This is a genomic window from Paraburkholderia sp. GAS42 (assembly GCF_050436565.1).
In the GTDB taxonomy this organism is placed as follows: domain Bacteria; phylum Pseudomonadota; class Gammaproteobacteria; order Burkholderiales; family Burkholderiaceae; genus Paraburkholderia.
The window spans coordinates 1-114,425 of sequence record NZ_JBNDML010000012.1; the positions used below are offsets into that span (position 1 = coordinate 1).

Genomic DNA, 114,425 nt, shown 5'->3' on the forward strand with positions numbered 1-114,425 from the left:
CTGTATAACGGGGAGATCATTGCCTGGCAGAGTTCCATTCGACCAACCTTCGATCTGGTCGGGAACATGCTCAAGAAGGCGTTCACCCGTCTCGGGCGGGGCGAACGCCCCTTGCTGCATTCCGATCAAGGATGGCAGTACCAGATGGCTGCCTGGCGCAGGCTACTGGACCAGCGGGCGATTCGCCAGAGCATGTCGCGCAAGGGGAACTGCCTGGACAATGCGGCGATGGAAAGCTTCTTCGGTACACTCAAGGCAGAGTTCTTCTACCTGAACGAGTTCGACAGCGTAGAACAGCTACAGGTCGGACTTCGGCAGTACATCCATTACTACAACCACGAACGCATACGGCTGAAGTTAAAAGGGCTGAGTCCTGTGCAATACAGAACCCAGCCCTTGGGCATCTAGCCTCTTTGAACCGTCCAACTTCCGGGGTTCAGTTCATGCGACGCCGTTTTTATTCCCGCGGAAGGACCCAACCGGAACGTTACCGCCCGCCCGGCTTGCGCGCGGCGTCAGCCGGCGTTTCCTTGCGCATCATCTTCCACAGTGCGCCCAGCACGACCGGCACGATCGCCGCACCGATCCCGACCAGCACGATCACGTTCAGATACTGGCGAATGAACGGAATGTTGCCGAAGAAGTAGCCGAGCAGCACGAGCAGCAACACCCACAAGAGCGCGCCGGCGAAATTGAAGATCTGGAAGCGCCGCACGCTCATTTCCGATGCGCCTGCAACGAACGGTGCGAATGTCCGCACGACCGGGATGAAACGCGCGAGAACGATGGTTTTGCCGCCGTGCTTCTCGTAGAAGTTATGCGTCTTTTCAAGCGCTGCGCGATCGAGAAAACGGTCGAGACCTCGTATATGCGTATTGAATACCCTGGGCCCGATCGCACGGCCGATCATGTAGTTGACGGTATTGCCCGACACGGCGGCGACGAGCAGCAAACCGATCAGCAACGGCAGACTCATTTCGCCCGTCGCGCAGAACGCGCCGCCGATAAACAGCAGCGAATCGCCCGGCAGAAACGGCAGCACCACGAGCCCGGTCTCGCAGAAAACAATCATGAACAGCACGACATACACCCATGTGCCGTACTGGTGAATGAACTCACCAAGAAACTTGTCGATGTGCAAGACAAGATTGAAGAACTGCAGCAGCGTGTCCAAAAGCGTCCCTTATGATCGGATTGCGAGGCCGGACGGTCCGATGGCCTCGTGCGCCGGGCGGCAAAGATGCGCCCGAAGCGGTGAAATTGACCGCGCCATGATACCGAAAGTGCCCGCCGGGCTAAATTAATTGAGTGCGCGCGACCACACTCGGGCGGTGAAACAGGCGGCCGGCGCCAAGTCGCTATAATTTCGGCATGTCCGAATTCTCCGAGAACCCCGTCGAAGCCGCGGCGCCTGCTGCGGCCTCCACGGCTGCGCCTGCGTCTCCTGACGCCTTCGCCCCGCGCCCGTTGCGCGCGATCCAGCCACTGCCCGACCAGCTGATCAGCCAGATTGCCGCCGGCGAAGTGGTCGAGCGGCCGGCTTCCGTGGTGAAGGAACTGCTGGAGAACGCGCTCGACGCCGGTGCGACAACATTGCGCATCGTGCTCGACGAAGGCGGCGTCAAACGGATTTCGATCACCGACGACGGCTGCGGCATCCCCGAAAACGAACTGCCGCTCGCGCTGCTGCGCCACGCGACGAGCAAGATCCGCTCGCTCGCCGAACTCGAAGCGGTCGCGACGCTCGGGTTTCGCGGCGAAGCGCTGGCGTCGATCGCATCGGTGGCGGAGATGCACATCACGAGCCGCACAGAAAGCGCGCCGCATGCGGTGCGCATCGACGCGCAGACCGGCGCACTGACGCCTGCGGCCGGTACGCGGGGCACGACGATCGAAGTCCGCGAGCTGTATTTCAACACACCCGCGCGACGCAAATTCCTGAAGAGCGAACAGACCGAACTCGGCCACTGCCTGGAGATGATCCGGCGCTCGGCGCTGGCGCGGCCGGACGTCGCGATCTCGGTGCTGCATAACGGCCGCGCCGTCGAGCACTGGAACGCGACCGATCCGGCGACGCGCGTCTCGAAGATCCTCGGCGAAACGTTCGCGACGGCGCATCTGCCGCTGGACGAATCGGCTGGGCCGCTTGCCGTTTATGGCTGCGCTGGTCTGCCGACCGCGAGCCGCGGCCGCGCGGATCAGCAGTATTTTTTCGTCAACGGCCGTTTCGTGCGCGACAAACTGCTGACGCACGCTGTGCGCGCCGCGTATGAAGACGTGCTGCACGGTGACCGTTATCCGTCGTACGTGCTGTTTCTGGATCTGCCGCCCGAAGCCGTCGACGTCAATGTGCATCCGTCGAAGATCGAAGTGCGGTTCCGCGATTCGCGATCGATTCACCAGTTTGTGTTTCACGCCGTGCAGCGTTCGCTGGCGCGACACGCAGGCGCTTCGCCGGAGACGACCGCAGGCGGCCATGCCGCGCACATCGCACCGATGCCGATGCCAACGCCGAATCCGGCTTCGTTCGGCTCGACGCCGCCGGGTGGCGGCTTCTCAGGCGACGCCGGCAACATGTGGCTGCGTCAGGCACAGATGACGCAGGGCACGTTGCCGGTTGCACAACCGCTCGCGCTGTATGACGCGCTCTTCGGACGCAAGGACACAGGCGCCGGCACCGCATCGGGAACGACGGCGCTCGAAGCACGCGACGTCGACGGCAATGGCATGTCAGCCTTCGCGGGAGCGCCTTCCACGTTTCCTTCGGGCTTCGCGCCCACTGGATCACAGGCGTTCGCACCGGCCTTCGACGGCAACGACGAGCAGCCACTCGGCTTCGCTTTAGGCCAGATCCACGGCATCTACGTGCTGGCGCAGAACGCGCACGGCCTTGTGATCGTCGATATGCACGCCGCGCACGAGCGCATCCTGTATGAGCAGTTCAAGAACGCGTTGTCCGACCGGACGATTGCGGTGCAGCCACTGCTCATTCCACTCTCGATGCTGGCCGATCCCGTCGAAATCGGCACGGTCGAGGAAGAGCGCGCGACGCTCGACGCGCTCGGCTTCGATCTCGCTGTGCTGTCGCCGAACACGCTCGCAATCCGCGCCGTGCCCGCGTTGCTGAAAGATGCCGATCTGCAGGCGCTGGCGCGTGCGGTGCTCGCCGATCTGCACGCATTTGGCGGCTCGCGCGTGCTGACCGAGCGTCAGCACGAACTGCTCGGCACGCTAGCGTGCCATCACGCGGTGCGCGCGAACCGGCGTCTCACACTCGATGAAATGAATGCGCTGCTGCGCCAGATGGAAGCAACCGAACGCGCGGATCAGTGCAATCACGGCCGTCCGACGTGGTATCAGCTGACGCTGTCCGACCTCGATCGTCTCTTCATGCGCGGTCAATGAGCGTGCAGTTCCTCACTTGCCTGCCCGCGCAATGCGCACGCTCATGACGTCACAGGAAGCCACGCCGGTCGCCTGCCTGCTCGGCCCGACGGCGTCCGGCAAGACGGCCGCTGCGCTGGCTTTTGCCGCGCGGCACCCGGTCGAGATCATCAGCGTCGACTCGGCGCTCGTCTATCGCGAGATGGATATCGGCACGGCCAAACCCACCGCTGAAGAGCGCGCGCTGGCGCCGCATCATCTGATCGACATCGTCGACCCTGCCGACGCCTATTCGGCCGCGGATTTTCGTGCGGACACGTTGCGGCTCGTCGGCGAAATCGTCGCGCGTGGACGGGTGCCATTGCTGGTCGGCGGCACGATGCTGTACTACAAGGCACTGACGCAAGGCCTGAACGATCTGCCCGCCGCCGATCCAGACGTGCGCGCGACGCTCGACGCCGATGCCGCCCGCGACGGCTGGCCCGCGCTCCACGCGCGGCTCGCGACGGTCGATCCGGTGACAGCGGCGCGGCTCGCACCGAATGACTCGCAGCGCATTCAGCGCGCGCTCGAAGTGTTCCTGCTGTCGGGTCAGCCGATGTCGACGCTGCTGGAAGCGCCAGCGCGCATCGACGAAGCCGCACGGCCATGGCGATTCACACCGATTGCGCTGGAGCCTTCGGATCGAAGCGTGCTACATGCGCGCATCGAGAAGCGCTTCGATGCGATGCTTGCGGCGGGTTTAGTCGATGAAGTGCGGCGTCTGCGTGCCCGTGACGACCTGCATCCGGGATTGCCGTCGATGCGATGCGTCGGCTACCGGCAGGTCTGGGCGTATCTCGATGGCCTGACCGACTACGACACCATGCGCGACAAGGGCGTGTTCGCGACGCGCCAGTTGTGCAAACGCCAGTTGACCTGGTTACGCGCGATGCCAGAGCGAACGGTGATCGACTGCTGCGCACCCGACGCCACCCACCAGGCGCTTCGCGCCATCGAAAGCGTGCTCGTTCATGCGGCCTCGCAATAACGCGCATCGCGCCCAATAAAAAAGCCGCCTGATGCAAATCAGACGGCTTCCTTTACAGCGCGCAAATCAGGATCAGGGCACTCAGACCACGACGGTCTGCGCCTCGCCTTCCTTGCTCTGACGCACGGTGCCGATCTTCCATACCTGCTCACCTGCTGCCGACAACAGGCCGATCGCCTGTTCGGCATCGTCAGCCGAAACGATCACGGCCATCCCGATCCCGCAGTTGAATACGCGATGCATTTCCGCATCGGCCACACCGCCGTGCTTCTGCAGCCAGCCAAACAGCGGCGGCAGCGGCCACGCGCGATGATCCAGCTCGGCCGTGAGGCCTTCGCGCAGCACGCGCGGGATGTTCTCGACCAGCCCACCGCCGGTGATGTGCGCCATGCCCTTAACGGCCATGGTCTGCATCAGCGAGAGCAGCGGCTTTACGTAGATGTGCGTCGGCGCCATCAGCGCGTCGGCGAGCGAACGGCCGTCGAAATCGGCGTTCAGATCCGGGTTCGCGCGCTCGATGATCTTGCGCACCAGCGAGAAGCCGTTCGAATGGATGCCGCTCGATGCCAGACCCAGCACTACGTCGCCCGGGGCGATCGTGCTGCCGTCGATGATCTTGCTCTTTTCGACCGCACCGACCGCGAAACCGGCCAGGTCGTACTCGCCGTCCGGATACATGCCGGGCATTTCCGCCGTTTCACCGCCGATCAAGGCGCAGCCCGCCAGCTCGCAACCCTGGGCAATGCCCTTCACGACCGTCGAAGCGGTACCGACGTCCAGCTTGCCGCACGCGAAGTAATCGAGGAAGAACAGCGGCTCGGCGCCCTGCACCAGGATGTCGTTGACGCTCATCGCGACCAGATCCTGGCCGACGGTGTCATGTTTGTTCAGCTGAAAGGCCAGCTTGAGCTTCGTGCCGACGCCGTCCGTGCCCGAAACGAGCACCGGCTCCTTATACTTTTTCGGCACTTCGAACAGCGCACCGAAACCACCGATGCCGCCCAGCACGCCGTCGCGCAAGGTCTTTTTGGCAAAGGGCTTGATCGCGTCGACAAGGGCGTCGCCCGCGTCGATGTCCACGCCGGCGTCGCGATACGACAGGCCTTGGGCGTCAGGGGCGGATTTCGGTTGATTCATGGGGAAGAGCGAGAAGGTCGGTAAAATGCGATTTTACCCGATGCCGGCCGTCTGGCTGGAATTCATCCGTTCGGACGATCCCTGGAAATCCCACCTTGCAGCAAAATTCACCGATTCTCACGCCGTATCAGCGTCAGGCCTTTATCTGGGTCGCCATTGCGCTCGGACTGGGCATCCTGCTGTGGCTGTTGAGTCCGGTCCTCACGCCGTTCCTCCTCGGCGCGATCCTTGCATACATCCTGCAGCCGGGCGTCGCGTGGCTTGTACGCCGGCGCGTGCCGCGCAGCCTCGCCGCGCTGCTGATGATCCTGATCTTCGTGCTGCTGATGACGGCGCTCGTGCTGCTCGTGCTGATTGTCGTGCAGAAGGAAGGGCCGCAGCTGAAGCAGCAGGTGCCGCGCTTTTTCTCTCACGCGCATGACTGGCTGCAACCGAAAGTCGCGCTCCTCGGCATCACCGATACGCTCGATTTCGCGAGCGTCCGCGACCTGGTGATGGGCCAGCTCGAAGGCAGCGCGCAGACGGTCGCGGTTTACGCCTGGACATCGATCCGCACGAGCAGCAACGTGATGTTCACGGTGATCGGCAACGTCGTGATGGTGCCGCTCGTGCTGTTCTATCTGCTGTACGACTGGAACGCGATGCTCGCGCGCGTGCAGATCGTTATCCCGCGCCGCTGGTACGACAAGACGATGCAGCTCGCCACCGACATGGACCGCATGCTCTCGCAGTACCTGCGCGGCCAGTTGCTCGTGATGGGCGTGCTGGCCGTGTACTATGCGGTCGCACTGTTCATCGCAGGATTCGAGATCGCGCTGCCGGTCGGCATCTTCACCGGTCTCGCGGTATTTATCCCGTATATCGGCTTTGCGACCGGCCTGATTCTCGCGCTCGTCGCCGCTACGCTGCAGTTCGGCGACTGGTACGGCTTCGGCGCGGTGGCCGTCGCGTACGGCTTCGGGCAGATTCTCGAAAGCTTTTTTCTGACGCCGCGGCTCGTCGGCGAGCGCATCGGCATGCACCCGCTCGCAGTGATCTTCGCACTGCTCGCGTTCGGCCAGCTGTTTGGATTTTTCGGCGTGCTGCTTGCACTGCCTGTCAGTGCGATGCTGTCGGTCGCGCTGCGCGAAATGCGCGCCGGCTATCTGGCCAGCGCGCTTTACAAGTAACTGACTCCGGCTTTTATTGTGCTTCGTCAACTGACGCTCGATCTCGGTACCCCACCGCCATCGACATTCGACAATTTCTTCGCCGGCACCAACGCCGAGCTGGTCACGCGTCTGCGTGAGCTTGAGGGCGCGCTCGCCATCGGCCCGGTCGCCGACCGCACGTTCTATATGTGGGGCGAAACCGGCAGCGGGCGTAGCCATCTGCTGAAAGCGCTCGTCGAGAACGCGCAGCCGGGACACGCGCGCTTCGCGAGCCCGCAGAGCGGCCTCGCCGCGTTCGCGTTCGACCCGAAGGTCGCGCTCTACGCAATCGACGACTGCGACGGCCTGTCCGGCGCGCAGCAGATCGCGCTCTTCAATCTCTTCAACGAAGTGCGCGCGCACCCGACGAGCGCGCTGGTCGCGACCGGCAACGCCGCGCCGATGGGCCTCACGGTGCGCGAGGACCTGCGCACGCGGCTCGGCTGGGGGCTGGTATTCCACCTTGCGCCACTGCCCGACGAAGGCAAGGCGGCCGTGCTGAAGCACGCCGCGCGCGAACGCGGCATCGCGCTGGCCGACGACGTCCCCGCCTACCTGCTCACGCACTTTCGTCGCGACATGCCGAGCCTGATGGCGCTGCTCGACGCGCTCGACCGCTTCTCGCTGGAACAGAAACGCGCGGTGACGTTGCCGCTGCTGCGCACGATGCTCGCGTCGCCCGATGGCGGCGCGGACCCTCGAACGGCTACGTCGTCACCCGCTTCAAGTAAAATGGGCCCCCATGACTAACCTCGCACTCTTCGACCTCGATCACACGCTCATTCCCACGGACAGCGACCACGAATGGGGGCGCTTCATGGTGAAGCACGGCATGGTCGATGCCGAAAACTTCGCGCGTGAGAATGACCGCTTTTTTGCCGACTACAAGGCCGGCCGGCTCGACATTCACGCGTATCTGATCGCGATGCTGACGCCGCTGGCAAAGTACTCGCGCGCGCAACTCGCCGAATTCCACCAGAAGTACATGCACGAAGTGATCAAGCCCGCGATCGTGCCGGCCGCGCTCGAACTCGTGCGCGTGCACCGCGACGCCGGCGACCTCTGCTGCATGGTCACCGCGACGAACGAATTCATCACCGGGCCGATCGCCGAAGTGTTCGGCGTCGACAAGCTGATCGCGTGCGAAGCGGAAACCGTCGACGGCCATCCGCATTCGGACTACACCGGACGGCCGACTGGCACGCCGAGCTATAAAGAAGGCAAGATTGTCCGTACCGAAGCGTGGCTCGCTTCGCTCGGCAAGACATGGTCGGATTTTGAGCGCAGCTATTTCTACAGCGATTCGCACAACGATATCCCGCTGCTCGAAAAAGTCACCGACCCGATCGCGACCAATCCCGACGACACCTTGCGCGCCCACGCGCAGGCCAAAGGCTGGCGCATCCTCGAACTCTTTCAACCCACGTGATCAAAAAATTCATTCGCAAGCTGTTCGGACAGAATCCGGCACCCACTGACGATGCTGCCGATGCCGCACCGTCTCCCGCCGCAGACGAAACCACCGGCACACGCGCTGGCCGCGCCGCTGCCTCGGGTTCGCCGGCCAAAACGCGCCGCAGGCCCGCGCGTAGCGCTGCTGTCAAAGGCGTGCCCGACCCGGACGTACCCGTCATCATCTCGTCCGATATCCACGGCATCGATCCGTCGCTGATCTCGAAGAACGCGATTCGTGTCACCGAAGGGTTGCAGCAGGCGGGGCATCGCGCGTTTATCGTCGGCGGCGCCGTGCGCGATCTGCTGCTCGGCATTGCGCCGAAAGACTTCGACGTCGCGACCGATGCCACACCGGATCAGGTGCAAAAGCTGTTCCGCCGCGCGCGCATCATCGGCCGGCGCTTCCAGATCGTGCACGTGCAGTTCGGCCAGGAAATCATCGAAACGTCGACGTTCCGGGCACTGGTCGATCCGCCGGCCGCCGACGCCGCGCCGCCGCGTCGCCTGAAGCGCGACGAACTCGACCGCCGTACGCACGCGGTCGACGCAAGCGGCCGCGTGCTGCGCGACAACGTCTGGGGCGAGCAGCACGAAGACGCCACGCGCCGCGATTTCACGATCAACGCGATGTACTACGACCCGGCTACGCAGACGGTGCTCGACTATCACAACGGTATGGCCGACATGCGCGCACGCCTGTTACGCATGATCGGCGATCCGGCCACGCGCTATCGCGAAGATCCGGTGCGGATGCTGCGCGTCGTGCGCTTCGCGGCGAAGCTCGGCTTCGAGATCGAAGACAGCACGCGTGCGCCAATCGTCGAAATGGCTGACCTGATCAACAACGTGCCGGCAGCCCGTCTCTTCGACGAAATGCTGAAGCTGCTGCTATCGGGTCACGCGCTTGCGTGTCTGACCCGTCTGCGCAAGGAAGGTCTGCATCACGGCCTGTTGCCGCTGCTGGATGTCGTGCTCGAACAGCCGCAGGGCGAAAAATTCATCACGCTCGCGCTCACCAACACGGACGACCGCGTGCGCGCCGGCAAGCCGGTTTCACCGGGCTTCCTGTTCGCAACACTGCTATGGCACGACATGCAGCAGCGCTGGCAGCAATACGAGGCGAACGGTGAGCATCCGGTGCCCGCGCTGCATCGCGCGATGGACGACGTGCTCGACATGCAGACCGAGAAACTAGCGATCCACAAGCGCTTCTCGTCGGACATGCGCGAGATCTGGGGTCTGCAGTTGCGCCTCGAAAAACGCTCGGGTCGAGGCGCGCTGAAGCTGCTGGAACACCAAAGATTTAGAGCAGGGTATGATTTCCTCCTGTTGCGCTGCGAATCGGGCGAACTCGATGAGTCGGTCGGTCAGTGGTGGGCAGAGTTCATCGAAGGAGACATCGCCGCGCGCGAAGCATTGCTCTCGCAAGGCGGGAAGGACCGGACGCCCAGAAAACGACGGCGGCGCAGCAGTGGCGCCAGAAGCCGCAAACCGGGCGAAGGAATGGAGGGCGGCACGACCGCAGGAACGCGCGAAGCCAGCGATGTGAGCCCTAACGGCTCTCACGAAGACTGACCGGTTCCGGCACATGCCGTCGAACGTAAGTCGCAGGAAGTGATGCCATGACGGTTGCCTATCTCGGCCTCGGCGCGAATCTCGGGGACGCGCGCCAGACCCTGAAAGACGCTGTTGTGTGTCTCGCACAACAGCACACCATTGCCGTGCTCGCCAAGTCGAGCATGTATCGCACTGCCCCGATCGACGCGGGCGGCGACGACTATTTCAACTGCGTCGTGAAGATCGACACGACGCTGTCCGTGCGCCATCTGCTCGCGCTGTGCCACACGATCGAGCATCACTTCGGCCGGGAGCGTCCCTTTCGTAACGCACCGCGTACGCTCGATCTCGACATCCTGCTTTTCGGCGACCACTGTATAGAAGAGCCGGACCTGATCGTGCCGCATCCGCGTCTCACTGAGCGCGCATTCGCGCTCGTGCCGCTCGTCGAAATCGACGCGACGCTGGTCATCCCGCAGCACGGCCGTGCCGATGCACTGCTCAGCGCCGTCGCTTCACAGCGCATCGAAAAGATCAAATCGCCGTGTCAGTGTCCGGTACTCGGCGCGCTGACGGGCAAGAAAGCCGAATCGTCCGGAGGCAGCTGTCGATGAATTCAACGCCGCTCACCGTCGTCGCGCCTGACCTGCGAGCGCCCTTCCGCTATCTCGCGATCGAAGGTCCGATTGGCGTCGGCAAGACGTCACTTGTGCAGCGGCTCGCGGAACGCTGGTCGATGCACGCGATCTACGAGCGGCCGCACGAGAATCCGTTTCTCGAACGCTTTTATCGCGACACGTCACGCTTTGCGTTGCAGACACAGCTTCACTTCGCGTTACAACGGGCACAGCAGGTGCGCGACATCGCGGCGACCTGGTCGACGGGCACGCCGCTCGTCGCTGATTTCATGACGCAGAAGAACGACGTGTTCGCGCGCCTCACACTGCCGGACGACGAATGGCAGTTGTATCGTGCGCTGGCTGCACGGGTCGACGTGTCGGGACCAGCGCCGGATTTCGTCGTGTATCTGCAGGCGAGCCCGGAAGTGCTGTTTTCGCGCATCCAGAAACGTGCGCTGCCGATGGAGCTGCAGATTTCCGATGCGTATCTGCGCGCGCTCTGCGACGCATACAACGAGTTTTTCTATCACTACGACGGTGCGCCCGTGCTCACGGTGAACGCCGAACATCTGAATCCGCTTGAATCGGACGCGGACCTTGCACTCCTGATCGAACGCATGGAATCGATGCGTGGTCGCAAGGAATTCTTTGTCAAAGGCACGTCGCTGTAAGCGGCGTCTCTCTTTATCTCCACGGACTGTCATGACCTATTTGCAGGAAACGAGCCGGAACGCCGTTACCGTGCCGAAACTGCAGGCAATGCGCGAAGCGGGCGAAAAAATTGCGATGCTCACCTGTTACGACGCGAGCTTCGCTTCGCTGCTCGATCGCGCGGGTGTCGATGTGCTGCTGATCGGCGATTCTCTGGGCAATGTGCTTCAGGGTCATTCAACGACGCTGCCCGTTTCGCTCGATGACATCGCGTATCACACGGCATGCGTTGCGCGTGCGAAGCCGTCGGCGCTGATCGTCGCGGATCTGCCGTTCGGCACCTACGGCACGCCGGCGGATGCGTTCGAGAGTTCCGTGAAGCTGATGCGCGCCGGCGCGCAGATGGTGAAACTCGAAGGCGGCGAATGGGTGACGGAGACGGTGCGTTTTCTCGTCGAGCGATCGATTCCGGTGTGCGCACATGTTGGACTCACGCCTCAGTCGGTGCATGCGTTCGGCGGCTTCAAGGTGCAAGGCAAGACGGAAGCAGGCGCGAGCCAGTTGCTGCGCGATTCGCGCGCGGTGCAGGACGCAGGTGCGCAACTGATCGTGATCGAAGCGGTGCCGACGCTCCTCGCTTCTGAAGTCACCAAGCAGCTGACGATTCCGACGATCGGCATCGGTGCGGGTCTCGACTGCTCCGGACAGGTGCTGGTGCTGCACGACATGCTCGGCATTTTCCCTGGCAAACGTCCGCGCTTCGTGAAGGATTTCATGCAGGGGCAGACGGGGATTCTTGCTGCGGTGGAAGCGTACGTGCGGGCGGTGAAGGACGGGGCGTTCCCGGGACCTGAGCATACGTTCTGAGTGTGATCAGCGTGACGCCGACGCGGGCCGGGTCGGCGAAATATCCGGTTGGCGGCGGTCGTTACTCCGCGAAAGGTTCGGGCGTTGCAATTCCAGGCCTCCGTCTTCGTCCTGTCGTTAACGCGACATTAAGGCGACGGTGTTGCGTGATGACGGAGACCACCATGAGCCCCTTCTGCCTGATCGACATCGCGGGCATTCGCGATCATTCAACCGTGCCGCATGACGTGCCAGAACCGGCGCGGCATACGCGGTTCACTGCGTGGATATTGAGGCTCTTTCATCACGGGCACGCTTGAGCATTGCGCGCCACGGCTTTAACCTGGTGCCATGCCGGGCTGGGTAGCGCGGCACGGCCGGTTGCCGCGCCGGGTCGAGCCTTGGGCTCCGTGTCGCTCAGCCGGCCAGCCTGGCCGCTACCGCACCGCGCAGCGCATTGCAGAGCATCAGTGCCTCGGCCCCCTCTACTTCTGTACGCAGCAGAACACGCTCGGCCGCCTGCAACTCGGCGTCTTCGAGCAGCACGCTGCGCATCACACCCGGCAACACGCCCGATGACAACGGCGGCGTCCACCACCGCCCATCCAGTTTGACGAAGACAGTCGTCCGGCCGCCCTCCGTCAATTCCCCGCGCTCGTTGAAAAACAGCATGTCGAAAGCGCCCTTCGACTCGGCTTCATGCCACGCCCGATCGTATTGCGCGCGACGCGTGGTTTTATGATGCAGCAGCACATCACCCGCCTCGGTCGGGGCGTAGCCGTAATCCGGCGCAAACAGCACGTCCGCCACGTCACCCTGTAGTGGCGCCAGCGGTGCGGCTGTTAGTTGCGTTGAGCCGCACTTGTCGACCGCAAGACGCATGCGGTGTGGCGTTTCTGCAGTTAGTTGCGTGCACTGCGCTCTGATCTGTTCACGCACTGCTGCTTCATCGAAACCAAACCCGAGGTACGTCGCACTCGCACTGATGCGCGCGATATGCCGACCCAGATGACGCACGCCATTTTCGCGGGTCGCGTACATGGTCTCGAACAGCTGGAAGCCGGGGTCGGCTTCCGTCAGAAAGCGTGCTTTCAACTGACACTCCGCGTATTCGTCGGCAGCGACGCTATCGAGGACGATCCCCGCGCCGATGCCGAGCGTGCCACGCCGCAGACCGGTAGCAACCGGCGCCGGCGCATCGAGCGTCAACGTGCGGATCGCGACCGAGAGACAGAAGTCGCCGCACGCGTCATCTTTCTCGCGCGTTCCATCCATGGTGGGCGGCGCATCGAGCCAGCCGATCGCGCCGGTATAAAGACCGCGCGACGTGCTTTCGAGCGCGTCGATCAGCTGCATCGTGCGATGCTTCGGCGCACCGGTAATCGAGCCGCACGGAAACAGCGCGCGGATGATGTCAGCGAAGGACGTGTGCGCCCGCAGTTGCGCTTCGACCGTCGATGTCATCTGCCACACCGACGCATACGGCTCGACGGAGAAGAGTGCCGGCACCTTCACCGACCCCGTTTCCGCGACCCGCGACAGGTCGTTGCGCAGCAGATCGACGATCATCACGTTTTCGGCACGATTCTTCGGGTCGTTCGCGAGGAATTCGGCGAGACGGCGATCGGCTTCGGCGTCGGCGGAACGCGGCGCCGTGCCTTTCATCGGCCGCGCATGCAGCGTCCGGCCTTCTTTCTCGACAAAGAGCTCCGGCGAACACGACAGCACCCACCGATCGTCGGACAATGCGATCAGCGCACCGTAGCGCACCCGCTGACGCGCCCGTAGCCGCCGATACAGCGCGAGCGGCGCGCCGAACACGTCGAAACCGAGCCGGTAAGTGTAGTTGACCTGATACGAATCCCCGGCACGCAGCGCTTCATGAACGCCGGCGATGGCCTGTTCGAATTCCGCATAGTCGACGCTTTCGTGCACGCCGCCTGTGCCTGCGATCGACGGCTGCGCCGCTCCGCCATCGCGTGCGGCAAGCCATGCATCGACCTCATCGAGCGACAGCTTTTCACATCGTTCGAACAATAAAAAACGCAGCGTGGCATCGCCACGCTGCGTTCGTTCCGACCGGAGCCAATCCGCAAGAACAAGATTCCGGCCGAATTCATAGTTGCCGAGTACAACGGCATGCAAACCATCGCGCATATCAGCCGCGACAGCATCGCACACTGTGTCGAGCGCGGCGGCATCGACGCACACCCGCTCGTGCATAAAACCCGTGTACAGACGGCTCGTCCGATGTCCTGCAATCGAATCGCAGTCGTCGAGTAACGCGAACACGGTGCCGCGTTCGTCAGTCACCATGGGTACCACCAACTTCAGTCTGCCATTAATCGAAGAAGCTCTTCACCCGATCGAACCAGCTCTTGCTTTGCGGACTATGCCGCGCGCCGCCTTCGACAAGCGACTTCTCGAACTGTTGCAGAATCTCGCGCTGCCCTTCGGTGAGCTTGACCGGCGTCTCCACCTGCACGTGCACGTAAAGATCACCCGCAATGCTCGAGCGCAGCCCCTTGATACCCTTGCTACGCAGACGGAATGTCTTGCCCGACTGCGTGCCTTCCGGCACCGTGAAGCTCGCGCGGCCCGCTAGCGTCGGCACTTCGATCTCGCCGCCGAGCGCCGCCGTCGTGAACGGGATCGGCATCTGGCAATGGAGGTCGTCGCCATCGCGCTCGAACACCGTGTGCTGCTTGATGTGGATCTCGACGTACAGATCGCCCGAGGGACCGCCGTTGATGCCCGGCTCGCCGTTGCCAGCCGAACGGATACGCATGCCGTCGTCGATACCGGCCGGAATCTTCACTTCCAGCGTCTTGGTTTCCTTGGTCTTGCCTGCGCCGTGGCAGTGCGTGCAAGGCTCAGGAATGTAGGTCCCGGTGCCATGACACTTCGGGCAGGTCTGCTGGATGCTAAAGAAACCCTGTGACATGCGCACTGCGCCCGAACCGTTACAGGTCGGGCACGTTTCCGGCTTGGTGCCAGGCTTCGCGCCGGAACCATGACAGATCTCGCACGAGACCCAGCTCGGCACACGAATCTGCGTGTCGTAGCCATGCGCGGCCTGCTCAAGCGTGATTTCCATGCTGTAGCGCAGATCGGCGCCACGATACACCTGCGGGCCGGCACGGCCAGCGCCACGTGCCGCACCGCCGGCCGCCTGACCGAAGATGTCGCCGAAGATATCGCCAAAGGCATCGGCAAAACCGCCAAAACCCTGCTGACCTCCGCCCATGTTCGGATCGACGCCTGCGTGACCGTACTGGTCATACGCCGCACGCTTTTGCGAGTCCGAGAGCATTTCATAGGCTTCTTTCACCTCCTTGAAATGCTCTTCCGCATCCTTGTTGCCCGGATTGCGGTCGGGGTGATGCTTCATCGCGAGCTTGCGATAAGCCTTCTTGATTTCGTCGTCGCTCGCGTTCTTTGCGACGCCCAGAACCTCGTAGTAATCCCGTTTCGCCATTTCGGTTCAACGCCAGCCGCGCAATCCGGCGCGGCGGCTCCTTATGAATGCTGGAGTCTTGCGACTCGTCCGGCCGCGATTTTTGCCCGTTGCAACGGACAAACACCGCGCCCTCCATAAAACAAATGTGCCCGGCGAGCCCAAAAGGGCTCGCCAGGCGCGCTCATCGTTCACTCGCGGTCGTGCGCCCAACCAGGCACAGACCGTTCTGCAGCCGGGCTGCGCGCCGTTCCCGATGCGCAGCCTTGCGGTCGAAGTTCAACCCGGCTTAGTTTTTCTTCACTTCCTTGAACTCGGCGTCGACGACGTCGTCTTCCGGCTGGCTCGCCCCGCCTTGCGACTGACCCGCGCCTGCTGCACCGGAGGCGCCTGCCGCACCTTGCTGGGCGGCCTGCATGTCGGCGTACATCTTTTCGCCCAGTTTCTGCGACGACGTTGCCACCGCTTCGATCTTCGCTTCGATCGCTGCCTTGTCGCTCGAACCGCTCTTCAGCGTTTCTTCGAGTTCCTTCAACGCGGTTTCGATCTTTTCCTTCTCGGCGGCTTCAATCTTGTCGCCGTATTCGGTCAGCGCCTTCTTCGTGCTGTGGACCAGTGCGTCGCCCTGATTGCGGGCATCGGCCAGTTCACGCAGCTTGTGATCTTCTTCGGCGTTCGCTTCCGCATCCTTCACCATCTTTTCGATTTCGGCTTCGGACAGACCGGAGTTCGCCTTGATCGTGATGCGGTTTTCCTTGCCGGTCGCCTTGTCTTTCGCGCCGACGTGCAAAATGCCGTTCGCGTCGATGTCGAAGCTCACTTCGATCTGCGGCACGCCGCGCGGTGCCGGCGGAATGCCTTCGAGGTTGAACTCGCCCAGCAGCTTGTTGCCCACTGCCATTTCGCGTTCGCCCTGGAACACCTTGATCGTCACGGCGCCCTGATTGTCGTCAGCCGTCGAGTAGACCTGTGCGTGCTTGGTCGGGATCGTCGTGTTCTTGTTGATCATCTTCGTCATCACGCCGCCGAGCGTTTCGATGCCGAGCGACAGCGGCGTCACGTCGAGCAGCAGCACGTCCGTACGGTCGCCCGACAGCACCTGGCCCTGAATCGCGGCGCCCACGGCGACGGCTTCGTCCGGGTTCACGTCACGGCGCGGATCCTTGCCGAAGAACTCCTTCACCTTTTCCTGCACCTTCGGCATACGCGTCATACCGCCGACGAGAATCACGTCGTCGATTTCGCCGACCTTCACGCCCGCATCCTTGATGGCCGTGCGGCACGGTTCGATCGTGCGTTCGATCAGTTCTTCAACCAGCGCTTCGAGCTTCGCACGCGTAATTTTCAGGTTCAAGTGCTTCGGACCCGACGCGTCGGCCGTGATGTACGGCAGGTTGATTTCAGTCTGAGCGCTCGACGACAGTTCGATCTTCGCCTTTTCAGCCGATTCCTTCAGGCGTTGCAGCGCGAGCACGTCTTTCGACAGGTCGACGCCCTGCTCCTTCTTGAACTCGCCGATGATGTAATCGATGATGCGCTGGTCGAAGTCTTCCCCGCCGAGGAACGTATCGCCGTTCGTCGACAGCACTTCGAACTGCTTTTCGCCGTCCACATCCGCGATTTCGATGATCGACACGTCGAACGTACCGCCGCCGAGGTCATACACGGCGATCTTGCGGTCGCCCTTTTCGTTCTTGTCGAGGCCAAACGCGAGCGCGGCCGCGGTCGGTTCGTTGATGATCCGCTTCACTTCCAGACCGGCGATGCGGCCCGCATCTTTGGTAGCCTGGCGCTGGCTGTCGTTGAAGTACGCGGGAACCGTAATCACAGCTTCGGTGACCGGCTCGCCGAGGTAGTCTTCAGCGGTCTTCTTCATCTTGCGCAGCACTTCCGCCGAGATTTGCGGCGGAGCCAGCTTCTGATCGCGCACTTCGACCCATGCGTCGCCGTTATCGGCCTTCATGATCTTGTACGGCATCAGGCCGATGTCTTTCTGCACTTCCTTTTCTTCGAAGCGGCGGCCGATCAGGCGCTTGACCGCGTACAGCGTGTTCTTCGGGTTCGTGACCGACTGACGCTTGGCCGGCGCGCCGACGAGAATTTCGCCGTCTTCCATGTAAGCGATGATCGACGGCGTGGTGCGCGCGCCTTCCGAGTTTTCGATCACTTTGACCGAATTGCCTTCCATGATCGCCACGCACGAGTTCGTGGTGCCGAGGTCAATACCGATGATTTTGCCCATTTTTCCTGATCTCCTGAACTTTGATCGCTGCGAAAAACGCGCTGTGCCCTCAAGGCTGGCGGCGCATTTCGCCTTCAATTCATACCTGCACTCAAAATAAGTGCATCCGCATCGTTTTCAAGACCCTGAATGCAATGCGGTCATTAATTTTTCTCAATCGCCTGCGCCCGCGGTGCGAATTTCCGACACGCCTGCATCGCTTTCCTTTCCGGCGGCCCGGATTTTCTCACGCGCGCCGCCGCGACGGCCGCCTCGAACTGCCCAAGGGCCATGCCAGCCGGTCGCCCGGCCGGACGCTTGCCACGATGGAAGAAAAACCACGTCGGCACGCCATGCAGCGGCGGCCCGGTTCGCGGTGCGCGTAGACGCTGCTGTGAAACCACTTGAGCCCGAGCGCACGGATGGCGTCCGGTTGCGCCAGCATCGCCTACTTCGCGATTTCGCAGTTAAAGCACCCGAAACCCCAGAAGAAGACGACCGCCAGTTCGTCGCCAGCTGATGCAAGGCCGGCGTCGAACGCGTATCGGCGCCCAGTTCCTGTATGTCGAAGACAGCGAACGCGGTGGCTTCGACGGGGATACCGGCCATGACAGTTACGCTTCGCGCGCGGCCTGACAACGGATCGCGGCCGCTTACTTCGACGCCGCGTCCGGCGCCGCGACGGTCACGAGCGCCGGACGCAGCACGCGGTCGGCGATCACGTAACCCTTTTGCAGCACGGCGACGACGGTGTTCGCTTCCTGATCGGCCGGCACCACCGAAATGGCCTGGTGACGATGCGGATCGAACTTCTCGCCGACCGGATTCAGAGCGACGACGCGACCCTTTTCCAGTGCGCCGGTCAACTGACGCAGCGTGAGCTCGACACCTTCGCGCACCTTCGTGAGATCGGCTGAGTTGTCGGCGAGCGCTGCTTCGAGGCTATCGAGCACCGGCAGCAGATGTTCAGCGAAGCTTTCGATCGCGAACTTGTGCGCCTTGGCAACATCGTCCTGCCCGCGGCGACGCACGTTTTCCGTCTCGGCCTTCGCGCGGAGGAAGCTTTCCTGCAGTTCGACGATCTTTGCCTGCGCTTCGGCCAGTGCGGCATCCGCGGGCGCAGCTTGCGCCGGGCTCTCCTGCTGCTGGGTCGAAGCAGCAGCATCAGCAGCCGTGCGACCCGTTTCGTCAGCAGGCGTGGGATTCTGGCTGATCGGATTCTCTTGCGTGTTTTCCATGTCGCTGAAAGTCGGTTAAAAAATAAATGGCGTCGCGGCGTCTACATTTCATGCTCGCCCAAACAGGCGTTGCATAAACACGACAAGCCGCCGCTTATCGACGGTGCAGATGGGGCCCGAGTTGGCGTTTTCAAGGCCGCGAGGGCCCGAATTCGCACCGGGACCGTGCGGTGAAACTGGCCGTTACAACAATCACGCGGCCGTCATCAGATTGAGATTGAGCCCGATGCGCGACTGTCCTAAACTCCACTTAGACGTTCGAAAAGACACGTTTACCCTAACAGGTGTAAGCTTCGCTGCAACCCATTGCCTTAACTGCTTTACCACCCAGCCAGATCGCCGTTTCAATCCCGCATCCATGAGGGGAGTACCGTGAAACTGACCTTCGCAATCTCGGTGGTCGCTCTGGTACTTATCGCGGGTACCACGACCATCTGTATGTCCGGGGCCGTCAACGAAAGCACGACCGAATACGGTGGTGTGCATCAGACGATGGAAAACCTGTTCAATTCCCACCTGAAAGTTTGTCGATAACGCGCCGGTCACGCTTGGTCGGCCGTCCTTGCATGGCCGCGGCCGGCTCGCGATACGTCTTGCGTCGCTCCTGTTCCAGCAAACGCTTTTCCCTGCCTTCGGATGTTTCTGCGTAGAGCGTCTGCGCGATGGTTGCCGGACCCCGCACGTCGCAGATTCCCAGCACCTCCACCTGCCATAAGACCTGCTCGATCTGGATTTCGACCGGGTCGCCCACGCGCACATCCTTCGACGGTTTCACCGTCGCGCCGCCGATCCGCACGCGCCCTTTCTCGACAGCGTCCGCCGCCAGCGAGCGCGTCTTGAAGAAGCGCGCGGCCCAGAGCCATTTGTCGATGCGCAGACGCGCGCCCGGTTCAGTGTCAATCCTGTAGTTCATTGAAGCTTCCGTCCTGACGGGACGCCCCGCCCTGTGTTAGCCCTTCTCAACCCTTCTCAACCCTTTACGCCTGCGCAACCGCCGTTCCCTGCACAGGCGCCGGCTGGATCACCGGCCAGCCCTGCAGATGCTGCGCGACGATCTCGCCCAGCGCCGCGATCCATGCTGAAGACGCGTTGACGCAAGGGATGCGGTGAAATTCCTTGCCGCCCGCGTGCAGAAACTCGTCACGCACCTCAAGGCCGATTTCCTCGATCGTCTCCAGACAATCGGCGGTGAAACCTGGACAGAACACGTCCGCGCGGCGCACGCCCGCGAGACCGAGCTCTTTCAATGTCGGTGCCGTGTAGGGCTGCAGCCATTCAGCACGCCCGAAACGCGACTGGAACGTAATCCGGCATTCCACCGGCGACAGATGCAACGCGTTCATCAGCAGCGCGCCCGTCTGCTGGCATTGCTCGTGATACGGATCACCCAGATCGAGCGTGCGTTTCGGCACGCCGTGAAAACTGAGTACGAGCTTGTCGCCGTTCGCAAAGTCCGGATGGCCGTGCGTCTGCCAGTAGTGGCGCACCTGCGCGGCCAGCGCAACGATGTACGCAGGATGATCGCAATAGTGACGCACCGTGCGGATTTCCGGCTGGTTGCGCATGCGCCGAAGGGCGACGAAGGCCTCGTCGAATGCGGTGGCTGTCGTGGACGACGAATACTGCGGATACATCGGCACCAGCAGCACGCGCTCCGCGCCCGACAGTTTCAGCTGGTTCAGCATCGCGGGAATGCCCGGCGTGCCATAACGCATCGCATAATCGACGATCACCTGATAGTCGTTCAGATGCAGCAGATGCCGCAGCGCTTCCACCTGCTTTTCCGTATGCACACGCAGTGGCGAGCCTTCCGGCATCCACACGGCTGCGTATTTCCTGGCCGACGCGCGCCCGCGAAACGGCAGGATCAGCAGACGCAGAACCACCTGCCAGACCACAGCCGGAATCTCGACCACGCGGGGATCGGACAGAAACTGCGCGAGATAGCGGCGCACGGCGCGAGGCGTCGGTGCATCCGGTGTGCCGAGATTGATCAGCAACACCGCGACACGATGTGACGTAGCGGACTGCGAAGGCCGCTCGAGATCGAAACGCATAGTCAGTTGGCCTGGTGGCGTGCTGCAGGGAAACGGTTCAGGTGAAGCCCATTATAGCGGCGCGGTTTTCCGCCGATAGCTGGCCATTCGGCCTATTGGCGCAGCGCGCGCCATCGCGCATCATCTGTCTCAAGAGATGCGCGACGAGCGGTGTGAGCCCTGTGCTATTGCTGGCTGAGGCTCATCGAAAGCAGCCGTGCGGTGATGTCGACGATCGGAATCACACGGTTGTAGGCCATGCGCGTCGGCCCGATCACGCCGAGCGTGCCGACGATCTTGCCGTTCACTTCGTACGGCGCTGTCACGACGCTCATTTCTTCGATCGGCACGAGATTCGATTCACCGCCGATGAAAATCTGCACGCCTTGTGCGTGACTCGACACGTCGAGCAACTGAAGGAGGCTGGTCTTCTGGTCAAACACATCGAAAAGCTTGCGCAGCCGCGCCATGTCCGACGAAAGGTCGGCGACCTCGAGCAGATTGCGCTCACCCGAAATCAGCACCGTCTCGCCGGGGTCGGTGTCGTCGGTGCTGGCGGTGACGGCTGCGTGCATCAACGTTGTCATGTCGCCGCGCAGTTCGTCGATTTCGTCGCGCAGGCGGCGACGCACTTCGTCAAACGAAAGGCCCGCGAAATGCGCGTTGATGTAATTGGAGGCTTCCACCAGTTGCGACGGCGAGAAGTCGCGCTGCGTCGCCATCATGCGGTTTTGCACGTCGCCTTCGGGCGTCACGATGATAAGCAGGATGCGCTTGTCGGACAGGCGCATGAATTCGATCTGCTTGAACACGTGGCTGCGCCGCGGCGTAAGCACGACACCCGCGAATTGCGACAGGCTGGACAGTACGCTCGCCGCCGCCGCGACGATCTTTTGCGGCTCGCCGCCCTGAAGCGTGGTTTTGACCGTGCGCATGACGGCTTCCTCGTCGGCGGCGGACTCGACGGTGAGCATCGTGTCGACGAAAAGGCGGTAGCCGCGCGGCGTCGGAATGCGTCCCGCAGAGGTATGCGGGCTGATCACGAGCCCGAGATCCTCGAGGTCCGACATCACGTTGCGGATGGTCGCAGGACTCAGTTCGAGGCCCGAGTAGCGGGAAAGCGTGCGCGAGCCGACCGGCTGACCTTCGGCGATATAGCGCTCGATCAGCGTTTTAAGGAGGGTTTGTGCGCGAGGATCTAGCATGACGGAAAATTTTAGCTCAACGGCGGCACTACAGGGAGCGATTACGGAACGTTTCGCGACATTTACAGGTTCGCGCGGCAACCTGCGCCTCGCGAAGTACGATGTCGCAGCGACACTCCGCCGGTCGGCTTGTCAACACTGGTTCACCATTCTAACGACAAACCCGCGCATACCGCGCGGCGGGTCCCTTCACCGCGCGACGCCCCGGCAGGTGGCGCCTGGAGCGGCACCTCGTGCCGCTCCGCTTCGGCCACAATGGGAAAGGTTCTTTTCGACGCACAGCTATGGTGTAATGCCGGCATGCAAGTAACCAGCCAGTTCAAGACCGTCGCGCTAGTCGGGCGCAGCAACACGCCAGGCATCGGTGAGCCGCTGACGGCGCTCGCCTCGTGCATTGCAAAGCGCGGCTTCGATGTCGTGTTCGAAGCGGAGACGGCCCACGAAATCGGCGTGACCGGCTATCCGGCGTTGCGTCCCGCCGAGATTGGCGCCCGCGCCGACGTCGCGGTGGTGCTGGGCGGCGACGGCACGATGCTCGGCATGGGACGTCAGCTGGCGCCCTATCGCACGCCGCTGATCGGTATCAATCATGGCCGGCTGGGCTTCATCACGGACATCCCGATTTCGGACATGCAGGAAATCGTCCCGCAGATGCTCACTGGCACTTTCGAGCGCGAAGAACGAACGCTGCTCGAGGCCCGCATTATGCGCGACGGCGAGGCGATCTATCACGCGCTGGCATTCAACGACGTGGTGGTCAACCGGAGCGGTTTCTCGGGCATGGCGGAACTGCGCGTCTACGTCGACGGGCGCTTCATGTACAACCAGCGCTCGGACGGGCTGATCGTCGCCACGCCGACTGGCTCGACGGCGTACGCGCTGTCGTCGTCGGGGCCGATCCTGCATCCGGAACTGCAAGGGCTCGTACTCGTGCCGATTGCGCCGCACGCGCTGTCGAACCGCCCGATCGTGATTCCGGACGATTCAGCGGTCAGCATTCAGATCATTTCGGGGCGTGACGTGAACGTGAACTTCGACATGCAGTCGTTCACGGCGCTGGAACTGAACGACACCATCGATGTGCGTCGTTCGCGCCATACCGTGCCGTTCCTGCATCCGGTCGGCTACAGCTATTACGCGACGCTGCGCAAAAAGCTCCACTGGAACGAACACCCGTCGCTCGCCGACGATCCGCAGACCTGAACCGGCCACCGAACGATCGAATGACCAGATGACCGACATGCGCGACCGCGCAGGAACGCAATAGCGCAACAACCAACCGCGCCGCCCGCTTCGAATTCGCCGCTAAAACAGCTAACCAGACCATACTCCATGCTTCGCCATCTCTCGATACGCGACTTCGTGATCGTCGCCGCGCTCGATCTTGAATTCGACAGCGGCTTTACGGTTTTCTCCGGTGAAACAGGTGCAGGCAAGTCGATCCTGATCGATGCGCTCGCACTGGCGCTCGGCGCGCGAGCGGATGCGAGCGTCGTGCGCACAGGCGAGTCACGCGCCGACATCACCGCCGGGTTCGCGACCCACGCGCAGGTCGAACGCTGGCTCGACGAGCAGGCGCTCGGCGCCGACGCAGAAGACGCGCACGGCAGCACGGTCATGCTGCGCCGGGTGGTCGATGCGAACGGCCGCTCGCGTGCATTCATCAACGGCACGGCGGCCACGCTCGCGCAACTGCGCGAAGTCGGCGAAATGCTCGTCGATATTCATGGGCAGCACGCGCACCAGTTACTGATGCGACCGGACGCGCAGCGCGAACTGTTCGACACGCATGCCGGGCTACTCGACACGGCGGCCAAAGTCACGCGCGCCTGGCGCAGCTGGCGCGAAGCAGCGCAAGCGGTGGAAACAGCCCAGACACGCGATCGCGAACTGCAACTCGAACGCGAGCGTCTTGCCTGGCAGCTCGCCGAACTCGACAAGCTCGCGCCGCAATCCGGCGAATGGGAAGAGGTCAACACCGAGCATCGCCGGCTCTCGCACTCGGCGAACCTGATCGAGGGCGTAGAGGCCGCGCTCGGCGCATTGTCCGAATCCGACGAGGCGATGATCACGCATCTCGGCTCGATCATCTCGAAGGTGCGCGATCTTGCCGAAATCGATCCTGCGTTGAACGATGCGCTCGCCGCGCTCGAGCCCGCCGAAATCCAGTTGCAGGAAGCGTCGTACTCGCTCTCGCATTACGCGCAGCGGCTCGAGCTCGATCCCGACCGGCTCGCCCAGGTCGAAAAGCGCCTCGAAGCATTGCATTCGATGGCGCGCAAGTTCCGTCTTCAGCCGGAAACCCTGCCCGAAGAACACGAAACTCGCCGGGCGCAACTCGCCGCACTCGATGCCGCTGCGGATCTCGACAGCCTCCGCGCCGCCGAAGCCAAAGCAAAAGAAGCGTATCTCGCCGAAGCAAAGGTACTGTCGAAGTCGCGCACGAAGGCAGCCAAAGCGCTCGGCTCGGCAGTCACAACCGGCATGCAGGAACTGTCGATGGCCGGCGGCAGCTTCGAAGCGGCGCTTGTGACGCTACCGGAAGGTGGCGCGCATGGCATGGAACAGATCGAGTTTCGCGTCGCGGGCCACGCAGGCGTACCGTTGCGGCCGCTCGCGAAAGTCGCGTCAGGCGGCGAACTGGCCCGGATCAGCCTCGCGCTCGCCGTGATCGCCAGCACGGCCAGTCCCACCCCGACACTGATCTTCGACGAAGTGGATACGGGCATCGGCGGCGGCGTCGCGGAAGTCGTCGGACGATTGCTGCACCAACTCGGACGCGACCGCCAGGTGCTGTGCGTCACGCATTTGCCGCAGGTCGCGGCGCGCGGCGATCATCATTTTCAGGTGGCGAAGGGCGGGAACGGCGAGGGCGGCACGACCAGCAGCGTCACGCCGCTCGACAAGTCGAGCCGCATCGAAGAAGTCGCGCGGATGCTGGGCGGCATCGAGATCACCGCGACCACGCGCAAGCATGCGAAGGAAATGCTGACGGCCTGAGGGCCCACCCCGCCGCCCTCACCCAAACACCCGCCGCCACAACCCGAGCACCGCTTCCCGCTCCGCCTTCACCTGCTCCGGGTCGACCCGCGCCTTTTCCATCCCGTCCAGACGCAGCCGGTGCTGCAGCTTGCGATACGTCCGGTAAGCCGCCCCCACTGTCTCCGCTTCTTCCTCGCTCATCAGACCGAAGCGCGACACCTCGCGCAGCAGCGCAATATTCCCTGTGTTGCGGATCAGCTCCGGATCACGCGCGGCGTGCAGCAGCACCCAGTACTGCACGGTGAACTCGATATCGACCATTCCACCCCGGTCGTGTTTCAGATCGAACAGTTCGGTCCGGTTCGGATGCCCCGCCGCGACGCGCTCACGCATCTCGACAATTTCCTTCGCGAGCAAAGCGGCATCGCGCGGCGTCGTCAGCACCTGGGTGCGGATCGCCTCGAACCGCGCGCCGATCTCCGCGTCGCCCGCACAGTAACGCGCGCGCGACAGCGCCTGGTGTTCCCACACCCACGCGGTGTTGGCCGCGTCGCCTTCGCGCAGCTGATAACGACGGAACGCGTCCAGATCGGTGACGAGCAGCCCCGATTCGCCATTCGGCCGCAAGCGCAGATCGACATCGAAGAGCGTGCCCGCGCCCGTTGCCATCGTGAGCCATGTGATGAGGCGTCGCGTGAAGGTGGCGTAGACGTCGGCGGCTGCATCGTCGGGGTCGTCGTAGAGGAAGATCACGTCGAGGTCCGACGCGTAACCCAGTTCCTTGCCGCCCAGCTTGCCGTACGCGATCACCGCGAAGCGCGGCACCTCGCGATGCCGTTTGGCGACCGTCTTCCAGACGGCTTCGAGCGTCACGTCGAGCACGGCGTCGGCGAGTTCGGAGAGCCTGTCGCTCACATGCTCGACGGTAAGATGCCCAGCCAGATCGATGAGCAGGATCCGGAATACTTCCGCCTGGTGCGCGTGGCGCAGCAGGTCCATCTGCTGCTCCACGCCGTCCGCCGCGGCGATCCGCGCACGCAACGTGCGCTTGAACTCGGGCCAGTCGAACGGGCTCGCGATGGCCTCGTCATCGAGCAGTTCGTCGAGCAGTTGCGGATGCCGGATCAGGTAACCCGCCGCCCAGCGCGAGCCGCCCAGCACCGACAGCACACGATGCAGCGCCACCGGATATTCCGTCAGCAGCGCGAGATACACGCCGCGCCGGCTCACCGTTTCGAGCAGATCGAAGAAGCGCGCGATCGTATCGCCGCGCCGCTCGGCCGGCTCCAGCGTGCGTGCGGCTTCGAGCGCGCGCTGCGCGACGATGTCGAAGCGCTGCCGGCTGCGCTCGGCGAGCCCCGTATAGCGCGACGAACGCCAGACGGCACGCAGCCGGTCGAGCAGCTCCGCCGGTTCCGCGACGCCCAGTTCGACGATGCGCGCGCGCAGCGCTTCGTCGGCGCTTTCGTCATCGAGCGCACTGCTCCAGACCCACACCGCCGCGCCGTCTTCCGGCGCGCCGCAGCCGCGCTGACCGTTCACCTTGTCGGCGAAAATCTGATCGAACTGCAGTTCGACGCGTTCGCGATGTCCGTCGAGCGTCGTCATCAGCGAGGCGTAATCGTCGAAGCCCATTGTCTTCGCGAGCTGCGCGCGTTCTTCGGGCTCGACCGGCATCGCGTGCGTTTGCGCGTCGCTGCGGTATTGCAGCCGGTGTTCCAGGTCGCGCAGGAAGCGATACGCCTGCGAAAGCTCGACGCACACAGAAGGCGCGATCAGCCCGTGCGCCGCGGCGTGCCGCAGCACGCTCAACGTCGGCCGCACGCGGAAACCCGCGTCCTGACCACCGCGAATCAGCTGGAACACCTGCGCGCTGAACTCGATCTCGCGGATGCCGCCGCGTCCAAGCTTGATGTCGTCGGCCTTGTCGGGACGCATCGACGCGCGGCGCTGCGCTTCCTGGCGGATCTGCAGATGCAGCGAGCGAATCGCCGCGATCACGCCAAAATCCAGATAGCGGCGATAGACGAACGGCGTGACGATCGCGTCGAGCTGCTTTGACAGACGTCGCGCCGCCTCGCTCTCGCTTTCCGACACGAGCCGGCCCTTGATCCACGCGTAACGCTCCCACTCGCGGCCCTGTACATAGAAATACTCTTCGAGCATGCCGAGGCTGCACACAAGTGGCCCCGAATCGCCATTTGGACGCAGCCGCATATCGACACGAAACACGTAGCCATCGGCGGTCACTTCGGCGAGCGCGGCGATCAGCCGTTTGCCGAGGCGCGTGAAGAAGTCCTGCGTCGCAATCGGCGAGCGCTGGCCGCCGGCCGTCTCGCCGTCCTCTTCGTAGAGAAAGATCAGATCAATATCCGACGACACATTCAGCTCGCGGCCACCCAGCTTGCCCATGCCGACCACGCCTAGCGTGAGGCGCTCGCCATCCGGGCCGTGCGGCTCGCCATAGAGCGTTTCAAGATCGGCGGACAGGACGGCCAGCGCGCGCTGGATCGTCGCTTCGGCGAGATCGGTCATCGTGCCGGTGACTTCGGCGACATCCGCGCGGCCCGACAGATCGCGCTCCATCACGGCGCAGAAGACCTCGGTGCGTAACTGGCGAAGCGCCTTTTTCAGGGCATCTTCGGTGAGCGGCACATCGGACGAGGCACGAAGCACGCCGGTCAACGCGTCGAGCCGCGCGTCGATCTGTACGCGGGTGACGGGCGCGGCAGCCAGTGCCGCCACGCGTGCCGCGAGTTCGGGTCGGGCCGTCACGGCGCGTGCCGCGTAGTGCGACCAGGCGGAACTCATCAAGGTGGATTCAGTCATCTAAGGTCTGGCTCGCTCGTTGCTACATCAATCGCGACATCGCACAACACGCACACCATGCACATCGCGCGGACAGGTTGAGTCCGGCGCAGCCATCAGCACGGCTTCAAAGGTGAGCTTCGCGCCATGTCATACCCCGTCGCAAGGCTTGCTGGCCGGACGTTTCACCCAACGCCCGTGGCCGCTGGCCCGTGTGTTACATTTCGTCGTCAGACCGCAAAACTACCATACGCCCACCCGTCGCAGCATGTCCGAGCCAAACGAATCCGCCGAGTCGCACGAAGCCGGACGCGCCAGGCCCAACAGCGGGAGCGACCATGCGGTGCTGCGCCATACGCTGCGAGTCGTCCTTGCGCTCGCGCTGGTGCTGTACTTCATCGTGGCGACCCTCGTCCTCGGTTTGCGTTACGCGGTCCTGCCGAACATCGATTCGTTCCGTCCGCGCATCGAAGCGGTCGTGTCCTCGAAGTTGCACGCGCAACTGAACATCGGCCAGCTTGCGCCGCACTGGACAGGCTTCCAGCCCGGCCTCGACATCACCAACGTCACGATCCGCGATAGCGACGGCAACACTGCGCTGACCATTCCGCACGCCACCGCGACCCTGTCGTGGAGGTCGTTCCTGCAATTCGCGCCGGTGCTCTCGACCCTGATCGTCGACAAACCAGACGTGCTGATCGCGCGCGGCACGGACGGCGTGCTGTCCGTCGCCGGCGTGCCGCTTCCCACCCGCCACACCGGTAGCGACACGTTCACCACCTGGCTGCTGCGTCAGCAGGCCATCGTGCTGCGCGGCGGCACGCTGCGCTGGCGGGATGCACGGCACGACGCGCCCGAAATCAAGCTGCACGACATCCGTCTCGCGATTCTCACCGACGGGTCCGATCACCGGCTCGCGTTACAGGCGCCGGCCGAGGGCAACGTGTTGCACGGCCCGCTCGACTTTCGCGCGAACTTCCGTCACGCGCCGCTTTCGGCGGCCGGCAAGCCGATCAACTGGAAAGGTCACGCGTATCTGTCTACCGGTCCGGTCGACCTGCCGACGCTCGCGCGCTATATCGATTTCCCGGTCGAAACTTTCGCGGGCCGCATCGATAACTCGATCTGGATCGACTTCGCTGAGGGCCGCATGACCTCCGCCGGCGGCCATCTGGCCGGCGCCAATGTATCGATGCGCGTGCGTCCGACGCAGCCGAAGCTCGACCTGCCAGTCGCGGATTTCATCTGGAACGTGGACCTGGCCAGCCGCGACTTCAAGTTGCAGTTGAGCGACCTGCATGCCGAACTCGGCCAGCCGCCGCTCGATGACGGCACGCCGGTCACACGCTCGCTCACACTCTCGACGCTGAACGGCCGTTTCCGGATGCCGAGCGTCCAGCACGGCCAGCTGATCAGCATCAATGGCGATCGCGTCGACCTCGGCATCCTCGCGGAATTCAGCCGTGCGCTGCCACTCCCACGCAAACTGTTGAACGAACTCGTGCGCTTCAACCCGCGCGGGATGGTCTCGAACTACGTGATCGAAGTCGAGCGCGACAAGCCCGATTCCGGCGAAGCCGCCGCCGAACATCGTCCGCCCGGCGCTGAACCGATCGTCCGTTACCGCTTCAAGGGCGACCTGCAGGGCATCAGCGTCGCCGCACAGGAACCGCCGCCGGGTCTCACCCTGCGGAACCACCCGCGCGCGGGCATTCCCGGGGTCGAAAATCTGTGGGGCAGCGTCGACGCGGACGAAAACCAAGGCGCCGTCACGATCGACACCGCCAAAGTCGCCGTCACGCTGCCCGGCGTGTTCGACGATCCGCGCCTGCTGTTCGACCGGATGACCGGCCACGGTCACTGGGAAATCAAGCCGGCCGCTCGAGGCGAGCAGCACAAGGCGTTCTCGGTGGTGCTCTCCGATCTCGCGGTTGCGAATGCCGATACCGCCGCCACGGTCACCGCGAATTACACGAACCCTGGCCACGGACGCGGCGCACTCGATCTGAAGGCCGTGTTCGATCGCGCGAAGGTGCCGCAGATTCCGCGCTATCTGCCGACGAGCATCAGCGAAAAGCTGCGTCTCTATCTCGGGCACGGTCTGCAGGGCGGCACCTCGCAAGGCGCGACGATCGAGGTGCACGGCAACCTCGATAAATTCCCCTACTCGCGCGATCCGACCGCGGGCGTGTTTCACATCGTCGCACCGTTTCGTGGCGGACGCTTCGAGCCGTCGCCCTGGCCGCCGCGAACGTTGAAGGACGGCACGCCGAGTGTCTGGCCCGCGTTCGATGGCATCGACGGCAAGTTCGAGCTGAAGGAAAACTTGCTGCGTTTCGACGTCGATCGCGCACACTACAAGCGCGTGGCGCTCGGCAAGGTCACCGGAAAGATCGACGATCTCGGCACGAGGGCGTCGAACCTCGTCATCACCGGCGACGGACGCGGTCCGCTCGCCGACCTGCTCGACTACGTGAATAACAGCGCGCTCGGCGGCATCTCGAAGCACGCCGGCGAGAAGGTCCGCGCCGAAGGACCGGCCACGCTCGCACTCAAGCTCACGGTGCCGCGCACGCCGAAGCCGCACATCGCGGTCGAAGGCACGATCGGCTTCCAGAACAACGCGCTGGTCATGGAGAAAGCGCCGCCGCTCTCGCGGCTCAACGGCAAACTGCGTTTCACGGAGCACACGGCGCAGACCGATCGCCTGTCCGCGCACTTCCTTGGCGGCGACGTGCATGCGAGTGGCGGCTACCGGCAGGACGGCACGTATGCATTCGATATCGCCGGCCGGATCGGTGTCGACGCCGCGCAGGGGCTGAACCTGCGCGGGCCGGCCACGCAGGTGCTCGCGCACATGAGCGGCAGCGCGCCCTATCAGATGAGCATTCAAGGCGCCAGAGGACGCTCGCCCGACGTCACGGCAAGCTCCGATCTGACCGGCCTCGCGCTCAACTTCCCCGCGCCGTTCAACAAGCCGATGGGCGAACCGATGCCGCTGCGCTTCACGTTCCGGCCTCCTTTGACGGGTGCGGCGGGTGGCGCATCCAGGTCGCCGCGGTCTTCCGGTTCCTCCATCTCGCCGGCTGCGTCCGCCTCTTCCGCCAGCCCCGCCGACGCCGGCCTGCAACGCGCCGACCTCACCTTCGGCCCCATCGCCGCCACTTACCTGCTGCGCCACGACCCGAAGCAGCCGCTGACGGTCGTTCGCGGCGCGATCGGCGTCAACAAACCGGCTGATCTGCCGCTGGAGGGCGTCACTGCCACGGCCGACGTCGAGCAGTTAGACGCCGACGCGTGGCGCGCGCTCATCTCGCAGATGCGCAGCGGCAGCAAGGACGCCATGCAGCCCGGCGTGCCGAACACAACGGCACAGCAGTTCCTGCCGACGCGCTTCGCGATCCATATCGGCACACTCAAGCTCCTGAAGCGCCACTGGGACGACCTCGTCGTCGGCGCGTCGCGGGACGCCGGCCGGTGGCAGGCGAACATCGGCTCGAACCAGGTGTCCGGTCACGTCTCATGGCTGCCGGGCGCGACGAAAGATTCGCCGGGTACCTTGCAGGCGCGCTTTGCGAAACTCGTGATTCCGTCGGCGACTGAAAAAGATCTGCTCGGCCGCGCGATGTCGGTGCCCGCGCAGAACATGCCGTCGATCGATCTGATCGTGAACGAGCTGATCGTGCGCGAGCGCAACCTCGGCCGGCTGGAAGTCGATGCGCACAATTTCGACGAAGACGGTGTGCCCGTCTGGCAACTGGACAAACTCGACATCAGCAATCCCGCCGCGACGCTGACCGCGACGGCGAACTGGCGCACCGATCAGACACTGACCAGCAATTCCGAACAAGAAGCGCCGCGTCGCACGGCGCTCGACTTCAAGCTCGACATCAAGGATGCCGGCGCGCTGCTCGAACGCGCCGGCCTCGCGCATACGATCAAGGCAGGCTCCGGCACGCTGTCGGGCAAGCTCGTCTGGCTCGGCGGCCCGACGGTGATCGATTACCCGACGCTCGATGGCACGCTCGCCGTCGATCTGCGTCATGGGCAGATCCTGAAGGTGGATCCGGGAGTGGCGAAACTGCTCGGCGTGATCAGCCTGCAAAGCCTTGCGCACTACGCGACACTCAACTTCCGCGACGTGATCGGCGAAGGCCTGCCGTTCGAAAGCGTGACGGGCACGGCGAAGATCGACAATGGCGTCGGCCGCACGGATAACTTCGAGATGGTCCTCGCGCCTGCGCGCGCCAACATGAAGGGCACCGTCGATCTCGCCCATGAAACCGAGGACCTGCGCGTGCACGTCACGCCGACGGTCAGCGCGGGCGCGGGCGTCGTGGTCGCCGCGGTCATTAACCCGCTGTTCGGTCTCGGTGCGCTGCTCGCGGACTTCGCGCTGTCGCAGTCGATCGAACACGCCTTCGCGATGGACTACGCGATCACCGGCCCGTGGGCGAAACCGCACATCGAGCGGGTCCGTGTCGATCGCGGTAAGATGAACACGCCGGTTCCGGCTGCCGTTGAGTAAGTGCTGATCGGACCCTGTCGCGGGCAGTTGCCGTGGCAGGCAGTTTGCGACGGTATTGCCATGATTTGTCCCCGGCGCGTTGTCAGGTACGCGGGGTCCGCGAAACCTGCGGAATACGCGCCGCCCAGCCGGGAGTCTTTCGAAACGCTCATGAGCGATCAACACGCCGAATCTCCGTCCTCCCTCGCGTCGTTCCGGGTTGCCGCGCTGCAGATGGTGAGCACGCCCGAGCGCGCCCGCAATCTCGCCGAAGCCGACCGTCTCATCGCCGAAGCGGCCGCCGATGGCGCACAGCTCGTGCTGCTGCCGGAATACTTCTGCTTCATGGGCTTCAAGGACACCGACAAGCTCACCGTCCGCGAAGCATATGGCGACGGCCCGATCCAGCGCTTTCTCGCCGACGCGGCGCGCCGCCACAAGGTCTGGATCATCGGCGGTACGCTGCCGCTGACCGCGCCCGAAGTGACCCGCGTGCTGAATACGACGCTCGTCTTCGACCCGCAGGGCCGTGAAGCCGCCCGCTACGACAAGATCCACCTCTTCAGCTTCGAAAAAGGCGAGGAATCGTTCGACGAAGCGCGCACGATCCGCCCCGGCGACGAAGTCCGCACGTTCGACGCGCCGTTCGGACGGGTCGGTCTGTCCGTCTGCTACGATCTTCGCTTTCCGGAGCTGTATCGCCGGATGGGCGATTGCGCGATGATCGTCGTACCGTCCGCGTTCACTTACACGACGGGCCGCGCGCATTGGGAAATGCTGCTGCGCGCCCGCGCCGTCGAGAACCAGTGTTACGTGCTGGCCGCCGCGCAGGGTGGCAAACACGAAAACGGCCGCCGGACCTGGGGCCACAGCATGCTGATCGACCCGTGGGGCGAGATTGTTGCAGTGCGTGACGAAGGCGCGGGCGTCGTAGCCGGTAATATCGAGCGCGCACGCATCGATGAAGTCCGCCAGAGCCTGCCTGCATGGCGACATCGCGTCCTGACGTTCACATCACCTGATCCAGACTGACCTTGAAAGCGCCGCGCCGACGATCCATCTAATGAACCTGACATCGACGCCCGTTCCGATCGAATCCTTTGCATTGAAAAGACCAGACCTCGCATGAATATCATCGAACCCGGCATCCGTAACCTCGCGACCGCCAAGGACGTGCTCCTCACGCCCTATGGCCTCGACGAAGGCGTTCTCACCCGCACGCTCGCGGAAATTTTCACGCATCGCATCGACTACGCCGACCTGTATTTCCAGGCGACGCGCAGCGAAGCGTGGAGTCTGGAAGAAGGCATCGTGAAATCGGGCAGCTTCAGCATCGATCAGGGCGTCGGCGTGCGCGCCGTGTCGGGTGACCGCACGGCGTTCGCATATTCGGACGACCTGTCGCCCGAAGCGATCCGCCAGGCGGCGCTTGCCACCCGGTCGATTGCGAAGGCGGGCGGCGGCAAGCAGAAGATCAAGGTGGCCTCGTCGCTGACCGGCATTGCGGGCCGCGACCTGTATCTGCCGTCCGATCCGCTGCATTCGCTCGACGCGACCGCCAAGGTCAAGCTGCTCGAACGCATCGAACAGATGGCGCGCGGCCGCGATCCGCGCATCAAGCAGGTGATGGCGGGCCTCGCCGGCGAATACGACGTCGTGCTCGTCGCGCGCAGCGACGGCGCGCTGGCCGCGGACATCCGTCCGCTGGTGCGCGTGTCGGTCACGGTGATCGCCGAGCAGAACGGCCGCCGCGAAATCGGCAGCGGTGGCGGCGGTGGACGCTTCGACTACGGCTATTTCACCGATCAAATCCTGTCGAAGTACGTCGACGACGCCGTCCATGCAGCGCTCGTGAACCTCGACGCACGCCCGGCGCCTGCCGGCGCGATGACCGTCGTGCTCGGACCGGGCTGGCCTGGCGTGCTGCTGCACGAAGCGATCGGCCACGGTCTTGAGGGCGACTTCAACCGCAAGGGTTCATCGGCGTTCGCTGGACGCATCGGCGAACAGGTGGCGGCAAAGGGTGTCACGGTGGTCGACGACGGCACGCTGCCGAACCGTCGCGGCTCGCTGAACATCGACGACGAAGGCAACCCGACGCAGTGCACGACCCTGATCGAGGACGGCATCCTGAAGGGCTACATCCAGGACACGCTGAATGCGCGCCTGATGAAGATGCCGGTGACGGGCAACGCGCGCCGCGAGTCGTACGCCGCGCTGCCGATGCCGCGCATGACCAACACGTACATGCTGAACGGCGACAAGGATCCACAGGAAATCATCGCATCGGTGAAGAACGGCCTGTATGCGGTGAACTTCGGCGGCGGCCAGGTCGACATCACGAACGGCAAGTTCGTGTTCTCGGCGTCCGAGGCGTACATGATCGAGAACGGCAAGATCAGCTACCCGGTCAAGGGCGCGACGCTGATCGGCAGCGGCCCGGAATCGCTCAAGTTCGTCAGCATGATCGGCAACGACATGTCGCTGGATACGGGCGTCGGCGTCTGCGGCAAGGAAGGCCAGAGCGTGCCGGTCGGCGTCGGCCAGCCGACGCTGCGCATCGATCGCATGACAGTCGGCGGTACAGTCTGATTGTCGCCTCAACGCACGTTTCGTGCATTTTTTTCACGTAACGTGCGGAATATCCGCATTTTTACAGGTCGATGCTTGTCACGCGCGCCTGAGCGGGTTATAAAGCCATTCAACCTTTTCGACGAGCGACACTTTTTCGCCATGTCTTCCGCCAAGTTTTACTTTTATTTTTTCTGGCATCTCAGACCGCTGGCGGATCGAGAGGGGTGTTAGTGCACGAAACACCTGGAATTCCCGAAAAACCGCCAGCGAGTCTGGCGGTTTTTTTTCGCCCGTCCGCTTTTTACTGATTTGACGTTGAACGCCTTTGAGTTTCGTTTGCCGCGGTCTTGAGATCTTTCCCGCGCGAACACGCTACGAACTGAATCCTGGAGAACAAGCATGCCCCCGCACAATACCGACGATGTCCGCATTCGAGAATTGAAAGAACTGACGCCGCCGGCGCACCTGATCCGCGAATTCTCACTCGACGAAAACGTGTCGAACACGATCTACAACGCGCGTCAGTCGATGCATCGCATCCTGCACGGCATGGAAGACCGCCTGATCGTCGTCATCGGACCCTGCTCGATTCACGACACGAAGGCCGCGCTCGAATACGCCGGTCGTCTGATCGAGCAGCGCAAGCGCTTCGCGGGCGAACTCGAGATCGTGATGCGCGTGTACTTCGAAAAGCCGCGCACGACGGTGGGCTGGAAGGGTCTCATCAACGACCCGTACATGGACAACAGCTTCAAGATCAACGACGGCCTGCGTACCGCGCGCGAACTGCTGCTGAGAATCAACGAACTCGGCCTGCCGGCGGGCACCGAATACCTCGACATGATCAGCCCGCAGTACATCGCCGATCTGATCTCGTGGGGCGCGATCGGCGCGCGTACGACCGAATCGCAGGTGCACCGCGAACTGGCTTCGGGCCTGTCGTGCCCGGTCGGCTTCAAGAACGGCACGGACGGCAACGTGAAGATCGCCGTCGATGCGATCAAGGCCGCGTCGCAGCCGCACCATTTCCTGTCGGTGACGAAGGGCGGCCATTCGGCGATCGTATCGACGGCCGGCAATGAGGATTGCCACATCATCCTGCGCGGCGGCAAGGCGCCGAACTACGACGCGGAAAGCGTAAACGCCGCGTGCGCCGACATCGGCAAGGCCGGTCTTGCTGCGCGCCTGATGATCGACGCGAGCCACGCGAACAGCTCGAAGAAGCACGAGAACCAGATTCCGGTGTGCGCGGACATCGGCAGCCAGATCGCTGCCGGCGACGAGCGGATCGTCGGCGTGATGGTCGAATCGCATCTGGTGGCGGGCCGCCAGGACCTGCAGGAAGGCTGCGAGCTGACGTACGGTCAGAGCGTCACCGATGCATGTATCGGCTGGGACGAAAGCATCGGCGTGCTCGAGGGCCTCGCCGAATCGGTCAAGCAGCGACGCGTCGCGCGCGGGAGCGGGAATTAAGCGCTGGCTGTATGTTTTATCTTTGCTGAAGGGGCTCGCTTGAACCTGCTTCTGGCTATCCATGCCGCCCGGTTGCTCAAACCCGGCGGCATTTTTTTCGGGCGCTGATCGCGTGCGCCCTACATCAAATTTGTGACGGTTCGAATCGTTCGTCCTTTTATGTCCGCTGCTTCGCGCGCCACGTCGCCCAGGATTCGTCCTATGCCGAAAAGCCTGTTGCGACGCAAAAGGATTTGATCGAGTATCTGGAGTGTTGTCGCACGTACCGGTTCGCCCGGTCGCGGTTCCGCTATCCTGCTGATCCGCCGTTTTATTTCCCGCCCAGAGCGTCCCGCAGGCCGCTTCCGACGCTCTCCCGAACATTGTTTTCGGAGATCTCATGAAAATCGAACAAGTACGCGAAACCGCATTCTCGATGCCGCTGACGAGCCCGGCCTACCCGATCGGGCCGTACCGGTTCGTCAATCGTGAATTCATGATCATCACGTACCGCACCGATATCGAGAAGCTGCGCGCGCTCGTGCCGGAGCCGCTCGAGGTCTACACCGATCTCGTCCATTACGAGTTCATCCGGATGCCGGATTCCACAGGCTTCGGCGATTACACGGAAAGCGGCCAGGTCATCCCGGTCAAATTCAACGGCAAGGCCGGCGCGTACACGCACGCGATGTATCTGGACGATCACCCGCCGATCGCCGGCGGTCGCGAGTTGTGGGGCTTTCCGAAGAAGCTCGCGTCACCGAAACTGGAGACCCATATCGACGTGCTGGTCGGCACGCTCGATTTCGGCCCGGTGCGCGTCGCGACGGGCACGATGGGCTACAAGCACACCGCGCTCGATGCCGAAGCCGAACGCGTCAAGATGAGCGGCGACAACTATCTGCTGAAGATCATTCCGCATGTGGATGGCACGCCGCGCATCTGCGAGATCGTCCGCTACCACCTGAAGGACATTCACGTCAAAGGCGCGTGGAGCGGCCCGGCTTCGCTGACGCTCTCGTCGCACGCGCTTGCCCCGGTGGGCGACCTGCCGGTGCTGGAGATCGTCGAGGCGCGGCACATCATCGCCGACCTCACGCTGGCGCTGGGCGAAGTGGCATTCGATTACCTGTCGGCCGATCAGGAGAGCCGCTGAGTCACACGTTCCAGAAGACGGTACGCCGGGCAGACCGGCTCGCTTAACAACGAGGCAAAAAATGGCGACCCAGACAAACCACACTCCGCCTCCGCTCAACGAGACGGTCTCGCAGCACTACGAAACCGTGGCGCTCGTCCTGCAGGGCGGCGGCGCGCTCGGCTCCTATCAGGCCGGCGTCTATGAAGGGCTCGCCGAGGTTGGCATTCATCCCAACTGGGTCGCGGGCATCTCGATCGGCGCATTGAATACGGCAATCATCGCGGGCAATGCACCCGAGAAACGCGTCGATGCGTTGAAGCAGTTCTGGACCACGATCTGCCAGCCAGCGTTCCCGCTGCATTTCTGGCCGGCCGAGCTCGAAACCCGCCTGTACGGCATATCCGACTCCTATCGACAGGCGTTTTCCTCGTTTTATGCGACCCGGGCGCTGCTGGATGGCCAGAAGGGCTTTTTCAAGCCACGCTTTCCGCCACCGGTCGGGCCGCAATCGCTCAAGGTGACCGAAGCCAGCTATTACGACACACGTGCGCTGAAGGGCACGCTCGAGCGGTTTGCCGATTTCGACCGGATCAATCACGGCGGCACGCGCGTGTGCGTGGGCGCCGCGAATGTGGCAACGGGCAACCTGACGTTCTTCGATAATGCGCACCTCACGTTGCGGCCGGAACACTTCATGGCGTCCGGCTCGCTGCCGCCGGGCTTTCCGGCCGTCGAAGTGGACGGACAGTTCTACTGGGACGGCGGCCTCATTTCCAACACGCCGCTGTCGGAGGTACTGGGGCAAACGCCGCGGCGCGACACGCTCGCCTTCCAGGTCGATCTGTGGAGCGCACAAGGCGCCCTGCCGTCGAACATGGGACAGGTCGACGACCGGACGAAAGACATCCAGTATTCCAGCCGGACGCGAGCCGTTACCCATGACGTGCGTCGCACGCAGTTGCTGCGTCGGACGCTTCGCGAGGTGTTGCGTCACGTGAGCCCGGAAGCACTCGAAAACGACCCGTGGTGCAAGATCGCCGCGCAGATGTCGACAGACAAGCGCTACAACGTCGTGCAACTGATCTACAAGGACAAGCCGTTCGAAAACCAGTTCAAGGACTTCCAGTTCGGCTTCAATACGATGCTGGACCACTGGTCGACGGGTCTTGCCGATATTCGCGAAACGCTCGCTCACCCCGAGTGGCTCGATCTGCCGGAGAACGAAGCGGGATTCGCGTCACGGGATGTGCACGCGCCGACGAGCAGCGACCGGCTCGGGCCGAAGTCGAAGGTGGAGCGCGAAGCGGGAATCTGAAGGGCGGCGTTCCGGTCTGCGCGTCGATCGAAGTCGCAAGCGAACCGATCGGCAAGCCGGCCGGGCGCCATTTCAGCGCTTATCCCTCATGCTGCTCACGTCGATTTGCGATCGTGCTCCCACAGCACGTCCGTGCCACCATCGGCGCGGTTCATCACGCGCGCGAGCACGAACAGCAGATCGGAAAGCCGGTTCACGTACTGACGTGGCGCCGCGTTGATCGTCTCAGTCTGGCCGAGCGCCACGATCGACCGCTCGGCCCGGCGACATACTGTCCGGCAGACATGCGCCACGGCCGCGGCGCGCGAACCGCCTGGCAGGATGAACTCCTTCAGCGGCGGCAAGGTTGCGTTGTAATGGGCGAGCCACACGTCGAGTTGCGCAAGCTGCGCGTCGACAATCATCGTGTGGCCAGGAACACAGAGCTCGCCGCCGAGATCGAACAGATCGTGCTGGATCGCGAACAGCGCCTTCCGCACGTCGTCGGGCAACGCTTCGCACAGCAGCACACCGAGGTTCGAATTCAGCTCATCGACGTCGCCAATGGCGGCAATCCGCGCGTCGTCCTTGCGCACGCGCCGGCCGTCGCCGAGACCGGTGGTGCCGTCGTCGCCTGTCCGGGTGGCGATTTTGCTCAGGCGGTAGCCCATGATGTCTTCCTTGATGTGGTGACGATGCGGTCACGATCCACTGATAATGCGCTACCTCACGCCAGCGGGCACGTGCGGCCATCGCGCCATTATAGGTTTGTCAGCCGCGACCCGCGCCAGGCGGGTGATCGGCGTAAAATGGGCTGCATCAATAGAACAACCCGTCCGCTTTCAGGAGACTCGCGTGAATCATCCTGTGCCCCCGGCACCGTTGCGCCGCCCGTTCCCCGCGGACCTGATGGTTGCGCTCAAGTCCGCGTTCTCCGAGCGCGCTTCGACATCCGACGCCGTGCGCGCCCATCACGGTCGCGACGAATCCCCGTTCGATCCGCAACTGCCCGACGCCGTCGTCTACGCGCGCACGACCGAAGAAGTACAGACCATCGTCAAGCTCTGTGCACAGCACGACGTGCCGGTGATTCCGTACGGCAACGGCTCATCGCTCGAAGGACATCTGCTTGCCGTCCAGGGCGGCGTGTCGATCGACCTGTCGGAGATGAATCATGTGTTGTCGATCAACGCAGAAGACCTCACCGTCACCGTCGAGCCAGGCATTTCGCGCAAGCAGTTGAACGAAGCGTTGCGCGATACCGGCCTTTTCTTCCCGATTGATCCGGGCGCGGACGCGAGCATCGGCGGCATGTCGGCAACGCGTGCTTCGGGCACCAACGCCGTGCGCTACGGCACGATGCGCGAGAACGTGCTCGGCCTGACCGTCGTGCTCGCCGACGGCCGCATCATCAAGACCGGCACGCGGGCACGCAAATCGTCGGCGGGTTACGACCTGACGCGCCTCTTTGTAGGCTCGGAAGGCACGCTCGGCGTCATCACCGAAATCACCGTGCGGCTCTATCCACAGCCGGAAGCGGTGTCGGCTGCGGTGTGCACGTTTCCGTCGATGGGTGATGCGGTGCGTGCCGTCATCGAAACGATCCAGATCGGCGTGCCGATCGCACGCGTCGAGTTCGTCGATTCGCTCGCGATCCGCTCGATCAACCGTCATTCGAACCTGACGCTGCGCGAAGCGCCCACACTCTTCTTCGAATTCCACGGCACTGAAGCTGGCGTCAAGGAACAGGCCGAACTCGTTCAGGACATCGCCGCGCAGAACCACGGTGAAGGCTTCGAATGGGCGACGCGTCCGGAAGACCGCAACCGTCTGTGGAACGCGCGACACAACGCCTACTTCGCCATGCTGCAACTGAAGCCCGGCTGCCGCGCAGTCACGACCGATGTCTGCGTGCCGATCTCGCGTCTCGCGGAGTGTGTCGTCGAAACCGAGCAGGACCTGAAGGAATCGCCGCTGCCCTGCCCGATCGTCGGCCACGTTGGCGACGGCAATTTTCACGTCGCGATCCTGATCGATCCGAACAGGCCGGAAGAACTCGTCGAAGCCGAGCGCCTGAACCATCGCATCGTCGAGCGCGCGCTGCGCATGGACGGCACCTGTACCGGCGAACATGGCGTCGGTCTGCACAAGATGGGTTTTCTTCTCGAGGAACACGGCGAAGATACGGTCGACACGATGCGCGCAATCAAGCACGCGCTCGACCCGCGCAATCTGATGAACCCGGGCAAGATTTTTTCCTGGGCAGCATGACCCGACGGGCGAACCGGCATACCCCGACCGCGTGCCCGCACAAGGAGGAGACATGAACGCACCTGGCGAACTTTCGCCTGAAGTTCTCGCCCAGCGCCAGCGCGAAGTCGTGCAGGCCCTGATGGCCGTGCTGCCGACGCATTGTCTGCTGTATCGCGAAGAAGATACGGTCGCCTACGATTGCGACGGTCTGGCCGCATACCGGCGGCTGCCGCTTGCGGTCGCGCTGCCGGAAACCGAGTCGCAGGTGCAGCGCATCGTCCAGATCTGTCACCGGCTCGATGTGCCGATCGTGCCACGTGGCGCGGGCACCGGTCTGTCGGGCGGCGCGCTGCCGATCCGCCACGGGGTCGTCGTGTCGCTTGCGCGCTTTCGCAAGATCGTCGAAGTCGATTCATACGCGCGCACCGCGACCGTTCAACCGGGCGTGCGCAACCTCGCCATTTCGGAAGCCGCTGCACCCTACGGCCTTTACTACGCGCCTGATCCTTCTTCGCAGATCGCCTGCACGATCGGCGGCAACGTCTCCGAGAATTCCGGCGGCGTGCATTGCCTCAAGTACGGGCTCACCGTGCACAACGTGCTGCGCGTGCGGGCCGTGACGATGGAAGGGGACATCGTCGAGTTCGGCTCGCTTGGACCCGACGCGCCCGGGCTCGACCTGCTCGCGGTGCTGATCGGCAGTGAAGGCATGTTCGCGATCGTCACTGAAGTCACCGTCAAGCTGATCCCGAAGCCGCAGACCGCGCAGGTCATCATGGCCAGCTTCGACGACGTCGTGAAAGGTGGCGATGCGGTCGCCGGCATCATCGCGGCGGGCATCATCCCGGCTGGCCTCGAAATGATGGACAAGCCCGCGACGCGCGCCGTCGAGGAATTCGTCAACGCCGGCTACGACCTCGACGCTGCAGCCATCCTGCTATGCGAATCGGACGGCACGCCGGAAGAAGTCTCCGAGGAGATTGTCCGCATGACCGCGGTGTTGCGCGAGTGCGGCGCGACGCGCATCCAGATTTCGCGCACGGAAAGCGAGCGGCTCAAGTTCTGGTCAGGACGCAAGAACGCGTTTCCGGCGGCGGGCCGCATCTCGCCCGACTACTACTGCATGGACGGCACCGTGCCGCGCCGCAGCATCGGCCCGCTGCTGTCGCGCATCGAGGAGATGGAGAAGAAATATTCGCTGCGCTGTATCAACGTGTTCCACGCGGGCGACGGCAACATGCATCCGCTGATTCTCTTCAATGGCAACGATCTCGACGAATGGCATCGCGCCGAGGCGTTCGGCTCGGACATTCTGGAATGCTGCGTCGAACTGGGCGGGACGATAACGGGCGAACACGGTGTCGGCATCGAGAAGATCAATTCGATGTGCGTGCAGTTCTCGCCGGAAGAGCGCGACGCCTTTCACGCAGTGAAGCGTGCGTTCGATCCGCCCGGTCTGCTGAATCCGGATAAGGGAATTCCGACGCGCGCCCGTTGCGCGGAATATGGCCGGATGCATGTGCGCGGGGGATTGTTGCCGCATCCGGAGCTGCCGCGGTTTTAGGTACGACGGACGGCGCTGAATCCGTGCGTTGCTGCGGTTCCGGCTCGCGGCGCAATACTGGAAGCCGGAGTCGCTGCGGTTCGTCGCCTGAGGCGGCGGCGGTTCTTCGACGGTGCAACCGGATCCCGGCGGCGCCGGTTTTAGCGCTTTCGTCCGTTCGACATGGGCATGCGCGGCAAGCGGGCCCTGACCCGCGCCTTTCGTCCATCAAAGCTCCGGCCGCATTACCCGTACGGGTCGGCTCCGGGTTGCCAGAGCCGCCCCGCCCGGTACAATCGGACGAAACACAACGAAGCAGGACGCCATGGAAGAGGACGACATCGTCGCCGTTTGGTCTGAACGTATCCGTTCGGCCAGCGCTGAAGGACGCGCGGTGCGCATTCGCGGCGGCGGTACGAAAGACTGGTACGGCCAGAGCCTGGAAGGCGAAATCCTCGACACGCGTGCGCACCGCGGCATCATCGCTTACGACCCGGCCGAACTCGTGATCACCGCACGCGCCGGCACGCCGCTCCTCGAAATCGAAGCGGCCCTCGCCGAACACCGGCAGATGCTCGCGTTCGAACCGCCACACTTCGGCCCGCAGGCGACGTTCGGCGGTTGCATCGCGGCCGGCATCGCCGGGCCGCGCCGGCCGTCCGCGGGCGCCGTGCGTGACTTCGTGCTCGGCACGCTCGTGATGAACGGCCAGGGGCAGAAGCTGCACTTCGGCGGGCAGGTCGTGAAGAACGTCGCCGGTTACGACGTGTCGCGCCTGATGGCCGGCTCGCTCGGCACGCTCGGCCTGATCCTCGAATTGTCCGTGAAGGTGATGCCGCGCCCCGTCGCCGAAGCGACGCTCAAGTTCGACATGAACGGCACCGACGCCGTGCGCAAGCTCAACGAATGGGGCGGCCGTCCGCTGCCCATCACCGCGAGCGCCTGGCGCAACGGCACGCTAGCCATGCGCCTTGCCGGCGCGGAAGCCGCGGTCAAGTCGGCGCGTACATCGCTCGGCGGCGAAGTGGTCGATGCGGTCGAAGCCGAACGTTTCTGGGCCGGGCTGCGTGAACAGACCGACCCGTTCTTCTCCGCGATCGCACCCGGCGCCGCGTTGTGGCGTCTCGCGTTGCCGTCGATCACCGAGCCTTTGCAGCTTCCGGGCGCGCAGCTGATGGAATGGGGCGGCGCGCAACGCTGGTGGATCACCGACACCGACGCGCAAACTGTCCGCATCAGCGCGAAACAGGCCGGCGGGCACGCGACGATCTTCCGCACCGGACACGGCTACGACCGCAGCGCAGGCGTGTTCACGCCGCTGCCCGCTCCGTTGATGAAAATCCACCGCGGCCTCAAAACCGCGTTCGACCCGGCCCGCATCTTCAATCGCGGCCGGCTCTACCCCGACTTCTGAGCGCGCGATGCAAACCAACCTCGCGGACTTCATTCGCAACACCCCCGATGGCGACGAAGCCGACTCCATCCTGCGCAAATGTGTGCATTGCGGCTTCTGCACGGCAACCTGTCCCACCTACCAGTTACTCGGCGACGAACTCGACGGCCCACGCGGCCGCATCTACCTCATCAAGCAGATGGTGGAAGGCGCGCCTGTGACGCGCAGCACGCAGATGCACCTCGACCGTTGCCTGACGTGCCGCAACTGCGAGACGACGTGCCCGTCCGGCGTGCAATACGGGCGCCTCGTCGAAATCGGCCGCAAGGTCGTCGAGGAGCATGTGACACGGCCGCCCGGCCAGCGCCTGCTGCGCCGCGTGCTCGCGAGCTTCCTGCCGAACAGCGCGCTTTTCACGCCCGCGATGCGGCTCGGCCAGCACGTCCGCCCGCTCCTGCCGAAGAAGCTGCGCGACAAGGTGCCCGCGCGTCAGCCGCTGCTCGAATGGCCCACAGCGCAGCACCCGCGCAAGATGCTGATGCTGGCCGGCTGCGTGCAGCCTTCGATGATGCCGAACGTCAACACCGCGACCGCGCGTGTGCTCGATGCCCTCGGCATCGAGACCATCGTCGCGCCGGAGGCCGGCTGCTGCGGCGCGATCCGCCTGCACCTCGGCTACAACGACGAAGCCCTCGACGACATCCGCGCCAACATCGACGCGTGGTGGCCGCACGTCGAAGCGGGCGCGGAAGCGATCGTGATGAACGCGTCAGGCTGCGGCGCGACGGTGCGCGAATATGCGTACCTGCTGCGCAACGACCCGGCGTATGCCGACAAGGCGCAGCGCATCGTGGCACTGACGCGCGACATCTGCGAAATCCTGCCCGACTTTGAAGAATCGCTCGTGGCCCTCGCGCGCCGCCGTTCCGTGCATACAGTCGCTTTCCACCCGCCGTGCACACTGCAGCATGGCCAGCAGGTCCGCGGGCACGTCGAGCACCTGCTCACCGCGCTCGGCATCGAAGTGCGCCTGCCCGCCGACAGCCACCTGTGCTGCGGTTCGGCCGGCACCTATTCACTCACGCAGCCGACGCTTTCCTACACGTTGCGTAACCAGAAGCTCGAACGGTTGCGCGCGCTGGAACCGCAACTGATTGTTTCGGCCAACGTGGGTTGCATCGCGCATCTGCAAAGCGGCACATCGATTCCGGTCACGCACTGGATCGAGTTGGTTGAGCATATGCTGTCGGCCTGATGTTTTCTACCTGGCCGTTCGGCTGAGTCGGCGGCGCAGGGCGGCGTCCGTATAATTCCGTACATCGCCCTGCTGTGTGCTCAACCGCCTCATGCCCGATCTCATCCATAACCTCGACGCCGTGCATCAGCGCATCGCTCTCGCCGCTCAAGTGGCGGGTCGCGACCCACGCTCTGTTACGCTGCTAGCCGTTTCGAAAACGTTCCCAGCCGAAGACGTCCGCGCGGCGCATGCCGCAGGTCAGCGTGCATTCGGCGAAAACTACGTGCAGGAAGCGATCACCAAGATTGAATCGCTGGCCGATCTGCGCGCGGATCTTGAATGGCATTTCATTGGTCCGCTGCAATCGAACAAGACGAAGCCAGTCGCGCAACATTTCGACTGGGTTCACTCGATCGATCGCCTGAAGATTGCCGAGCGGCTTTCCGAGCAGCGGCCGGATGGTCTGGCACCGCTCAACGTGTGCCTGCAGGTGAACGCCAGCGGCGAAGCGTCGAAAAGCGGTGTTGCGCCCGCCGAAGCACTGGAGCTTGCCCGCGCGATCGCAGCGCTACCCAGGCTGCGTCTGCGTGGTCTGATGTCGATCCCCGAACCGGCTGGCAGCGTCGAAGAGCAACGTGCGCCGCACCGTCTGCTGCGCGAACTCTTCGAACAGCTTCGTGCAGATGGGCTCGAACTCGACACGTTGTCGATGGGCATGTCAGGCGATCTCGAAGCGGCCGTAATCGAAGGCGCGACGATCGTGCGTGTCGGCACGGCAATTTTCGGCGCGCGTGACTACTCAAACTGAACAGAACACTTCACGGAACATCATGAAAATTGCTTTCATCGGCGGCGGCAATATGGCTGCGGCGCTCATCGGCGGTCTCATCAAGCGCGGCGTCGCGCCCGCCGATCTGTATGCGATCGACCCCAACGAAGAAGCGCGAGCCCGCAACGAGCAGCAGTTCGGCGTGCGCACCGGCGCTGCTGCTGACGCAGCGCTCGCTTCGTTCGACGCCATTCTGCTCGCGGTCAAGCCACAGATCCTGAAGAGTGTGGCGGAAGCTCTCGCGCCGCATCTTCGTTCGTCGCAACTCATCATCAGCATTGCCGCGGGCATTCGCGCCGACGACCTGTCGCGCTGGCTGAACGGCCATGCGCGCGTCGTGCGCACGATGCCGAATACGCCCTCGCTGATCGGCATGGGCGCGACGGGTCTGTTCGCAACGGCCGGAGTCGATGAAGCGGGCCGCACGCTCGCAACTGACGTCCTCGGCGCAGTGAGCAACACAGTGTGGTTCGACGACGAAGCAAAGATCGACGCCGTCACCGCCATTTCCGGCAGCGGCCCGGCGTACGTGTTCTATTTCATCGAGGCGCTGGAAGAAGCCGCACGCCAGCTCGGTATGGATGCGGCGCAAGGCCGCGCGCTCGCGGTCTCCACCTTCACGGGCGCGGCGCAACTTGCGGCGCAGTCCGATGAGCCGCCGGCTGTTCTGCGCGAACGCGTGACGTCGAAGGGCGGCACGACAGCGGCTGCGCTCGCGTCGTTCGAGGCATCGGGCGTGAAGGACGCCATCGTGCGCGGCGCGCTGGCTGCCAACGCGCGGGCGAAAGCGATGGGCGAAGAGTTTGGGAAGCAGTAACCGGCTGACGCGGCTTAGAACGCACCCGCCGCGTAATGCGCGGCAATACCGGCGAACAATGCGCCGCCCAGCCAGTTGTTATGGCGAAAGGCTGCGAAGCACGGCATGCGCTCGCGATTGCGGATCAGCGTGTAGTGATAGATCGCGCAGCCTGCCGCTGCCGTCCAGCCAAGCCAGTACAGCACGCCGAAGCCCAGCACGATGCCGATCCCAACGTAGATACCGAGCGTTGCCGCGTAGCAGAGCATGATCGCGAGCACATCGAAGCGGCCGAAGGTCAGCGCGGACGTGCGAATGCCGATCTTGATGTCGTCGTCGCGATCGACCATCGCGTATTCGGTGTCGTACGCGACCGACCAGAACACGTTGGCCAGCAGCATCACCCACGCGATCGTCGGCACCTGATTCTGGATCGCCGCGAACGCCATCGGAATACCGAAGCCAAACGCGATGCCGAGATAGGCCTGTGGAATCGCGAAGAACCGCTTCGTGAACGGATACGAACCGGCAACAAAGAGCGCGGCGACTGACAGTTCCTTCGTCAGTGTATTCAGCGGCAGGATCAGCAAAAATGCGATCAGGGATAGCCCCGCGGCAAGCGCCACGGCTTCCCACGCCTTGATCTTGCCGGACGTGATCGGGCGGTTCTCCGTGCGCTTCACGTAGCGGTCGAAATCGCGGTCGGCGTAATCGTTGATCGCGCAGCCCGCCGAGCGCATCAGGATCGTGCCGACCACAAAGATCACGAGCAGCGAAAACGATGGATGACCCTCCGACGCAATCCACAGGGCATTGAGCGTCGGCCACAGCAGCAGCAGGCTGCCGATCGGTTTGTCCATGCGGACAAGGCGGAGATAGAGCGGAAGTCGGGCGAACATGGGGAGGCAGGGAAGAGCAATCCTGACATTCTAGAGCAGTGGCGAAGACGGCGGCTCGCAGCACCGCAATCGCGCGATACGAGCGCAGCCGCCCGCCCGTGCCCCGCACACGCTGCATGCACAGGCACAAGCACAAGCACACGCTCGCAAAACGGAAACGGCCCGACAGGCATCAACTGTCGGGCCGCTCTTCTACCGTTTCAGCGCGGATGCACCACAGGCGCCGAACTAACGCTTCAACCTCAAGCCAGCATCGAACGCAGCATCCACGCGGTCTTTTCGTGCGTCTGCATGCGTTGGGTCAAGAGATCGGCGGTCGGTTCGTCGTTGGCCGCTTCCGTCGACGGGAAGATTTCGCGCGCGGTGCGCACGACGGCTTCCTGGCCTTCCACGAGTTGACGGATCATGTCTTCGGCCGCCGGAACGCCGTCTGCTTCAGGAATCGACGACAGCTTCGCGAATTCCTTGTAGCTGCCCGGCGCATGCACGCCCAGCGCGCGGATGCGTTCGGCGATCAGGTCGACGGCCATGGCAAGCTCGGTGTACTGCGTCTCGAACATCAGATGCAGCGTGTTGAACATCGGGCCCGTCACGTTCCAGTGGAAGTTGTGGGTCTTCAGGTAAAGCGTGTACGTGTCCGCAAGCAGACGCGACAGCCCTTCCGCGATCTTCTTGCGATCCTTGTCGCTGATACCGATATTGACGTGCTGAATAGCTTCTTTCCTGGCCATGAAGACTCCTTTAAAGAGTGATACAAACCGCTCGGCAGGTTCTGGATCGCCTATGCCGTCCCGAACGCTGGATCGCCCGACAGTGTAGCCTGGACAAGCTCGGACAAGCCTGTACACGCGCACTGACCAGATGTCACGCCCCTGACGTCAGCCGCCGAAAGCGTGCTGCAATGCCTGCGCAGCGATCACCGCAAAACCGCTGGTGACAATCGCAAATCCCACCATTTTTCTGGCAACAGTCGCGCCCTGAACCTGCGCCTGAACCTGCACGGCATATCGCGCTGCATTCGTACCACGCCCGACGTTTGTGCGGTTAATCGCCTGCATCATCTGGTTCATGATCGTTTCCCTCAATTCACCCTCACATCCCGGCGGCGCGCCGATGCGCACCGCCTTCCTGCGTGACTGCCGCTACTTCGTCACTTCGCGTTCTTCAAGTTTCACGAGCGCGGCGACAACGCCCTCCGCATACGCTGGATCGATGCGCCGGAAGTGCTCGATCTGCCGCGCGATGATGTCGTCCGGCACGCCCTTGATGTGCCGTGCGATGTTGCCGAACAACCGCTCGCGTTGCGCCGCGTCGAAGATCTGGAACAGCGCGGCCGGCTGGCTGTAGTAGTCGTCATCGTCGCGATGGTCGTAGCGGTCGACGGCGCCCGCCGCGAGCGGCGGCTCCGCCGCATTGCGGTCCTGCGCGAAGTCACCGAAACGGTTCGGCTCGTAGTTCACCGTGCCACCCAGGTTGCTATCGGTGCGCATCCCGCCGTCGCGATGGAACGAATGCGGCGACGCGACCCGCGAAGCATTCACCGGAATCTGGTGATGATTCACGCCAAGCCGGTAGCGCTGCGTATCGCCGTACGAGAAGAGACGTCCCTGCAGTAGACGGTCCGGCGAGAAACCAATGCCCGGCACCACGTTCGCCGGCGAAAACGCCGCCTGCTCGACATCCACGAAGTAGTTGCCGGCATTACGATTCAATTCAAGTGTGCCGACGTCGATCAGCGGGTAATCCTTCTGCGACCACACTTTCGTGATGTCGAACGGGTTGTAGCGATACGTCGCGGCATCCGCTTCCGGCATCACCTGAATGCAGAAGCGCCACTTCGGGAATTTCCCGCTGTCGATGTTCGCGACGAGATCGCGCTGCGCGCTTTCGCGATCGCCGGCGATCACCTGTGCGGCCTCGGCATCGGTGAAGTTTTCGATGCCCTGCATCGACTTGAAGTGAAATTTCACCCAGAAGCGCTCGTTGTTCGCGTTGATTAACGAGTACGTGTGCGAGCCGAAGCCGTGCATCTGCCGGTAGTTCTGCGGAATGCCGCGATCGCTCATCAGGATCGTCACCTGATGGAGCGACTCCGGATGGCGCGACCAGAAGTCCCACGCCGCGATGTTGCTCCGCGTGTTCGTATACGGATCGCGCTTCTGCGTGTGGATGAAATCCGGAAACTTCAGCGGATCGCGGATAAAGAACACCGGCGTGTTGTTGCCGACCACGTCCCAGTTGCCCTCTTCCGTGTAGAACTTGATCGCGAAGCCACGCACATCGCGCTCGGCGTCGGCGGCGCCGCGCTCACCGGCCACGGTCGAAAAACGCAGAAAGAGCGGCGTTTCCTTGCCGACTTCCGCGAACACTTTTGCTTTCGTGAAACGCGAGATGTCGTGCGTGACCTTCAATGTGCCGAACGCACCCGACCCTTTTGCGTGGACGCGTCGCTCAGGAATGACCTCGCGGTCGAAATGCGCAAGCTTCTCGATCAGCCACACGTCCTGCAGCGCGACCGGGCCGCGCGTGCCGGCGGTCATCGAATTCTGGTTGTCGGCGACGGGCGCGCCGGCGGCAGTGGTGAGTTTGCGTTCAGACATCCTTCTACTCCTGGCTTTTATTGGAAATTGGGCGTGCTGCGGTGTGACGGCGGGCGTCAGGCTGAAATCGCGCGGTCGACGAGCAGCGCGATCGCGACAGTGCGCAGCGATGAGGCAAAGTTTTCTACCGGGAGCGTCGTAGCTTGCCGCGCAGGTTGGGCGGTGGGCTGGGCGAGCGTGGAATGGGCTTGATTCATCGGTTCCTCCGGAGGTGTCGGATCGGGCGATCCATGGAGGAAACTATATCGATGACTATCGAATTACTGAATTTAATTAAATAAATCTATTCGATAGCTGAAGCCCTCAGCGGAGACGGGCTTCGGCTGGCCGTCCTGGGCAACGCCAGCGGCCAGCCTGAAGGGGCGCTTTAACTGACAGCGGCGGGCAGGTCGAGCTTGCTTACGCCCGCCAGATCGCAGGCGTTGATCGCATCGCAGATGGCGTCAATGGCCGGCATTCGCGTGAAGCTCTTGCGCCACGCCAGCACGACGCGACGGTCGGGCACCGGTTCGTCGAAATGCACGTAGCTGAGGAGCCCCGAGTCGACGCCACCGGCGTGCGGCTTCACTTCCGTCACCGACATGCGCGGCAGCACCGTGATACCGACGCCGCTCGCGACCATATGACGGATCGTCTCCAGCGAGGAACCTTCGAACGTCTTCTGGATTCCATCCGCATTCTGCGAGAAACGCATCAGCTCCGGACACACGCCGAGGACGTGATCGCGGAAACAATGCCCGCTGCCGAGCAGCAGCATTGTTTCCTGCTTCAGGTCGCCCGGATCGATCTTCGCGCGCGTTTCCCATGCGTGACCGGACGGCAGCGCGACGACAAACGGCTCGTCATACAGCGGACGCAGCATCAGGCCGGTTTCCGGGAACGGCAGCGCCATGATCGCGACGTCGATTTCGCCCTGCTTCAGCAGTTCGATCAGCTTGAGCGTGTAGTTTTCCTGCAGCATCAGCGGCATCTGCGGAACGCGCCGGATCATCTGCTTGACGAGCGTTGGCAGCAGATACGGTCCGATCGTATAGATCACACCGAGGCGCAGCGGTCCCACGAGCGGATCCTTGCCCTGCTTGGCGATTTCCTTGATGGCGAGCGTCTGCTCCAGCACACGCTGCGCCTGCGAGACGATCTGCTCACCGACGGGCGTGACACTGACTTCGCTCGTCCCGCGCTCGAAAATCTGCACGTTCAGTTCGTCTTCGAGCTTCTTGATCGCCACCGACAGCGTCGGCTGGCTGACGAAACACGCTTCCGCCGCGCGGCCGAAGTGCCGTTCGCGGGCAACCGCGACGATGTATTTCAATTCAGTGAGCGTCATTGGGGACCAATCAGCGCGATGGATTCGATAGGTTTCTGTTATACACCTATGGGGCCAATTCGCCAACCCGGATTGATTTTGATTGGGGGCGGAGCGGTTTGCGCCCCTTTCCGGCTGGGCTTGCAGGCCGCTACGGACCGCGTTGCGGCCCGCCAGCGCGCGCTAAGCCTTCAGATAATGCTCCCGCGCACCGAGCCAGCGCGCGAGGTGCTGCGTGACGACATCCGGGTATTCGTCGAGCAGACGCGCGGCCGCTTCGCGCGCCGGTTCGATTAGCCAGCCGTCCTGCTGGAGATCGGCAAATCGCAACATCGCCGCGCCCGACTGCCGCGCGCCCAGAAACTCACCAGGACCGCGGATTTCGAGGTCGCGCCGCGCGATTTCAAAGCCGTCGGTCGTTTCGCGCATCGTCTGAAGCCGTGCGCGGGCGGTTTGCGACAGCGGCCCGGTGTAGAGCAGCACGCACACCGAAGCCGCGCTGCCGCGCCCCACGCGCCCGCGCAACTGGTGAAGCTGCGCAAGACCGAAGCGCTCGGCGTGCTCGATCACCATCAGCGACGCATTCGGCACGTCGACGCCCACTTCGATCACCGTCGTCGCAACCAGCAACTGCACTTCGTTGCGCGTGAAGGCGTCCATGACGGCAGCCTTTTCAGCCGGCGCCAGGCGTCCGTGAACAAGGCCGACGTTCAGCTCCGGTAAGGCCGCGACCAGCGTTTCGTACGTTTCGACGGCGGTTTGCAGCTGCAGCGTCTCGCTTTCCTCGATCAGCGGACACACCCAGTACACCTGACGCCCGGTGAGCGCCGCCTCGCGCACACGCCCGATCACTTCTTCGCGGCGCGCGTCGGAAACGAGCTTCGTCAGGATCGGCGTGCGGCCGGGCGGCAGTTCGTCGATCGTGGAAACGTCGAGGTCCGCGTAATAGGTCATCGCCAGCGTGCGCGGAATCGGCGTTGCCGACATCATCAGTTGATGCGGCTGGAAATCGCGTGCGCCGTCGGCGGCGTTCCGCGCCTTGGCGCGCAGCGCGAGCCGCTGTTCGACGCCGAAGCGATGCTGTTCGTCGACGATCACGAGGCCAAGCCGCGCGAACTCGACCGCGTCCTGGATGATCGCGTGCGTGCCGATCACAAGATGCGCGGTGCCCAACGCCGCCGCTTCGAGCGCGGCGCGCTTGTCCTTCGCTTTCAGACTGCCGGCAAGCCACGCGACGCTCACGCCGAGCGGCTCGAGCCAGCCGCGCAGCTTGCGTGCGTGCTGCTCGGCCAGGATTTCGGTGGGCGCCATCAGCGCAGCCTGGTAGCCGGCGTCGATGGCCTGCGCGGCCGCGAGCGCGGCGACGATCGTCTTGCCACTGCCGACGTCGCCCTGCAGCAGACGCTGCATGGGGTGCGGCTGCGTCAGATCCTGCGCGATCTCGGCGCCGACGCGCTGCTGCGCGCCCGTCAGCGAGAACGGCAACGCTTCGAGCAGACGCGTGACGAGCGCAGCGGAATCCGTCGGCCCGCGACGCGGCATTGCAGGCGCCGCGCGCGTGCGACGCTCCTCGTGCGCGCGCTTGAGCGACATCTGCTGCGCGAGCAGCTCCTCGAACTTGATGCGCGTCCACGCCGGATGCGTGCCGTCGATCAGCGCGTACTCGTCGGAATCCGCGTTCGGGTGATGCAGCGTGCGCACCGCGTCGATCAATGGCGGCACACCCAGCGGCTGGAGATACGCCTGCGCGATCGGCACGGGCAGCAGTTCAGGCAGCGACGTGCGCGACAACGCGTTATCGATCGACTTGCGCAAATACGCCTGCGTGACGCCTGCCGTGCTCGGATACACCGGCGTGAGCGCCTGCGGCAGCGGCGTTTCTTCTTCGACGACTTTCACCGCCGGATGCACCATCTCCATCCCGAAGAAGCCGCCGCGCACGTCACCGCGCACACGCAGCCGCTGGCCGACGGCCATCTGCCTGACCTGCGAGCCGTAGAAGTTGAGAAAGCGCAGCACGAGTTCGTCGCCGGCATCGTCGCGCAGCTTGACCAGCAACTGGCGACGCGGGCGATAAGCGATCTCGTTGTCGAACACGACGCCTTCGGTCTGTGCCATGCCGCCCGGCAGCAGCTCTCCGACGGGCGTGAGCGAGGTTTCGTCTTCGTAGCGCATCGGCAGATGCAGCACGAGATCGATGTCGCGCGTGAGACCGAGTTTGGCGAGCCTGTCGGCGGTTTTTGTCAGTGCGGGCGCGGGCTTTTTCGCGCTGACTGTGTTGTCCGCTTCCGCCAGTGATGTCGCCGCAGCCGCCTTGCCGCGCGCGGCGCGGCGCTTCGGCGCGGCGCTCACTTCTTCGGTGTCGGCAGGCAGGCGGCGTTCGGACAAGGGCATGAGTCGCTTCGCAAGTACAATATCGGCTTTCAAAGGTGTCGCAGCGATGCCGCGCGCCAGCCGTGCTGGTGGACCCGGCGGGTCAACGCACAGCCTGCCGCAGCAATGTTTCGCAATCATAGCCGCTCGCCGCCCGGCACCGGTTCAATTCAGTATCGATTCACATCAGCCCGTCAGCATGTTCACGCTTTCCGATTTCGATTTCACCCTGCCGCCCGAGCTGATCGCGCAGACCGCGTTGCCCGAGCGCAGTGGCAGCCGTCTGCTCGAAGTGGACGGCACGGTTGAACCCGCGCGCCTTAACGACCGACGCTTCGCCGAACTGCCCGACTGCATTGCGCCTGGCGATCTGCTGGTCTTCAACGATACCAAAGTCCTGAAGGCCCGCTTCCTCGGCCAGAAAGCCAGTGGCGGCAAGATCGAGGTGCTGGTCGAACGGCTGACTGGCGAAACGACCGCACTGGCGCAGATCCGCGCCAGCAAAAGCCCGGCGCCCGGCACGACGCTGCGCCTTGCCGATGCGTTCGACGTAACAGTCGGTGAGCGCGTCGAGCCGTTCTACACGCTGCACTTCCCCGCCGACTGTCTGACGCTGATCGAGCAGTACGGCCGTCTGCCGTTGCCGCCGTACATCGAGCACGACCCCGACGCGACCGACGAAACGCGCTATCAGACCGTGTTCGCGCAAAACCCGGGCGCGGTGGCCGCACCAACCGCCGGGCTGCACTTCGACGCGTCGCTGCTGGCGCGACTTGATGACAAAGGTATCGAACGCGCGACGCTGACGCTGCATGTCGGCGCGGGCACATTCCAGCCGGTGCGGGTCGAGAACCTCGCCGAGCACAAGATGCACAGTGAGTGGTATCAGTTGCCGCAAACGCTGGTTGATCGCATCGCGGCGACCAGAGCGCGCGGCAATCGCGTCATCGCGGTCGGCACCACCTCGATGCGCGCGCTCGAAGCCGCCGCGCGAGCCGCCGATGAAGCCGGTCATGCGCTCGCCGCAACGAGCGCCGAGACAGACATCTTCATCACGCCGGGCTACCGCTTCCGCATCGTGGACCGGCTCGTGACGAACTTCCATCTGCCAAAGTCGACGCTTTTGATGCTCGTGTCGGCTTTTGCCGGTATCGACACGATTCGCGCCGCCTACGCCCACGCAATCGAAGCGCGTTACCGCTTTTTCAGCTACGGCGACGCGATGCTGCTGACGCGACGCGATTCGTGATTCACATCAGGTAACAGGCAATCTCAATCCGCCACCGTGCCCTTCGCGCGACGGCATTCATCATTTGCGCCGGACTGTTTTCCGGTGGCACAGGAGTTTTTCATGACCGACGGTCATCAACACGCGACGCAAACCGGACGCCCGGAAAACGGCCTCAAGTTCGAACTGCTCACCACCGACGGCGAGGCGCGCCGCGGGCGTGTGACGTTGAATCACGGCGTCGTCGAAACGCCGATCTTCATGCCGGTCGGCACCTACGGCACCGTGAAGGCGGTCCAGCCGCGCGAACTCGAAGAGATGCACGCGCAGATCATCCTCGGCAACACGTTTCACCTGTGGCTGCGTCCGGGTCTTGAGACGATTGCCGCGCACGGTGGCCTGCACGCCTTCATGGGATGGAAAAAACCGATCCTGACCGATTCGGGCGGTTTTCAGGTGTTTTCGCTCGGTGATCTGCGCAAGATCACCGAAGATGGCGTCACGTTCGCGTCGCCGATCAATGGCGACAAGCTGTTCCTGTCGCCCGAAGTGTCGATGCAGATCCAGAAGGTGCTGAATTCGGACATCGTCATGCAGTTCGACGAATGCACGCCGTACGCCACCGACAACGTGCCGACCTCGCATCAGGAAGCCGCCGATTCGATGCGCATGTCGATGCGCTGGGCAAAGCGCTCGATCGACGAATTCAACCGGCTCGGCAATCCGAACGCGCTTTTCGGCATCGTTCAGGGTGGCATGTTCGAGGATCTTCGCGACGAATCGCTCGCGGGCCTGTCGGAGATCGACTTCCACGGTTTTGCGATTGGCGGCCTGTCGGTGGGCGAACCGAAGGAAGACATGATGCGCGTGCTGAACCACATCGGCCCGAAGCTGCCGGCAAACAGGCCCCACTACCTGATGGGCGTCGGCACGCCGGAGGATCTGGTCGCGGGCGTCGCGGCAGGTATCGACATGTTCGACTGCGTGATGCCGACCCGCAACGCGCGCAACGGCTGGCTGTTCACCCGTTTCGGCGACGTGAAGATCCGCAACGCGACGCACAAGAACTCGCTGCGTCCGCTCGACGAGCAGTGCGGCTGCTACACCTGCCGCAACTTCACGCGCGGCTATCTGCATCATCTGCATCGCGTCGGCGAAATCCTCGGCGCGCAGCTGAACACGATCCACAACCTGCACTACTACCTCGAACTGATGCAGGAAATGCGCGACGCAATCGAAGCGCATATGTTCGACGCGTTCAGGAAGCTGTTCCACGAAAACCGGGCGCGAGGCGTCGACGGGCCAGCCTGACGACACGGCGGGCCCCGCACGAACACAGGGCAGAACGCGCAAAAGCCCGCCCACCAACGCTGCCGGCGATATCAACAGAAGAATCCGTCGGTGCGCTGGCACAAACCTTACAATCATCTTTCGCGATATGCGATTGAACTGCGCTTATCGCAAATAACAGCTTGATCGGAAAGCGCATTTCATGTGCAGTCGCGACCTATGGCCGGTGGTAGAATAACCGGCTGCTTTTTTTGATCGTTATAACGGAGAGACCAACGTGTCGTTCATTTCCAATGCCTTCGCGCAAGGCACCGGTGGCGCAGAATCGAGCCTGATGAGCTTCCTGCCCCTGATCCTGATGTTCGCTGTGCTGTATTTCATCATGATCCGTCCGCAAATGAAGCGCCAGAAGGAACACCGCAACATGCTCTCCGCCATGGCGAAGGGCGACGAAGTCGTCACGAACGGCGGCATCGTCGGCAAGGTCACCAAGGTGAGCGATGCTTACGTTGGCGTCGAAATTTCCGAAGGCACTGAAATCACCGTGCAGAAAGCATCGGTGACCCAGATTCTCCCGAAAGGCACGATCAAGTCGCTGTAAGGCCTGCTCTGTCGCGTCCGGCGCGGCCTCGCCGGAACCGCACATGGCTCACGCCACGGTTCCCGCGCTCATCGCCGGACGCATTGCCTGGAAGCCTGGCGTTTAGACCAGGCTTCCAGGCCAACCTTCCCGTTGGGCCATCCCCATGAATCGTTACCCCCTCTGGAAATATGTCGTGATGCTGGTGGCACTCGCCATCGGCCTCGTGTACACGTTGCCCAACTTCTTCGGTGAAGCGCCGGCGGTCCAGGTGTCGAGCGGCAAAGTCACGGTCAAGCTCGACTCGTCCACGCTCGCGCTGGTCGAATCGGCACTCGCTTCAAGCCAGATCAAGCCTGACGCCGTCACGTTCGACAACACGTCGACCAACGCGAACATCCGCGTGCGTCTGACGGATACCGACACGCAACTGCGCGTGAAAGACCTGCTGCAGAAGTCGCTGAACGCCGATCCGACGGATCCGCAGTTCATCGTCGCGCTGAACCTGCAAAGCGCGTCGCCGGCCTGGCTGACCGCGCTGCACGCGCTGCCGATGTATCTCGGCCTCGACCTGCGCGGCGGTGTCCACTTCCTGCTGCAAGTCGACATGGCTGGCGCGCTGAACAAGAAGCTCGACTCCGACGCGTCCGACGCCCGCACGCTGCTGCGCGACAAGAACATCCGCGATGGCGGCGTGAACCGCGTCAACCAGACGGTGGTCGTGAATTTCGCCGACGCAGATGTCGCCGAAGCCGCGCGCAAGCAGCTCGCATCGAGCATCAACGAACTCCAGTGGGCCTCGCAGCCGAATCCGGCGGGCGGTGTGCAACTCGTCGGCACGTTCACGCCGGCGGTGCAGAAAACCGTCGAAGACGCGGCGCTCAAGCAGAACATCACCACGCTGCACAACCGCGTGAACGAACTCGGCGTTGCCGAACCGGTGATCCAGCAGCAAGGCTCCGACCGCATCGTGGTCGAACTGCCGGGCGTGCAGGACACGGCGAAGGCGAAGGACATCATCGGCCGTACGGCGACGCTCGAAGCGCGTCTGGCCGACCCGGTGAACACGCATCCGAACCCGAACGAGCCGGTCCCGCCGGGCGATGAACTCTTCACGCAGGGCGCGCAAACGCCGGTGCTGTTGCGCAAGCAGATCATCTTCACGGGTGACAGGATTATCGACGCGTCGTCGGGCTTTGACGAGCATCAGCGTCCGTCGGTGAACATCCGCCTTGATTCGGCCGGCGGCCGCGCAGTGCGCAGCGTGTCGCGCGACAACATCGGCAAGCCGATGGCGATGGTGCTGTTCGAAAAGGGCAAGGGCGAAGTGCTGACGGTCGCGACGATCCAGTCCGAACTCGGCGACCGCTTCCAGATCACCGGCCAGCCGACGCCACAAGCCGCCACCGATCTCGCGCTGCTGCTGCGCGCCGGTTCGCTGGCCGCGCCGATGGACATCATCGAAGAACGTACGATCGGCCCGAGCCTCGGCGCCGATAACATCAAGAAGGGCTTCCACTCGGTCGTGTGGGGCTTCGCGGCGATTGCCGTCTTCATGATCGCGTACTACATGCTGTTCGGTCTGATCTCGATGATCGGGCTGTCGGTGAACCTGCTGCTGCTGATCGCGATTCTCTCGATGCTGCAGGCCACGCTGACGTTGCCGGGTATCGCCGCTATCGCGCTCGCGCTCGGTATGGCGATCGACGCGAACGTGCTGATCAACGAGCGCGTGCGTGAAGAACTGCGCAACGGGGCGCCGCCGCAACTGGCCATCCAGAACGGCTACTCGCACGCATGGGCGACGATTCTCGACTCGAACGTGACCACCTTGATCGCTGGCCTTGCGCTGCTCGCGTTTGGTTCCGGTCCGGTGCGCGGCTTCGCGGTCGTGCACTGTATCGGCATCATGACGTCGATGTTCTCGGCGGTGTTCTTCTCGCGCGGTCTCGTGAACGTCTGGTACGGCGGCAAGAAGAAGCTGAAGTCGCTGGCGATCGGTCAGGTGTGGCGTCCGACGCCCCTCGAAGGCGACGCTGCGTACCTCGGCAACGGCGACGCCGCGACCGACACGGCTAAAGCCATCGCTGCCGCCAGCACAAGCTCGGCTGCCAAAGCGAATGCGGCGAAGGCAGCGGCGCGCACCGGCAAACCGGTCGTCCGCCGTCGTAACGATCCGGGCACTGCGCCCCGGAAACCGGGTTCATCCCGCTGAGTCCCGGAGAAAGAGACCATGGAATTTTTCCGCATCCGCAAAGACCTTCCGCTCATGCAGCGCGCGTTGATCTTCAACGCGATCTCGCTGCTGACGTTCATTGCCGCTGTGTTTTTCCTCGTGCATCGCGGACTGCATCTTTCGGTGGAATTCACCGGCGGCACGGTCGTCGAAGTGCAGTATCCGCAGGCAGTGCCGCTCGAGCCACTGCGCAACACGCTCAGCAAGCTCGGTTACGCTGACGCGCAGGTGCAGAACTTCGGCACCTCACGCGATGTGCTGATCCGTTTGCCGCTGAAGCAGGGTTTCACGTCCGCGCAGCAAAGCGATCAGGTGATGGGCGCGCTGAAGGCCGATAACTCACAGGCGCAGTTGCAGCGCGTCGAGTTCGTCGGCCCGCAGGTCGGCAAGGAACTCGCTACCGACGGCCTCCTCGCGCTTGCGTGCGTGGTCATCGGCATCGTGATCTATCTGTCGTTCCGCTTCGAATGGAAGTACGCCGTCGCCGGCGTGATCGCCAACCTTCATGACGTGGTGATCATTCTCGGCTTCTTCGCGTTCTTCCAGTGGGAGTTCTCGCTGTCGGTGCTGGCGGCCGTGCTCGCGGTGCTCGGTTACTCGGTGAACGAATCCGTCGTTATCTTCGACCGGATTCGCGAAACCTTCCGCCGCGAACGCAAGATGACGGTCATCGAAGTCATCAACCACGCGATCACCAGCACGATGTCGCGTACGATCATCACGCACGGCTGTACGCAGATGATGGTGCTGTCGATGTTCCTGTTCGGCGGCCCGACGCTGCACTACTTCGCACTGGCGCTGACGGTCGGTATTCTGTTCGGTATCTACTCGTCGGTGTTCGTCGCCGCGGCGCTCGCGATGTGGCTGGGTGTGAAGCGTGAAGACCTGATCAAGGACAAGAAGGAACGTCACGATCCGAGCGATCCAAACGCAGGCGCGGAGGTTTAAACACCCGCCCCCTGCTGCAATGTAAGGCGCATAAAGAAGGCCGGTTCGAAAGAACCGGCCTTTGTCGTTTACCGCTTGCCTTTTACGGCGTATCACGCAATCGAATCACCTGAAACCAGGATTGCGACGGGCAGCAATCAGCGCGATCAAACTGATCACCGCCGCAAACATCATGTAAAAGGCCGGCGCGGTTTTGGTCCCGGTCGCGCTGATCAGCCACGCGATGATGAACGGGCCGAAGCCGCCGAAAATCGTCACCGCGACGTTGTACGCGAGCGACATGCCGGTCGTACGCGTCTGCACCGGGAACAGCTCGGACAGCAATCCCGGCAGCGCGCCGAAGTAGCCCGTCATCAGAAAGGCGAACACGATCTGTATCGCGATCAGCGTTTCAAACGTCGGATGCGCGACGAGATACGCGAACGCCGGATAGATCAGCACCAGCAGCAGCACCGCCGACGCCAGCATGATTCCCGTGCGCCCTTGACGGTCGGACACGTGCCCGACCACCGGCGCGAACGCCAGTTGAATGACACCGACCAGCAAAATCGCCGCGAACGATACCGACGGAGACAGCCCCAGTTGCTTCACACCGTACGTCGGCATGAACAGCACAAGGTAGGTCGATACCGTGCCAAGCACGACCAGACCCATCGCGATCAAGAGCCGCAGCTTCTGGCTGGCGAAGGTGTCGCGCAACGGCGTCGCGGTGGTTTCGGCGTCGAGGAATTCGGGCGTCTCGTCGAGACGGGTGCGGATGTACCAGGCAACCGGTCCGATCAGGAGCCCGAAGGTGAATGGCACGCGCCAGCCCCACGACATCATCTGCTCAGGCGAGAGTTTGCCTGTCAGCACGAATCCGAACAGCGCGGCGAGCAGCGTGGTCAACCCCTGGCTCGCGATCTGCCAGCTGGCAAAGAAGCCGCGCTGCCCGGGCACATGCTCGGCGAGAAACGCCGTCGCGCTGCCGAACTCGCCGCCGGCGGAAAAGCCCTGCATCAGCCGCGCAAGCACGAGGATCAGCGGTGCTGCAATGCCGATCGTTTCGTATGTGGGCAGGATCGCGATGATCAACGTGCCGACCATCATCAGCAGGATCGAGAGCGTCAGCGCGGCCTTGTGCCCTGCCCGGTCGGCGTATGCGCCGAGCACGATAGCGCCGAGCGGCCGCATGAAGAACGACACGCCGAACGTGCCGAGCGTCAACAGCAGCGAAACGGTGTCGTTACCGGCGGGAAAAAACAGCTTCGAGATGACGACCGCGAAAAACCCGTAGACGACCAGATCAAACCATTCCAGCGCATTGCCGATCGACGCGGCGACTACGACGCGCCATGAACTGTGGCGTGCCGCCGCGGCGCTTGCGGCCGTCGTTGCATTCATTCAGGTCTCCCTGTGCGAGTCGTTTCATCGCCGGACTGGATGCGCGCACAACCAGTCAGGCGGTAGCGCCACTATGTAGCTGAAAAATAAACTTTACGCGAGCAGGCGGAGCAATCCCAACCCGCCGCGGCAACGCTGAAAGCACAATAAAAAAACCGCTTCGTCGCAAGGCGAACGAAGCGGTTTTTGCGCCAGACGCGCTGCCCGCACTACGCGAGGCGAGCACGCCTGCGAGACATCGTCAAACAGGCTTACTGCTTGATACCTTCAGCCTGGATCTGCAGTTTGGTCTGCATGCTGAAGCCGTACGTCTTGCCAAAGTCCATGCCGAAGTCCGCGCGATCGAACGTCGTGCTGGCTTCCACGCCGCACACTTCGCGCTTGAGCACCGGATGTTGCATGCACTTGAACGATTCGACCTTCAGGTTCACCGGCTTCGTCACGCCATGCATCGTCAGCGTGCCGATCACTTCAGCAGGCTTGTCGCCGTCGAATTTGATCTCGGTCCCCTTGTAGGTCGCAGCCGGGAATTTCGCCACGTCGAAGAAGGCGTCCGTCCTCAGGTGATCGTCGAGCTTCGTGTTGCCCGTGCTCACCGATGTCGGATCGACCGTGACCTCAACCGTGCCGGTCTTCGCGGCGCGATCGAGCGTGACCGTGCCCGAACTCTTCGTGAACTTGCCGCGCCACACCGACAGGCCGCCGAAGTGGTCAGCCGCGAAACTCGGGAACGTGTGCGCCGGGTCGAGTTGATAGGTATCGGCGGCGAATGCGCCGATCGAGAGGGTCGACGCCAGTGCGGCGATCAGCAGATGTTTCTTCAATTCATGCTCCTTCAGGTATCCAGGTGCGCCGCGCGGGACGTCGGCGCAATAACAACGAATCACGGATTACGACAGATAACGATTACTTGTGTGCTGCAACGATATGAAACTTGATGACCACGTCATCGGCCACGACCGACGTATCTTTCCATTCGCCCGTGCCGATATCGAACTGCGAGCGTTTGACCGGCAGCGAGCCGTCGAACGTCTGCGTCGAGCCCTGCTGCGTGACCGTCACGGGCACGGTGACCGTCTGCGACTTGCCCTTGATCGTGATCTTGCCGGTCACCTTGAACTGGTTGCCGCCCGCCGGCGCGATCCCATTCGAGGCAAAAGTCGCGGTCGGGTACGCCTTCGAATCGAACCATTCCTTGCCACGCACCTGGTCGTTATAGCTCTCGTCGCCGAGGTCGTAGCTGCCGGTGTCGATAGAAAGCTGCGCGCTGCCTGCGGTCGGTTTGGCCGGATCGAACATGATCTGCGCGGTGAACTTGCCGAACTTGCCTTCGACGGGCACGTTCATCTGTTTCGACGTCGCCGTGACGGTGCTTTTCGCCACGTCGACCTGGGCGAGCGCGCTGCCCGCGGCGGTCAACGTAACAGCTGCGAAAGCCGTCAGCAGGGTGCGATGAAATGAAACCTTCATAAGTGTCCTATTTGAGGAAAGGAATCATGCGCGACAGCAGGCCGTCGCGATCCAGCAACTGATGCTTGAGCGCGCCTGCGACGTGCAGCACGACGAGTGCGAGCAGGCCGTAATTGAGCGTCACGTGAACGACCTTGAGGATGGCTTTCAGGTGCGGGTCCGGCGAAATCAGCAGCGGCAGACGCACGAGGCCAAGATATACAACCGGGATATTCGATGCCGAGCTGTACAGATAGCCCGAAACCGGAATCGCGATCATCAGCACATACAGCAGCACGTGAACGACCTCCGCGGCGATCCGCTGCCACGCGACCATGCCGGCCGGCAACGCCGGCGCGACATGCGTCGCGCGCCACAGGATGCGCACCACGGCGAGGGCGAACACGGTCACGCCGATCCATTTGTGCCACGAAAAATAGCGCAGCTTGGTGGGCGTGAAACCTGGGATGTCGGTCATCACCCAGCCGAGCGCGAACCCGCAAACGATCAGCAACGCGATCAGCCAGTGAAACGCAATCGCGGTCCGCGTGTAACTATCGGGGGCGCTGGGCGCCGCAGAGGAAGAACGAGGTGCCATGACGGAGCGGACGCAAACAAGGTTAACGGAGCGGCTGGAGCGCTTATTCCAGCGGCTCCGGCGATGCAGCCAGACTGGCGACGTCGTCGCCGCCGGGCGAATGACAACGCCAAGGCCGCCATGCTACCGCAAGCCGTTAAAGCTGGCTGGAACGCCCGTGCAACAGTCCGTCGCATCAATGGAACGATTTGGGGACGGAAAGGGTCCGATGCGTGTGCGGGCCGCCGGCCAAGGCCTTCCACGGTCCGGCGGCGCAATTTTGAAATGCATCGAGCGGGCTGTTTGGTAACATGGCGCGGGCTTCAGGCAAAGTGTTCAGTCGTTTCGCGCCTGTGCCGCTGTCTTCGTGAACATCAGCGAAAGGTTGTGCTGGTTTTTTCTACGGGTCCCTGTCCACGTCGTCCGTCTTCACTCATACATGGAACATGACCACCTGATCGCGTGCCACGAGTGTGATGCGCTGTTCCGCAAACCGCGGCTCGACCGTCGCGCGATGGCCCGTTGTCCACGCTGCAAGGCGACGCTCTACCGGAGCGCGTCGACGCGCATCGACAGTATCGTCGCGATGACGCTGGCCGCGCTCATCACATTCCTCGTCGCGCAGGCGTTCCCGATCGTCGAACTCGAAACCAGCGGTATCACCTCGCAAACCACGCTGTTCGGAGCGATCGTCGCGTTGTGGAACGAGGACATGCAGATCGTCGCGGTGATGGTCTTCTGTTCGACCACGCTGTTTCCGCTCACCGAACTCCTCGCCCTCCTGTACGTGCTGGTGCCCGTTCGCGCGGGTTACGTGCCGCCGCTCTTCAACCTCGTGCTGCGCGCGATCCAGTTCGTGCGGCCGTGGGGCATGATCGAAGTGTTCATGCTTGGCGTGCTGATTACCATCGTCAAGATGACCAGCCTCGCGCGCGTGACTCCCGAAGCCGCCCTCTTTGCCTTCGGCGTGCTGACGCTGATGTTCGCGGTGGTCGTCACGTTCGATCCGCGCACGCTGTGGGATATCGCCGATACGCTGCCAAGAGAACGCCTGCGGCGGATCCGGCGCCTGAGAGCCGCGCGAGCCGCCGGCCAGCCGCCCGCACCGCATCAGGGATGAAAGCCGGATGAAATACATCACAGCAAAACGCGCCGGTTTCGTGAGTTGCCATGCATGCGCGCGGGTCGAACCCTGGCGGCCATCGGCTGCGCCGCAACAGTGCTCGCGCTGCGGCGCGACGCTGCATCGGCGCAGCCCCGACAGCCTGATACGCACATGGGCGCTTCTGCTCTCCGCGGCGCTGCTTTATATTCCGGCGAACCTGCTGCCCGTGATGCATACGGCATCGCTCGTCGGCGCCGAGGACGACACGATCATGAGCGGCGTGGTCTACTTCTGGACCTCGGGCGACTGGCCGCTTTCCGTCATCGTGTTCATCGCCAGCATCCTGGTGCCGATGCTCAAGCTGAGCGTGCTGGTGCTGCTGACCGTCACCGCGCAGCGCCGCTCGAAATGGCGGCCCGACCAGCGCACGAAGCTGTACCGGATCGTCGAGCGCATTGGCCGCTGGTCGATGCTTGACGTATTCGTCGTGACGCTGACTGTCGCGCTGGTCCGTTTCAACTCGCTCGCCGTGATCACAGCCGGTCCGGGCGCACTCGCGTTCGGCTCGGTGGTGGTTCTCACGATGCTGGCCTCGATGCAGTTCGATCCGCGTCTCATCTGGGATTACGTCGATGAACGCAAAGATAAAAAAACCTCAGGGATCAAACCATGAATAGCCCGCAAGGACCGAATCCGCCACCCGACCTGCCGGAACCCGATATCGAGCCGCCGCGCCGCAGCTGGTTGCCGTCGCTCGTCTGGGTGATCCCGCTGATCGCAGCGCTGATCGGCGTCGCGCTCGTCATCAAGTCGGTGTCCGGCAAGGGGCCGACCATCACGATCAGCTTCACGACTGCCGAAGGGCTCGAGCCTGGCAAGACCAAGGTGAAGTACAAGGACGTCGACGTCGGCTCCGTCAAGACGATCACGCTCGCGAAGAACCTCTCGCACGTGAGCGTTGAAGTGCAACTGACCAAAGAAGCCGAAGACTTCGCGGTAAAGGGTACGCGCTTCTGGGTTGTGAAGCCGCGGGTCGGCGCGAGCGGCGTGTCGGGCCTCAGCACGTTGCTGTCGGGCGCGTATATCGGCGTTGACCCCGGCCGCACCGACGACACGCAGAAAGACTTTGTCGGGCTGGAGACGCCACCACCCGTTACCGGCGACCAGAAAGGTCACCAGTTCACGCTACGCGGCGACTCACTCGGCTCGATCGACATCGGCTCACCGATCTTCTACCGGCGTATGCAGGTTGGCCAGGTCGTGGGCTTTTCGCTCGACAAAGACGGCACCGGCGTGACGATGCAGGTGTTCGTCAGCGCGCCGTTCGACCAGTACGTCGGCACGAACTCGCGCTGGTGGCATGCGAGCGGCGTCGACGTGCGGCTCGATTCGAGCGGCTTCAAGCTGAACACGCAGTCGCTCGCGACGCTGATCGTCGGCGGCCTCGCGTTCCAGTCGCCGCAGGGGCAGCCGCCGGGCCCGCAGGCGCCGAACAACATGACCTTCCGTCTCGGCTCCGATCAGGCCGACGCCATGCGCGATCCGGACGGCGAGCCGCTGCGCGTGGTGATGAACTTCAACCAGTCGCTGCGCGGGCTGTCGGTGGGTGCGCCGATCGACTTCCGCGGCATCGTGCTCGGCGAGGTGACGGCCATCGGCATCGACTACGATCCGAAGGCGCGTAACTTCAAGATGCCGGTGATGGTCAACATCTACCCGGGACGCCTCTCGCGACGTGCCAGCGGGCCGGTTCCCGAACCAGGCAGCGCCGCCAGTCACGAACTGCTGGAACGTCTCGTCAAGGACGGTCTGCGCGGCCAGTTGCGCACGGGCAACCTGATCACGAGCCAGCTGTACATCGCGCTCGATATCTTCCCGAAGGCGCCGGCGGCCACGATCAATGTCAACCGCGATCCGATCGAGTTGCCGACGATCCCGAACTCGCTCGACGAACTGCAGGTGCAGGTCGCCGATATCGCGAAGAAGCTGGACGCCGTGCCGTTCGACCAGATCGGCAGCAACCTGAACACCGCACTCAAGAACGCCGACCAGCTGTTCAAGCGGCTCGATTCCGAAGTCGTACCGGCGGCGCGCGACACCCTGGCCGCGGCGAAGCAGACGTTTGGCTCGGCCGAGGCGACGTTGCAGCAGGACTCGCCGCTGCAATCTGATGTGCATCAGGCGCTGCAGGAACTGACCCGCACGCTGCAGTCGCTGAACGCGCTGTCGGACTACCTCGAGCGTCACCCGGAATCGCTGCTGCGCGGCAAAACAGGAGATAAACCATGATGTTCGCCCGGCTCTTTCATCCGGCGCGTGCCGTTAGCCGCGTTGTTGGCCGCGCTGTTTCCCGCGCGTCTGCACGTCCCGCTGTCCGTGTCGGCGTTCCTTCCGTTGTTGCCGCTGGCGTGCTCGCGCTCGCGGGCTGCGCGTCGCCGACGAGCCACTTCTACACGCTCAATGCCACCGACGCGCCGGCTACCGCGCGCAGCGCCGGGAGCCCGGCGCTGCTGATCGAAGTGCCGCCGGTCGACGTGCCGCCGCAGGTCGCGAAATACCAGTTCGTCGTGCAGACGGGTCCGACCCAGGTTCAGGTGCTCGAACAGGAACGCTGGGCATCGCTGCCGGGCGACGAGATCCGCCGCGCGCTGTCGTCGAATCTCGCCAGCCAGCTGGGCGCAATCGACGTCTACGGCACGCCTTATCCGGAAGGCGTGCCGGTGTATCGCGTGAGCGTCAACGTGCAGCGTTTCGAGTCGTGGCCGGGCTCGCATGCGCTGATCGACGCCGTCTGGAGCGTGCGCGCCGTGCGCACGCAGGCGGTGCTAACGTGCCGCAGCGTCGTGAGCGAGCCGGTCGAGGGCGGTTACGACGCACTGACGGACGGTCACCGTCGCGCGGTGCAGCAGATCTCGACGGAGATCGCCGCGGGCGTGCAGGCGCTCGCCGCCCTGCCGCAGACGCGGGCGGCAACGCCCGCAAAGGGCGCGTCGTCAGGCGTGGCGACGAGTGCGGGTGCGATCAAGGTGCCGTGTCCCGCGGCGATGTCGCCGGCAGCGCCGGCGGCCTGACGCGGGTGGTCACGGCCATCTGGACAAGGCAGTTGCCGGAAGCTTCCGCCTGAAGGAAGCCTCCGGTGGCGTCCTTCAGCCATCACGCGCGACCGCCGCGCGCCCTGCCGCCAACGGCATAAGGCAACGAACCGCGCTGGATTCCCGCCAATCCCGCCAGCCGCGCGGCGCGCCTTGTCCGCCTGCCCGGCACGACGGCCTTAAGCGCTCCCGCCGACCGCGTACAATACGGGCTTCCCTCCAGGCCTTCCGGCAACCTCAATGTCCTTCGATTTTTTCGTCCCCTGCCCACGCGGCCTTGAAGCCGCCCTGGCGTCCGAACTCGCCGAGATCGGCGCGCGCCATCTGGGCGGCGCCCCCTTCGAGCCCGGTGCGCAGGTCCCTGGCGGCGTGCATTTCCGCGGAGGATGGGCCGCCGGCATGGCCGCCAACCTGCATTCGCGGATCGCAAGCCGCGTGCTGCTGAAGATCGCCCATCGCCCGTATCGCAGCGAACAGGACATTTACGCGCTCGCGCTCGAACAGCACTGGGAAAAGTGGTTCTCGGCTAACGAAACGCTGCGCGTCGACGTAACCGCGATCAAATCTCCGCTGCGCAGCCTCGAATTCGCGACACTGCGGGTCAAGGACGCGATCTGCGACCGTCTGCGCGAAAAAAGCGGTGCGCGTCCGAGCATCGATACAGCTGAGCCCGACGTGCGTGTGTTCGCGTTCCTCACCGCGACCGAATGCACGCTGTATCTCGACACGTCCGGCGATCCGCTCTTCAAGCGCGGCTGGCGGCTCGACAAGGGTGCGGCGCCGCTGCGCGAGAACCTCGCCGCGGGCATCCTGCGTCTGACAGGCTGGACCGCTGGCACGCCGCTCTATGATCCGATGTGTGGCAGCGGCACGTTCCTCGCCGAAGCGGCGCAGGTCGCGCTGAATATCGCACCAGGCGTCGAGCGCCGGTTCGGCTTCGAGCGCCTGAAGCAGTACGACGTCAATGCATGGCAGGCGCTGAAGGTCGCCGCCGTCGATGCAAAACGCGCGGCCCGTGGCTCGCGGGCCGATCTGCAGATCTTCGGCAGCGACATTTCCGGCGATATGCTCGACAAGGCACGCGCGAACTTTGAGCGCGCCGGTCTCAACGTGCCGCTCAAGCAGGTCGATGCGCGCGGCATGACACCGCCGGTCGGCACACCGGGCATCCTCGTCGCGAATCCGCCGTATGGCGAGCGTATCGAGGTGCGCGGGCGTGGTCCACGCGGCGAAGTGCGCGAGACCGGCCGCGAGAGCCGCCAGGGTCGTGAAGGCCGCGATGACGAAGGCTTTAAACGCGTCCATACCGATGCGCCCGACAGCGAGTTCTTCCAGGCGTTTGGCGACGCGCTCAAGCAGCGCTTCACCGGCTGGCACGCGTTCGTCCTGACATCGGATCGCAAGTTGCCAGGGCAAATGCGCCTGCGCGAATCGACCAAGACGCCGCTCTTCAACGGCGCGCTCGAATGCCGCCTGTTCCGCTTCGACCTGATTGCGGGCAGCGTGCGTCAGCGGCCTGCTGCTGACGCGGCCGATGCAGCCGGGAAAGCTGAAGGGCAAGGCTGACGCCACCGGTCACTCTCACTTCGAAAAAGCGGCTTCGAAAAAGCGCGGCGGCGGGCATGTGCCCCGTCCGCCGCGTTTTTTATTTCTCCCGCGTTTGATGACCGCCTCGGGCTACTGACAGAACGCTGTCAGTAGCCCGGCAGCACACTCCAGTCACGCCATCCGGCATCTCGCACGGACGGGCGATCCACCAAGGAGCGTGTCATGTCAGCAGCTAATTCCCGCGTTATCGCCTGGTTTGAAATTCCGTCGACCGATTTCGATCGCGCCGTCCGTTTCTACGAAACCGTGCTCGGCAACCCGATGCGCCGCGAAGACTTCGGTCAACCGATTGCCGTGTTCACCTACGGCGAGGAAGCGACGGGCGGTTGCGTCCTCGGCGGCACGTCGTTGAAGCCGTCGGCGGCGGGCACGATGGTCTACCTCAACGCCACGCCTGACGTGAACACCGTGCTCGCACGCGTAGAGAAAGCGGGCGGCAAGGTCGAAGGACCGGCCATCCAGTTGCCGCACGATATCGGCTACATCGCGTTTATCACCGATACCGAAGGCAACCGCATCGGCCTGCATTCGCAGCACAACGGCTGAGCGGCCAGGCGGCCAGGCCGCTTGCAGTCGACCGGAGCGTGTCACGCGGCGCTATCATCGCGGAGTCGTCCCTGCCATGTTGCCTCTACGCAAGACATCCCCGATGACGCGTCGCGCTGACCGCCTCTTCCAGATTGCCGAACTACTGCGCGGCCGGCGACTCACCACCGCGCAGCAACTGGCCGAATGGCTGAATATCTCACCGCGCACGGTGTACCGCGACGTGCGCGACCTGCAACTCTCCGGCGTGCCGATCGAGGGCGAAGCGGGCATCGGCTACCGGCTGAGCCGCACGGCCAGTCTGCCGCCGCTTACCTTCACCACTGAAGAACTCGCCGCGCTCGCCGCCGGCGCGCGGATGCTCGAAACGTGGGGCGGCGCGAGTTTCGCGTCGGGCGCGCGCGGCGCGCTCGCAAAGATCGCCTCCGCGATGCCCGCCGACAAGCGCGCGACGCTCGAACGCGCGCCTTTCTTTGCGCCATCGTTTCACGTCAAAGGGGAGTTTTCGAAGAAGGTCGACACGCTGCATCGGGCGATCGATGACCATCGCGTGGTGAGCTTCGCCTATCTCGACCGGAACGAAGCCGCGACGGAGCGGCGCGTGTGGCCGCTCGGGCTTGTCTACTGGGGCGCGCGCTGGACGATCGGCGCATGGTGCGAACTACGCGACGGGTTTCGCAATTTCGACGTCGAGCGCATGCAGGACGTCGCGATGCATGAAGCGTTTCCGGATATGGAAGGCCGCAGGCTGGCGGACTTCATGCGGCACGTGGGCGCGAAGCCACGGTGAGCATGCCCGTGCATGTCCAGGCGCGTTTGTCAGGCGCATGTCCTGACGACCGTCTGGAACAGGCGCCCGCAACAGGCAACCGGGAGCGCCGGCCCCGCGATCAATCAAGCCGCCGCGAGAGAACCGGCGCATCAACCCTCACTCCACCGACTTGACCATATCCTCGATCACCTTCTTCGCATCGCCGAAGACCATCATCGTCTTGTCCATGTAGAAGAGATCGTTGTCGAGCCCGGCGTAGCCTGCCGCCATCGAGCGCTTGTTCACGATCACCGTGCGCGCCTTGTACGCCTCGATGATCGGCATGCCCGCGATTGGCGACGCCGGATCGTTCTTCGCCGCCGGATTCACCACGTCGTTCGCGCCAAGCACCAGCACCACGTCGACCTGACCGAACTCGCCGTTGATGTCGTCCATTTCATAGACCATGTCGTACGGCACTTCGGCTTCCGCGAGCAGCACGTTCATGTGTCCCGGCATCCGGCCGGCCACCGGGTGAATCGCGTACTTCACCTCGATACCCTTCTCGACCAGCTTGTCGGTCAGCTCCTTTAACGCATGCTGCGCACGCGCCACCGCCAGACCATAGCCCGGCACGATCACGATCGTTTCCGCGTTGCCCATCATGAACGACGCATCTTCCGCAGAGCCGGATTTCACCGGCCGCTGTTCCGCCGAACCGGCCGCCGCCGCGCCCGGCGCATTGCCGAAGCCGCCCAGCAACACGTTGAAGAACGACCGGTTCATCGCGCGGCACATGATGTACGACAGGATCGCACCCGACGAACCCACGAGCGAACCCGCGATGATCAGCATCGGATTGTTCAGCGAGAAGCCGATGCCCGCCGCCGCCCAGCCCGAGTACGAATTGAGCATCGAGACAACCACCGGCATATCCGCTCCGCCGATCGGGATAATGATCAGCACCCCGAGCGCGAACGCGATCAGCGTCATGATGATGAACGGCAGCCACGCCTGCGTGAGAAAGAAGATCACGCCAAAGCCGAGCATCGCGATGGCGAGCATCAGGTTGATCAGATGCTGTCCCGCATAGACAACCGGCGCGCCCTGAAAGAGCCGGAACTTGTACTTGCCCGACAGCTTGCCGAATGCGATCACCGACCCGGAGAACGTGATCGCACCGACGAACGTGCCGATAAAGAGCTCAACACGGTTGCCGTACGGCAGGAAGCCTTCGTACGGCGCATCCTCGATACCGAGTCCGAACGCGGCCGGCTCCGACACCACCGCATACGCGATACACACCGCCGCGAGACCGATCAGCGAGTGCATCGCGGCCACCAGTTCTGGCATCTTCGTCATCTCGACGCGCGCGGCCACGAATGCGCCGACCGCACCGCCGACGATCAGCGCGGCAAACAGCAGCCCGAGACCCAGCGCGAGATTCGAGCCGAGTCCGGCAGCCTGCTTTGTGATCAGCGCGATGGTCGTTAGGATCGCGATCGCCATCCCGACCATGCCGAACACATTCCCGGCACGCGCACTTTTCGGATTCGACAGCCCTTTGAGCGCCTGGATAAAGCACACCGACGCAACGAGGTACAGCAGCGTGACGACGTTCAGGCTCATTACGCGTTCTCCTTCGCGGTGTTGCCAGGTGCCGTCAGCTTCTTCGGCTCTTTCTTCCTGAACATCTCGAGCATTCGCCTCGTGACAAGGAATCCGCCGAACACGTTCACCGCTGCGAGCCCCACGGCCAGCGTGCCGAAGAACTTGCCGGTGTCGCCAAGCGTGAGCCCCGCGGCCAGCATTGCGCCGACGATCACGATCGCGGAAATCGCGTTCGTCACCGCCATCAGCGGCGTGTGCAGTGCGGGCGTCACATTCCAGACGACGTGGTAGCCGACGTAGATCGCCAGCACGAAGGTGATCAGGTTGATCACCGTATGGTTGATGACTTCCATGGCGGGCTCCTTATGCCTGGCGTGTCACGGCGCCGTCGCGGGCGAGAAGCGTGGCCGCGACGATATCGTCCGCAAGATCGATGTTGAGTGCGCCTTCCTTCGTGATGATCAACTTCAGGAAGTCGAGCAGGTTGCGCGCGTAGAGCGAGGACGCGTCGGCCGGCACCATCGATGCCAGATTCGTATAGCCGACGATCTGTACGCCAAATTTCGTGACGACCTTGTCGGCCTCGGTCAGCGGACAGTTGCCGCCGCGCTGGCCTTCGTACTCGGGGCCACGGCCGGCGGCCAGATCGATCAGCACCGAGCCGGGTTTCATTGCCTGCACGGTTTCGACGGAAATCAGCGTCGGTGCGGGACGCCCCGGAATCAGCGCGGTCGAGATCACGATGTCCGCCTGCTTCGCGCGCTCGTGGACCAGCGCGCCCTGGCGTTGCAGCCAGCTCGCGGGCATCGGCCGCGCGTAGCCGCCGACGCCCTGCGCGGCATCGCGCTCTTCGTCGGTTTCGTAGGGCACGTCGAGAAACTTCCCGCCGAGCGATTCGATCTGCTCCTTCACCGCCGGCCGCACGTCGGACGCTTCGATCACCGCGCCCAGACGCCTCGCCGTCGCAATCGCCTGCAAACCCGCGACACCCGCGCCGAGAACCAGCACGCGCGCCGCTTTCACGGTACCGGCAGCAGTCATCAGCATCGGCATGAAGCGCGGATACAACGTCGACGCCAGCAGCACCGCCTTGTAGCCCGCAATGTTGGCTTGAGACGACAGTACGTCGAGGCTCTGCGCGCGTGTCGTACGCGGCGCGGCTTCGAGCGCAAATGCGCTCACGCCAGCAGCGGCGAGCTTTGATGAGTTTTCTGAATTAAAGGGATCGAGCATGCCGACGAGCGTCGCGCCGCGTTTCAGCAGCGGCAGTTCGGCGTCGGTCGGCGACTGGACCTTGAGAACGAGATCGGCGCCGAACGCGGTCTGCGCGTCGACAAGTTCGGCCCCGGCGGCCGCAAAGGCGTCGTCGGGAAAGCTCGCGCCGTTGCCGGCGCCGCTTTGAACCGTGACTCTGTGGCCTTGGGAAACGTACTTTTTGACCGTCTCGGGCGTGGCGGCAACGCGGGTTTCGTACGCTCGCGTCTCGGCTGGCACTCCGATGTGCATCGTTGAATCCTCCTCGACTTCCTGTTATTTCGTACAGTTCTGCCGACGAGGCACGCCGGCTTGCAATTGCATCGGCTAAACGCCTCACTTTAACCGAAACCTGGGGCCGCGCCGAAATTAGGGACGATCCGGGTATCCGAATCGTCAATCTCCGGCCTGTCGGGTGCGTGGGCCGTCCGCGGACCGCCCGCGGACTCCCTCCGGGCAGCCCTTCGCCATAGACGGTAAAATGCGATCCCATGAAACCGGAATCCTGGGCTCCACACGTCACGGTAGCGGCAATCGTCGAGCGCGACGGGCGCTTTCTTATCGTCGAGGAACATACGGACGGCGGACTCCGGCTGAACCAGCCGGCCGGCCATCTGGAAGCGGGCGAAACGCTCGCCGGGGCCGTGATCCGCGAAACGCTCGAAGAAACCGCGTATCCGTTCACGCCCGAGGCGCTCGTCGGCGTCTACATGACGCATTTCGCGCGGCCGCAAAGCGAAGGCATGACGTATCTGCGCTTCACGTATTGCGGCAGCAGCGGTGAACCCGCGGCGGATCGCGCGCTCGATTCCGATATCGTCCGCACGGTGTGGATGAGCGCCGAAGAGTTGCGCGCGTGCCCCGAGCGGCATCGCACGCCGCTCGTGATGCAATGTATCGACGATTACCTCGCAGGCCGGCGCATTCCGCTCGACTTCGTGCACACGCACTCGGTCGGGCCACCCCGATCAGTTAGCACGTAGAAGTAGCAGACAGAAAATGAGCAAGCAGAAAGTAGTCGTAGGCATGTCGGGCGGCGTCGATTCGTCGGTGACGGCATGGCTCTTGAAGGAACAGGGATACGACGTCGTCGGTCTTTTCATGAAGAACTGGGAAGACGACGACAACGGCGAGTACTGCTCGACGCGGCAGGACTGGATCGACGTCGTCTCGGTGGCCGACCTGATCGGCATCGACGTCGAGGCGGTCAACTTCGCCGCTGAATACAAAGACCGCGTGTTCGCCGAATTCCTGCGCGAATACTCGGCGGGCCGCACGCCGAATCCGGACGTGCTGTGCAACGCGGAAATCAAGTTCAAGGCGTTCCTCGATCACGCAATGTCGCTTGGCGCGGAAACCATCGCGACGGGCCACTATGCGCGCGTGCGCGAAAATGCAGGCCGCTTCGAACTGCTGAAGGCGTTCGATCACACGAAGGATCAGTCGTACTTCCTGCATCGTCTGAATCAGGCGCAGCTTTCGAAAACGCTCTTCCCGCTCGGCGAGATTCCGAAGACGAAGGTGCGCGAGATTGCCGAACAGATCGGTCTGCCGAACGCGAAAAAGAAAGACTCGACCGGCATCTGCTTTATCGGCGAACGGCCGTTCCGCGAATTCCTCAACCGCTATCTGCCGACCAGACCGGGTCCAATGAAGACGCCGGAGGGCAAGGTCGTCGGCGAGCACATTGGCCTCGCGTTTTACACCTACGGCCAGCGCAAGGGCATCGGCCTCGGCGGCAGCCGGTCAGGCAGCGGCGAGCCGTGGTTCGCCGCGGGTAAGGACATCGCGTCGAACACGCTGTATGTTGCGCAGGGACACGATCATCCGTGGCTGCTGAGCCATTCGCTGAGCGCGGGGAACACCAGCTGGGTTGCGGGCGAGCCGCCGTCGGAGGATTTCGCGTGCGGAGCCAAGACGCGCTATCGCCAGGCCGACGCGGCCTGTACATTCAGCACCGCGGATCTCGCTGACGGCCATTTCGGCCTGCACTTCGACGACGCCCAATGGGCTGTCACACCGGGGCAATCGGCGGTGCTCTACGATGGCGAAGTGTGTCTCGGCGGCGGCATCATCGAACACGCGGCGACCGCACAGCCGGTCACGCGTGCACCGCAGACTGCAGCATTGCTGACGGCGCGTTAGGCTTCTGTCTGCAAGCGAGCCTGCGTCTTCGCGTCCGTTCTCGCGCAACGGGACGTGGCGCGCCCGTTCGCGCCGCCGCACGATGTTCCACACGTGATGTGCGGCACCGGCCGTTTGCTTCGACAAAAGCATCAGAAAGAAAGCAGTCGTTCGTTTAACCCGCAGCGGACTCCGTCCGTGCCGACGCCTCGCGACCCCGGCGCTGGGCGTCCCGCTGCGGTGATATTCACTGCAATGGAGCCTTCATGTTCTCTCGACGTTATGTGGCGATGTGGTGCGCGGTCCTGCTGCTGGCCGCCTGCGCAACGCTCGCCGCGCTGCATCACATCTCGTGGTTCTGGCTCATCGTGCCGCTTGCGCTGGTCGCGCTTGGCCTCTTCGATCTGACGCAGGAACGCCACGCGATCCTGCGCAATTACCCGCTCTGGGGCCACTTCCGTTTCCTGTTCGAATTCATCCGCCCGGAGATCCGTCAGTATTTCGTCGAAGGCGATACCGACGAGCGGCCGTTCTCGCGCGTGCAGCGCAGCATCGTCTATCAGCGCGCGAAGAACGATGTCGACAGCCGGCCGTACGGCACTGAACTCGATGTGAAAGCAGTCGCGCACGAATGGATCAGCCACTCGCTCGCACCGACGAAACTCGACGGCCACGACTTTCGCATCGTCGTCGGACCCGAGCGCGCGCAGCCTTACTCGATGTCGATCTTCAACGTATCGGCGATGAGCTTCGGCTCGCTGTCGGCGAACGCGATCATGGCGCTGAATCTGGGCGCAAAGAAAGGCAACTTCGCGCACGACACCGGCGAAGGCTCGATGTCGAAATATCACCGCGAACATGGCGGCGACATCATCTGGGAAATCGCGTCGGGCTACTTCGGTTGCCGCAATGACGACGGCACGTTCAGCGCCGACAAATTCGCGAAGCAGGCGAACGAGCCGCAGGTGAAGATGATCGAGATCAAGCTCTCGCAAGGCGCGAAACCTGGACACGGCGGTGTGCTGCCCGCAGCGAAGATCACGCCGGAAATCGCCGAAACACGTGGCGTGCCGATGGGCCGCGACTGCATCTCGCCCGCCACGCATTCGGAATTCTCGACGCCGCGCGGCCTGCTCGAATTCGTCGAGCGGTTGCGCACGCTGTCGGGCGGCAAGCCGACCGGGTTCAAGCTGTGCATCGGGCATCCGTGGGAATTTTTCGGCATCGCGAAGGCGATGCTGGAGACGGGCATCGTGCCGGACTTTATCGTCGTTGACGGTGCGGAAGGCGGTACGGGCGCGGCGCCGCTGGAGTTCACCGATCACGTCGGCGTGCCGCTGCAGGAAGGGCTGCTGCTCGTGCACAACACGCTCGTCGGCATCGGTCTGCGTGACAGGATCCGCGTCGGCGCGAGCGGCAAGATGATCACGGCGTTCGATATTGCGCGAACGCTCGCGATCGGCGCCGACTGGGTCAACGCCGCGCGCGGCTTCATGTTCGCGGTGGGCTGCATCCAGGCGCAGACGTGTCATACGGGCCGCTGCCCGACCGGCGTCGCGACGCAGGACCCGATTCGCCAGCGCGCACTCGTCGTGCCGGATAAATCAGACCGCGTGTTCAACTTCCATCACAACACGTTGCACGCGTTGCAGGAAATCATCCAGGCCGCCGGGCTCGAACATCCGGCCGATCTGCGTGCGCATCACATCGTGCGGCGCGTGTCGTCACATGAAGTGCGGTTGATGTCGGAACTGCTCAAGTATCTGGAACCGGACGACCTGATCAACGGCAACTACCGCTATTCATTGTATGAACGGTGGTGGCCGATCGCACGCAGCGATTCGTTTGCGCCGAAGCGGGTGCCACCGGTGAAGAAGACGGCGCAGCCACAGACTGCGTAAAGCAAAAAAGCGCGCGCCCGAAACCGGGACGCGCGCTTTCTGTTTCTATCGCACAGCCAGAGTGGCTACGCAAAAACCTCACACCACCGCGGGCCGCCACTTCAGCAGACGTTCCTCGACCGCCGTCAGCAGATAATCTGCCGCGAGCGCCACCACCGCCAGCACGATCATCGCCGCGAACACGCCGCTCGCGTTGAACGCGCCCTGCGCGGTCGAGATCAGGAGACCGATACCCTGCTTCGAGCCGAGGAACTCGCCGACCACCGCGCCGACCAGCGCGAAGCCGAAGCTCACGTGCAGGCTGGCCAGAATCCAGCTGAGCGCCGACGGAATCACCACCGACGTCGTCACCTGACGGCGCGACGCGCCAAGAATCTGTGCATTCGCGATCATGTAGCGGTCGGCTTCGCGCACGCCCTGGAATGCATTGGCGAACACGACGAAGAACACCATCACCACCGCGAGCGCCACCTTGGATCCCATCCCGAGACCAAGCGCGATCACGAAAATCGAGCCCAGCACCACACGCGGAATCGAGTTGGCGATCTTGATGTAGAGGCTGAACACGTCGGACAGCAGCTTGTTGCGGCCGAGCACGATGCCGCAGAACACACCCGCCACCGAGCCGATGATGAAGCCGAGCCCGGTCTCTTCAAGCGTGACCCAGACCTGGGTGAGCAGCGGACCTTGCGACGTGCCGTTCACGAACCAGTCGACGATCTGATCGTAGATGGACGTCGGCATCGAGAAGAAGAACGGGTCGATCCACTTCAGGCGCGCGGAGAGTTCCCAGCCGCCGAGCACGACGACGAGTACCAGCACGCGCAGCGAAATCACCAGCGCACGACGTTGGCGGATGTGCTTCTGTGCGACGCGCTCGACCTGCGCGAGCGAAGCCGCATCGAGGCCCGAAGGCATCGTCTGTTGAGGGGTAGTAGACATGTCTCTCGTTCCTTGATTAACCGATCTGCACTTCTTCGCGCAGGTCATGCCAGATATCGCGCGAGATCTCGATGAAGCGCGGGTCGTAGCGAATCTCCGACGTGACGCGCGGACGCGGCAGGTCGATCTCATATACTTTCTTCAGCGTCGCCGGGCGCGCGGTCAGCACGAACACACGGTCCGCCAGCGCAATCGCTTCCTCGAGATCGTGCGTGACGAACACGACCGAGCCCGTGCCCGACCACAGCTGCAGCAGTTCATCCTGCATCAGCGTGCGGGTCTGCATGTCGAGCGCGGAGAACGGCTCGTCCATCAGCAGGATTTCCGGCTTGTTGATGAAGGTCTGTGCCAGCGCGACGCGCTTTCGCATGCCGCCCGACAGTTGATGCGGATAGTGCTTGCCGAACTTCTCGAGGCCCACGCGACGCAGCCATTCATTGGCTTCGTCGTGCGCAGCCGATTTCGAACGACCGCGATAGAGCGGCCCCGCCGCGACGTTGTCGAGCACCGAGCGCCACGGGAACACGGCGTCGGCCTGAAAGACGAAGCCGATGCGCGGATCGATGCCGTCGACCGGTGCGCCCATCACGCGGACTTCGCCGGTCGTCGGCTTCAGAAGGCCGGTGATCATGCTGAGCGTGGTCGACTTGCCGCAGCCCGTCGGGCCGACGATGGCGACGAATTCGCCACGCGCCACCGACATGCTGAAATCGCGCAATGCGACCGTCGCCTTGCCGTCCGGAGAAATGAAACGGCACGATACGTTGCGCAGCTCGATGGCCGGCGTGCCGCGTGACAAAGGTTGATTCATCAGCTGATGCCTCGTTGTTGCGTCATTGTTGCCTGATGGATGAGCGCCTGTGCTAGCGCGCTCCATCGCGTGTATTACTTCGCTGCCGTCTTGACCTGTGCCGACGAAACGAATTCGTTCGAATACGTTTTCGCGAGGTCGATATGCTTGCCCTTCACCGAAGGGTTGAACGCCGACAGCACCTTCAGCACCGTATCCGGACCGTCGGCCGGCATCTTGCCGTCCTTCGTGAACATCGGCAGCGACGCCTTCAGCGCGCCCACGTACATGTCCTTGTTGTTGCCGTAGTAGTCCTTCGGCATCTTCTCGGCGATTTCCTCGGCGCTGTGCGTCGCGATGAAGTTCAGCGTCTTCGCGAACGCGTGCGACAGCTTCGTCGCGTCATCCTTGTGCGACTCGGCCCACGCGCGCTGCACGTAGAAGCTCGAGGCCGGATACGTGCCGCCGAGCGCCGCCTTCGTGCCTTCCAGCGTGCGCATGTCGACCAGCACCTTCGCGTCGCCGGTTTTCAACAGTTGCGAAACGGTCGGCTCGGTCGTCATGCCGGCATCGATGCGGCTCTGCTTGATCGCGGCGATAAAGCTGTTGTCGGCGCCAACCGGCAGCAGCGTGTATTGCGTCGACGGCACGCCCGCGCGCTGTGCGAGGTATTGCGTGAGGAAGCTCGTCGACGAACCAAGGCCCGTCACGCCGAGCGTCTTGCCCTTCACGTCAGCCATGCTCTTGAGCGTTTCGGAGGCTTTCGTCGACACCATTTCGACTTCGCCCGGCACCTGGCCGAAGATCACCAGCGCCTCGACTTCCTTGCCCTTGCTCTGAAGATCGATCGTATGATCGTAGAAGCCGACCACGCCCTGCACCGCGCCCGCGAGCAGTTCGTTTTCCGCGTCGACGCCAGCCGGTTGCGACAGGACTTCGACGTCGAGGCCTTCGTCCTTGAAGTAGCCGAGCTGTTCGGTCAGTTTGGCCGGCAGGTAGATGATCTTGGTGGCGCCGCCGACCATGATGGTCAGTTTTTCGGCCTGGGCCGCCGACGAAGCGGCAGCGAGGGCAAACGCAACACCTGACACAGTGGCAATCTGGCGCAAAGTACGCATGAAGCAGTCTCCTGAGGTCGGTGCGCCGTTTTCGTAGGTGCGGCGCTTTCTGGATGAATGTGGCGGATTATAGAAAGCGGAAGCCTTCTGAGAGCTTTCGGGCTCGTCGGCAATTCATGGGTGTTAACCCCACAACCCGCCCACACCCCGCCCCCAACCCGCCGAAAACGCCTCGAAGGATGCGGAAATACGGCTGGGAGCGCGCAAGGCGCCTGTTTTACGGCACAATCGACGGCCTGATTTCCGCCGTGCCCACCATGAAGCTGCTGCTCATCGAAGACAATCAGACGCTCGCGCACTGGCTCGCGAAGATGCTCGAACAGGAGTCGTTCACGCTCGACGCCGTCCAGGATGGCGACGCCGCCGACCAGCTCCTGCGCACGAATCACTACGACGTCGTGCTGCTCGACCTGAACCTGCCGAAGCTGTCGGGCAAGAACGTGCTGCGCCGTCTGCGCCAGCGCGGCGACACCACGCCCGTGATGATCCTGACGGCCAGCGGTTCGATCGATGAAAAGGTCGAGCTGCTCGGCGCGGGCGCGGACGACTATCTGGTGAAGCCGTTCGAGGTGCGCGAAGTCGTCGCGCGTATCAAGGTGCTGATCCGGCGGCAGACGCCGTCGAAGGCCGGCGATGTCGTGTGCGGCGATCTCGCCTTCGATATCGATACACGCCAGTTCACACTGAAAGGCGCGCCGCTGAACGTGACACCACGCGAACGCACGGTGCTCGAAACGCTGATCCTGCGGCTCGGCAAGACCGTGTCGAAACCGGCGCTGGTCGACGCGATCTTCACGCTGTCCGACGAACCCAGCGAAGACGCCGTCGAAATCTATATTTCGCGGCTGCGCAAGAAGCTCGACGGCAGTTCGGCCGCGATCGTCACGCTGCGTGGGCTCGGCTATCTGCTGCGCAAGAAAGAAGATGACCAATAGCCTGCGCATGCGCCTGTTGTGGTGGCTGCTCGTGCCGCTCGCGCTGTATGTATTCGTCACCGGCAAGGCCGAGTTCGACAACGCGCGGCACACCGCCGATCTCGTGCAGGACAACCAGCTGGTTTCGTCGGCGCGGATGATTGCGGGCGAAGTGGAATGGGTCGACGGCTTTCTGCGCGTCGATGTGCCGCCCGCCGCGCTCGAAGTATTCGTGTCGCCGTATCGCGATCAGGCGTTCTATAGCGTGACCGTCGATGATGGCCAGCTGCTCGCCGGCACGCCGGACTTTCCAGGTAGCGCCTCGGCTGCCACAGAAACACCCACGTTCTACGACGCCGATCGTGAAGGCAGCGCCGTTCGCGCCGTCGCTTTCGTGCGACAGATGTACGACAACGGCGTGACGCGGCGCGTGCGCGTGTCGGTCGGCAAAACAGTACGTTCGCGCGACGCGATGGCGCAACAACTCTGGCAACCGCAGCTCGTACGGCAGATCGAGATGATCGTGCTGGCGGTGGCGCTGGTTTGTATCGGCCTGACGTTCGAATTGCGGCCGCTGATGAAGGTGAAAGAAGACGTCGCCGACCGCGATCCGATGCAACTGGCGCCGATCCGCGTCGAGCGGCTGCACACGGAATTGCGGCCGATCGTCGAGGCGATCAATCAGTGCATCGCGCAACTCGGCGTGCAGGTTGCTGCGCAGCGGCGCTTTATCGCGGATGCCGCGCATCAGCTGCGTACACCGCTCACCCTGCTCGGTACGCAGTTGCAGTTCGCGCGGCAGCACGGCGGCATCGAGCCCGCGCTCGCCGAAGCGCTCGCGGCCATGCACCGGAGCAACCGCTCGATGGTCGGCCTCACCAACAAGCTGCTGCTGCTCGCGCAGGCCGAGGCCGCCGATTACACGCAACTCGCGAGCGAACCCGTGGACCTGTCCACCCTGGCGAAGGATGTTGCGGAAGATCTGGCCTTGCTCGCACAGACGCGCGAGATCGACCTGGGTGCTGAACTCGACGGACCGGCACCCGTGACCGGCCATCCAGGGCTGCTGTCGGCGCTCGTCGCGAATCTCGTGGAAAACGCGATCCGCTATACGCAGGCGGGCGGTCACGTCACCGTTGCCGTGCGCAGTGACGGTGCGACGGTCACACTGATCGTGTCAGACGATGGCCCCGGCATCGCGCCCGAAGCGCGTAGCCGGGTATTCGAGCCGTTCTATCGCGCGTCGGCCGATACGGAAGGTACGGGGCTCGGTCTCGCGATCGTCCGCGAGATCGTGCAGGCGCACCGCGGCGAGATCACGCTCGAACCGGGCGCAGGCGGCCGCGGCGTCACCGTGACCACGACGCTGGCCGCGGCGCGAACCGAAAAGCCAGCCGCAGCCTGAACCGCAGGCTCAGTTTGACGGCACTGTATCGATGAACGACTGGCGCAGCGACAGCTTCTGGAAGTGCTTGTCCAGATTCGGATACAGTTCGCGCCAGTTCAGCTCGGGCATGCGGAAATCCAGATAACCGAGCGCACAGCCCACCGCGATGTCCGCGAGCGTGTAGTGATTGCCCGTGCACCAGTTCTTGCTGCCAAGACCGCGCGACGTCGCGGCGAGACCGTCGTCGATCTTGTGCTGTTGTCGCGCAACCCACGCTTCGCTACGATGCGCTTCCGTACGCTGCGTGCCTTCGAGGCGAATGAGAACGGCTGCGTCGAGCATGCCGTCAGCCAGCGCTTCCCAGCAGCGCACCTCGATGCGCTCGCGGCCCGGCTGCGGAATCAGCTTGCCGACCGGCGACAGCGTATCGACGTACTCGCAGATCACGCGCGAGTCGAAAACAGCCTCGCCGTCGTCCATCACGAGACACGGCACCTTGCCGAGCGGGTTGAACGTGTGGATCGTCGTTTCCGGCACCCAGACATTCTCGAGCACCAGCTGGTAATCGATCTTCTTTTCGGCGAGCACGATCCGCGCCTTGCGGACGAACGGACTGGCGAACGAACCAATGAGTTTCATGACACTGCCCTGTTTGGAATCCGGCGGAAGTATAACGTTGGTTTGCATCGATCCAGACGCCGCCGCCGCGTCTTGTGATGCGCGCCGCACGGTGCTGTGGACGGATTGCAACATTGCGGCAATTGTGCACCGACGCCCAGCTGGCCGGATGGCTAACGCGCCGGCCGCCCGCCGGCTTCAGCGCGCATTGAGCGCTACAATCGCACGATGAACCAGCTGACCGAACCCCAGATCGCCATCGACGTCTACCGCAAGCGCCGTGAGCGCGTGCTCGCCACGCTGCGTGCGAAGGGCGGCGGCGTCGCCATTGTCCCGACGGCACCGGAGGTGCTGCGCAACCGCGACGCCGACTATCCGTACCGGCACGACAGCTATTTCTATTACCTGACAGGCTTCACGGAGCCCGAGGCGCTGCTCGTGCTGGACGCGAGCGCCGGGACGGACGAGCCTGCGTCGATCCTGTTCTGCCGGGCGAAGAATGTCGAGCGTGAGATATGGGAAGGCTTCCGCTTCGGCCCCGATGGCGCGCGCGAGGCGTTCGGCTTTGACGCCGCATTCGCCTTCGATGAAGTCGACGCGCAACTGCCACGCGTGATCGCGGACAAGCCGGCGCTGCATTACGCGCTGGGTGCGTCGGCGGAGCTGGATGGTCAGGTGCGCGGCTGGCTCGAGGCCGTACGCGCGCAGAGCCGCAGCGGCGTGAGCGCACCGGCGGCGATCCACGACCTGCTGCCCGTGCTCGACGAAATGCGTCTCTTCAAGGACGCGCATGAGCTCGGGATCATGCGTCGCGCGGGGCAGATTTCGGCTGAAGCACATCGTCGGGCGATGGCGGCCTGCCGGCCCGGCGTGCGCGAATACGAACTCGAAGCGGAACTGCTCTACACGTTCCGCAAGCACGGCGCGCAGGCGCCTGCGTATGGCTCGATCGTCGCGGCGGGCGCCAATGCGTGCGTGCTGCACTACGCCGCCGGCAGCACGATTGCGCAGGAAAACGACCTGATCCTGATCGACGCCGCGTGCGAACTCGATGGCTACGCGTCCGACATCACGCGCACCTTTCCGGCCAGCGGAAAATTCACGCCGGCACAGCGCGAGCTGTACGACATCGTACTCGCCGCGCAGCAGGCGGCGATCGACGCGACGCGCCCCGGGGCGAGTTTCGACGCGCCGCATCAGGCCGCCGTGCGCGTGCTTTCGCAGGGTCTGCTCGATACGGGCATCCTCGACCGGCAACGCCATGCGTCCGTCGACGAAGTGATCGCTGAGCGCGCCTATGCGCGCTTCTATATGCATCGCACGGGTCACTGGCTCGGCATGGACGTGCACGATTGCGGCGACTATCGTGAACGAAGCGGCGAACGTGGCGCACCGCTGGACGAACACGGCGCGCTGCCGTGGCGCATCCTGAAGCCGTCGATGACGCTGACGATCGAACCCGGCCTCTACATCCGCGCATCGGACGACGTGCCCGAGCGCTACTGGAACATCGGCATTCGCATCGAGGACGACGCAGTCGTCACCGAAACGGGCTGCGAACTGATGACGCGCGATGTGCCGGTCAAGGCAGATGAAATCGAAGCATTGATGCAGGCCGCGCGCGCTGGCGCGGGTGCACCGTAAAGAAGAAGGAATCTGCACGAGATGAATGAAGCAGCGCAACCGTCGGCGGCCGCACCGTTCGACTTCGACGTCACTATCGTGGGCGCCGGCCCGGTCGGCCTCGCGCTGGCCGGCTGGCTCTCGCGGCGCAGCGCGACGCGCGCACTTTCCGTGGCGCTGATCGACGCGCGCGACCCCGACGACGCCGTGTCCGATCCGCGCTCGATCGCGGTGTCGCAAGGCAGCCGGATGATCCTCGAACCGCTGCGCTGGCCCGGAGACGCCACGACGATCCAGCGGATCCACGTATCGCAGCGCGGCCACTTCGGCCGCACGGTGATCGATCACACCGAGCACGACCTGCCGGCGCTCGGCTATGTGCTGCGCTACGGCTCGATCGTGCACGCGCTCGCCGAAGCCGTCCGCGAAACGCCCACGCACTGGCTGCGCTCCACGTCGGCGCTCCCGTTTACGCAGGAGCACGACGGCGTTACGTTGCCGGTCGAAAGCACACATGTGACGCGTAATCTGCGCACGCGGATTCTCGTCAACGCGGAAGGCGGTGTTTACCACGAACAACGCAGCGGTGATGGCGCAACGCGTGACTACGGGCAGACAGCGCTGGTCGGCACGATCACGGTATCGGCGCCGCAGCCGCATGTGGCGTGGGAGCGCTTCACGTCCGAAGGCCCGATCGCGCTGCTGCCGATGGGCGGCGTGCGCGGCGCGGACTACGCGTTGGTCTGGTGCTGCTCACCGGAACAAGCCGCGCGCCGGACGCAACTCGATGACGCGGCATTCCTGCACGAGCTCGGTGCCGCGTTTGGTGACCGCATGGGCGCGTTCACGCATATCAAGGGACGCGCGTCGTTCCCGCTCGGCCTGAATGCCGTGGATACGCTGGTCAAGGGTCGCGTCGTCGCGATCGGCAACGCAGCGCAGACGCTGCATCCGGTCGCGGGACAAGGTCTGAACCTCGGTCTGCGCGACGCACACGCCCTCGTCGACGCACTGGCGCAGCATGGCGCTACGCCAGTCGCGCTGGCCGCCTTCGCCGCACGTCGTGCGCTGGACCGGCGCCTGACAATCGGCGCCACCGACACCCTCGCGCGCCTCTTCACCGTCGACTTCCCGCCACTCGCCACGCTGCGCGGGCTCGCGCTGACGGCGCTCGAATTCCTGCCGCCGGTCAAGACCGCCCTCGCGCGGCAAATGATGTTCGGACAGCGTCGCTGATCGTCCGCACCGCCCGCCTGTTCGTTGCACCCGCGGGCGGTCGCCGGTCTATGGCGGCGGCGCTTTCATAGAAGATTTAATGGGTTACGTCTGAGGCAAGTCGTCTGTCAGGAACGCGTTAACGGTAAAATGGCGGTTTTCCTACGCATTTCGCCACCGCGACGATCGGCCCCGGTCGCGCGGGCACTGTTCCCGTCATGCCCATTCTCGGCTCGCACAATCTGCGCAATAACCTGTTCGTCGCCCCGATGGCCGGCGTGACGGACCGGCCGTTCCGCCAGCTGTGCAAGCGGCTGGGCGCGGGCTATGCAGTCTCGGAGATGGTCGCGTCGAATGCGCAGCTGTGGAAAAGCGAGAAAACCATGCGCCGCGCCAACCACGCGGGCGAAGTCGAACCCATCGCGGTCCAGATCGCCGGCGCCGATCCGGCGATGATGGCCGAAGCCGCGCGCTACAACGTGGCGAACGGCGCGCAGATCATCGACATCAACATGGGCTGTCCGGCCAAGAAGGTGTGCAACGTGGCCGCCGGCTCCGCGCTGCTGCAAAACGAACCGCTGGTTCAGCAGATCGTCGAGGCGGTCGTGGGTGCGGTGGGCACCGGTCCCGACGCGGTGCCGGTCACGCTGAAAATCCGCACGGGCTGGGATCGCGACAACAGGAACGCACTGGTCATCGCGCGTCTCGCCGAAAACGCCGGCATCTCGATGCTGACCGTACACGGCCGCACCCGCGCGGATCTCTATCACGGCGACGCCGAATACGAGACCATCGCCGCCGTGAAGGGCGCCGTGCGTATCCCGGTCGTCGCGAACGGCGACATCACCACGCCGCAAAAGGCGCGCGACGTGCTCGCCGCGACCGGCGCCGATGCCATCATGATCGGCCGTGCGGCGCAGGGGCGCCCGTGGCTCTTCCGTGAGATCGAACATTTTCTGCAGACGGGCGAATTGCTGCCGCCGCCGCGTATCGACGAGATCCAGCAGGTGATGAATGAACATCTCGAAGATCACTACGCGTTCTACGGCGAATTCACCGGGGTCCGTACTGCACGCAAGCATATCGGCTGGTACACTCGCGGCCTTTCTGGCGCCAACGTGTTCCGGCATCGCATGAATACGCTGGACACCACGCGCGAACAACTGCTCGCCGTCAACGAATTTTTCGACGCGCAAAAGGCGGTTTCCGACCGCCTGATCTACGTCGAAGACACTGTCGGCGAGCCGGACAATAACGACCGACTGGCAGCATGAGCAAGCACAATATCGAACAATGCGTCCGCGACAGCCTGGACATGTACTTCCAGGATCTCGACGGCTCAAACCCGCACGACATCTACGACATGGTCGTTTCGTGCGTTGAAAAACCGATGCTCGAGGTGGTGCTCGAGCAGGCCGGCGGCAACCAGTCGCTGGCCGCCGAGTATCTCGGCATCAACCGCAATACGCTGCGCAAGAAGCTGCAACAGCACGGTTTGCTGTAGCGGTTTGTTGTAACTTCACGCGCCCCGTCACGTTCCTCCCCGGCTTTCTCATCATGATCAAGCAAGCGCTCATCTCCGTTTCCGACAAGTCCGGCATCGTCGATTTCGCCAAATCGCTGTCGGACCTCGGCGTCAAGATCCTGTCGACCGGCGGCACCGCGAAACTGCTCGCGGACGCAGGCCTGTCCGTCACTGAAGTCGCCGATTACACCGGCTTCCCGGAAATGCTCGACGGGCGCGTGAAGACGCTGCACCCGAAGGTGCACGGCGGCATTCTCGCGCGCCGCGACCTGCCGGAACACATGGCCGCGCTTGAGAAGCACGACATCCCGACGATCGACCTGCTCGTCGTGAACCTGTACCCGTTCGTGCAGACGGTGTCGAAGGAAGCGTGCTCGCTGGAAGACGCGATCGAGAACATCGATATCGGCGGCCCGACGATGCTGCGCTCCGCCGCGAAGAACCATCGCGACGTGACGGTTGTGGTCGACCCGGCCGATTACGCGGTTGTGCTCGACGAGATGCGTGCAAACAGCAACTCGGTTGGCTACAGGACCAACTTCCATCTGGCCACCAAGGTGTTCGCGCATACCGCGCAGTACGACGGCGCGATCACGAACTACCTGACGAGCCTGACCGACGAGCTTCAACATTCGTCGCGCAACACTTATCCGGCCACGTTCAACCTGGCGTTCGAAAAGGTGCAGGACCTGCGCTACGGCGAAAACCCGCACCAGAGCGCCGCGTTCTACCGCGACCTCACGGTGCCGGCCGGCGCGCTGGCGAATTACAACCAGTTGCAGGGCAAGGAACTGTCGTACAACAACATTGCTGACAGCGATGCCGCGTGGGAATGCGTGAAGACATTCGACGTGCCGGCGTGCGTGATCATCAAGCACGCGAATCCGTGCGGCGTCGCGGTCGGCGCAGATGCGAACGAAGCTTACGCGAAGGCGTTCCAGACGGATCCGACGTCGGCGTTCGGCGGCATCATCGCGTTCAATCGCGAAGTCGATGAAGCGACGGCGCAGGCTGTGGCGAAGCAGTTCGTCGAAGTGCTGATCGCGCCCACTTTCAGCGCGGCGGCACGCCAGGTGTTCGCGGCAAAGCAGAACGTGCGTCTGCTCGAGATCGCGCCCGGCGACGGACATAACGCGTTCGACCTGAAGCGTGTGGGCGGCGGTCTGCTCGTGCAGTCGCTCGATTCGCACAATGTGCAGCCGCACGAACTGCGCGTGGTCACGAAGCGTTACCCGACGCCGAAGGAAATGGACGACCTGCTGTTCGCATGGCGCGTCGCGAAGTATGTGAAGTCGAACGCGATCGTGTTCTGCGGCAACGGCATGACGCTTGGCGTCGGCGCAGGCCAGATGAGCCGCGTGGATTCGGCGCGCATCGCGAGCATCAAGGCGCAGAACGCCGGCCTGACGCTGGCGGGGTCGGCGGTGGCGTCGGATGCGTTCTTCCCGTTCCGTGACGGCCTCGACGTGGTCGTTGCCGCTGGTGCGACATGCGTGATCCAGCCGGGCGGCTCGATGCGCGACGACGAAGTGGTCGCCGCCGCCGATGAGCACAACATCGCGATGGTGCTGACTGGCGTGCGTCACTTCCGTCATTGATTCCTGCTCCTTCGCCGGTTATGCCGGCGTTAATGGCTTGATCGAAGCGGCCCGACAGGTTTTCCTGTCGGGCCGCTTTCCTTTCTTTTGCGCGTTTTCCGCGCTATCCGGCCGGGTCCTTTCGTTCGTAGCCGTCTCTCACGTCGGGATGTGAACTGATATAGGTGCTGAGCCCTCGCCCGCCCAGCGCCAGCTTTTTCATCGCCGCGACGTGCCGCGCGCCGACGCTCGCGCGCGTGTACCAATACGTGTCGCCCGTCGACCGGAACCGGACCGCGACGAAGTCATCACCGATTTCGTACGCCACTACGCCAGAGTCGCCGTTCAGGTTCCGGTACGTTTCCATTTGCTCCTGCCTTTTCAGATGTCAGGCTCCGCCACATTTATTGCTGCGCCGCCGTCGCCCACCGCCCGCTGTGTAGCCCGTTCGTTGTAGTATCGCAGGCACTTATTCCGCATCGCACCTCATGAGAATTCTCGGCATCGACCCTGGTTTGCGCGTTACCGGCTTCGGCGTGATCGACCAGACTGGCCACCAGCTGACCTACGTCGCGAGCGGCGTCATCAAGACCGCCGATGCCGACCTGCCGTCGCGCCTCGGCACGATCTTCGACGGTATATCCACGCTGATCCGCCAGCACGCGCCCGATCAGTCCGCGATCGAAAAGGTGTTCGTCAACGTCAATCCGCAATCGACACTCCTGCTCGGCCAGGCACGCGGCGCCGCTATTTGCGGACTCGTAGCAGGCGGCGTGCCGGTCGCTGAATACACCGCGCTGCAACTGAAGCAGGCAGTGGTCGGCTACGGACGCGCCACCAAGGAACAGATGCAGCAGATGGTCGCGCGCCTCCTGAATCTCTCCGGCGTGCCGGGCACCGATGCCGCCGACGCCCTCGGCATGGCTATCTGCCACGCACACGGCGGCGGCACGCTGAGCACGCTGGGCGGCATTGCACCTTCGCTCGCGAAGAAGGGCCTGCGGGTGCGGCGTGGACGACTCGTCGGCTAGAGCAACGACGGCGCCTGGCCCGGCTTTCGCCAGCACTGCCATCGAACCGCCTCGTTAAAGCCCTCACCATCGCCGCCCTTTTGCCTGACGCGCTGCGCTACACTCGCGCTTTACTTCACCATCGAACTCACCATGATCGGTCGCATTGCCGGCGTCCTGCTGGAAAAGAATCCGCCGCATCTGCTCATCGACTGCAACGGCGTTGGCTACGAAGTCGACGTGCCAATGAGCACGTTCTACAACCTGCCGGCGACCGGTGAGCGCGTCGTCCTTCTCACACAGATGATCGTGCGCGAAGACGCGCAGCTTCTATACGGCTTCGGCTCTGCGCAGGAACGTACGACGTTTCGCGAACTGCTCAAGATCAGCGGCATCGGCGCGCGTATGGCGCTCGCGGTGCTCTCGGGCATGAGCGTTCACGAACTCGGCCAGGCCGTCACGCTGCAGGACGCCGCGCGCCTCACACGCGTTCCTGGCATCGGCAAGAAAACAGCCGAGCGCCTGCTGCTCGAACTGAAGGGCAAGCTTGGTGCCGACCTGGGCGCGATGGCGGGCGCGGCCTCCGCGTCCGGTCACGCCAGCGATATCCTGAATGCACTGCTCGCATTGGGCTACTCCGAAAAGGAAGGGTTGGCGGCCATCAAGAACGTGCCGGCCGGCACCGGTGTTTCCGACGGCATCAAGCTCGCGCTGAAGGCGTTGTCAAAAGGCTGACGGCGGGCTGACCGCGGGCTGACCGCGCCCGGCGGACAGCGCCCCCTGCGCGACGACGGTTAAAGCTTCGCACGCCGCGTCGCATTGCGCACCCTGGCCGTTCGGCCAGCTTTCTGCGCGGGCATCGCGCGGTACAATGTCCGCATGATCGAAACCGACAAACTCGCCGCCGAACGCATCATCGCCGCCACGCCTACGTCGCCGAACGAAGAAGCGTTCGAGCGCGCGTTGCGCCCGCGCCACCTTGACGAGTACGTTGGGCAGGAAAAGGTGCGCGGCCAGCTGGAAATCTTTATCGAGGCTGCGAGGCGCCGCGCTGAATCGCTCGACCACGTGCTTCTGTTCGGGCCGCCGGGCCTCGGCAAGACCACGCTCGCGCACATCATCGCGCGCGAAATGGGGGTCAATCTGCGGCAAACGTCCGGGCCGGTGCTTGAACGCGCGGGCGACCTCGCGGCGCTGCTCACCAATCTCGAAGCGAACGATGTCCTCTTCATCGATGAAATTCACCGGCTGTCGCCGGTCGTCGAGGAAATCCTGTATCCCGCGCTGGAGGACTACCAGATCGACATCATGATCGGCGAAGGTCCGGCCGCACGTAGCGTGAAGCTCGACCTTCAACCGTTCACGCTGGTCGGTGCGACAACGCGTGCCGGTATGCTGACGAATCCGCTGCGCGACCGCTTCGGTATTGTCGCGCGGCTGGAGTTTTATAACGCCGAAGAACTCGCGCGCATTGTCAGCCGCTCGGCTTCGCTGCTCGGCGCGCAGATCCATCCTGATGGCGCGTTCGAAATCGCGAAGCGTGCGCGTGGCACACCGCGAATCGCGAACCGTCTGCTGCGCCGCGTGCGCGATTTCGCTGAAGTGAAAGCGGACGGCAATATCACCGCGAAGGTCGCCGACGCGGCACTCGCCATGCTCGATGTCGATCCGGTCGGCTTCGATCTGATGGACCGCAAACTGCTCGAGGCGATCCTGCACAAGTTCGACGGCGGCCCAGTAGGCGTCGATAACCTGGCCGCGGCGATCGGTGAAGAGCGCGATACGATCGAAGACGTGCTCGAGCCGTATCTGATCCAGCAGGGCTTCCTGCAGCGCACGCCACGCGGCCGTGTGGCAACGTTGCTGACGTACCGGCACTTCGGGCTTTCCGCGCCGGATTCGTCGAGCCCGGTGCGCGATCTGTGGGATTCCGGCACGTCCTGATCGTCAGGGCGCGCGATGTTGTAGTGGGTAGCAGGAGTAATCCGGCGATGTCAGACCAAGCCAGCCAGCCGAACGACCGCGCCAGTTTTGCCCAGCTGATGGCGAAACGTGTGCGCTCAAAGCTGGCCGCGAGCGTCACGCACCTGACGAGCGGCGGCGGCCCGTCGCTCGATTATTCGTCGCCGCCGGGAGATCCTGGCCTGTTCGGCCCGAATGCAGTCTGCTGGAAAATCCATGCCGACTTCACCTCGATGATGACAGGTGGCATCAGCGCGCTCCTCCTTCAGGCGCTTCATCCACTCGCGCTTGCTGGCGTGTGGGATCACTCGTCGTTTCGCACTGACATTCTCGGGCGCCTGCGTCGCACCGCGACGTTCGTCGCGGGCACCACCTACGGCAATCGACGCGACGCGCTGGCGCTGATCGAACGCGTGAAGCAGATCCATCTCGGCGTGACTGGCTTCGCGCCCGATGGTCGGCCTTATCGCGCGAGCGATCCCGCGTTGCTGACGTGGGTGCATGTCGCGGAGGTGTCGAGTTTCCTCACCGCGCATCTGCACTACGTGAACCCGGCTTTGCCGGGCGATGCGCAGGACCAGTACTTTGCTGAAACGGCGCGCATCGCCGAGATGCTCGGCGCTTCGGGCATCCCGCGCTCACGTGCTGAAATCGACGCGTATCTGATCGCCATGCAGCCAGAACTGCAAGCCAGTTCGCGCACGCGCGAAGTCGTGAAGATCCTGATGAATGCGCGCCCGCCAAGCGCCATGATGCGGCCGGCGGGCGCGCTGATGCTGAATGCCGGTGTCGACCTGTTGCCGCCGTGGGCGAAGACGATGCTCGGCTTCGACACCTTTGCCGGTGTGCGGCGGGCGCTGGTGCGGCCAGGCGTGAAGGTCGTCGCGCCCGTCATGCGTTGGGCGCTGGTGAACGGCGTATCGAAACGCGCCCGTCGACGCGTGGCGACGCCTCATGGCTGAGCAGTATCAAACTGCACTGTCAGAACCCGGCTGGAACGGCTGCGAGATCTGAAATGCCGGTTGCCGATGAGCATTGCCTCGCGTGATCCCGCTTGTGCAGGACACGTGCTGCTGCGAGCGCACGAAAGCGTCCGACGCCCGAACTAAAGCACTCGCCTGAAACCATCGTCCTCGCTGCGTCCGCCGAGATGCCGGACGTCGGCCCACGATACAACCGTCGCCACGCCAATATCGAAGTCCACCAGATTGAGGCTCGTGTTGAGCAGCGCATAGCTGCGAGGCGCATCGAGTGGCAAGTTGTTCGCGAACCGGTACACGCAATCGAGCACGCCACCGTGTGCCACGCACGCAATCCGGCCATCCGGATGCGCTGCGACGATTGGTTCGATCGTGTGCAGCACGCGATGGTAAAACGCTCGCGACGATTCGCCATCGGGCGGTGCGAAGCCCGGGTCGCGAGTCTGCCAATGCGCATATTCGTCCGGGAAACGCACGGAGATTTCATCGCTGTCGTGGCCCTGAAACGCCCCATAGGAGCGCTCGCGCAACCCTTCGCGTAGCTGGAGCAACATGCCCAGTGCATCGGCGATCGGCTGCGCGGTTTGTTGTGCACGCGTCAGATCGCTCGAATAGATCGCATCCAGTCGCGCGCCCTGCTTCGCTTCACCCGCCAGCCGCTCCGCCAGCTTGTGCGCCTGTTCGATGCCACTCGTCGAGAGCGGAATGTCGATGTGCCCCTGGATGCGTTTGATGCGGTTCCAGTCGGTCTCGCCGTGCCGGATGAAGAGAACTCGCGTGGTCATGGAAATGCGCGCCTGGGTCGCCGGGTCGGATACAGAAGCACCATTGTCTCAAAAAGCGTCGACGCGCGATTTTGCGTTTCGTCTTCAGGGACGCGTCTGAAGCCAGAAGGTGACCGGGCCATCATTGACGAGCGACACCTGCATGTCGGCGCCGAACTCGCCGGTCTCGACGACAGGATGCTTCGCGCGCGCTGCGGTGACGAAATAGTCGAAGAGACGGCGACCCTCGTCGGGCGGTGCGGCCGGTGTGAAACTCGGGCGCAGGCCGCTGTTGGTGTCCGCGGCGAGCGTGAACTGCGACACGATAAGCAGGCCGCCTGCCCCGCCTGCACCGTCGATGTTCTGCACGGACAGGTTCATCTTGCCCGCAGCATCGCTGAAGACGCGGTAGCCCAGCAGCTTCGCAAGCAGTTTGTCGGCGACTGCATCGGTGTCGCCGCGCTCCGCGCAGACGAGCGCGAGCAGACCGGCCCCGATCGCGCCCGTGATGCGGTCGCCGACGCGCACGTCCGCGCGCCGCACACGTTGAATCAGCGCGATCACGCTGAGCGCTCCGATCCAGCGATTGACGCGGACCTCATGACGCCGTTCACGTGTATCAAGTCGATGAGGCCCATCAGGCCGTCAACGTCACGCGCGCAAACCGGCGCTTGCCGACCTGTACGACAAACTCGCCCGCTTCGATTTTCAGGCCCTTGTCGGAGACTGTTGTGCCATCGATCTTCACGCCACCCTGCTCGATGTTGCGCAGCGCCTCACTCGTCGACGGCACGAGACCCGCCTGCTTCAGCAGTTGCCCGATTGCGAGCGGCGCGCCCGCGAGCGTCACAGCAGGAATATCGTCCGGTACGCCGCCCTTCGCACGATGATTGAAGTCTTCGAGCGCGCGCCCGGCGTCGGCGGACGAATGGAAGCGCGCCACGATTTCCTGCGCGAGCATCACCTTGAAATCGCGCGGGTTCCGCCCCGCCTCGATCTCGCGTTTGAAGCCCGCGATCTCGTCCATCGGACGGAACGACAGCAGTTCGAAGTAACGCCACATCAGCACATCGGAGATGCTCATCAGCTTGCCGAACATGTCGCCTGGCTTCTCGCTGATGCCGACATAGTTGTTCTTCGACTTCGACATCTTCTCGACGCCGTCGAGGCCTTCAAGCAGCGGCATCGTCAGGATGCACTGCTGTTCCTGGCCGTACTGCTTCTGCAGTTCACGGCCCACGAGCAGGTTGAACTTCTGGTCCGTACCACCCAGTTCGAGGTCGGCATTCAGCGCGACCGAGTCGTAACCCTGCATCAGCGGATACAGGAATTCGTGGATCGAAATCGGCACGCCGCCCTGAAAGCGCTTCGTGAAATCCTCGCGCTCCAGAATGCGCGCGACCGTATAGCGCGACGCGAGCTTGATCATGCCGTCGGCGCCGAGCGGCATCGACCATTCGCTGTTGTAGCGGATTTCGGTCTTGTCGCGGTCGAGCACGAGCGCGGCCTGATCGAAATACGTCCTGGCGTTGGACTCGATCTGCTCACGCGTGAGCGGCGGACGCGTCGCGTTACGGCCCGACGGATCGCCGATCAGCGACGTGAAATCGCCGATCAGGAAAATCACCGTGTGCCCGAGGTCCTGCAACTGGCGCATCTTGTTCAGCACGACGGTGTGGCCGATGTGGATGTCAGGCGCCGTCGGATCGAGGCCCAGTTTGATGCGCAGCGGCACGCCGGTGGCCTGGCTCTTCGCGAGCTTTTGCGCGAACTCGTCTTCGATCAGCAGTTCGTCGACACCGCGTTTCGTGACGGCGAGCGCATGGCGGACCTCGTCGGTGATCGGGAAAGCGGGGGTTGGCCTGGAAGTGGACTCGGAGCTCATGCTAAAAGGTGACGTCGAAAAGAGAGATTGTCCCATAGTTGGCGCGGGCGGCCGGCGCCGGGACGGACACCGGATTTTACGTGATTCGCCCCGCGAAGCCGATCTTTCCGGGGCGCGCGCCTTTCCTCGCGGCCCGTTGCGCTGTTAATCTGTTGGAACAGTTCGCAACAAATGGATGAAGGAGCAGAACGTGGCGCGAGACACGGCAGACGGCGTGTATATCGGATTGATGTCAGGCACGAGCATGGACGGCGTCGACGGCGTCGCGGTCGAGTTCACGAAGGGCAAGCCGCCGGTGGTCAGGAGCGAGGCGTTCGTCGGCTTTTCGGAAGGCTTGCGCGATGCATTGTTCGCCCTGCAACAGCCCGGCGAGAACGAGATCGAGCGCGAGGCGCTGGCCGCGAATGCGCTCGCCGCGCGCTATATGGTCTGCTGTCACGAGCTGATGCGATGCGGCAACCTTTCCGTGAGCCAGGTCCGCGCAATCGGCGTGCACGGACAGACCGTGCGGCATCGTCCGGAAAAGGGCTACACACGCCAGATCAACAATCCGTCGCTGCTCGCGGAAATGACGCACGTCGACGTGGTCGCCGATTTCCGTTCGCGCGATGTCGCGGCCGGCGGCCAGGGTGCGCCGCTCGTGCCGGCGTTTCACGCGACGGTGTTCGGCAAGAAGGGCGAGACGCGCGTCGTATGCAACCTCGGCGGCATCAGCAACATCACGATTCTCGGCGCTGCCGGCGGTGTGCGCGGCTTCGATTGCGGACCTGCCAATGCGTTGCTCGACGAGTGGGCGCATCGTCATCTCGGCAAGCCTTTCGACGAGGGCGGCGTGTTCGCGGCCAGCGGACAAGTGCATCGTCCGTTGCTCAACGCGCTGCTCAACGAGCCGTTCTTCGAACAGCAACCACCGAAGAGCACCGGCCGTGACCTGTTCAATGCCGAATGGATGGATGCCAGGCTCGCACCCTTCGCGGACGTGAGCCCTGCCGACGTGCAGGCGACGCTCACCGCCCTTACCGCGATCACGATCGCGCGCGAGATCGAACGGCACGCGTCGGATAGCCAGGCGGTGTACGTATGCGGCGGCGGCGCGCGCAATCCTGAGCTGCTGAGGGCGCTGCAGACGGCGCTCGAAGAAAGCGGCGTAAGCGGCGTGCCGGTGATGACCACCGAAGCGCTCGGCGTGCCGCCGAATCAGGTTGAGCCGCTGGCGTTCGCATGGCTCGCAATGCGCTGCGTCGCACGCGAGCCGGGCAACCTGCCGGCCGTGACGGGTGCGGCGGGCGAACGCGTGCTCGGGGCGATTTATCCGCGTTGAGGTCGCTCTCCTCTCGCTGGAGGTGAAAACTCGCTGGAAGTGAAAACGGTGAGGGCAATAAAAAACGGGGCTTTTCAGCCCCGTTTTTGTACAGCAGAAACGTTACATCGATCGATAATCAGACCGAGAACGACGAGCCACAACCGCAGGTCGTCGACGCGTTCGGATTCTTGATCACGAATTGCGCGCCGTTGATGTCGTCCTTGTAGTCGATCTCGGCACCCACCAGGTACTGGTAGCTCATCGAGTCGATCAGCAACTGGACGCCGCTCTTGTTCATCACGGTGTCGTCTTCGTTGATGGCTTCGTCAAACGTAAAACCGTACTGGAAGCCCGAGCAGCCGCCACCTTGCACGAACACGCGCAGTTTCAGCTCCGGGTTGCCTTCCTCGTCAATCAGCTGCTTGACCTTGTCAGCCGCTGCGTCGGTAAAGACGAAGGGGCTGGGCATCTCGGTCACGGGGGTCTCGGCGACTGCGTTCATTCGAACTCTCCAAAAAAGCTTCTAGCCGCTATTGTAGGGCTGATCTCAATATCGTGCTGAAGCCCTGTGAAATCAAGGGCTTCCTGTAGGGGTATTCGACACATTTGTATCAGGATAACCGAGCTTCGATGCATGCGCACGCGCACGCAAACCAATGAAAAAAGCCGCCAACGCATAAGCGAAAGCGGCTTTTTTGCAACAGATCCACCCGAAGACGAACCTGACCCGAAGCGATTAACGCTTCGAGAATTGCTTCCTGCGGCGTGCCTTGTGGAAGCCGACCTTCTTACGTTCGACTTCACGTGCATCACGCGTCACGAAACCTGCGCTCGACAGAGCCGGCTTCAGCGTTGCGTCGTAGTCCATCAGCGCGCGGGTAATGCCGTGGCGAACTGCACCGGCCTGACCCGTTTCACCGCCACCCGAAACGTTCACCTTGATGTCGAATGTGACAGCGTGGTTCGTGAGTTCCAGCGGCTGACGCACGATCATCAGCGACGTTTCGCGCGAGAAGTAATCGGCGATGGGCTTGCCGTTCACAATGATGTCGCCCTTGCCTGCCTTGATGAAGACACGTGCAACGGCGCTCTTGCGGCGGCCCGTACCGTAGTTCCAGTTACCGATCATGTGGGCTCCCCTTAGATCTCGAGCGCTTTCGGCTGTTGTGCCGAATGCGGATGCGTTGCTTCTGCGTAGACCTTCAGCTTCTTGATCATCGCGTAGCCGAGCGGGCCCTTCGGCAGCATGCCCTTGACCGCTTTCTCGAGCGCACGGCCCGGGAAGCGTTCCTGCATCTTGCCGAACGTCGTTTCATAGATACCGCCCGGGTAACCCGAGTGGCGGTAGTACTTCTTGTCCGTGGACTTGTTGCCCGTGACTTTCAACTTGCCGGCGTTGATAACGATGATGAAATCACCGGTGTCGACGTGGGGAGTGAACTCAGGCTTGTGCTTGCCGCGAAGACGGCGTGCCACTTCGCTGGCGACACGGCCGAGAACCTTATCCGTCGCGTCAATCACGTACCATTCGCGCGTCACCTCATGGGCTTTTGCGGAAAACGTCTTCATGATCGATCCAAAATAAAAATGCTTTGCCCTGTGTTTTTTTCCTGCTTAGTGTTCGCGCATCGAGGCGCTGTGCAGGCTCTCCCTGTTCTTCTCCCGCGGGCATATGCGGAAAAGCCCTGAATTATAAAGGAAATTGCCGCGCCACGTCAAAGATTGCGACGAAACGCGAGGAGGACAGGCGAAAAAAAGCCCGAACAGCTCGGTTCGGGCTTAATCCACCAAAGGAGGAGGTGGAGGAGACAGCGGAGATTGTCGAACTGCGACAACCAATGAAACGGATTATATGAGTCGACCTTGTGCGACGCAAGAATATTTGCATGGTGAAATCACATTTCATAATGCAAAACGACAATATCGTCGGCTTGAATAGGCAAAAACCCTTATAAATCAGCGCTACAGCAGCTCACAGACCCGTCGGGCGCTTGCAGAATCTAGAGTAAAACCCCTAAAGCCATCAGGGCAATCCCGGGGCCGGGAAAGCATGTTGCTCCGCAACAGACAAGGGCTGACGGCCGCGTTGGGGATGCCCGGCTACCTCGGACGCACCTTGAACCCAGGGGCTACAATGCCCATCTTGAATTCAAGCGGAACGCTGGAGCACAGGCATGGAATGCAAAGTAAGCTGGATGGGACAGGACGGGATGGCTTTCGCCGCCGAAACGGGCAGCGGTCATCTGGTCATGATGGACGGCGCGCCGGAAGGCGGCGGGCGCAATCTGGCACCGCGTCCGATGGAAATGGTCCTGCTCGGCACCGGCGGCTGCACGGCATACGACGTCGTGATGATCCTGAAGAAAAGCCGTCAGGAAGTCGCCGGCTGTTCGGTCACGCTGAAAGCCGAGCGCGCCAGCGAAGACCCGAAGGTCTTCACGAAGATCCACTTCCACTTCACCGTGACGGGGAAGAACCTGAATCCGGCGACGGTGGAACGCGCGATTAACCTGTCGCACGATAAATATTGCTCGGCGTCGATCATGCTCGCCAAAACGGCCGAATTGACGCACTCGTTCGACATCGTCGCAGGCTGATCCGGGCGCGCCGAAGTCAGCGGCAAGTCAGCGGCAAGTCAGCGGCGCAAGTCGGCGGCGCAAGTCAGCGGCGCAAGTCAGCGGCAACAGTCGCAAAAGAAAAATGCCGGCGTCGATCACTCGACGCCGGCATTTTTGTGTTTAGGTGGCAAAGCAGGCCGATAAGCCGGATTCTGTGCACGCACCGCGCCCGAAGGCGTGAAGCGCGTGGCAGCCATTCCTCTAGGCGCGCCATTGCTGACGCGCTCAAGCTTCCTACCCGCAGACGAGACGGGGGCCCCATCCTGCATCTCGAAGATGCGCGCCTGCCTACTTGGAATTGCTCCGGGTGGAGGTTACCGTGCCGGTCTGCGTCGCCACAGCCGCGGTGCGCTCTTACCGCACCGTTTCACCCTTACCTGATCCCGGCTTGCGCCGGGCCATCGGCGGTCTGTTCTCTGTTGCCCTGTTCCGCGTGTCACCACGGATGGCCGTTAGCCATCACCCTGCCCTGTGGAGTCCGGACTTTCCTCGCCCTCGTTGGCCGAAACCGCGGAGGCCGCGACTGCCTGGCCTGCTTTGCTGGTGCCGATTCTAACATTGCGGCGGTGGAAGGCCGTTGTCAGGCGCAGAAAGGAGCGATCAAGGACCCGAGCCCGTCCGACTGCCGGAGCAATCAGCGAACGCGCCGGCCAGAGCGGAATACTGTTGTGTCGTCGTAAAAAGAAGACGTTTCGTTCGCGGGCCACCAGCCCGGAATGCCCAGCACCGGAAGCGGCGCGAACACACGACCGTTGAGCTCACCAGCCGCCGACAGCGAACCGCTGACCGCTTCATCGAGCCAGGCGTCGCGCTCAGCCACATCCCACGCGCAATACCCGGTCGGCACGTCGACGATCCACGCATGCGCCGTACATGCCTTAAACGGCGTGATCAGCTTTTCCAGCAACGCGTGGCCGAAACATCGCACTTCGCATTGTGAGCCCCATACCGCGCGACTGCCAACGAACAGCGTCTGCCAGTCGAATGCACGCAGTGCCGCGCTCAACGATGGATCGGCACACGCAAACAGCACGGCGTTCTCGTCGAAGAGCGTGAGCGCGTCGCGCGTGCCGCCGCGGGTGGGGCCGACGCCGAGCGCGTCGATCGCCGCCGACTGGCGCGCGTTCAACGCCGCCTTGATCCGCGGAAACTGGAACCAGACGAGCGCGTTGAAAAAATCGTGGAGATTGTGGCGGGTCGGCACACAGCCGGTCGATGCGATATGCGCTTCGTAAGCCGAGCCGGCCGGCAGGTCGTCCTGTGCGATAAAGGCGAGCGGCTGGCCGCGACCGGTCGTCTGGCCTGAGCGCCGCGCGTCCGCGTTCATTTCGACGAGCAATGCAGCTTCGCTCGCGAGCGCCGCCTGTTGCCAGCGCGCTCCGCGAGCGGCGAACTGCGCAAACCAGGGTGCGGTCCAGTCAATCTGCACGAACGATGGCTGCGGTTTTGGAGGGTGACCGGAGATGGCGTCAGACATAGCGCCGGGCGACGCAACTGGGGCAGAACGCGCCACAGCGTCGTCGCGCGTTGCGTCTGACCTGCGCTCGTCCGCACCCACCGGCAACTCCCCCGACGTCGCGATCGCCATCGCCAGACCCCAACCTCAGGCGAGGCGCCAGCCAATCGCCTCGCCACCGCGCAGCGGCACAACCGGCGTGTCGCCAACCGCGATTTCAGCGGGCAGCGTCCACCGCTCGCGATGCAGCGTCACCGTTTCGGCACTTCTCGGCAGACCGTAAAAGTCCGCGCCGAAGAAGCTCGCAAAAGCTTCCAGCCTGTCGAGCGCGCCCGCGTTATCGAACGCCTCCGCGTACAGTTCCAGCGCGTGCAGCGCCGTGTAGCAGCCTGCGCAACCACACGCGTGCTCCTTCAACCCCTTCGGATGCGGCGCGCTATCCGTGCCGAGGAAGAAGCGCGGATTGCCCGACGTCGCGGCCCCGACGAGCGCGACGCGATGCGTTTCGCGCTTGAGCACCGGCAGACAGTAGTAATGCGGACGGATACCGCCCTGGAAAATCGCGTTGCGGTTGTACAGCAGATGGTGCGCCGTGATCGTCGCGCCGAGCAGTTCGGGCGCAGCGCCGGCTTCGTGGATGTAGTCGACGGCATCTTTCGTCGTGATGTGTTCGAACACCACTTTCAGCGCCGGAAATTCGCGACGCAGCGGCGTCATCACGCGGTCGATGAACACCTTCTCGCGATCGAACAGATCGATCGACGAATCCGTCACCTCGCCGTGCACCAGCAGCGGCACGCCCGTTTCCTGCATCACTTCCAGCGTCTTCGCGCACTTCATGATGTCAGTGACGCCCGCGTCCGAGTTCGTCGTCGCACCCGCCGGATACAGTTTCACGCCATGCACGAAGCCGCTTTCGCGCGCGCGGCGGATTTCGTCGGGCGGCGTGTTGTCGGTGAGATACAGCGTCATCAGCGGCTCGAATTTCACGCCTGCCGGAATTGCGGCCACGATCCGCTCGCGATACGCCCGCGCCTGCTCCGTCGTCGTAACCGGCGGCTTCAGGTTCGGCATGATGATCGCGCGGCCGAACTGGCGCGCGGTGTGCGGCAGCACGGCCGCGAGCATCGCGCCGTCGCGCACGTGAAGGTGCCAGTCGTCCGGGCGGGCGATCGTCAGGGAATCGTGGGAAACGTTGGAAGCAGTCATGGCGAAAGAAGTGACGAGCGTCGCGAAACGGTTCAATCGACGTCGGCAAACCGCAACATTGCGGCCTGAACACCCGTCAATTTCACTATTTGCCGCTTCTGGCTCGGTGATATGCTTGGAAATCATCATTGTAACGGGTCGCCCCGTTCACACGCACCGGCCCCGCAATATGTGCCAATTACTCGGAATGAACTGCGCCGCGCCAACGGACGTCACGTTCTCGTTCACCGGCTTTGCGGCGCGCGGCGGCGTCACGGATCACCACGCCGACGGCTGGGGTATCGCCTTCTTCGAAGACAAAGCCTGCCGCCTGTTCATCGACCATCAGTCATCGGCCACCTCGCCGATCGCGGAGATGGTCAAGCGTTACCCGATCAAGTCGAAAAACACGATCGCGCACATTCGCAAAGCGACGCAAGGTCATATCCAGCTCGAAAACTGCCATCCGTTCATGCGTGAACTGTGGGGGCGTCACTGGATCTTCGCGCATAACGGCGATCTGCAGGACTATCAACCGTTTCTGACGGGCGTCTATCAGCCGGTCGGCACCACCGATAGCGAACTCGCGTTCTGCGCACTGCTGCAGGGCCTGCGCAAGGAATTTCCGGGTGCGCAGCCGGGGCCCGATGAACTGTTCCCCGCGCTCGAAAAACTGACGCGCGAGATCACGCAGTTCGGCGTGTTCAATTTCCTGATGTCGAACGGACAGGCGCTGTTCGCGCACTGCTCGACGCGCCTCTACTACCTCGTGCGACGCTGGCCGTTCTCGACCGCGCATCTGGTCGACGCCGACGTGTCGATCGACTTCGCGAAGTACACGACGCCGGAAGACCGCGTCGCTGTGATCGCCACGCAGCCGCTCACCGATAACGAAGTGTGGACCGCGTTCGAACCGGGCGACCTGCTGATGTTCCAGCATGGCGACGTGATCGGCCGCGCGAATGTGCCGGTGCCGCCGGCCGTGCTCGAAAAGCTGCGCAATCCAGAGAGCGACCGTTCGGCATCCGCGCCGACGCCGGTCGTCCGTGAAGAGACGCCCGTCACGCTCGATCTCGAATCCGACGACACCGCCGCGTTCGAATCCTGACTCGTTCCCACGCTTATTCGCTGTCACCACGCGCCAGGTCAGGTCAAATAAAAAAGCCGCTTCTTTCGAAGCGGCTTTTTTTGCACCGTGAACACTCGGCGCCGACAACGTCAGTGAAGAATCTTCGCCAGAAAATCCTTCGCGCGATCCGACTTCGGATTCGCGAAGAATTCTTCCTTGCGGTCGTCTTCGACGATCAGGCCACGGTCCATGAAGATCACGCGGTGCGCGACCTTTTTCGCAAAGCCCATTTCGTGCGTGACGCACATCATCGTCATGCCTTCCTGCGCGAGTTCGACCATCACGTCGAGCACTTCGTTGATCATCTCCGGATCGAGCGCCGAAGTGGGCTCGTCGAACAGCATCGCGATCGGATCCATCGAGAGCGCGCGCGCAATCGCCACACGCTGCTGCTGACCGCCGGAAAGCTGCCCCGGATATTTATCCGCATGTGCGCGCAGGCCGACGCGATCCAGCAGCTTCAGACCCTTCGCATTCGCTTCGTCTTTCGAGCGGCCGAGCACCTTGATCTGCGCGAGCGTCAGGTTTTCCGTGATCGACAGATGCGGGAACAGTTCGAAGTGCTGGAACACCATGCCGACCTTCGCACGCAGCTTCGACAGGTTCGTCTTCTTGTCGCCGAGCGACTGGCCGTTGATGACGATCTCACCCTTCTGGAATGGCTCCAGGCCATTCACCGTCTTGATGAGTGTCGATTTGCCCGAACCCGACGGGCCGCACACGACAACCACTTCGCCTTTTTTCACTTCCGTCGTGCAGTCGGTCAGCACCTGAAACTGGCCGTACCACTTCGAAACATTCTTGATAGAGATCATCTTGCGACCTTTTTCTGAAGACCTTTGACAAGGCTCGACGCGAGCACGCAAATCACGAAATAGCATGCGCCGGCGAACAGTACCATCTCGACGTTGGTGCCATCACGATCGCCAATATTCGTTGCCGTACGGAAGAAATCCGCGAGGCTGATCACGTAGACGAGCGACGTATCCTGGAAGAGCACGATGGCCTGCGTCAGCAGCAGCGGCACCATTGCGCGGAACGCCTGCGGCAACACGATAAGACGCATCGCCGTGCCGTACGTCATGCCCAGTGCAAACGCGGCATTGATCTGCCCGCGCGCCACCGCCTGAATCCCGGCGCGGATAATCTCCGAATAGTATGCCGCTTCAAAAAGCGAGAACGCGACCATCGCCGACGCCAGACGGATATCGATATCCGCCGACAGCCCAAGCACGTTCTGCAGTACCTGCGGCACGATCAGGAAGAACCACAGCAGAACCATCACGAGCGGGATCGAGCGGAACACGGTGACGTAGCCTTTCGCGAACCACTCGAACGGCTTGAACGACGACAGCCGCATCATCGCGAGCACGGTGCCCCACACAATACCGATGACGATCGCGATCAGCGTGATCTTGAACGTGATAATCGCGCCGGTCCACAACGTAGGCAGTGTGCCCGCAATACCACTCCAGTCGAAATGATGCATCACTTGCCTCCGATGTAGCCGGGCAGCCGCGTTCTGTGCTCGATAACGTGCATCAGCTGCATGACAACAAGGTTGATCAGCACGTACGCGAGCGTCACCGCAATGAACGACTCGTACGTCTGCGCCGTGTAATCGACAAGCTGGCGCGCCTGAGCCGACAGATCAAGCAGACCGATCGTCGACGCAACCGCCGAGTTCTTGAAGATGTTCAGAAACTCCGACGTGATCGGCGGCACGATGATCCGGTACGCAACCGGTAGCAGCACGTAGCGATACGTCTGCCATTGCGTGAAGCCCATCGCGAGACCGGCTGCCCTCTGGCCGCGCGGCAGTGCGTTGATACCCGAGCGCACCTGCTCGCACACGCGCGCGGAGGTGAACAACCCGAGACACACAATGGACGACGAGAAAAACTGCGCACTCGGTGGCAACTGCTTGTACCACGTGCCGATCGAGACCGGCAGCAGTTCCGGTATCACGAGATACCAGATGAAAAACTGAACGATCAGCGGAATATTCCGGAAGATCGCGACATACACCGTGCCGATACCGGCAAGCAATCTGTTCGGTACCGTGCGCAGCACGCCGAAGAACGACCCAACGATCAGCGCGATAACCCACGCCGACAGCGACACCGTGATCGTCACCCAGAAGCCGGACAGCAGCCAGCCGAAATAGGTGGTCGGCTCGCCCGTCGATACCGGACTCAGCAGAATGCCCCAGTTCCAGTGATAAGACATGAGGAAGACTCCAGCAAAAAGAAACGGAAGAAGCGCGCGGCCCCTTCCGTTTCGTCTGACGCGAAGACCTGCGACGGTTAGTCGATTGCCTTGTCGTTCGGGCTCTTGAAGAGCGCCTTGATATCATCGCTTTCCGGGAAGGCCAGGTTCAGGCCCTTCGGCGGAATCGGCGATTCGAACCACTTCTTGTAGATCTTGTCTGCTTCGCCCGAGGTTTCGAGCTTCGCGATTGCGTCGTCGACGACCTTCTTGAACTCCGGATCATTCTTGCGCAGCATGCAGCCGTAGGCTTCATGCGATTGCGGTGCAGCGACGATCACGAAATCGTTCGGCGTGTTCGACTTCGCGCGCTCGCCTGCGAGCAACGCGTCATCCATCATGAACGCAACAGCGCGGCCGGTCGACAGCGTCAGGAACGACTCGCCGTGATCCTTCGCGCTGATGATGTTCATGCCCATGCTCTTGTCCTGATTCATCTTGCGAAGCAGGCGCTCGGACGTCGTACCGGCGGTCGTGACCACCGTCTTGCCCTTCAGGTCAGCCCAGTCCTTGATACCCGAATCTTTCTTCGTCATCAGACGCGTACCGATCACGAAAATCGTGTTCGAGAACGCGACCTGTTGCTGGCGCTCAGCATTGTTCGTGGTCGAACCGCATTCCATATCGATCGTGCCGTTCTGCACGAGCGGAATACGGTTTTGCGACGTCACCGGCGTCAGCTTGACCTTCAGGTCCGGCATATTCAGCTTCTGCTTGACCGCGTCCACGACCTTCAGCGCGAATTCCTGCGAGTAGCCGACGACATTCTGTTTGTCGTCATAGTAAGAGAACGGAATCGACGATTCGCGATGCCCCAGCGAAATCACGCCCGTATCCTTGATTTTCTTCAGCGTGCCAGCGTCCTGCGCGTGCGCGCCAACGGTGAACAGACCTAGAGTAGCGAGAAGCAGCGCAGCCTTTTTAACCTTCATTTTGTGATCTCCTATCAAGTACCGGCGCCAGTTTAGCAAAGTAATTATTCTGAAAGTAATGGTTGTTAACCATGTTTGCCTGCGTCCGATGCATAAAGCCCACACCGAAACGCATCGCATAGACGCAAAAGCGGGCGGCATCGATTCGATGCCGCCCGTTCATTGCTGATCACACAGTGTAATCCGCGTTTTAAACCTGAGTGATCAAGGATACAGTCCGCGCATTTCACGCGCCTGAAGGATGCGCTTACAGGCAACGATAAACGCAGCCGTACGCACCGAGACGTTCTGTTCGCTCGACACCTGCCATACCGCCGCAAATGCTTCACGCATCACACGTTCGAGACGCTGGTTGATCTCGTCTTCGGTCCAGAAGAAGCTCGAGAAATCCTGCACCCATTCGAAATATGACACTGTTACGCCGCCCGCATTCGCCACCACATCGGGAATCACGAGAATGCCCTTGTCATGCAGAATGTCATCGGCCGCCGTGGTGGTCGGGCCGTTCGCACCTTCCACGATGATCTTCGTGCGAATCTTCGATGCGTTCTTTTCGGTGATCTGGTTTTCCAGCGCGGCCGGGATGAGGATGTCCGACTCGATCCCCCAGAAGTCTTCGTTCGCGATGGTGTCGGCTTCCGGGAAACCGCCGACGCCGCCCGTCTTCGCGACGTGTTCCAGCAGCGCGCCTGCGTCGATACCTGATGACCTGTACAGCGTGCCGGTGTGATCCTGCACCGCGACAATCTTCGCGCCTGCTTCCTGGAAGAGGCGCGCCGCAATGCCGCCGACGTTGCCGAAACCCTGCACTGCAATGCGCGCGCCTTCGATGTCGAAGCCGATACGACGCGCCGCTTCGCAACCGACGACGAACACGCCGCGCCCCGTCGCTTCACGACGGCCGAGCGAACCGCCGAGCGTGATCGGCTTGCCGGTCACGACGCCAGTGGCTGTCTGCCCCTGGTTCATCGAGTACGTGTCCATCATCCACGCCATGATCTGCTCGTTCGTGTTCACGTCCGGCGCGGGGATGTCGGTATTCGGTCCGATGATGATGCCGATTTCGCTCGTGTAGCGGCGCGTTATGCGCTCCAGTTCACCACGCGACAGCGTGCGCGGATCGACGCGGATACCCCCTTTCGCGCCGCCGTACGGCACGTTGACGGCCGCATTCTTGACCGACATCCATGCCGACAGCGCCATCACTTCCGAGAGCGTTACGTCCTGGTGATAACGCACGCCGCCCTTGCCCGGACCACGCGACACGTTGTGCTGCACGCGATAGCCTTCGAAGTGCGCGACCGTACCGTTATCGAGTTCGATAGGCACATCGACGATCAGAATGCGCTTCGGGCGCTTCAGCGTTTCGAGCCAGCGTGACAGGGAACCGAGGTAAGGCGCGACGCGATCGACCTGACGAAGATAGTTGCCCCAGGGGCCGAGGTCGTCGCTGTGAAGGTAGGACGGGATATGCTGCAAGGTTGATGCGGACTGCGCTTGCGATGACATGAACGCTCCGGCGTTGATCGAATGACGCCATTGTCGAAAAAGGGCGTCCCGAAATCCAATGCCGTTTGATCATTGCGTTATGTTTTTCTTGCATAACGTCAAAAATCTGAAAAAGACTGTCGCATTTCGTGTAGATATCGGCCGTGTCATGCCGTGTCGTGGGCCAGCTCGGCAGTCACCACATCCCATAGCTGACGCACCAGTACCTGACGCGGATCGTCGCCTTGCGCCGCGAGCTTGTCGCGATAGAGACGGATCTCCATCGTCAGCGAGAACTGTCCTTGCACGACGCCACGCGACGCGCGATCGAGGCGGATCAGATGGCCTTCTGCGACGGCATCTTCGACGGCGCTATGCGGCAGGAAGGCCAGACCATGTCCGGCGAGCGCCATTGCTTTCAACCCTTCGGCCATGTCCGTCTCATACACACGATCCAGATACAGACGCGCGGGCGCATTGGCGACGATCACTTCCGTCATGCGACCAAGGTAAGCGTTGGGTGTGTACGAGAGATAGGGCGCGGGTGCTTCGGGCGTGCCCGGCAACGTGTGACGCGGCCGTCCGGCGCGGCCTGGCGCCGAGTACGGGCTGATCTCCTCGACGCCCAGTATGAGCATGTCGTAACGCGCGGGATCGAGCGCGACCGGATGGCTTGGATGGTGATAACCCATCACCAGATCGCAGCCGCCCTCGACGAGCGAAAGCACCGCGTCATGCACGTTCAGCGCGCGCAGACGCGTGTGGATCGGGCCCAGCTGCGCCTCGATGCGCTGCAGCCAGCGCGGAAAATACGTAAGCGACAACGTGTGCGGTACGGCGAATTCGATCGTCGCGGCGGGTGTCGCCGTGTGGCCGCGCAGCAGCGTGCGCGCTTCGTGAAACTGCGAGAGCATCGCGAGCGCCTGCTCGTAAAACACCTGGCCCGCGGACGTGAGACGCGTCGGGTAAACCGAACGGTCGATCAGTTCTGTGCCGAGCCACGCTTCAAGCGCCTGGATCCGGCGCGAGAAGGCGGGCTGCGTGACGTGCCGCAGTTCAGCCGAGCGGCTGAAACTGCGGGTTTCCGCGAGCGAAACGAAGTCTTCGAGCCATTTCAGTTCCATGCGAACCCTGTCGTTACGCAGCAAAAGGAGAAGTCAGCATTCTAGCGGCGCGGGGCCGTGGATGCGCCAGTCCATGGCGCGCAGCAGCGTGCGCAGGGGGTCTGCGGGCCGGTGCGGCCGCCAGTGGTAAAATTCCGGGTTCTTCCGGTTTCTGATCCTCACCTTCCGTCCCCGCCTCCATCATGTCCGATACCCGTCCCGATACCCTCTTCGCGCTGACCGCCCTCTCTCCGCTCGACGGCCGCTACGCCGCGAAAACCGAAGCCCTGCGCGACTGGCTTTCGGAAGCCGCGTTCATGCGTCATCGCGTGATGGTCGAAATTCACTGGCTGATCGCGCTCTCGCGCGCCGGTTTCGCTGAAGTGCCGCGCTTCTCCGACGCGTCAGAGCAGTTCCTGCTGCAACTCGTCGAGCACTTCACCGCGCACGACGCCGCGCGCATCAAGGAAATCGAGCGCGTGACGAATCACGACGTGAAAGCCGTCGAATACTGGCTGAAGGAATCGGTGAAGGGTCAGCCGGAGCTGGAGCGCGCGAGCGAGTTCATCCACTTCGCGTGTACGTCGGAAGACATCAACAACACGTCGCACGGCCTGATGCTTGCCGGTGCGCGTGAACACGTGATCCTGCCGGCGCTGCGTTCGGTGCATCAACGCCTCGTTGCGCTGGCGCACGCGCAGGCCGGACAGCCGATGCTGTCGCGCACGCACGGCCAGCCCGCCAGCCCGACGACGCTCGGCAAGGAAATCGCCAACGTTGCCGCGCGTCTGGAACGCGCGATCGAGCGCGTCGCGAAAGTCGAACTGCTCGGCAAGATGAATGGCGCGGTCGGCAACTTCAATGCGCATCTGTCGGCGTATCCGGAATTCGACTGGGAAGCGTTTTCGCGTGAAGTCGTCGAGCAGCGTCTGAAGCTCACGTTCAATCCGTACACGATCCAGATCGAACCGCACGACTACATGGCTGAACTGTTCGACGCGGTGTCGCGCGCGAACATCATCCTGCTCGACCTCGATCGCGATGTGTGGGGCTACATCTCGGTTGGCTACTTCAAGCAACGCACGAAGGCCGGCGAAATCGGTTCGTCGACGATGCCGCACAAGGTCAATCCGATCGACTTCGAAAACTCGGAAGGCAACCTTGGTCTGGCCAACGCCACGCTGCGCCACCTGGCAGACAAGCTGCCGGTTTCGCGCTGGCAACGTGACCTGACCGACTCGACGGTGTTGCGCAATATCGGCGTCGCGTTCGGTTACTCGCTGCTCGCGTATGACTCGCTGATTCGCGGTCTCGACAAGCTCGAAGTGAACGCAGTGCGTCTGAACGAAGACCTCGACAACTGCTGGGAAGTGCTGGCCGAGCCGGTGCAGACCGTGATGCGCCGTTATGGCATCGAGAACCCGTATGAGCAGTTGAAGGAACTGACGCGTGGCAAGGGCATCACGCGTGAAGGGCTGCAGACGTTTATCGGTGGTCTCGCGATTCCGGCCGATGCGAAGGAACGGTTGCTGGCGATGACGCCTGCTTCGTATGTCGGCAAGGCGGTCGAGCTGGCGAAGCGGATCAGGTAAGGTCGCTTTTCAGGTCACTGCGGCACAAAAAAAGGCGCTCCAGGGAGCGCCTTTTTCACATCCAGCGCGCCTCAAACCTCAACGCGCCTTCACCTGCTTCAACACCTCATCGACGATCTGTTCCGGCGTCAGTTCGATGCTCACCGTAATCGCCTCCTCCGCGCCCGGCTCCTCGAGCGTATCAAGCTGGCTCTGCAGCAGCGACGGATCGAAGAAGTGCCCGGTACGCGTCTGCAAGCGCTCCTCGAGCACTTCCCGCGAGCCCTTCAGGTAAACGAAACACACGTCCTTGTCACCGTCGCGCAAGATGTCGCGATACGAGCGCTTCAATGACGAACACGTGAACACCGCGTCGATACCCGCGCGCTGCTCCTTTTCGATCGCCGCGCGAATTGTGCGCAGCCACGGCCAGCGGTCTTCGTCGGTCAACGGGATGCCGTGATGCATCTTCTCCTTGTTGGCTTCGCTGTGAAACGCGTCGCCGTCCGTGAAGTCGCAGTGCAGGCGTTCGGCGAGCATCTCGCCGATCCGCGTCTTGCCGGCGCCCGATACACCCATCGCGATCAGAATCATCAAAAACTCCTTTCTTACAGTACTGCCGCCAGCGCGAACGTCAAACCGAGACCCATCACCGAGATGATGGTTTCGCACAGCGACCACGTCTTGAACGTCTGGCCCACCGTCATGCCGAAATATTCCTTGATCAGCCAGAAACCGCCGTCGTTCACGTGCGAAAAAATCAGCGAACCCGAACCGGTCGCGAGCACGAGCAGTTCCGGCTTCACCTGCACGCCGGACGCCGCCGCGATCGGCGCGACGATGCCGCAAGCGGTTGTCATCGCAACCGTCGCCGAACCCGTCGCGAGACGGATCAACGCCGCGACGAACCAGCCGAACAGCAGCGGCGACAGATGCGCCGCAGTCGCCGTCGCGACGATCTCCTTCGAGATGCCGCTGTCCATCAGCACGCGGCCGAAGCCACCGCCCGCGCCGACGATCAGCGTGATGCCCGCGATCGGCGCCAGACAGTCGCCGCAGAACTTCTGGATCTGTTCACGATTGAAGCCGCGTCGCGCGCCGAAGGTCCAGAAGCTGACCAGTACCGCAATCAGCAGCGCGACATCCGACGTACCGATGAATCTCAGAAGGTCGTTCGGCACGGTCTTCGGCGCAAATACCAGATCGGCCCAACTGCCGACGAGCATCAGGATCACCGGCAACAGGATCGTGAAAAGCGTAGTGCCGAAGCTAGGCAATTCGCGCTTCGCGCCTTCCATATGCGACTCGATGAACTGCGCAGCCAGTGGATTGTTTTCCGGCAGCTTGACGTAGCGATGAATCAGCAGCGCAAACAACGGACCCGCGACAATCGCCGTCGGCACGCCGACGATCAGGCCGTACGCGATCGTCTTGCCGATGTCGGCGTGATACGCCTGCACGGCGAGGAGCGCAGCCGGATGCGGTGGAATCAGTCCGTGCACAACCGACAGACCTGCGACCATCGGCAGGCCGATCAGCAGCAGCGATTTGCCCGTGCGCTTTGCGACGTTGAACGCGATCGGAATCAGCAGCACGAAGCCGACTTCGAAGAACACCGGTAAGCCGACGATAATCGCGACGAACATCATCGCCCAGTGAATGTTCTTCTCGCCGAATTTATCGATCAACGTGGTTGCGATGCGTTCGGCGCCGCCCGACTCCGCCATCATCTTGCCGAGCATCGTACCGAGGCCAACGACGATCGCGATGTGCCCGAGCGTATTGCCGTTGCCGGTTTCGAACGACTTGACGATCGTGCTCATCGGCATGCCGACTGCGAGGCCAAGCAGCAACGAAACGATGATCAGGACGAGAAACGGATAGACCTTGAAGCGCGTGATCATCAGGATCAGCGCCGCGATGGCGATCAGCGCGTAAATCAGCAGCGTGCTGCCGTGGACAGCTTCCATGAAGCTCCTCCCTGTTGTTTATTCGAATGGATGCATCATGCCGCTGGCACCCGGGTGGTTAGCCGGACACGGCGCCGGTCGAGCCGACGGTCCGCGCGGACGCTGAATTCTACTGTCAGTTGAGGTTGTGTGTAATGGACTGTAGTAGATGACGCGCGCGACAGGAGATCCTGACGCAATAAAGAAGCCTCGCTGATGCGGCCGTGAGGTCGACTAGCGAGGCTTTCTTCAGTAAAACCCGCGTTCGCGTATGGCGTATGGGTCATCACGGCGCGCGATGGTGCGCTGCGGCGAGCGGCGCGATATCAGACCGGCACGCGCCGCGCGGCACGCCGCCCGCCCATCAACTCAATGCGCAGGCGCTGCCAGCTGGCTTGCTGCACGTGCAAGGCGCGTGACTTCGTCCCAGTTCTGCGCAGCCAGCGCCGACTTCGGCGTAAGCCACGAACCGCCCACGCAGACCACGTTCGGCAGCGACAGGAAATGCGTCGCGGTTTCCGCGGTGATGCCACCCGTCGGGCAGAACTTCAGCGTGGGGAACGGGCCGCTGAACGCCTGCAGCATCGGCACGCCACCGGCCTGCTGTGCCGGGAAGAACTTGACGATCTCATAGCCGAGTTCGAGCGCGACGATGATGTCGGTCGGCGTCATCACGCCCGGCAGCAGCGGCAGACCGGCATCCTGCGCGGCCTGGTGCATCTCTTTCGTCAGACCCGGCGACACGCCGAACGTCGCGCCCGCTTTCTTCGCCTGCGCGCACTGCGCCGGCCGCGTAATCGTGCCGACGCCGACGACGATGTCCTCAGCAAGCTGGCTCGCGCGCTCGATTGCCTTCAGGCCGGCTTCCGTACGCAGCGTGATCTCGAGCACCTTGACGCCGCCCGCGTGCAGCGCACGCGATACGTTCTCGCCCTGTTCGACCGAGTCGAAGGCCAGAACCGGAATGACCGGGCCAAGGCGGACGATTTCGCTAACTGTCTTTTGCGTCATGTTCAGACTCCCTGTTTCTGCAACTCGTGACTGAAATGAAGTTCGCCGACCATCGGACCGAACACCGATGCGCCGTGTTCCGCCGGCGCCGCCGAAGCACGGAAGACGCCGAACAGTTCGCGGCCAAAGCCGACTTCGTTTTCCGCCTGATGCGCCGGCTGCGCGACCGCGCGCGCGGCCCATTCCGCTGCGTCGATCTCGATGTCGAGCAGACCCGCTTCCGCGTCGATGACGATTGTGTCGCCCGTCTGCACCTTGCCGATCGGCCCTTGCAGCAGCGCTTCCGGCGAAATGTGAATGACGGCCGGCACCTTGCCCGACGCACCGGACATCCGTCCATCGGTAACGAGCGCGACGTGGAAACCCTGATCCTGCAACACGCCGAGCAGTGGCGTCAAACGATGC

General features: G+C 63.2%; 103 protein-coding genes, 1 other RNA gene and 1 pseudogene (1 of these 105 running past the window's edge). 55 read left to right on the forward strand and 50 right to left on the reverse strand.

The window, feature by feature from the left end; all coding sequences use genetic code 11:
* The coding region (locus P3T16_RS18440; RefSeq protein WP_429343362.1) for an IS3 family transposase at positions 1-408 on the forward strand (408 nt) is incomplete at its 5' end.
* 79 nt (positions 409-487) lie between these two features.
* Here the strand turns inward: P3T16_RS18440 and P3T16_RS18445 are convergent.
* Positions 488-1,174: a DedA family protein gene (locus P3T16_RS18445; protein ID WP_429255362.1), complete on the reverse strand. Its 687-nt coding sequence runs from the start codon at positions 1,172-1,174 to the stop codon at positions 488-490.
* Between the two features lie 197 nt (positions 1,175-1,371).
* On the opposite strand from P3T16_RS18445, the gene mutL reads away from it, so the two are divergent.
* Together mutL and miaA are read left to right on the forward strand one after the other, a co-directional pair.
* A complete protein-coding gene (mutL, locus tag P3T16_RS18450) occupies positions 1,372-3,405 on the forward strand; it encodes a DNA mismatch repair endonuclease MutL (RefSeq protein WP_429343363.1) in 2,034 nt (677 codons plus the stop codon).
* Positions 3,406-3,448: 43 nt separating this feature from the next.
* Entirely contained in the window at positions 3,449-4,414 is a 966-nt protein-coding gene (gene miaA / locus P3T16_RS18455) for a tRNA (adenosine(37)-N6)-dimethylallyltransferase MiaA (protein ID WP_429343364.1), read from the forward strand.
* 81 nt (positions 4,415-4,495) lie between these two features.
* Here the strand turns inward: miaA and purM are convergent, their stop codons facing one another.
* Positions 4,496-5,551 carry a phosphoribosylformylglycinamidine cyclo-ligase gene (gene purM / locus P3T16_RS18460; protein ID WP_429255365.1) on the reverse strand — a complete coding sequence of 352 codons (1,056 nt, stop codon included), beginning with the start codon at positions 5,549-5,551 and terminating at the stop codon, positions 4,496-4,498.
* 95 nt (positions 5,552-5,646) lie between these two features.
* Between purM and P3T16_RS18465 the strand changes: the two genes are divergently transcribed.
* The 8 genes from P3T16_RS18465 to P3T16_RS18500 all read left to right on the forward strand — a co-directional run bounded on the left by P3T16_RS18465 (position 5,647) and on the right by P3T16_RS18500 (position 12,190).
* Positions 5,647-6,720, forward strand: a complete 1,074-nt coding sequence (locus P3T16_RS18465; RefSeq protein WP_429343365.1) for an AI-2E family transporter — start codon at positions 5,647-5,649, stop codon at positions 6,718-6,720.
* A gap of 18 nt (positions 6,721-6,738) precedes the next feature.
* Positions 6,739-7,491, forward strand: coding sequence for a DnaA regulatory inactivator Hda (gene hda / locus P3T16_RS18470; RefSeq protein ID WP_429343366.1), 753 nt, complete (start codon positions 6,739-6,741; stop codon positions 7,489-7,491).
* Complete coding sequence (locus tag P3T16_RS18475; RefSeq protein ID WP_429255368.1) at positions 7,484-8,170, forward strand: HAD family hydrolase; 687 nt, start codon at positions 7,484-7,486, stop codon at positions 8,168-8,170. Before hda ends, P3T16_RS18475 begins: the two co-directional genes overlap by 8 nt.
* On the forward strand, positions 8,167-9,771 hold the full coding sequence (gene pcnB / locus P3T16_RS18480) for a polynucleotide adenylyltransferase PcnB (RefSeq protein ID WP_429343367.1): 1,605 nt from the start codon (positions 8,167-8,169) through the stop codon (positions 9,769-9,771). The genes P3T16_RS18475 and pcnB overlap by 4 nt, the downstream gene beginning before the upstream one ends.
* A gap of 47 nt (positions 9,772-9,818) precedes the next feature.
* Positions 9,819-10,367: a 2-amino-4-hydroxy-6-hydroxymethyldihydropteridine diphosphokinase gene (folK, locus tag P3T16_RS18485; protein ID WP_429343368.1), complete on the forward strand. Its 549-nt coding sequence runs from the start codon at positions 9,819-9,821 to the stop codon at positions 10,365-10,367.
* On the forward strand, positions 10,364-11,044 hold the full coding sequence (locus P3T16_RS18490) for a deoxynucleoside kinase (RefSeq protein WP_429255371.1): 681 nt from the start codon (positions 10,364-10,366) through the stop codon (positions 11,042-11,044). The genes folK and P3T16_RS18490 overlap by 4 nt, the downstream gene beginning before the upstream one ends.
* Positions 11,045-11,075: 31 nt before the next feature.
* A complete protein-coding gene (panB, locus tag P3T16_RS18495; RefSeq protein ID WP_429255372.1) occupies positions 11,076-11,891 on the forward strand; it encodes a 3-methyl-2-oxobutanoate hydroxymethyltransferase in 816 nt (271 codons plus the stop codon).
* A gap of 164 nt (positions 11,892-12,055) precedes the next feature.
* On the forward strand, positions 12,056-12,190 hold the full coding sequence (locus tag P3T16_RS18500) for a hypothetical protein (RefSeq protein WP_429255373.1): 135 nt from the start codon (positions 12,056-12,058) through the stop codon (positions 12,188-12,190).
* Between the two features lie 97 nt (positions 12,191-12,287).
* Here P3T16_RS18500 and pabB read toward each other — a convergent pair whose 3' ends face one another.
* From pabB to hrcA, 8 genes and pseudogenes are all read right to left on the reverse strand, one after another.
* Positions 12,288-14,186, reverse strand: a complete 1,899-nt coding sequence (gene pabB / locus P3T16_RS18505) for an aminodeoxychorismate synthase component I (RefSeq protein ID WP_429343369.1) — start codon at positions 14,184-14,186, stop codon at positions 12,288-12,290.
* A gap of 25 nt (positions 14,187-14,211) precedes the next feature.
* Complete coding sequence (gene dnaJ, locus P3T16_RS18510) at positions 14,212-15,348, reverse strand: molecular chaperone DnaJ (RefSeq protein WP_429343370.1); 1,137 nt, start codon at positions 15,346-15,348, stop codon at positions 14,212-14,214.
* A gap of 268 nt (positions 15,349-15,616) precedes the next feature.
* Positions 15,617-17,569 (reverse strand): molecular chaperone DnaK, encoded by a 1,953-nt coding sequence (dnaK, locus tag P3T16_RS18515; RefSeq protein ID WP_429343371.1) that lies wholly within the window; start codon positions 17,567-17,569, stop codon positions 15,617-15,619.
* A 153-nt stretch (positions 17,570-17,722) separates the two neighbouring features.
* Positions 17,723-18,157, reverse strand: a pseudogene (locus P3T16_RS18520) (thioredoxin family protein).
* 44 nt (positions 18,158-18,201) lie between these two features.
* The gene (gene grpE, locus P3T16_RS18525; protein ID WP_429343372.1) at positions 18,202-18,786 is read right to left on the reverse strand and encodes a nucleotide exchange factor GrpE; all 585 of its coding nucleotides are present in this window, start codon (positions 18,784-18,786) and stop codon (positions 18,202-18,204) included.
* 505 nt (positions 18,787-19,291) lie between these two features.
* Positions 19,292-19,699 (reverse strand): RNA-binding S4 domain-containing protein, encoded by a 408-nt coding sequence (locus P3T16_RS18530; protein WP_429255378.1) that lies wholly within the window; start codon positions 19,697-19,699, stop codon positions 19,292-19,294.
* Positions 19,700-19,763: 64 nt separating this feature from the next.
* Complete coding sequence (gene hemH, locus P3T16_RS18535; protein WP_429255379.1) at positions 19,764-20,843, reverse strand: ferrochelatase; 1,080 nt, start codon at positions 20,841-20,843, stop codon at positions 19,764-19,766.
* 164 nt (positions 20,844-21,007) lie between these two features.
* Positions 21,008-22,027, reverse strand: a complete 1,020-nt coding sequence (gene hrcA / locus P3T16_RS18540) for a heat-inducible transcriptional repressor HrcA (protein WP_429255380.1) — start codon at positions 22,025-22,027, stop codon at positions 21,008-21,010.
* Positions 22,028-22,282: 255 nt separating this feature from the next.
* Here hrcA and P3T16_RS18545 point away from each other — a divergent pair, with 255 nt between their 5' ends.
* Both P3T16_RS18545 and recN read left to right on the forward strand, forming a co-directional pair.
* Positions 22,283-23,230 carry an NAD kinase gene (locus P3T16_RS18545; protein ID WP_429343373.1) on the forward strand — a complete coding sequence of 316 codons (948 nt, stop codon included), beginning with the start codon at positions 22,283-22,285 and terminating at the stop codon, positions 23,228-23,230.
* Between the two features lie 129 nt (positions 23,231-23,359).
* Positions 23,360-25,027 carry a DNA repair protein RecN gene (gene recN, locus P3T16_RS18550; protein WP_429343374.1) on the forward strand — a complete coding sequence of 556 codons (1,668 nt, stop codon included), beginning with the start codon at positions 23,360-23,362 and terminating at the stop codon, positions 25,025-25,027.
* Between the two features lie 18 nt (positions 25,028-25,045).
* On the opposite strand, the gene glnE is transcribed toward recN, so the two are convergent.
* Positions 25,046-27,838, reverse strand: a complete 2,793-nt coding sequence (glnE, locus tag P3T16_RS18555) for a bifunctional [glutamate--ammonia ligase]-adenylyl-L-tyrosine phosphorylase/[glutamate--ammonia-ligase] adenylyltransferase (protein WP_429343375.1) — start codon at positions 27,836-27,838, stop codon at positions 25,046-25,048.
* A 247-nt stretch (positions 27,839-28,085) separates the two neighbouring features.
* Here glnE and P3T16_RS18560 point away from each other — a divergent pair, with 247 nt between their 5' ends.
* The 6 genes from P3T16_RS18560 (at position 28,086) to P3T16_RS18585 (ending at position 38,803) form a co-directional block, all read left to right on the forward strand.
* Positions 28,086-32,345 (forward strand): YhdP family protein, encoded by a 4,260-nt coding sequence (locus P3T16_RS18560; RefSeq protein ID WP_429343376.1) that lies wholly within the window; start codon positions 28,086-28,088, stop codon positions 32,343-32,345.
* A gap of 150 nt (positions 32,346-32,495) precedes the next feature.
* Positions 32,496-33,356: a carbon-nitrogen hydrolase family protein gene (locus P3T16_RS18565; protein WP_429343377.1), complete on the forward strand. Its 861-nt coding sequence runs from the start codon at positions 32,496-32,498 to the stop codon at positions 33,354-33,356.
* Between the two features lie 93 nt (positions 33,357-33,449).
* On the forward strand, positions 33,450-34,916 hold the full coding sequence (tldD, locus tag P3T16_RS18570) for a metalloprotease TldD (RefSeq protein ID WP_429255386.1): 1,467 nt from the start codon (positions 33,450-33,452) through the stop codon (positions 34,914-34,916).
* A 381-nt stretch (positions 34,917-35,297) separates the two neighbouring features.
* Positions 35,298-36,371 (forward strand): 3-deoxy-7-phosphoheptulonate synthase AroG, encoded by a 1,074-nt coding sequence (gene aroG, locus P3T16_RS18575; RefSeq protein WP_429343378.1) that lies wholly within the window; start codon positions 35,298-35,300, stop codon positions 36,369-36,371.
* Between the two features lie 379 nt (positions 36,372-36,750).
* Complete coding sequence (locus tag P3T16_RS18580; RefSeq protein WP_429255389.1) at positions 36,751-37,506, forward strand: acetoacetate decarboxylase; 756 nt, start codon at positions 36,751-36,753, stop codon at positions 37,504-37,506.
* 61 nt (positions 37,507-37,567) lie between these two features.
* Complete coding sequence (locus tag P3T16_RS18585; RefSeq protein WP_429343379.1) at positions 37,568-38,803, forward strand: DUF3734 domain-containing protein; 1,236 nt, start codon at positions 37,568-37,570, stop codon at positions 38,801-38,803.
* A 95-nt stretch (positions 38,804-38,898) separates the two neighbouring features.
* Here the strand turns inward: P3T16_RS18585 and P3T16_RS18590 are convergent, their stop codons facing one another.
* Complete coding sequence (locus P3T16_RS18590; protein WP_429343380.1) at positions 38,899-39,453, reverse strand: cob(I)yrinic acid a,c-diamide adenosyltransferase; 555 nt, start codon at positions 39,451-39,453, stop codon at positions 38,899-38,901.
* Between the two features lie 184 nt (positions 39,454-39,637).
* Between P3T16_RS18590 and P3T16_RS18595 the strand changes: the two genes are divergently transcribed.
* The 6 genes from P3T16_RS18595 to proC all read left to right on the forward strand — a co-directional run bounded on the left by P3T16_RS18595 (position 39,638) and on the right by proC (position 46,854).
* Positions 39,638-41,053 (forward strand): FAD-binding oxidoreductase, encoded by a 1,416-nt coding sequence (locus P3T16_RS18595; RefSeq protein WP_429343381.1) that lies wholly within the window; start codon positions 39,638-39,640, stop codon positions 41,051-41,053.
* A gap of 52 nt (positions 41,054-41,105) precedes the next feature.
* Complete coding sequence (locus P3T16_RS18600; protein ID WP_429255393.1) at positions 41,106-42,599, forward strand: FAD-linked oxidase C-terminal domain-containing protein; 1,494 nt, start codon at positions 41,106-41,108, stop codon at positions 42,597-42,599.
* A gap of 304 nt (positions 42,600-42,903) precedes the next feature.
* Positions 42,904-43,992, forward strand: coding sequence for a glycolate oxidase subunit GlcE (gene glcE, locus P3T16_RS18605; protein ID WP_429343382.1), 1,089 nt, complete (start codon positions 42,904-42,906; stop codon positions 43,990-43,992).
* Positions 43,993-43,999: 7 nt separating this feature from the next.
* Positions 44,000-45,226 (forward strand): glycolate oxidase subunit GlcF, encoded by a 1,227-nt coding sequence (gene glcF / locus P3T16_RS18610; protein WP_429343383.1) that lies wholly within the window; start codon positions 44,000-44,002, stop codon positions 45,224-45,226.
* 91 nt (positions 45,227-45,317) lie between these two features.
* Entirely contained in the window at positions 45,318-46,016 is a 699-nt protein-coding gene (locus P3T16_RS18615; RefSeq protein WP_429343384.1) for a YggS family pyridoxal phosphate-dependent enzyme, read from the forward strand.
* A gap of 22 nt (positions 46,017-46,038) precedes the next feature.
* The gene (proC, locus tag P3T16_RS18620) at positions 46,039-46,854 is read left to right on the forward strand and encodes a pyrroline-5-carboxylate reductase (RefSeq protein WP_429343385.1); all 816 of its coding nucleotides are present in this window, start codon (positions 46,039-46,041) and stop codon (positions 46,852-46,854) included.
* 14 nt (positions 46,855-46,868) lie between these two features.
* On the opposite strand, the gene ubiA is transcribed toward proC, so the two are convergent.
* From ubiA to recG, 7 genes are all read right to left on the reverse strand, one after another.
* Positions 46,869-47,732, reverse strand: coding sequence for a 4-hydroxybenzoate octaprenyltransferase (gene ubiA / locus P3T16_RS18625; protein WP_429343386.1), 864 nt, complete (start codon positions 47,730-47,732; stop codon positions 46,869-46,871).
* 242 nt (positions 47,733-47,974) lie between these two features.
* Complete coding sequence (locus tag P3T16_RS18630) at positions 47,975-48,463, reverse strand: Dps family protein (protein WP_429255399.1); 489 nt, start codon at positions 48,461-48,463, stop codon at positions 47,975-47,977.
* A 147-nt stretch (positions 48,464-48,610) separates the two neighbouring features.
* On the reverse strand, positions 48,611-48,802 hold the full coding sequence (locus P3T16_RS18635; RefSeq protein ID WP_429343387.1) for a hypothetical protein: 192 nt from the start codon (positions 48,800-48,802) through the stop codon (positions 48,611-48,613).
* Positions 48,803-48,874: 72 nt separating this feature from the next.
* Positions 48,875-50,332, reverse strand: coding sequence for a catalase (locus P3T16_RS18640; protein ID WP_429343388.1), 1,458 nt, complete (start codon positions 50,330-50,332; stop codon positions 48,875-48,877).
* A gap of 56 nt (positions 50,333-50,388) precedes the next feature.
* A complete protein-coding gene (locus P3T16_RS18645; protein WP_429343389.1) occupies positions 50,389-50,529 on the reverse strand; it encodes a hypothetical protein in 141 nt (46 codons plus the stop codon).
* 170 nt (positions 50,530-50,699) lie between these two features.
* Positions 50,700-51,659, reverse strand: coding sequence for a LysR substrate-binding domain-containing protein (locus P3T16_RS18650; RefSeq protein WP_429255403.1), 960 nt, complete (start codon positions 51,657-51,659; stop codon positions 50,700-50,702).
* 162 nt (positions 51,660-51,821) lie between these two features.
* Positions 51,822-54,032 carry an ATP-dependent DNA helicase RecG gene (gene recG, locus P3T16_RS18655; RefSeq protein WP_429343390.1) on the reverse strand — a complete coding sequence of 737 codons (2,211 nt, stop codon included), beginning with the start codon at positions 54,030-54,032 and terminating at the stop codon, positions 51,822-51,824.
* A gap of 178 nt (positions 54,033-54,210) precedes the next feature.
* On the opposite strand from recG, the gene queA reads away from it, so the two are divergent.
* From queA to secF, 5 genes are all read left to right on the forward strand, one after another.
* Complete coding sequence (gene queA / locus P3T16_RS18660) at positions 54,211-55,260, forward strand: tRNA preQ1(34) S-adenosylmethionine ribosyltransferase-isomerase QueA (protein WP_429343391.1); 1,050 nt, start codon at positions 54,211-54,213, stop codon at positions 55,258-55,260.
* Between the two features lie 102 nt (positions 55,261-55,362).
* Positions 55,363-56,550: a tRNA guanosine(34) transglycosylase Tgt gene (gene tgt / locus P3T16_RS18665; RefSeq protein ID WP_429343392.1), complete on the forward strand. Its 1,188-nt coding sequence runs from the start codon at positions 55,363-55,365 to the stop codon at positions 56,548-56,550.
* A gap of 256 nt (positions 56,551-56,806) precedes the next feature.
* Positions 56,807-57,130, forward strand: a complete 324-nt coding sequence (gene yajC, locus P3T16_RS18670) for a preprotein translocase subunit YajC (protein ID WP_228874238.1) — start codon at positions 56,807-56,809, stop codon at positions 57,128-57,130.
* A gap of 145 nt (positions 57,131-57,275) precedes the next feature.
* Complete coding sequence (secD, locus tag P3T16_RS18675; RefSeq protein ID WP_429255407.1) at positions 57,276-59,324, forward strand: protein translocase subunit SecD; 2,049 nt, start codon at positions 57,276-57,278, stop codon at positions 59,322-59,324.
* An 18-nt stretch (positions 59,325-59,342) separates the two neighbouring features.
* Positions 59,343-60,293, forward strand: coding sequence for a protein translocase subunit SecF (secF, locus tag P3T16_RS18680; RefSeq protein ID WP_429255408.1), 951 nt, complete (start codon positions 59,343-59,345; stop codon positions 60,291-60,293).
* Positions 60,294-60,398: 105 nt separating this feature from the next.
* Here the strand turns inward: secF and P3T16_RS18685 are convergent, their stop codons facing one another.
* The 4 genes from P3T16_RS18685 to P3T16_RS18700 all read right to left on the reverse strand — a co-directional run bounded on the left by P3T16_RS18685 (position 60,399) and on the right by P3T16_RS18700 (position 63,723).
* Positions 60,399-61,676, reverse strand: a complete 1,278-nt coding sequence (locus tag P3T16_RS18685) for an MFS transporter (protein ID WP_429343393.1) — start codon at positions 61,674-61,676, stop codon at positions 60,399-60,401.
* Positions 61,677-61,927: 251 nt separating this feature from the next.
* Positions 61,928-62,488: a YceI family protein gene (locus tag P3T16_RS18690; protein WP_429255570.1), complete on the reverse strand. Its 561-nt coding sequence runs from the start codon at positions 62,486-62,488 to the stop codon at positions 61,928-61,930.
* A gap of 94 nt (positions 62,489-62,582) precedes the next feature.
* Complete coding sequence (locus P3T16_RS18695; protein WP_429343394.1) at positions 62,583-63,146, reverse strand: YceI family protein; 564 nt, start codon at positions 63,144-63,146, stop codon at positions 62,583-62,585.
* Positions 63,147-63,153: 7 nt separating this feature from the next.
* Positions 63,154-63,723, reverse strand: coding sequence for a cytochrome b (locus P3T16_RS18700; protein WP_429343395.1), 570 nt, complete (start codon positions 63,721-63,723; stop codon positions 63,154-63,156).
* Positions 63,724-64,141: 418 nt separating this feature from the next.
* Here P3T16_RS18700 and P3T16_RS18705 point away from each other — a divergent pair, with 418 nt between their 5' ends.
* The 7 genes from P3T16_RS18705 (at position 64,142) to P3T16_RS18735 (ending at position 70,843) form a co-directional block, all read left to right on the forward strand.
* The gene (locus P3T16_RS18705; RefSeq protein WP_429343396.1) at positions 64,142-64,822 is read left to right on the forward strand and encodes a paraquat-inducible protein A; all 681 of its coding nucleotides are present in this window, start codon (positions 64,142-64,144) and stop codon (positions 64,820-64,822) included.
* 7 nt (positions 64,823-64,829) lie between these two features.
* Complete coding sequence (locus P3T16_RS18710; RefSeq protein WP_429343397.1) at positions 64,830-65,480, forward strand: paraquat-inducible protein A; 651 nt, start codon at positions 64,830-64,832, stop codon at positions 65,478-65,480.
* On the forward strand, positions 65,477-67,096 hold the full coding sequence (locus P3T16_RS18715) for an intermembrane transport protein PqiB (protein WP_429343398.1): 1,620 nt from the start codon (positions 65,477-65,479) through the stop codon (positions 67,094-67,096). Before P3T16_RS18710 ends, P3T16_RS18715 begins: the two co-directional genes overlap by 4 nt.
* Positions 67,093-67,878 (forward strand): PqiC family protein, encoded by a 786-nt coding sequence (locus tag P3T16_RS18720; protein ID WP_429343399.1) that lies wholly within the window; start codon positions 67,093-67,095, stop codon positions 67,876-67,878. Before P3T16_RS18715 ends, P3T16_RS18720 begins: the two co-directional genes overlap by 4 nt.
* 261 nt (positions 67,879-68,139) lie before the next feature.
* On the forward strand, positions 68,140-69,465 hold the full coding sequence (locus P3T16_RS18725; RefSeq protein WP_429343400.1) for a THUMP domain-containing class I SAM-dependent RNA methyltransferase: 1,326 nt from the start codon (positions 68,140-68,142) through the stop codon (positions 69,463-69,465).
* A 204-nt stretch (positions 69,466-69,669) separates the two neighbouring features.
* A complete protein-coding gene (locus P3T16_RS18730; protein ID WP_429343401.1) occupies positions 69,670-70,053 on the forward strand; it encodes a VOC family protein in 384 nt (127 codons plus the stop codon).
* A gap of 103 nt (positions 70,054-70,156) precedes the next feature.
* Positions 70,157-70,843: a helix-turn-helix transcriptional regulator gene (locus tag P3T16_RS18735; protein ID WP_429343402.1), complete on the forward strand. Its 687-nt coding sequence runs from the start codon at positions 70,157-70,159 to the stop codon at positions 70,841-70,843.
* Positions 70,844-70,981: 138 nt separating this feature from the next.
* Here the strand turns inward: P3T16_RS18735 and P3T16_RS18740 are convergent, their stop codons facing one another.
* From P3T16_RS18740 to P3T16_RS18750, 3 genes are read right to left on the reverse strand one after another with little or no spacing between them, the layout of a single operon-like run.
* Entirely contained in the window at positions 70,982-72,433 is a 1,452-nt protein-coding gene (locus tag P3T16_RS18740) for an NAD(P)(+) transhydrogenase (Re/Si-specific) subunit beta (RefSeq protein ID WP_429343403.1), read from the reverse strand.
* Positions 72,433-72,768 carry an NAD(P) transhydrogenase subunit alpha gene (locus P3T16_RS18745; RefSeq protein WP_429255419.1) on the reverse strand — a complete coding sequence of 112 codons (336 nt, stop codon included), beginning with the start codon at positions 72,766-72,768 and terminating at the stop codon, positions 72,433-72,435. Before P3T16_RS18745 ends, P3T16_RS18740 begins: the two co-directional genes overlap by 1 nt.
* 10 nt (positions 72,769-72,778) lie before the next feature.
* On the reverse strand, positions 72,779-73,921 hold the full coding sequence (locus P3T16_RS18750) for a Re/Si-specific NAD(P)(+) transhydrogenase subunit alpha (RefSeq protein ID WP_429255420.1): 1,143 nt from the start codon (positions 73,919-73,921) through the stop codon (positions 72,779-72,781).
* Positions 73,922-74,160: 239 nt separating this feature from the next.
* On the opposite strand from P3T16_RS18750, the gene P3T16_RS18755 reads away from it, so the two are divergent.
* From P3T16_RS18755 to P3T16_RS18765, 3 genes are all read left to right on the forward strand, one after another.
* On the forward strand, positions 74,161-74,652 hold the full coding sequence (locus P3T16_RS18755) for an NUDIX hydrolase (RefSeq protein WP_429255421.1): 492 nt from the start codon (positions 74,161-74,163) through the stop codon (positions 74,650-74,652).
* A 16-nt stretch (positions 74,653-74,668) separates the two neighbouring features.
* Positions 74,669-75,814, forward strand: a complete 1,146-nt coding sequence (mnmA, locus tag P3T16_RS18760) for a tRNA 2-thiouridine(34) synthase MnmA (protein WP_429343404.1) — start codon at positions 74,669-74,671, stop codon at positions 75,812-75,814.
* A 245-nt stretch (positions 75,815-76,059) separates the two neighbouring features.
* A complete protein-coding gene (locus tag P3T16_RS18765) occupies positions 76,060-77,694 on the forward strand; it encodes an FMN-binding glutamate synthase family protein (protein ID WP_429343405.1) in 1,635 nt (544 codons plus the stop codon).
* A gap of 78 nt (positions 77,695-77,772) precedes the next feature.
* Here P3T16_RS18765 and P3T16_RS18770 read toward each other — a convergent pair whose 3' ends face one another.
* The 3 genes from P3T16_RS18770 to P3T16_RS18780 all read right to left on the reverse strand — a co-directional run bounded on the left by P3T16_RS18770 (position 77,773) and on the right by P3T16_RS18780 (position 80,544).
* A complete protein-coding gene (locus P3T16_RS18770) occupies positions 77,773-78,636 on the reverse strand; it encodes an ABC transporter permease (protein WP_429255424.1) in 864 nt (287 codons plus the stop codon).
* Between the two features lie 16 nt (positions 78,637-78,652).
* Complete coding sequence (locus P3T16_RS18775) at positions 78,653-79,447, reverse strand: ABC transporter ATP-binding protein (RefSeq protein WP_228874218.1); 795 nt, start codon at positions 79,445-79,447, stop codon at positions 78,653-78,655.
* Positions 79,448-79,521: 74 nt separating this feature from the next.
* Positions 79,522-80,544, reverse strand: a complete 1,023-nt coding sequence (locus P3T16_RS18780) for an ABC transporter substrate-binding protein (protein WP_429255425.1) — start codon at positions 80,542-80,544, stop codon at positions 79,522-79,524.
* A 257-nt stretch (positions 80,545-80,801) separates the two neighbouring features.
* Here P3T16_RS18780 and P3T16_RS18785 point away from each other — a divergent pair, with 257 nt between their 5' ends.
* Positions 80,802-81,479 carry a response regulator gene (locus tag P3T16_RS18785; protein WP_429343406.1) on the forward strand — a complete coding sequence of 226 codons (678 nt, stop codon included), beginning with the start codon at positions 80,802-80,804 and terminating at the stop codon, positions 81,477-81,479.
* A complete protein-coding gene (locus tag P3T16_RS18790; RefSeq protein WP_429343407.1) occupies positions 81,469-82,863 on the forward strand; it encodes a sensor histidine kinase in 1,395 nt (464 codons plus the stop codon). The genes P3T16_RS18785 and P3T16_RS18790 overlap by 11 nt, the downstream gene beginning before the upstream one ends.
* A gap of 9 nt (positions 82,864-82,872) precedes the next feature.
* On the opposite strand, the gene P3T16_RS18795 is transcribed toward P3T16_RS18790, so the two are convergent.
* Positions 82,873-83,484 (reverse strand): glutathione S-transferase N-terminal domain-containing protein, encoded by a 612-nt coding sequence (locus P3T16_RS18795; RefSeq protein ID WP_429343408.1) that lies wholly within the window; start codon positions 83,482-83,484, stop codon positions 82,873-82,875.
* Between the two features lie 207 nt (positions 83,485-83,691).
* On the opposite strand from P3T16_RS18795, the gene pepP reads away from it, so the two are divergent.
* The 5 genes from pepP (at position 83,692) to purH (ending at position 89,424) form a co-directional block, all read left to right on the forward strand.
* Complete coding sequence (gene pepP, locus P3T16_RS18800) at positions 83,692-85,107, forward strand: Xaa-Pro aminopeptidase (RefSeq protein ID WP_429343409.1); 1,416 nt, start codon at positions 83,692-83,694, stop codon at positions 85,105-85,107.
* A gap of 21 nt (positions 85,108-85,128) precedes the next feature.
* Complete coding sequence (locus tag P3T16_RS18805; protein WP_429343410.1) at positions 85,129-86,322, forward strand: UbiH/UbiF/VisC/COQ6 family ubiquinone biosynthesis hydroxylase; 1,194 nt, start codon at positions 85,129-85,131, stop codon at positions 86,320-86,322.
* A 197-nt stretch (positions 86,323-86,519) separates the two neighbouring features.
* Positions 86,520-87,575 (forward strand): tRNA dihydrouridine synthase DusB, encoded by a 1,056-nt coding sequence (dusB, locus tag P3T16_RS18810; RefSeq protein ID WP_429255431.1) that lies wholly within the window; start codon positions 86,520-86,522, stop codon positions 87,573-87,575.
* Positions 87,572-87,805: a Fis family transcriptional regulator gene (locus tag P3T16_RS18815; RefSeq protein WP_133660946.1), complete on the forward strand. Its 234-nt coding sequence runs from the start codon at positions 87,572-87,574 to the stop codon at positions 87,803-87,805. Before dusB ends, P3T16_RS18815 begins: the two co-directional genes overlap by 4 nt.
* 53 nt (positions 87,806-87,858) lie before the next feature.
* Positions 87,859-89,424: a bifunctional phosphoribosylaminoimidazolecarboxamide formyltransferase/IMP cyclohydrolase gene (gene purH / locus P3T16_RS18820; protein ID WP_429343411.1), complete on the forward strand. Its 1,566-nt coding sequence runs from the start codon at positions 87,859-87,861 to the stop codon at positions 89,422-89,424.
* Between the two features lie 103 nt (positions 89,425-89,527).
* Here the strand turns inward: purH and P3T16_RS18825 are convergent, their stop codons facing one another.
* Positions 89,528-89,770 carry a hypothetical protein gene (locus tag P3T16_RS18825; RefSeq protein ID WP_429255433.1) on the reverse strand — a complete coding sequence of 81 codons (243 nt, stop codon included), beginning with the start codon at positions 89,768-89,770 and terminating at the stop codon, positions 89,528-89,530.
* Between the two features lie 121 nt (positions 89,771-89,891).
* On the opposite strand from P3T16_RS18825, the gene ruvC reads away from it, so the two are divergent.
* From ruvC to P3T16_RS18845, 4 genes are all read left to right on the forward strand, one after another.
* A complete protein-coding gene (gene ruvC, locus P3T16_RS18830; protein WP_429255434.1) occupies positions 89,892-90,434 on the forward strand; it encodes a crossover junction endodeoxyribonuclease RuvC in 543 nt (180 codons plus the stop codon).
* A 132-nt stretch (positions 90,435-90,566) separates the two neighbouring features.
* Positions 90,567-91,148, forward strand: coding sequence for a Holliday junction branch migration protein RuvA (ruvA, locus tag P3T16_RS18835; RefSeq protein WP_429255435.1), 582 nt, complete (start codon positions 90,567-90,569; stop codon positions 91,146-91,148).
* Positions 91,149-91,292: 144 nt separating this feature from the next.
* Positions 91,293-92,357 (forward strand): Holliday junction branch migration DNA helicase RuvB, encoded by a 1,065-nt coding sequence (gene ruvB, locus P3T16_RS18840; RefSeq protein ID WP_429255436.1) that lies wholly within the window; start codon positions 91,293-91,295, stop codon positions 92,355-92,357.
* Positions 92,358-92,404: 47 nt separating this feature from the next.
* Entirely contained in the window at positions 92,405-93,337 is a 933-nt protein-coding gene (locus P3T16_RS18845) for an oxygenase MpaB family protein (protein ID WP_429343412.1), read from the forward strand.
* A gap of 143 nt (positions 93,338-93,480) precedes the next feature.
* On the opposite strand, the gene P3T16_RS18850 is transcribed toward P3T16_RS18845, so the two are convergent.
* The 3 genes from P3T16_RS18850 to tyrS form a co-directional block, all read right to left on the reverse strand.
* The gene (locus P3T16_RS18850) at positions 93,481-94,140 is read right to left on the reverse strand and encodes a histidine phosphatase family protein (protein WP_429343413.1); all 660 of its coding nucleotides are present in this window, start codon (positions 94,138-94,140) and stop codon (positions 93,481-93,483) included.
* Between the two features lie 84 nt (positions 94,141-94,224).
* Entirely contained in the window at positions 94,225-94,683 is a 459-nt protein-coding gene (gene dtd, locus P3T16_RS18855) for a D-aminoacyl-tRNA deacylase (protein WP_429255439.1), read from the reverse strand.
* 73 nt (positions 94,684-94,756) lie between these two features.
* The gene (tyrS, locus tag P3T16_RS18860; protein ID WP_429255440.1) at positions 94,757-96,004 is read right to left on the reverse strand and encodes a tyrosine--tRNA ligase; all 1,248 of its coding nucleotides are present in this window, start codon (positions 96,002-96,004) and stop codon (positions 94,757-94,759) included.
* Between the two features lie 190 nt (positions 96,005-96,194).
* Here tyrS and P3T16_RS18865 point away from each other — a divergent pair, with 190 nt between their 5' ends.
* A complete protein-coding gene (locus P3T16_RS18865) occupies positions 96,195-97,325 on the forward strand; it encodes an anhydro-N-acetylmuramic acid kinase (protein ID WP_429343414.1) in 1,131 nt (376 codons plus the stop codon).
* Between the two features lie 118 nt (positions 97,326-97,443).
* Here P3T16_RS18865 and erpA read toward each other — a convergent pair whose 3' ends face one another.
* The 3 genes from erpA to rplM form a co-directional block, all read right to left on the reverse strand.
* Positions 97,444-97,809, reverse strand: a complete 366-nt coding sequence (gene erpA / locus P3T16_RS18870; protein ID WP_429343415.1) for an iron-sulfur cluster insertion protein ErpA — start codon at positions 97,807-97,809, stop codon at positions 97,444-97,446.
* A 234-nt stretch (positions 97,810-98,043) separates the two neighbouring features.
* Positions 98,044-98,436 (reverse strand): 30S ribosomal protein S9, encoded by a 393-nt coding sequence (gene rpsI, locus P3T16_RS18875; protein WP_429255443.1) that lies wholly within the window; start codon positions 98,434-98,436, stop codon positions 98,044-98,046.
* A gap of 11 nt (positions 98,437-98,447) precedes the next feature.
* Complete coding sequence (gene rplM, locus P3T16_RS18880; RefSeq protein ID WP_429255444.1) at positions 98,448-98,876, reverse strand: 50S ribosomal protein L13; 429 nt, start codon at positions 98,874-98,876, stop codon at positions 98,448-98,450.
* Positions 98,877-99,481: 605 nt separating this feature from the next.
* Between rplM and P3T16_RS18885 the strand changes: the two genes are divergently transcribed.
* A complete protein-coding gene (locus P3T16_RS18885; protein WP_429255445.1) occupies positions 99,482-99,904 on the forward strand; it encodes an OsmC family protein in 423 nt (140 codons plus the stop codon).
* Between the two features lie 146 nt (positions 99,905-100,050).
* Here the strand turns inward: P3T16_RS18885 and rnpB are convergent.
* The 3 genes from rnpB to pyrC form a co-directional block, all read right to left on the reverse strand.
* Positions 100,051-100,464: RNase P RNA component class A (rnpB, locus tag P3T16_RS18890), an RNA gene on the reverse strand.
* 95 nt (positions 100,465-100,559) lie between these two features.
* Positions 100,560-101,402: a DUF3025 domain-containing protein gene (locus tag P3T16_RS18895; protein WP_429343416.1), complete on the reverse strand. Its 843-nt coding sequence runs from the start codon at positions 101,400-101,402 to the stop codon at positions 100,560-100,562.
* A gap of 126 nt (positions 101,403-101,528) precedes the next feature.
* The gene (gene pyrC / locus P3T16_RS18900; RefSeq protein WP_429343417.1) at positions 101,529-102,590 is read right to left on the reverse strand and encodes a dihydroorotase; all 1,062 of its coding nucleotides are present in this window, start codon (positions 102,588-102,590) and stop codon (positions 101,529-101,531) included.
* A 169-nt stretch (positions 102,591-102,759) separates the two neighbouring features.
* Here pyrC and P3T16_RS18905 point away from each other — a divergent pair, with 169 nt between their 5' ends.
* Positions 102,760-103,677 carry a class II glutamine amidotransferase gene (locus P3T16_RS18905; protein ID WP_429343485.1) on the forward strand — a complete coding sequence of 306 codons (918 nt, stop codon included), beginning with the start codon at positions 102,760-102,762 and terminating at the stop codon, positions 103,675-103,677.
* A 110-nt stretch (positions 103,678-103,787) separates the two neighbouring features.
* Here P3T16_RS18905 and P3T16_RS18910 read toward each other — a convergent pair whose 3' ends face one another.
* From P3T16_RS18910 to P3T16_RS18935, 6 genes are all read right to left on the reverse strand, one after another.
* Positions 103,788-104,513, reverse strand: a complete 726-nt coding sequence (locus tag P3T16_RS18910) for an amino acid ABC transporter ATP-binding protein (RefSeq protein ID WP_228874196.1) — start codon at positions 104,511-104,513, stop codon at positions 103,788-103,790.
* Complete coding sequence (gene gltK / locus P3T16_RS18915; RefSeq protein WP_429343418.1) at positions 104,510-105,187, reverse strand: glutamate/aspartate ABC transporter permease GltK; 678 nt, start codon at positions 105,185-105,187, stop codon at positions 104,510-104,512. The genes P3T16_RS18910 and gltK overlap by 4 nt, the downstream gene beginning before the upstream one ends.
* Positions 105,187-105,927 carry an amino acid ABC transporter permease gene (locus P3T16_RS18920; protein WP_429343419.1) on the reverse strand — a complete coding sequence of 247 codons (741 nt, stop codon included), beginning with the start codon at positions 105,925-105,927 and terminating at the stop codon, positions 105,187-105,189. The genes gltK and P3T16_RS18920 overlap by 1 nt, the downstream gene beginning before the upstream one ends.
* 77 nt (positions 105,928-106,004) lie before the next feature.
* The gene (locus P3T16_RS18925) at positions 106,005-106,898 is read right to left on the reverse strand and encodes a glutamate/aspartate ABC transporter substrate-binding protein (RefSeq protein WP_429343420.1); all 894 of its coding nucleotides are present in this window, start codon (positions 106,896-106,898) and stop codon (positions 106,005-106,007) included.
* Positions 106,899-107,102: 204 nt separating this feature from the next.
* The gene (locus P3T16_RS18930) at positions 107,103-108,407 is read right to left on the reverse strand and encodes a Glu/Leu/Phe/Val family dehydrogenase (protein ID WP_429255453.1); all 1,305 of its coding nucleotides are present in this window, start codon (positions 108,405-108,407) and stop codon (positions 107,103-107,105) included.
* A 146-nt stretch (positions 108,408-108,553) separates the two neighbouring features.
* Entirely contained in the window at positions 108,554-109,510 is a 957-nt protein-coding gene (locus tag P3T16_RS18935; RefSeq protein ID WP_429343421.1) for a LysR family transcriptional regulator, read from the reverse strand.
* Between the two features lie 182 nt (positions 109,511-109,692).
* Between P3T16_RS18935 and purB the strand changes: the two genes are divergently transcribed.
* Positions 109,693-111,081: an adenylosuccinate lyase gene (gene purB, locus P3T16_RS18940; RefSeq protein ID WP_429343422.1), complete on the forward strand. Its 1,389-nt coding sequence runs from the start codon at positions 109,693-109,695 to the stop codon at positions 111,079-111,081.
* Positions 111,082-111,159: 78 nt separating this feature from the next.
* Here purB and P3T16_RS18945 read toward each other — a convergent pair whose 3' ends face one another.
* From P3T16_RS18945 to edd, 4 genes are all read right to left on the reverse strand, one after another.
* Positions 111,160-111,654 (reverse strand): gluconokinase, encoded by a 495-nt coding sequence (locus P3T16_RS18945; protein WP_429255456.1) that lies wholly within the window; start codon positions 111,652-111,654, stop codon positions 111,160-111,162.
* 14 nt (positions 111,655-111,668) lie between these two features.
* A complete protein-coding gene (locus P3T16_RS18950) occupies positions 111,669-113,030 on the reverse strand; it encodes a GntP family permease (RefSeq protein WP_429343423.1) in 1,362 nt (453 codons plus the stop codon).
* A 348-nt stretch (positions 113,031-113,378) separates the two neighbouring features.
* The gene (gene eda, locus P3T16_RS18955; protein ID WP_429343424.1) at positions 113,379-114,020 is read right to left on the reverse strand and encodes a bifunctional 4-hydroxy-2-oxoglutarate aldolase/2-dehydro-3-deoxy-phosphogluconate aldolase; all 642 of its coding nucleotides are present in this window, start codon (positions 114,018-114,020) and stop codon (positions 113,379-113,381) included.
* A 2-nt stretch (positions 114,021-114,022) separates the two neighbouring features.
* On the reverse strand, positions 114,023-114,425 hold the 3' end of the coding sequence (gene edd / locus P3T16_RS18960; protein WP_429343425.1) for a phosphogluconate dehydratase. 1,469 nt of this gene lie beyond the right edge of the window; 403 of the gene's 1,872 nt are visible here — the last part of the coding sequence; its start codon lies off the right edge, out of view; its stop codon occupies positions 114,023-114,025.

What these genes read in the sequence shown, in the direction of transcription:
- mutL (WP_429343363.1), top strand. Translation starts at nt 1,372, where the DNA reads ATGTCCGAATTCTCCGAGAACCCCGTCGAAGCCGCGGCGCCTGCTGCG.
- miaA (WP_429343364.1), top strand. Translation starts at nt 3,449, where the DNA reads ATGACGTCACAGGAAGCCACGCCGGTCGCCTGCCTGCTCGGCCCGACG.
- purM (WP_429255365.1), bottom strand. Translation starts at nt 5,551, where the DNA reads ATGAATCAACCGAAATCCGCCCCTGACGCCCAAGGCCTGTCGTATCGC.
- P3T16_RS18475 (WP_429255368.1), top strand. Translation starts at nt 7,484, where the DNA reads ATGACTAACCTCGCACTCTTCGACCTCGATCACACGCTCATTCCCACG.
- folK (WP_429343368.1), top strand. Translation starts at nt 9,819, where the DNA reads ATGACGGTTGCCTATCTCGGCCTCGGCGCGAATCTCGGGGACGCGCGC.
- P3T16_RS18490 (WP_429255371.1), top strand. Translation starts at nt 10,364, where the DNA reads ATGAATTCAACGCCGCTCACCGTCGTCGCGCCTGACCTGCGAGCGCCC.
- panB (WP_429255372.1), top strand. Translation starts at nt 11,076, where the DNA reads ATGACCTATTTGCAGGAAACGAGCCGGAACGCCGTTACCGTGCCGAAA.
- P3T16_RS18500 (WP_429255373.1), top strand. Translation starts at nt 12,056, where the DNA reads ATGAGCCCCTTCTGCCTGATCGACATCGCGGGCATTCGCGATCATTCA.
- pabB (WP_429343369.1), bottom strand. Translation starts at nt 14,186, where the DNA reads ATGGTGACTGACGAACGCGGCACCGTGTTCGCGTTACTCGACGACTGC.
- dnaJ (WP_429343370.1), bottom strand. Translation starts at nt 15,348, where the DNA reads ATGGCGAAACGGGATTACTACGAGGTTCTGGGCGTCGCAAAGAACGCG.
- dnaK (WP_429343371.1), bottom strand. Translation starts at nt 17,569, where the DNA reads ATGGGCAAAATCATCGGTATTGACCTCGGCACCACGAACTCGTGCGTG.
- grpE (WP_429343372.1), bottom strand. Translation starts at nt 18,786, where the DNA reads ATGGAAAACACGCAAGAGAATCCGATCAGCCAGAATCCCACGCCTGCT.
- P3T16_RS18530 (WP_429255378.1), bottom strand. Translation starts at nt 19,699, where the DNA reads ATGAACTACAGGATTGACACTGAACCGGGCGCGCGTCTGCGCATCGAC.
- hemH (WP_429255379.1), bottom strand. Translation starts at nt 20,843, where the DNA reads ATGCGTTTCGATCTCGAGCGGCCTTCGCAGTCCGCTACGTCACATCGT.
- hrcA (WP_429255380.1), bottom strand. Translation starts at nt 22,027, where the DNA reads ATGCTAGATCCTCGCGCACAAACCCTCCTTAAAACGCTGATCGAGCGC.
- P3T16_RS18545 (WP_429343373.1), top strand. Translation starts at nt 22,283, where the DNA reads ATGGGAAAGGTTCTTTTCGACGCACAGCTATGGTGTAATGCCGGCATG.
- recN (WP_429343374.1), top strand. Translation starts at nt 23,360, where the DNA reads ATGCTTCGCCATCTCTCGATACGCGACTTCGTGATCGTCGCCGCGCTC.
- glnE (WP_429343375.1), bottom strand. Translation starts at nt 27,838, where the DNA reads ATGACTGAATCCACCTTGATGAGTTCCGCCTGGTCGCACTACGCGGCA.
- P3T16_RS18560 (WP_429343376.1), top strand. Translation starts at nt 28,086, where the DNA reads ATGTCCGAGCCAAACGAATCCGCCGAGTCGCACGAAGCCGGACGCGCC.
- P3T16_RS18565 (WP_429343377.1), top strand. Translation starts at nt 32,496, where the DNA reads ATGAGCGATCAACACGCCGAATCTCCGTCCTCCCTCGCGTCGTTCCGG.
- tldD (WP_429255386.1), top strand. Translation starts at nt 33,450, where the DNA reads ATGAATATCATCGAACCCGGCATCCGTAACCTCGCGACCGCCAAGGAC.
- aroG (WP_429343378.1), top strand. Translation starts at nt 35,298, where the DNA reads ATGCCCCCGCACAATACCGACGATGTCCGCATTCGAGAATTGAAAGAA.
- P3T16_RS18580 (WP_429255389.1), top strand. Translation starts at nt 36,751, where the DNA reads ATGAAAATCGAACAAGTACGCGAAACCGCATTCTCGATGCCGCTGACG.
- P3T16_RS18585 (WP_429343379.1), top strand. Translation starts at nt 37,568, where the DNA reads ATGGCGACCCAGACAAACCACACTCCGCCTCCGCTCAACGAGACGGTC.
- P3T16_RS18590 (WP_429343380.1), bottom strand. Translation starts at nt 39,453, where the DNA reads ATGGGCTACCGCCTGAGCAAAATCGCCACCCGGACAGGCGACGACGGC.
- P3T16_RS18600 (WP_429255393.1), top strand. Translation starts at nt 41,106, where the DNA reads ATGAACGCACCTGGCGAACTTTCGCCTGAAGTTCTCGCCCAGCGCCAG.
- glcE (WP_429343382.1), top strand. Translation starts at nt 42,904, where the DNA reads ATGGAAGAGGACGACATCGTCGCCGTTTGGTCTGAACGTATCCGTTCG.
- glcF (WP_429343383.1), top strand. Translation starts at nt 44,000, where the DNA reads ATGCAAACCAACCTCGCGGACTTCATTCGCAACACCCCCGATGGCGAC.
- P3T16_RS18615 (WP_429343384.1), top strand. Translation starts at nt 45,318, where the DNA reads ATGCCCGATCTCATCCATAACCTCGACGCCGTGCATCAGCGCATCGCT.
- proC (WP_429343385.1), top strand. Translation starts at nt 46,039, where the DNA reads ATGAAAATTGCTTTCATCGGCGGCGGCAATATGGCTGCGGCGCTCATC.
- ubiA (WP_429343386.1), bottom strand. Translation starts at nt 47,732, where the DNA reads ATGTTCGCCCGACTTCCGCTCTATCTCCGCCTTGTCCGCATGGACAAA.
- P3T16_RS18630 (WP_429255399.1), bottom strand. Translation starts at nt 48,463, where the DNA reads ATGGCCAGGAAAGAAGCTATTCAGCACGTCAATATCGGTATCAGCGAC.
- P3T16_RS18635 (WP_429343387.1), bottom strand. Translation starts at nt 48,802, where the DNA reads ATGAACCAGATGATGCAGGCGATTAACCGCACAAACGTCGGGCGTGGT.
- P3T16_RS18640 (WP_429343388.1), bottom strand. Translation starts at nt 50,332, where the DNA reads ATGTCTGAACGCAAACTCACCACTGCCGCCGGCGCGCCCGTCGCCGAC.
- P3T16_RS18645 (WP_429343389.1), bottom strand. Translation starts at nt 50,529, where the DNA reads ATGAATCAAGCCCATTCCACGCTCGCCCAGCCCACCGCCCAACCTGCG.
- P3T16_RS18650 (WP_429255403.1), bottom strand. Translation starts at nt 51,659, where the DNA reads ATGACGCTCACTGAATTGAAATACATCGTCGCGGTTGCCCGCGAACGG.
- recG (WP_429343390.1), bottom strand. Translation starts at nt 54,032, where the DNA reads ATGCCCTTGTCCGAACGCCGCCTGCCTGCCGACACCGAAGAAGTGAGC.
- queA (WP_429343391.1), top strand. Translation starts at nt 54,211, where the DNA reads ATGTTCACGCTTTCCGATTTCGATTTCACCCTGCCGCCCGAGCTGATC.
- tgt (WP_429343392.1), top strand. Translation starts at nt 55,363, where the DNA reads ATGACCGACGGTCATCAACACGCGACGCAAACCGGACGCCCGGAAAAC.
- secD (WP_429255407.1), top strand. Translation starts at nt 57,276, where the DNA reads ATGAATCGTTACCCCCTCTGGAAATATGTCGTGATGCTGGTGGCACTC.
- secF (WP_429255408.1), top strand. Translation starts at nt 59,343, where the DNA reads ATGGAATTTTTCCGCATCCGCAAAGACCTTCCGCTCATGCAGCGCGCG.
- P3T16_RS18685 (WP_429343393.1), bottom strand. Translation starts at nt 61,676, where the DNA reads ATGAATGCAACGACGGCCGCAAGCGCCGCGGCGGCACGCCACAGTTCA.
- P3T16_RS18695 (WP_429343394.1), bottom strand. Translation starts at nt 63,146, where the DNA reads ATGAAGGTTTCATTTCATCGCACCCTGCTGACGGCTTTCGCAGCTGTT.
- P3T16_RS18700 (WP_429343395.1), bottom strand. Translation starts at nt 63,723, where the DNA reads ATGGCACCTCGTTCTTCCTCTGCGGCGCCCAGCGCCCCCGATAGTTAC.
- P3T16_RS18705 (WP_429343396.1), top strand. Translation starts at nt 64,142, where the DNA reads ATGGAACATGACCACCTGATCGCGTGCCACGAGTGTGATGCGCTGTTC.
- P3T16_RS18710 (WP_429343397.1), top strand. Translation starts at nt 64,830, where the DNA reads ATGAAATACATCACAGCAAAACGCGCCGGTTTCGTGAGTTGCCATGCA.
- P3T16_RS18715 (WP_429343398.1), top strand. Translation starts at nt 65,477, where the DNA reads ATGAATAGCCCGCAAGGACCGAATCCGCCACCCGACCTGCCGGAACCC.
- P3T16_RS18720 (WP_429343399.1), top strand. Translation starts at nt 67,093, where the DNA reads ATGATGTTCGCCCGGCTCTTTCATCCGGCGCGTGCCGTTAGCCGCGTT.
- P3T16_RS18725 (WP_429343400.1), top strand. Translation starts at nt 68,140, where the DNA reads ATGTCCTTCGATTTTTTCGTCCCCTGCCCACGCGGCCTTGAAGCCGCC.
- P3T16_RS18730 (WP_429343401.1), top strand. Translation starts at nt 69,670, where the DNA reads ATGTCAGCAGCTAATTCCCGCGTTATCGCCTGGTTTGAAATTCCGTCG.
- P3T16_RS18735 (WP_429343402.1), top strand. Translation starts at nt 70,157, where the DNA reads ATGACGCGTCGCGCTGACCGCCTCTTCCAGATTGCCGAACTACTGCGC.
- P3T16_RS18740 (WP_429343403.1), bottom strand. Translation starts at nt 72,433, where the DNA reads ATGAGCCTGAACGTCGTCACGCTGCTGTACCTCGTTGCGTCGGTGTGC.
- P3T16_RS18745 (WP_429255419.1), bottom strand. Translation starts at nt 72,768, where the DNA reads ATGGAAGTCATCAACCATACGGTGATCAACCTGATCACCTTCGTGCTG.
- P3T16_RS18750 (WP_429255420.1), bottom strand. Translation starts at nt 73,921, where the DNA reads ATGCACATCGGAGTGCCAGCCGAGACGCGAGCGTACGAAACCCGCGTT.
- P3T16_RS18755 (WP_429255421.1), top strand. Translation starts at nt 74,161, where the DNA reads ATGAAACCGGAATCCTGGGCTCCACACGTCACGGTAGCGGCAATCGTC.
- mnmA (WP_429343404.1), top strand. Translation starts at nt 74,669, where the DNA reads ATGAGCAAGCAGAAAGTAGTCGTAGGCATGTCGGGCGGCGTCGATTCG.
- P3T16_RS18765 (WP_429343405.1), top strand. Translation starts at nt 76,060, where the DNA reads ATGTTCTCTCGACGTTATGTGGCGATGTGGTGCGCGGTCCTGCTGCTG.
- P3T16_RS18770 (WP_429255424.1), bottom strand. Translation starts at nt 78,636, where the DNA reads ATGTCTACTACCCCTCAACAGACGATGCCTTCGGGCCTCGATGCGGCT.
- P3T16_RS18775 (WP_228874218.1), bottom strand. Translation starts at nt 79,447, where the DNA reads ATGAATCAACCTTTGTCACGCGGCACGCCGGCCATCGAGCTGCGCAAC.
- P3T16_RS18780 (WP_429255425.1), bottom strand. Translation starts at nt 80,544, where the DNA reads ATGCGTACTTTGCGCCAGATTGCCACTGTGTCAGGTGTTGCGTTTGCC.
- P3T16_RS18785 (WP_429343406.1), top strand. Translation starts at nt 80,802, where the DNA reads ATGAAGCTGCTGCTCATCGAAGACAATCAGACGCTCGCGCACTGGCTC.
- P3T16_RS18790 (WP_429343407.1), top strand. Translation starts at nt 81,469, where the DNA reads ATGACCAATAGCCTGCGCATGCGCCTGTTGTGGTGGCTGCTCGTGCCG.
- P3T16_RS18795 (WP_429343408.1), bottom strand. Translation starts at nt 83,484, where the DNA reads ATGAAACTCATTGGTTCGTTCGCCAGTCCGTTCGTCCGCAAGGCGCGG.
- pepP (WP_429343409.1), top strand. Translation starts at nt 83,692, where the DNA reads ATGAACCAGCTGACCGAACCCCAGATCGCCATCGACGTCTACCGCAAG.
- P3T16_RS18805 (WP_429343410.1), top strand. Translation starts at nt 85,129, where the DNA reads ATGAATGAAGCAGCGCAACCGTCGGCGGCCGCACCGTTCGACTTCGAC.
- dusB (WP_429255431.1), top strand. Translation starts at nt 86,520, where the DNA reads ATGCCCATTCTCGGCTCGCACAATCTGCGCAATAACCTGTTCGTCGCC.
- P3T16_RS18815 (WP_133660946.1), top strand. Translation starts at nt 87,572, where the DNA reads ATGAGCAAGCACAATATCGAACAATGCGTCCGCGACAGCCTGGACATG.
- purH (WP_429343411.1), top strand. Translation starts at nt 87,859, where the DNA reads ATGATCAAGCAAGCGCTCATCTCCGTTTCCGACAAGTCCGGCATCGTC.
- P3T16_RS18825 (WP_429255433.1), bottom strand. Translation starts at nt 89,770, where the DNA reads ATGGAAACGTACCGGAACCTGAACGGCGACTCTGGCGTAGTGGCGTAC.
- ruvC (WP_429255434.1), top strand. Translation starts at nt 89,892, where the DNA reads ATGAGAATTCTCGGCATCGACCCTGGTTTGCGCGTTACCGGCTTCGGC.
- ruvA (WP_429255435.1), top strand. Translation starts at nt 90,567, where the DNA reads ATGATCGGTCGCATTGCCGGCGTCCTGCTGGAAAAGAATCCGCCGCAT.
- ruvB (WP_429255436.1), top strand. Translation starts at nt 91,293, where the DNA reads ATGATCGAAACCGACAAACTCGCCGCCGAACGCATCATCGCCGCCACG.
- P3T16_RS18845 (WP_429343412.1), top strand. Translation starts at nt 92,405, where the DNA reads ATGTCAGACCAAGCCAGCCAGCCGAACGACCGCGCCAGTTTTGCCCAG.
- P3T16_RS18850 (WP_429343413.1), bottom strand. Translation starts at nt 94,140, where the DNA reads ATGACCACGCGAGTTCTCTTCATCCGGCACGGCGAGACCGACTGGAAC.
- tyrS (WP_429255440.1), bottom strand. Translation starts at nt 96,004, where the DNA reads ATGAGCTCCGAGTCCACTTCCAGGCCAACCCCCGCTTTCCCGATCACC.
- erpA (WP_429343415.1), bottom strand. Translation starts at nt 97,809, where the DNA reads ATGAACGCAGTCGCCGAGACCCCCGTGACCGAGATGCCCAGCCCCTTC.
- rpsI (WP_429255443.1), bottom strand. Translation starts at nt 98,436, where the DNA reads ATGATCGGTAACTGGAACTACGGTACGGGCCGCCGCAAGAGCGCCGTT.
- rplM (WP_429255444.1), bottom strand. Translation starts at nt 98,876, where the DNA reads ATGAAGACGTTTTCCGCAAAAGCCCATGAGGTGACGCGCGAATGGTAC.
- P3T16_RS18885 (WP_429255445.1), top strand. Translation starts at nt 99,482, where the DNA reads ATGGAATGCAAAGTAAGCTGGATGGGACAGGACGGGATGGCTTTCGCC.
- P3T16_RS18895 (WP_429343416.1), bottom strand. Translation starts at nt 101,402, where the DNA reads ATGTCTGACGCCATCTCCGGTCACCCTCCAAAACCGCAGCCATCGTTC.
- pyrC (WP_429343417.1), bottom strand. Translation starts at nt 102,590, where the DNA reads ATGACTGCTTCCAACGTTTCCCACGATTCCCTGACGATCGCCCGCCCG.
- P3T16_RS18905 (WP_429343485.1), top strand. Translation starts at nt 102,760, where the DNA reads ATGTGCCAATTACTCGGAATGAACTGCGCCGCGCCAACGGACGTCACG.
- P3T16_RS18910 (WP_228874196.1), bottom strand. Translation starts at nt 104,513, where the DNA reads ATGATCTCTATCAAGAATGTTTCGAAGTGGTACGGCCAGTTTCAGGTG.
- gltK (WP_429343418.1), bottom strand. Translation starts at nt 105,187, where the DNA reads ATGCATCATTTCGACTGGAGTGGTATTGCGGGCACACTGCCTACGTTG.
- P3T16_RS18920 (WP_429343419.1), bottom strand. Translation starts at nt 105,927, where the DNA reads ATGTCTTATCACTGGAACTGGGGCATTCTGCTGAGTCCGGTATCGACG.
- P3T16_RS18925 (WP_429343420.1), bottom strand. Translation starts at nt 106,898, where the DNA reads ATGAAGGTTAAAAAGGCTGCGCTGCTTCTCGCTACTCTAGGTCTGTTC.
- P3T16_RS18930 (WP_429255453.1), bottom strand. Translation starts at nt 108,407, where the DNA reads ATGTCATCGCAAGCGCAGTCCGCATCAACCTTGCAGCATATCCCGTCC.
- P3T16_RS18935 (WP_429343421.1), bottom strand. Translation starts at nt 109,510, where the DNA reads ATGGAACTGAAATGGCTCGAAGACTTCGTTTCGCTCGCGGAAACCCGC.
- purB (WP_429343422.1), top strand. Translation starts at nt 109,693, where the DNA reads ATGTCCGATACCCGTCCCGATACCCTCTTCGCGCTGACCGCCCTCTCT.
- P3T16_RS18945 (WP_429255456.1), bottom strand. Translation starts at nt 111,654, where the DNA reads ATGATTCTGATCGCGATGGGTGTATCGGGCGCCGGCAAGACGCGGATC.
- P3T16_RS18950 (WP_429343423.1), bottom strand. Translation starts at nt 113,030, where the DNA reads ATGGAAGCTGTCCACGGCAGCACGCTGCTGATTTACGCGCTGATCGCC.
- eda (WP_429343424.1), bottom strand. Translation starts at nt 114,020, where the DNA reads ATGACGCAAAAGACAGTTAGCGAAATCGTCCGCCTTGGCCCGGTCATT.